Annotated in this window: 93 protein-coding genes and 2 pseudogenes; 47 read left to right on the forward strand and 48 right to left on the reverse strand. The window is 46.4% G+C overall.

The window, feature by feature from the left end:
* Nucleotides 1-19: 19 nt before the first annotated feature.
* Nucleotides 20-1,261: a hypothetical protein gene (locus QUB61_RS05575; RefSeq protein ID WP_333124725.1), complete on the reverse strand. Its 1,242-nt coding sequence runs from the start codon at nucleotides 1,259-1,261 to the stop codon at nucleotides 20-22.
* On the reverse strand, nucleotides 1,258-2,607 hold the full coding sequence (locus QUB61_RS05580) for a P-loop NTPase fold protein (RefSeq protein ID WP_333124728.1): 1,350 nt from the start codon (nucleotides 2,605-2,607) through the stop codon (nucleotides 1,258-1,260). Before QUB61_RS05580 ends, QUB61_RS05575 begins: the two co-directional genes overlap by 4 nt.
* Before the next feature lie 389 nt (nucleotides 2,608-2,996).
* Between QUB61_RS05580 and QUB61_RS05585 the strand changes: the two genes are divergently transcribed.
* Complete coding sequence (locus QUB61_RS05585) at nucleotides 2,997-3,881, forward strand: CPBP family intramembrane glutamic endopeptidase (RefSeq protein WP_333124731.1); 885 nt, start codon at nucleotides 2,997-2,999, stop codon at nucleotides 3,879-3,881.
* Nucleotides 3,882-3,912: 31 nt separating this feature from the next.
* Here QUB61_RS05585 and cbiE read toward each other — a convergent pair whose 3' ends face one another.
* The 3 genes from cbiE to QUB61_RS05600 all read right to left on the reverse strand — a co-directional run bounded on the left by cbiE (nucleotide 3,913) and on the right by QUB61_RS05600 (nucleotide 7,543).
* Nucleotides 3,913-5,229, reverse strand: a complete 1,317-nt coding sequence (gene cbiE / locus QUB61_RS05590; RefSeq protein WP_333124734.1) for a precorrin-6y C5,15-methyltransferase (decarboxylating) subunit CbiE — start codon at nucleotides 5,227-5,229, stop codon at nucleotides 3,913-3,915.
* Nucleotides 5,230-5,383: 154 nt separating this feature from the next.
* Nucleotides 5,384-6,574 (reverse strand): transposase, encoded by a 1,191-nt coding sequence (locus QUB61_RS05595; protein ID WP_333124939.1) that lies wholly within the window; start codon nucleotides 6,572-6,574, stop codon nucleotides 5,384-5,386.
* A gap of 228 nt (nucleotides 6,575-6,802) precedes the next feature.
* Entirely contained in the window at nucleotides 6,803-7,543 is a 741-nt protein-coding gene (locus QUB61_RS05600; RefSeq protein WP_333124941.1) for a DUF1868 domain-containing protein, read from the reverse strand.
* Nucleotides 7,544-7,719: 176 nt separating this feature from the next.
* Here QUB61_RS05600 and holA point away from each other — a divergent pair, with 176 nt between their 5' ends.
* Both holA and QUB61_RS05610 read left to right on the forward strand, forming a co-directional pair.
* Nucleotides 7,720-8,697, forward strand: coding sequence for a DNA polymerase III subunit delta (holA, locus tag QUB61_RS05605; protein ID WP_333124736.1), 978 nt, complete (start codon nucleotides 7,720-7,722; stop codon nucleotides 8,695-8,697).
* 229 nt (nucleotides 8,698-8,926) lie between these two features.
* Nucleotides 8,927-9,973, forward strand: coding sequence for a hypothetical protein (locus tag QUB61_RS05610; RefSeq protein ID WP_333124739.1), 1,047 nt, complete (start codon nucleotides 8,927-8,929; stop codon nucleotides 9,971-9,973).
* 1,102 nt (nucleotides 9,974-11,075) lie between these two features.
* Here QUB61_RS05610 and QUB61_RS05615 read toward each other — a convergent pair.
* Nucleotides 11,076-12,110 carry a histidine kinase gene (locus QUB61_RS05615; protein ID WP_333124741.1) on the reverse strand — a complete coding sequence of 345 codons (1,035 nt, stop codon included), beginning with the start codon at nucleotides 12,108-12,110 and terminating at the stop codon, nucleotides 11,076-11,078.
* Nucleotides 12,111-12,788: 678 nt separating this feature from the next.
* Nucleotides 12,789-14,195, reverse strand: coding sequence for an S-layer homology domain-containing protein (locus QUB61_RS05620; RefSeq protein WP_333124744.1), 1,407 nt, complete (start codon nucleotides 14,193-14,195; stop codon nucleotides 12,789-12,791).
* Between the two features lie 69 nt (nucleotides 14,196-14,264).
* On the opposite strand from QUB61_RS05620, the gene QUB61_RS05625 reads away from it, so the two are divergent.
* The 5 genes from QUB61_RS05625 to QUB61_RS05645 all read left to right on the forward strand — a co-directional run bounded on the left by QUB61_RS05625 (nucleotide 14,265) and on the right by QUB61_RS05645 (nucleotide 21,888).
* Nucleotides 14,265-14,810, forward strand: coding sequence for a hypothetical protein (locus tag QUB61_RS05625; protein ID WP_333124747.1), 546 nt, complete (start codon nucleotides 14,265-14,267; stop codon nucleotides 14,808-14,810).
* A 574-nt stretch (nucleotides 14,811-15,384) separates the two neighbouring features.
* Nucleotides 15,385-15,867, forward strand: coding sequence for a BON domain-containing protein (locus QUB61_RS05630; RefSeq protein WP_333124750.1), 483 nt, complete (start codon nucleotides 15,385-15,387; stop codon nucleotides 15,865-15,867).
* 396 nt (nucleotides 15,868-16,263) lie between these two features.
* On the forward strand, nucleotides 16,264-17,472 hold the full coding sequence (locus tag QUB61_RS05635; protein ID WP_333124753.1) for a general stress protein: 1,209 nt from the start codon (nucleotides 16,264-16,266) through the stop codon (nucleotides 17,470-17,472).
* A 941-nt stretch (nucleotides 17,473-18,413) separates the two neighbouring features.
* Nucleotides 18,414-19,592, forward strand: a complete 1,179-nt coding sequence (locus tag QUB61_RS05640) for an RNA-guided endonuclease TnpB family protein (protein WP_333124756.1) — start codon at nucleotides 18,414-18,416, stop codon at nucleotides 19,590-19,592.
* 1,234 nt (nucleotides 19,593-20,826) lie between these two features.
* Nucleotides 20,827-21,888: a pentapeptide repeat-containing protein gene (locus tag QUB61_RS05645; protein ID WP_333124759.1), complete on the forward strand. Its 1,062-nt coding sequence runs from the start codon at nucleotides 20,827-20,829 to the stop codon at nucleotides 21,886-21,888.
* Nucleotides 21,889-22,493: 605 nt separating this feature from the next.
* Here QUB61_RS05645 and QUB61_RS05650 read toward each other — a convergent pair.
* On the reverse strand, nucleotides 22,494-27,785 hold the full coding sequence (locus QUB61_RS05650; protein ID WP_333124762.1) for an ATP-binding protein: 5,292 nt from the start codon (nucleotides 27,783-27,785) through the stop codon (nucleotides 22,494-22,496).
* A 534-nt stretch (nucleotides 27,786-28,319) separates the two neighbouring features.
* Between QUB61_RS05650 and speD the strand changes: the two genes are divergently transcribed.
* Complete coding sequence (gene speD, locus QUB61_RS05655; RefSeq protein ID WP_006633984.1) at nucleotides 28,320-28,742, forward strand: adenosylmethionine decarboxylase; 423 nt, start codon at nucleotides 28,320-28,322, stop codon at nucleotides 28,740-28,742.
* 84 nt (nucleotides 28,743-28,826) lie between these two features.
* On the opposite strand, the gene QUB61_RS05660 is transcribed toward speD, so the two are convergent.
* Entirely contained in the window at nucleotides 28,827-29,432 is a 606-nt protein-coding gene (locus tag QUB61_RS05660; RefSeq protein WP_333124765.1) for a hypothetical protein, read from the reverse strand.
* Between the two features lie 144 nt (nucleotides 29,433-29,576).
* Between QUB61_RS05660 and queF the strand changes: the two genes are divergently transcribed.
* A complete protein-coding gene (gene queF, locus QUB61_RS05665) occupies nucleotides 29,577-29,996 on the forward strand; it encodes a preQ(1) synthase (RefSeq protein ID WP_333124768.1) in 420 nt (139 codons plus the stop codon).
* A 186-nt stretch (nucleotides 29,997-30,182) separates the two neighbouring features.
* The gene (locus QUB61_RS05670) at nucleotides 30,183-31,412 is read left to right on the forward strand and encodes a DUF4365 domain-containing protein (protein WP_333124770.1); all 1,230 of its coding nucleotides are present in this window, start codon (nucleotides 30,183-30,185) and stop codon (nucleotides 31,410-31,412) included.
* A 113-nt stretch (nucleotides 31,413-31,525) separates the two neighbouring features.
* Here the strand turns inward: QUB61_RS05670 and QUB61_RS05675 are convergent, their stop codons facing one another.
* The 3 genes from QUB61_RS05675 to QUB61_RS05685 form a co-directional block, all read right to left on the reverse strand.
* The gene (locus QUB61_RS05675; protein WP_333124773.1) at nucleotides 31,526-32,938 is read right to left on the reverse strand and encodes a cytochrome c biogenesis protein; all 1,413 of its coding nucleotides are present in this window, start codon (nucleotides 32,936-32,938) and stop codon (nucleotides 31,526-31,528) included.
* Nucleotides 32,939-33,194: 256 nt separating this feature from the next.
* A complete protein-coding gene (locus QUB61_RS05680; RefSeq protein ID WP_445300186.1) occupies nucleotides 33,195-33,926 on the reverse strand; it encodes a cytochrome c biogenesis protein CcdA in 732 nt (243 codons plus the stop codon).
* 522 nt (nucleotides 33,927-34,448) lie between these two features.
* Nucleotides 34,449-35,162 (reverse strand): pentapeptide repeat-containing protein, encoded by a 714-nt coding sequence (locus QUB61_RS05685; protein ID WP_333124775.1) that lies wholly within the window; start codon nucleotides 35,160-35,162, stop codon nucleotides 34,449-34,451.
* Between the two features lie 599 nt (nucleotides 35,163-35,761).
* Here QUB61_RS05685 and QUB61_RS05690 point away from each other — a divergent pair.
* Nucleotides 35,762-36,475 carry a tetratricopeptide repeat protein gene (locus QUB61_RS05690; protein WP_333124778.1) on the forward strand — a complete coding sequence of 238 codons (714 nt, stop codon included), beginning with the start codon at nucleotides 35,762-35,764 and terminating at the stop codon, nucleotides 36,473-36,475.
* Nucleotides 36,476-36,584: 109 nt separating this feature from the next.
* On the opposite strand, the gene QUB61_RS05695 is transcribed toward QUB61_RS05690, so the two are convergent.
* Nucleotides 36,585-37,922 carry a peptidylprolyl isomerase gene (locus tag QUB61_RS05695; protein WP_333124781.1) on the reverse strand — a complete coding sequence of 446 codons (1,338 nt, stop codon included), beginning with the start codon at nucleotides 37,920-37,922 and terminating at the stop codon, nucleotides 36,585-36,587.
* 114 nt (nucleotides 37,923-38,036) lie between these two features.
* On the opposite strand from QUB61_RS05695, the gene QUB61_RS05700 reads away from it, so the two are divergent.
* Nucleotides 38,037-38,588 (forward strand): peroxiredoxin, encoded by a 552-nt coding sequence (locus tag QUB61_RS05700; protein WP_333124785.1) that lies wholly within the window; start codon nucleotides 38,037-38,039, stop codon nucleotides 38,586-38,588.
* Between the two features lie 263 nt (nucleotides 38,589-38,851).
* Here QUB61_RS05700 and QUB61_RS05705 read toward each other — a convergent pair whose 3' ends face one another.
* On the reverse strand, nucleotides 38,852-39,337 hold the full coding sequence (locus tag QUB61_RS05705) for a phosphate-starvation-inducible PsiE family protein (RefSeq protein ID WP_333124787.1): 486 nt from the start codon (nucleotides 39,335-39,337) through the stop codon (nucleotides 38,852-38,854).
* Between the two features lie 381 nt (nucleotides 39,338-39,718).
* Between QUB61_RS05705 and QUB61_RS05710 the strand changes: the two genes are divergently transcribed.
* Nucleotides 39,719-40,321, forward strand: coding sequence for a superoxide dismutase (locus QUB61_RS05710; protein WP_333124790.1), 603 nt, complete (start codon nucleotides 39,719-39,721; stop codon nucleotides 40,319-40,321).
* Nucleotides 40,322-40,423: 102 nt separating this feature from the next.
* On the opposite strand, the gene QUB61_RS05715 is transcribed toward QUB61_RS05710, so the two are convergent.
* On the reverse strand, nucleotides 40,424-40,576 hold the full coding sequence (locus QUB61_RS05715; RefSeq protein ID WP_333124793.1) for a hypothetical protein: 153 nt from the start codon (nucleotides 40,574-40,576) through the stop codon (nucleotides 40,424-40,426).
* Between the two features lie 20 nt (nucleotides 40,577-40,596).
* Nucleotides 40,597-40,827, reverse strand: coding sequence for a hypothetical protein (locus QUB61_RS05720; RefSeq protein ID WP_333124960.1), 231 nt, complete (start codon nucleotides 40,825-40,827; stop codon nucleotides 40,597-40,599).
* Nucleotides 40,828-41,405: 578 nt separating this feature from the next.
* Between QUB61_RS05720 and clpS the strand changes: the two genes are divergently transcribed.
* The 3 genes from clpS (at nucleotide 41,406) to QUB61_RS05740 (ending at nucleotide 43,265) form a co-directional block, all read left to right on the forward strand.
* Nucleotides 41,406-41,699: an ATP-dependent Clp protease adapter ClpS gene (gene clpS, locus QUB61_RS05730; RefSeq protein WP_172185659.1), complete on the forward strand. Its 294-nt coding sequence runs from the start codon at nucleotides 41,406-41,408 to the stop codon at nucleotides 41,697-41,699.
* Between the two features lie 137 nt (nucleotides 41,700-41,836).
* Entirely contained in the window at nucleotides 41,837-42,127 is a 291-nt protein-coding gene (locus QUB61_RS05735) for a hypothetical protein (protein WP_333124796.1), read from the forward strand.
* 232 nt (nucleotides 42,128-42,359) lie between these two features.
* Nucleotides 42,360-43,265, forward strand: coding sequence for a hypothetical protein (locus tag QUB61_RS05740; RefSeq protein WP_333124799.1), 906 nt, complete (start codon nucleotides 42,360-42,362; stop codon nucleotides 43,263-43,265).
* 90 nt (nucleotides 43,266-43,355) lie between these two features.
* Here QUB61_RS05740 and QUB61_RS05745 read toward each other — a convergent pair whose 3' ends face one another.
* Nucleotides 43,356-43,751 carry a biphenyl 2,3-dioxygenase gene (locus QUB61_RS05745; protein WP_333124802.1) on the reverse strand — a complete coding sequence of 132 codons (396 nt, stop codon included), beginning with the start codon at nucleotides 43,749-43,751 and terminating at the stop codon, nucleotides 43,356-43,358.
* Between the two features lie 135 nt (nucleotides 43,752-43,886).
* Nucleotides 43,887-45,005: a tocopherol cyclase family protein gene (locus QUB61_RS05750; RefSeq protein WP_333124804.1), complete on the reverse strand. Its 1,119-nt coding sequence runs from the start codon at nucleotides 45,003-45,005 to the stop codon at nucleotides 43,887-43,889.
* A gap of 274 nt (nucleotides 45,006-45,279) precedes the next feature.
* Between QUB61_RS05750 and QUB61_RS05755 the strand changes: the two genes are divergently transcribed.
* A complete protein-coding gene (locus QUB61_RS05755) occupies nucleotides 45,280-45,861 on the forward strand; it encodes an Npun_F5749 family FMN-dependent PPOX-type flavoprotein (RefSeq protein WP_333124806.1) in 582 nt (193 codons plus the stop codon).
* Between the two features lie 486 nt (nucleotides 45,862-46,347).
* Here QUB61_RS05755 and cysE read toward each other — a convergent pair whose 3' ends face one another.
* Together cysE and QUB61_RS05765 are read right to left on the reverse strand one after the other, a co-directional pair.
* Nucleotides 46,348-47,154 carry a serine O-acetyltransferase gene (cysE, locus tag QUB61_RS05760; RefSeq protein WP_333124809.1) on the reverse strand — a complete coding sequence of 269 codons (807 nt, stop codon included), beginning with the start codon at nucleotides 47,152-47,154 and terminating at the stop codon, nucleotides 46,348-46,350.
* A gap of 210 nt (nucleotides 47,155-47,364) precedes the next feature.
* The gene (locus tag QUB61_RS05765) at nucleotides 47,365-47,898 is read right to left on the reverse strand and encodes a hypothetical protein (RefSeq protein WP_333124811.1); all 534 of its coding nucleotides are present in this window, start codon (nucleotides 47,896-47,898) and stop codon (nucleotides 47,365-47,367) included.
* Nucleotides 47,899-47,977: 79 nt separating this feature from the next.
* On the opposite strand from QUB61_RS05765, the gene QUB61_RS05770 reads away from it, so the two are divergent.
* Together QUB61_RS05770 and mrdA are read left to right on the forward strand one after the other, a co-directional pair.
* Nucleotides 47,978-48,238, forward strand: coding sequence for a hypothetical protein (locus tag QUB61_RS05770; protein WP_333124813.1), 261 nt, complete (start codon nucleotides 47,978-47,980; stop codon nucleotides 48,236-48,238).
* A 164-nt stretch (nucleotides 48,239-48,402) separates the two neighbouring features.
* Nucleotides 48,403-50,208: a penicillin-binding protein 2 gene (mrdA, locus tag QUB61_RS05775; RefSeq protein ID WP_333124816.1), complete on the forward strand. Its 1,806-nt coding sequence runs from the start codon at nucleotides 48,403-48,405 to the stop codon at nucleotides 50,206-50,208.
* 387 nt (nucleotides 50,209-50,595) lie between these two features.
* Here the strand turns inward: mrdA and QUB61_RS05780 are convergent, their stop codons facing one another.
* The gene (locus tag QUB61_RS05780) at nucleotides 50,596-52,329 is read right to left on the reverse strand and encodes a DUF3352 domain-containing protein (protein WP_333124817.1); all 1,734 of its coding nucleotides are present in this window, start codon (nucleotides 52,327-52,329) and stop codon (nucleotides 50,596-50,598) included.
* A 136-nt stretch (nucleotides 52,330-52,465) separates the two neighbouring features.
* On the opposite strand from QUB61_RS05780, the gene QUB61_RS05785 reads away from it, so the two are divergent.
* Nucleotides 52,466-53,092 carry a Uma2 family endonuclease gene (locus tag QUB61_RS05785; protein ID WP_333124819.1) on the forward strand — a complete coding sequence of 209 codons (627 nt, stop codon included), beginning with the start codon at nucleotides 52,466-52,468 and terminating at the stop codon, nucleotides 53,090-53,092.
* A gap of 9 nt (nucleotides 53,093-53,101) precedes the next feature.
* Here the strand turns inward: QUB61_RS05785 and QUB61_RS05790 are convergent, their stop codons facing one another.
* Nucleotides 53,102-53,707: a pentapeptide repeat-containing protein gene (locus tag QUB61_RS05790; RefSeq protein WP_333124822.1), complete on the reverse strand. Its 606-nt coding sequence runs from the start codon at nucleotides 53,705-53,707 to the stop codon at nucleotides 53,102-53,104.
* Between the two features lie 142 nt (nucleotides 53,708-53,849).
* Here QUB61_RS05790 and purL point away from each other — a divergent pair, with 142 nt between their 5' ends.
* The 3 genes from purL to QUB61_RS05805 all read left to right on the forward strand — a co-directional run bounded on the left by purL (nucleotide 53,850) and on the right by QUB61_RS05805 (nucleotide 57,484).
* A complete protein-coding gene (gene purL, locus QUB61_RS05795; RefSeq protein WP_333124825.1) occupies nucleotides 53,850-56,411 on the forward strand; it encodes a phosphoribosylformylglycinamidine synthase subunit PurL in 2,562 nt (853 codons plus the stop codon).
* Between the two features lie 447 nt (nucleotides 56,412-56,858).
* Complete coding sequence (locus tag QUB61_RS05800; RefSeq protein ID WP_333106499.1) at nucleotides 56,859-57,074, forward strand: hypothetical protein; 216 nt, start codon at nucleotides 56,859-56,861, stop codon at nucleotides 57,072-57,074.
* A 71-nt stretch (nucleotides 57,075-57,145) separates the two neighbouring features.
* Nucleotides 57,146-57,484: a hypothetical protein gene (locus tag QUB61_RS05805; RefSeq protein ID WP_333124827.1), complete on the forward strand. Its 339-nt coding sequence runs from the start codon at nucleotides 57,146-57,148 to the stop codon at nucleotides 57,482-57,484.
* A gap of 236 nt (nucleotides 57,485-57,720) precedes the next feature.
* Here the strand turns inward: QUB61_RS05805 and QUB61_RS05810 are convergent, their stop codons facing one another.
* A complete protein-coding gene (locus QUB61_RS05810) occupies nucleotides 57,721-59,022 on the reverse strand; it encodes a WG repeat-containing protein (RefSeq protein WP_333124830.1) in 1,302 nt (433 codons plus the stop codon).
* 45 nt (nucleotides 59,023-59,067) lie between these two features.
* Between QUB61_RS05810 and QUB61_RS05815 the strand changes: the two genes are divergently transcribed.
* The 3 genes from QUB61_RS05815 (at nucleotide 59,068) to QUB61_RS05830 (ending at nucleotide 65,269) form a co-directional block, all read left to right on the forward strand.
* Entirely contained in the window at nucleotides 59,068-60,867 is a 1,800-nt protein-coding gene (locus QUB61_RS05815) for a DUF6798 domain-containing protein (RefSeq protein WP_333124834.1), read from the forward strand.
* Between the two features lie 1,131 nt (nucleotides 60,868-61,998).
* Nucleotides 61,999-63,465 carry an amidophosphoribosyltransferase gene (purF, locus tag QUB61_RS05825; protein WP_333124836.1) on the forward strand — a complete coding sequence of 489 codons (1,467 nt, stop codon included), beginning with the start codon at nucleotides 61,999-62,001 and terminating at the stop codon, nucleotides 63,463-63,465.
* A 727-nt stretch (nucleotides 63,466-64,192) separates the two neighbouring features.
* Nucleotides 64,193-65,269, forward strand: coding sequence for a DUF3474 domain-containing protein (locus QUB61_RS05830; protein ID WP_333124841.1), 1,077 nt, complete (start codon nucleotides 64,193-64,195; stop codon nucleotides 65,267-65,269).
* 349 nt (nucleotides 65,270-65,618) lie between these two features.
* Here the strand turns inward: QUB61_RS05830 and lepB are convergent, their stop codons facing one another.
* From lepB to QUB61_RS05850, 4 genes and pseudogenes are all read right to left on the reverse strand, one after another.
* Nucleotides 65,619-66,155: a signal peptidase I gene (gene lepB, locus QUB61_RS05835; protein WP_445300187.1), complete on the reverse strand. Its 537-nt coding sequence runs from the start codon at nucleotides 66,153-66,155 to the stop codon at nucleotides 65,619-65,621.
* 689 nt (nucleotides 66,156-66,844) lie between these two features.
* A pseudogene (locus QUB61_RS05840) lies at nucleotides 66,845-67,057 on the reverse strand (nitrate reductase); the annotation flags it as partial.
* 133 nt (nucleotides 67,058-67,190) lie between these two features.
* Entirely contained in the window at nucleotides 67,191-67,775 is a 585-nt protein-coding gene (locus QUB61_RS05845; RefSeq protein ID WP_333124845.1) for a hypothetical protein, read from the reverse strand.
* Nucleotides 67,776-68,016: 241 nt separating this feature from the next.
* Nucleotides 68,017-68,406 carry a DUF1830 domain-containing protein gene (locus tag QUB61_RS05850; protein ID WP_333124847.1) on the reverse strand — a complete coding sequence of 130 codons (390 nt, stop codon included), beginning with the start codon at nucleotides 68,404-68,406 and terminating at the stop codon, nucleotides 68,017-68,019.
* 374 nt (nucleotides 68,407-68,780) lie between these two features.
* Here QUB61_RS05850 and QUB61_RS05855 point away from each other — a divergent pair, with 374 nt between their 5' ends.
* The 3 genes from QUB61_RS05855 to QUB61_RS05865 all read left to right on the forward strand — a co-directional run bounded on the left by QUB61_RS05855 (nucleotide 68,781) and on the right by QUB61_RS05865 (nucleotide 72,267).
* The gene (locus QUB61_RS05855) at nucleotides 68,781-70,361 is read left to right on the forward strand and encodes a photosystem II high light acclimation radical SAM protein (protein WP_333124950.1); all 1,581 of its coding nucleotides are present in this window, start codon (nucleotides 68,781-68,783) and stop codon (nucleotides 70,359-70,361) included.
* Nucleotides 70,362-71,033: 672 nt separating this feature from the next.
* Entirely contained in the window at nucleotides 71,034-71,528 is a 495-nt protein-coding gene (locus tag QUB61_RS05860; RefSeq protein WP_333124849.1) for a hypothetical protein, read from the forward strand.
* 139 nt (nucleotides 71,529-71,667) lie between these two features.
* Nucleotides 71,668-72,267: a hypothetical protein gene (locus QUB61_RS05865; protein WP_333124851.1), complete on the forward strand. Its 600-nt coding sequence runs from the start codon at nucleotides 71,668-71,670 to the stop codon at nucleotides 72,265-72,267.
* Nucleotides 72,268-72,346: 79 nt separating this feature from the next.
* Here QUB61_RS05865 and QUB61_RS05870 read toward each other — a convergent pair whose 3' ends face one another.
* The 3 genes from QUB61_RS05870 to ntcA form a co-directional block, all read right to left on the reverse strand.
* The gene (locus tag QUB61_RS05870; protein WP_333124853.1) at nucleotides 72,347-72,757 is read right to left on the reverse strand and encodes a pre-16S rRNA-processing nuclease YqgF; all 411 of its coding nucleotides are present in this window, start codon (nucleotides 72,755-72,757) and stop codon (nucleotides 72,347-72,349) included.
* Between the two features lie 36 nt (nucleotides 72,758-72,793).
* Nucleotides 72,794-74,473, reverse strand: coding sequence for a DUF3084 domain-containing protein (locus QUB61_RS05875; RefSeq protein ID WP_333124855.1), 1,680 nt, complete (start codon nucleotides 74,471-74,473; stop codon nucleotides 72,794-72,796).
* Nucleotides 74,474-74,550: 77 nt separating this feature from the next.
* Nucleotides 74,551-75,216, reverse strand: a complete 666-nt coding sequence (gene ntcA, locus QUB61_RS05880; protein WP_006634020.1) for a global nitrogen regulator NtcA — start codon at nucleotides 75,214-75,216, stop codon at nucleotides 74,551-74,553.
* 340 nt (nucleotides 75,217-75,556) lie between these two features.
* Here ntcA and fabI point away from each other — a divergent pair, with 340 nt between their 5' ends.
* Nucleotides 75,557-76,333, forward strand: a complete 777-nt coding sequence (fabI, locus tag QUB61_RS05885; protein WP_172185720.1) for an enoyl-ACP reductase FabI — start codon at nucleotides 75,557-75,559, stop codon at nucleotides 76,331-76,333.
* A 207-nt stretch (nucleotides 76,334-76,540) separates the two neighbouring features.
* The gene (gene hisB / locus QUB61_RS05890) at nucleotides 76,541-77,179 is read left to right on the forward strand and encodes an imidazoleglycerol-phosphate dehydratase HisB (protein ID WP_333124953.1); all 639 of its coding nucleotides are present in this window, start codon (nucleotides 76,541-76,543) and stop codon (nucleotides 77,177-77,179) included.
* Nucleotides 77,180-77,415: 236 nt separating this feature from the next.
* On the opposite strand, the gene QUB61_RS05895 is transcribed toward hisB, so the two are convergent.
* Together QUB61_RS05895 and QUB61_RS05900 are read right to left on the reverse strand one after the other, a co-directional pair.
* Nucleotides 77,416-78,591 carry a DNA cytosine methyltransferase gene (locus QUB61_RS05895; protein ID WP_333124857.1) on the reverse strand — a complete coding sequence of 392 codons (1,176 nt, stop codon included), beginning with the start codon at nucleotides 78,589-78,591 and terminating at the stop codon, nucleotides 77,416-77,418.
* 207 nt (nucleotides 78,592-78,798) lie between these two features.
* On the reverse strand, nucleotides 78,799-82,008 hold the full coding sequence (locus QUB61_RS05900) for a glycoside hydrolase family 15 protein (protein ID WP_333124859.1): 3,210 nt from the start codon (nucleotides 82,006-82,008) through the stop codon (nucleotides 78,799-78,801).
* A gap of 66 nt (nucleotides 82,009-82,074) precedes the next feature.
* Here QUB61_RS05900 and QUB61_RS05905 point away from each other — a divergent pair, with 66 nt between their 5' ends.
* Nucleotides 82,075-82,257, forward strand: a complete 183-nt coding sequence (locus tag QUB61_RS05905; protein WP_333124863.1) for a hypothetical protein — start codon at nucleotides 82,075-82,077, stop codon at nucleotides 82,255-82,257.
* A 201-nt stretch (nucleotides 82,258-82,458) separates the two neighbouring features.
* Complete coding sequence (locus QUB61_RS05910) at nucleotides 82,459-83,190, forward strand: WecB/TagA/CpsF family glycosyltransferase (protein ID WP_333124955.1); 732 nt, start codon at nucleotides 82,459-82,461, stop codon at nucleotides 83,188-83,190.
* A 191-nt stretch (nucleotides 83,191-83,381) separates the two neighbouring features.
* Here the strand turns inward: QUB61_RS05910 and QUB61_RS05915 are convergent, their stop codons facing one another.
* The 4 genes from QUB61_RS05915 to QUB61_RS05930 form a co-directional block, all read right to left on the reverse strand.
* On the reverse strand, nucleotides 83,382-83,789 hold the full coding sequence (locus QUB61_RS05915; RefSeq protein WP_333124866.1) for an S-layer homology domain-containing protein: 408 nt from the start codon (nucleotides 83,787-83,789) through the stop codon (nucleotides 83,382-83,384).
* A 17-nt stretch (nucleotides 83,790-83,806) separates the two neighbouring features.
* Nucleotides 83,807-83,977, reverse strand: coding sequence for a hypothetical protein (locus QUB61_RS05920; RefSeq protein ID WP_333124869.1), 171 nt, complete (start codon nucleotides 83,975-83,977; stop codon nucleotides 83,807-83,809).
* 151 nt (nucleotides 83,978-84,128) lie between these two features.
* Entirely contained in the window at nucleotides 84,129-84,527 is a 399-nt protein-coding gene (locus QUB61_RS05925) for a transcriptional regulator (RefSeq protein ID WP_333124871.1), read from the reverse strand.
* Nucleotides 84,528-84,683: 156 nt separating this feature from the next.
* A complete protein-coding gene (locus QUB61_RS05930) occupies nucleotides 84,684-85,004 on the reverse strand; it encodes a type II toxin-antitoxin system HigB family toxin (RefSeq protein ID WP_333124873.1) in 321 nt (106 codons plus the stop codon).
* 215 nt (nucleotides 85,005-85,219) lie between these two features.
* Between QUB61_RS05930 and QUB61_RS05935 the strand changes: the two genes are divergently transcribed.
* From QUB61_RS05935 to grxD, 3 genes are all read left to right on the forward strand, one after another.
* Nucleotides 85,220-85,843, forward strand: a complete 624-nt coding sequence (locus QUB61_RS05935; protein WP_333124875.1) for a hypothetical protein — start codon at nucleotides 85,220-85,222, stop codon at nucleotides 85,841-85,843.
* Between the two features lie 48 nt (nucleotides 85,844-85,891).
* The gene (locus QUB61_RS05940; RefSeq protein ID WP_333124879.1) at nucleotides 85,892-86,152 is read left to right on the forward strand and encodes a BolA family transcriptional regulator; all 261 of its coding nucleotides are present in this window, start codon (nucleotides 85,892-85,894) and stop codon (nucleotides 86,150-86,152) included.
* Between the two features lie 202 nt (nucleotides 86,153-86,354).
* Nucleotides 86,355-86,678, forward strand: coding sequence for a Grx4 family monothiol glutaredoxin (gene grxD, locus QUB61_RS05945; protein ID WP_333124882.1), 324 nt, complete (start codon nucleotides 86,355-86,357; stop codon nucleotides 86,676-86,678).
* Between the two features lie 323 nt (nucleotides 86,679-87,001).
* Here grxD and QUB61_RS05950 read toward each other — a convergent pair whose 3' ends face one another.
* Together QUB61_RS05950 and QUB61_RS05955 are read right to left on the reverse strand one after the other, a co-directional pair.
* On the reverse strand, nucleotides 87,002-87,250 hold the full coding sequence (locus tag QUB61_RS05950) for a DUF6761 family protein (protein ID WP_332952841.1): 249 nt from the start codon (nucleotides 87,248-87,250) through the stop codon (nucleotides 87,002-87,004).
* A gap of 144 nt (nucleotides 87,251-87,394) precedes the next feature.
* Nucleotides 87,395-87,619, reverse strand: a complete 225-nt coding sequence (locus QUB61_RS05955) for a hypothetical protein (protein ID WP_333124886.1) — start codon at nucleotides 87,617-87,619, stop codon at nucleotides 87,395-87,397.
* 227 nt (nucleotides 87,620-87,846) lie between these two features.
* Between QUB61_RS05955 and QUB61_RS05960 the strand changes: the two genes are divergently transcribed.
* Complete coding sequence (locus QUB61_RS05960; protein ID WP_333124889.1) at nucleotides 87,847-88,581, forward strand: response regulator transcription factor; 735 nt, start codon at nucleotides 87,847-87,849, stop codon at nucleotides 88,579-88,581.
* A 70-nt stretch (nucleotides 88,582-88,651) separates the two neighbouring features.
* On the opposite strand, the gene QUB61_RS05965 is transcribed toward QUB61_RS05960, so the two are convergent.
* The 4 genes and pseudogenes from QUB61_RS05965 to QUB61_RS05975 all read right to left on the reverse strand — a co-directional run bounded on the left by QUB61_RS05965 (nucleotide 88,652) and on the right by QUB61_RS05975 (nucleotide 92,646).
* Nucleotides 88,652-89,131: a 4a-hydroxytetrahydrobiopterin dehydratase gene (locus QUB61_RS05965; protein ID WP_333189867.1), complete on the reverse strand. Its 480-nt coding sequence runs from the start codon at nucleotides 89,129-89,131 to the stop codon at nucleotides 88,652-88,654.
* A gap of 66 nt (nucleotides 89,132-89,197) precedes the next feature.
* Nucleotides 89,198-89,464: pseudogene (locus QUB61_RS39790) on the reverse strand (transposase); the annotation flags it as partial.
* Between the two features lie 869 nt (nucleotides 89,465-90,333).
* Entirely contained in the window at nucleotides 90,334-91,587 is a 1,254-nt protein-coding gene (locus tag QUB61_RS05970) for an aminotransferase class I/II-fold pyridoxal phosphate-dependent enzyme (RefSeq protein WP_333124894.1), read from the reverse strand.
* A 783-nt stretch (nucleotides 91,588-92,370) separates the two neighbouring features.
* On the reverse strand, nucleotides 92,371-92,646 hold the full coding sequence (locus QUB61_RS05975; RefSeq protein WP_333124897.1) for a hypothetical protein: 276 nt from the start codon (nucleotides 92,644-92,646) through the stop codon (nucleotides 92,371-92,373).
* Between the two features lie 59 nt (nucleotides 92,647-92,705).
* On the opposite strand from QUB61_RS05975, the gene QUB61_RS05980 reads away from it, so the two are divergent.
* Nucleotides 92,706-95,384, forward strand: a complete 2,679-nt coding sequence (locus QUB61_RS05980) for a tetratricopeptide repeat protein (RefSeq protein ID WP_333124899.1) — start codon at nucleotides 92,706-92,708, stop codon at nucleotides 95,382-95,384.
* A gap of 130 nt (nucleotides 95,385-95,514) precedes the next feature.
* Here QUB61_RS05980 and QUB61_RS05985 read toward each other — a convergent pair whose 3' ends face one another.
* The 3 genes from QUB61_RS05985 to QUB61_RS05995 form a co-directional block, all read right to left on the reverse strand.
* The gene (locus QUB61_RS05985) at nucleotides 95,515-95,793 is read right to left on the reverse strand and encodes a HEPN domain-containing protein (RefSeq protein WP_333124901.1); all 279 of its coding nucleotides are present in this window, start codon (nucleotides 95,791-95,793) and stop codon (nucleotides 95,515-95,517) included.
* Nucleotides 95,794-95,901: 108 nt separating this feature from the next.
* A complete protein-coding gene (locus QUB61_RS05990) occupies nucleotides 95,902-96,222 on the reverse strand; it encodes a nucleotidyltransferase domain-containing protein (RefSeq protein WP_333124904.1) in 321 nt (106 codons plus the stop codon).
* Between the two features lie 202 nt (nucleotides 96,223-96,424).
* Complete coding sequence (locus QUB61_RS05995) at nucleotides 96,425-97,792, reverse strand: aldehyde dehydrogenase (RefSeq protein WP_333124907.1); 1,368 nt, start codon at nucleotides 97,790-97,792, stop codon at nucleotides 96,425-96,427.
* Nucleotides 97,793-97,901: 109 nt separating this feature from the next.
* Here QUB61_RS05995 and QUB61_RS06000 point away from each other — a divergent pair, with 109 nt between their 5' ends.
* On the forward strand, nucleotides 97,902-98,039 hold the full coding sequence (locus QUB61_RS06000; RefSeq protein ID WP_333124910.1) for a hypothetical protein: 138 nt from the start codon (nucleotides 97,902-97,904) through the stop codon (nucleotides 98,037-98,039).
* 54 nt (nucleotides 98,040-98,093) lie between these two features.
* Entirely contained in the window at nucleotides 98,094-99,014 is a 921-nt protein-coding gene (locus QUB61_RS06005) for a glycine betaine ABC transporter substrate-binding protein (protein WP_333124913.1), read from the forward strand.
* Between the two features lie 61 nt (nucleotides 99,015-99,075).
* Here the strand turns inward: QUB61_RS06005 and QUB61_RS06010 are convergent, their stop codons facing one another.
* The 3 genes from QUB61_RS06010 to QUB61_RS06020 all read right to left on the reverse strand — a co-directional run bounded on the left by QUB61_RS06010 (nucleotide 99,076) and on the right by QUB61_RS06020 (nucleotide 103,688).
* Entirely contained in the window at nucleotides 99,076-100,080 is a 1,005-nt protein-coding gene (locus QUB61_RS06010; RefSeq protein WP_333124916.1) for an AAA family ATPase, read from the reverse strand.
* Nucleotides 100,077-101,270, reverse strand: coding sequence for an ATP-binding protein (locus tag QUB61_RS06015; protein ID WP_333124918.1), 1,194 nt, complete (start codon nucleotides 101,268-101,270; stop codon nucleotides 100,077-100,079). The genes QUB61_RS06010 and QUB61_RS06015 overlap by 4 nt, the downstream gene beginning before the upstream one ends.
* 144 nt (nucleotides 101,271-101,414) lie before the next feature.
* The gene (locus tag QUB61_RS06020; RefSeq protein ID WP_333124921.1) at nucleotides 101,415-103,688 is read right to left on the reverse strand and encodes a bifunctional (p)ppGpp synthetase/guanosine-3',5'-bis(diphosphate) 3'-pyrophosphohydrolase; all 2,274 of its coding nucleotides are present in this window, start codon (nucleotides 103,686-103,688) and stop codon (nucleotides 101,415-101,417) included.
* Between the two features lie 454 nt (nucleotides 103,689-104,142).
* Between QUB61_RS06020 and patD the strand changes: the two genes are divergently transcribed.
* The 6 genes from patD to QUB61_RS06050 all read left to right on the forward strand — a co-directional run.
* On the forward strand, nucleotides 104,143-104,541 hold the full coding sequence (gene patD, locus QUB61_RS06025; protein WP_333124923.1) for a heterocyst frequency control protein PatD: 399 nt from the start codon (nucleotides 104,143-104,145) through the stop codon (nucleotides 104,539-104,541).
* A 45-nt stretch (nucleotides 104,542-104,586) separates the two neighbouring features.
* Entirely contained in the window at nucleotides 104,587-105,171 is a 585-nt protein-coding gene (locus tag QUB61_RS06030; protein ID WP_333124926.1) for a zf-TFIIB domain-containing protein, read from the forward strand.
* A 645-nt stretch (nucleotides 105,172-105,816) separates the two neighbouring features.
* Nucleotides 105,817-107,496 carry an ABC transporter ATP-binding protein gene (locus QUB61_RS06035; protein WP_333124930.1) on the forward strand — a complete coding sequence of 560 codons (1,680 nt, stop codon included), beginning with the start codon at nucleotides 105,817-105,819 and terminating at the stop codon, nucleotides 107,494-107,496.
* A 125-nt stretch (nucleotides 107,497-107,621) separates the two neighbouring features.
* Nucleotides 107,622-108,695: an RNA polymerase sigma factor, RpoD/SigA family gene (locus QUB61_RS06040; protein ID WP_333124957.1), complete on the forward strand. Its 1,074-nt coding sequence runs from the start codon at nucleotides 107,622-107,624 to the stop codon at nucleotides 108,693-108,695.
* A gap of 175 nt (nucleotides 108,696-108,870) precedes the next feature.
* Nucleotides 108,871-109,356, forward strand: coding sequence for a GNAT family N-acetyltransferase (locus QUB61_RS06045; RefSeq protein WP_333124934.1), 486 nt, complete (start codon nucleotides 108,871-108,873; stop codon nucleotides 109,354-109,356).
* Nucleotides 109,357-109,420: 64 nt separating this feature from the next.
* Nucleotides 109,421-109,626, forward strand: a 206-nt coding sequence (locus QUB61_RS06050; protein WP_333189870.1) for a hypothetical protein, incomplete at its 3' end; no start/stop codon positions are given.

Raw genomic sequence — 109,626 nt, forward strand, 5'->3', positions numbered from 1 at the left:
TGATATGGTGAATCCTATCTTAGTCTTTTTGTAAAGCCGTCCTAAAAGGACGGGGTTTCAACCCATTTCTCTGATGAAAAGAAAGTTCTAAATCCAATAAAACACTTTGTGCAGGCGATGGATTTAATATAGTCTTTGTAGCATCATGTAGTAGAATCAGAGCCTGCTCGGCCGCTTGTTTTGCCTCAATCCACCAGGATTTAGACAACTCCACTTCAGCGAGAAAGCCATAAACTCGCGCTTGTCTGAATTGGTCGTAATGGGTTTGATGGAGAACTAAGGCCTTTTGCGCCACGAGTTCTAATTTGTGCCAATCCTTCAGCCGATGCAGCACCTCTGCCCAAAAATTGATAAATTTAGCCGCTAAGTCGGGACGGTTGGCTTGTTCAAAAGCCTGTATAGACTGTTGAAAATACTCTCTGGCGCGATCGCCAGCTTGCTGATGCTCCACACGATGTCGTGCTGCATAATAACGCCACCAATCTCCAATATAAAATAGTAAAAGTCCAGAACGCGACCGATCGCCTGTTTGCTTCCACCAAGCCAAACTCTGCTCGTAATGGTGGCGAGATGCAACATCGGAATTATCCGCAACTCGACCCCAGATAAATTCCAAACCAGCTTCCAACTCAGGGTCTAACGTCACCCCTCGATGTTGCAATTCTTCACAAGCTGACTTGAGTTCAGCGCAACGCGGAGAACCATTCTCAATATCTAGTGCAGCATTATCTAAAAATACGTTGTCGCGAGAATTTAAAACCTTAGCAAACACCTCCTCAACAGTTTGCCGAATCAATTGAATCAACTCATCCACAGTCATTTGAAACTCCACCGTCGTGGCCCAACTGTGGAAATCAGGAATCAACCGAATCAGCTTGCACAGGATCGCATCTGTGACCCACAGCACTAAAGGAAAGTTAAAGTTGCGAAACTCCTCTCGGATCTGATTAGTCGCCGTCAAAACCGGGTCGATTTCGATCAGAGACTCCAGACCGACTATCATTAGTGCATTAGGCTGTTGAGCACCCAGTTCTTCTGCAATCCTAGTGTAGAGAGTTTGAACCGACTTCTCTAGCACCAATTCCCGTATCTGAACCGGACATTGCTCCCGCAACTGCTGCACAATTTGTTCCCGCAAGGTTCTGTAGTTGCAAACGGCCAAAATTAAGGAAAACTCTTCCTGAAAATAAGTAATCCCCCGGATCAGGGTTTTCAGAGATTCTTGATTAATCTGTATTAATTCGGCTGAGGAATCATTCATAACTGCAACTCTTTTGCTCCTGCTAAAATTGGGTTGATATCAAACCAACTCTCCTCTGCATCGCAATACTCAAAGACAAACAAACTCCGAAGCAGGGTTTGATATTCTTCCTCACCTCTGACGGTTTTTTGTTGCGCTACCAGCCCTAGCAGTTCCCATTCGTGGGGCGTGATTGCTTTACTCAGTTCGCTGCGCCGCTGACTAATGACTCGCTCTACCAAATCGCGGGAAAAAGGCGGATCGTCTTTTTTCATACAACTATTAAGCAGCACTAATAAGTTCCGCACATGACCGCCGCTGACTTGACAGAGGTAATCTAACGTTTCTGGCGCCTCAAACACTTCTGAAATTAAGCTGATGCGTTGCTCTGGATCTACATTAGGGAAAGCTCTTGCTAGAATCATTTGTCGGAGCAAAGCAATGCCTTCTGAACATAGACTGCCGGATCGTTCATGCACTCGCACCATCGGCAACAGTTGAGGATCTGAGCCAAAGCGATTAGTCAAAGTTTGTTTTTCATTGGAGAAAGCTAGAACTAAGGGGACGGTGTAGACAACGTGGCATTTGAGCTTGTTCAGTTGGTCTCCTCGGTCTACAAAAAGGTACTCTGGTTGAGTTATTCCTGATAACCTTGGCTTGTTATCAATCCGGTCTAAATTGTCAACAATCACGACCATTCCGGCTTTTCCTTGCTGCTTTAGTTGCTTTTGGGCGGGTTCAATTAGTTCCTGATTAATGGCTTCTAAGATATTATTGACTCGCGGCTCCAAGTGTTGTCTTAACAGAGAGCGAATATCTTTACTATCCTTTGCTTTGGTGGTGATTTCTCCTATTCCTACTGCTAGGGAAAACTTTCCTGCGTCTGCATTTATGCCGAGATCGCCCACGACAGGAACTTTAGCTTTGATTCCGGTGATTTCTGTGTTTAAAAGGTTGGCAGCTTTTTGGAGTAAATTCTGGAAACGGGTTGGCTGGAGTTGGATTTGAGCTGCCTCCAAACTCTGGCTCACTTGACGGGCGATCGCCAGTAAAATATTGCTGATATCCACATCTGCCAGATCTAAGTCTTGAGAAGACTCGAAATAGACTACGTGGAAGCTTTTTTGTTCTAACTCTGCTTTTAGCCGGGATAACTCGGTGGATTTACCGCAACCGATATGTCCGGTGAATAACTGACATATCGGCTCATCTTCAGAAAAGATTATAGCGCGTCGCAGTTCTTTAATTAAATTGCTCCCTCGCACTTCTGAAAAATCGATGTAATACTGTCGATCTTCAGGTTGGCTCAGATCGAGAGTTCGGCTGGGATTGGATGCTTTAAAAAATCTGTGTAAATCTATTGCCATCAAACCCTCACTTATATATGTCGCGCTTCAGGTTAGCCCAGATCGAGAGTCCGGCTGGGATTGGATGATTTAAAGAATCTGTGTCAATCTATTGCCATCAAACTCTCACTTATATATTATGCTCGATTAGAGTCTGCATTCAGCTTCCGATCGCTCATTGGCTCGATGCTGCCTGTGTTGGGTCATCTACACCCCTCAAACTCCAAGTGTCGGAAGTTACCGTCAGCAAACTGGTGCTTTTGATTTGACTGTGGAAAAGGTATGCTTGCAGAGTATTCGTTGGAAACACTGCCGCGCCGTTCACCGCTTTGATGGGTACATTTATTGCCCTTTGTCCACTAATGTCGAGTTTGGAACTGATTCGAGGCGTACCGATCGCAACCCCTTAAATGTGGAATAGTATAAACAACCTGCGACTGCTGTCGCCGTCAATACCAGCAATTGTCAAAATAATCTTGTTTTTCTCGACTTGGATTGTGGTGTGGCTTCCCGCAGCGATTGTGCTGGCGATCGCCCTCAAATGGCATCCACCCCAACCCTTGGGAAACAAAAAACTACCTTTACTCGCTTCCCTCTACGTGATTGTCCCCTTGATTTTATGGGCGACAAGTTGGATCGAAAACACATCTTTTGCCAACTGGGGTTGGGATTGGCAACCTGCAGTTTTCATGTCATTAATGCGGGGATTAGGATTAGGAATAATTAGCTTAGTAATTTTATTCGGCTTGCAATTAACCGCAGGCTGGCTCGAACTAAAAAAAAGCGAGACTTCCACCGAAACAGGCGAAAAAAAAATTAATTTTTGGACTTTAATCCTTAACCCTGCTAGTCTGCTGACTCTGTTATTAGCAGTGTGGATTAGCGCCACAGAAGAGTTAATCTTTCGCGGCTGCTTGCAAACGATACTCCAGCAAGATTACTCAGTGCTAATCGCAGCAGCGATCGCCAGTTTTATTTTCGCGATCGCCCACCTAATTTGGGCCGCCAAAGAAACCCTACCGCAACTGCCAGGATTGTGGCTGATGGGGATGGTTTTAACATTAGCCCGCATCGCCGACAATGGCAGTTTAGGATTGGCGATCGGCATTCACGCAGCTTGGATTTGGGGTATAACCACCGTAGATACAGAAGGCGCAATTAATCCAACAGGCCGCGCACCGGAATGGATTACAGGAATAGCAGCGAAACCGCTAGCAGGTGCAGCCGGCATTTTATTGCTACTAGCAACCGCAACCTTACTCTTCCTGACTCAAATCAGCGTTAATCAGCGCTAATCAGCTTAAATCAGCGGTAAAAATTCCGACATTAATTCAAGTGTCGATCGATCGTCACAATCGAAACCGGATTCAGCGCGTCAAAACGAGTTGAATTTCCCCCAGCCAGAGAACGCGACAATTGCACTTGCACGATTCGGTAACTCCAGTGCGGTTCCCGGCGCACCCGATCGCCCATCCAGCTCAAAACAGTAGCAATATCTTCCAAAGCATCCAAAGCCAGGACGATCGAGCCTCCTGGAAGCAGCCGCAGCGCGCAAACGCCCAAAATTTTAGTCAACCCTCCGCCACTACCGCCAATAAAAATCCGGTGCGGAGGACGCAAGCGATGCAAGATTTCCGGGGCGGTTCCGTAAATCGAGAACACATTTTGCAGCCCAAAACGGCCGTAGTTGAACTCGATCGCAGAAGTGCCAAAAACCGTTTTTTCGATCGCGTACACCTCAGACTGCGGGAATAAACGAGCAATTTCGATCGACACAGAACCGTTACCAGCACCCACATCCCAGACAACTTGTCCCGGTTGCAAAGCCAATTGTGCCAGCACCAACACCCGCACTTCCCGTTCAACCGTCAAACCAGTCTTGTCGCCACAACCGATAAAAGCTGCATCCGGTATTCCCAACAAAGGCAACTTTTCCAAATCCAAAGGTTCTGCCCTCGGCGGGGACTCCCGCAGCATCACAACCACGCTCAGCGGTGAAAAAGACTCTCCCAGCAAAGCTGACAGAGAACGGAGGCCCACGCGCTCATCAGCAGAACCCAAATTTTCGCACACCCAAAACTCGTAGCGTGTAGGCAAATCTAGAGCTTTCACCAAATTTGCCAGGGCCGCCGGAGTATGAGTTTCGTCTGCGAGCACCGCAATTTTCTCCACACCGAGTTTGAGTTTTGCCGTCAGTTCCTCAAAATAACGTCCTTGAGAGCCAACAAAATGAGCGTCTTGCCAAGGGATGTGCAAGCGATTAAAAGCCAACTGCACAGAACTGAGGTGCGGGTGAAAAGCCAATTTTTCTGCAGGCAATTGGGCAATTAACAACTTTCCCCAGCCGTAGAACAGCGGGTCACCCGCCACCAAAATTACAATGAGTTGAGGCGAGGGGGTGGAGGGGGGCGAAAAAGTCCCTGTATCTGGCTCTAAATTCGCATCAGTCGCCAACCAGCGCTTAATTTCAAGAATTGCGGTCGTCAAATCTTCCAACACCCATATCTCGCAGGAGTGCTGCGGGAAATAGCTCAAATGGATCTCGCTCCCTATTAGCAGAGCGGCCATTTCTACAACCTGCCGCGCCGAGGAACTCAGCCCAGCAGCTCCATCTAAACCTATACCAACAACGTGTACAGTCACTTTTTCAGCAAAGCTGTTTTTTTCTGGTTTTTCATAAGTTTTCTGCTTGACTTTGTTGCCAAGCCCAAATAATTAAAGCATTTAATAGGCAATATCCTGACTGTTTTGACAACTCCCCGTCCTCTTATGAGCGGGGATTCTTGGTTCATTGGGACTACTCATGTAGCTTGCCCTCCCCAAAATTCACTGCGATTTGCCCAACCGCTGTATATCCACGCTGCAACACCACTTGCGCGGCTGCAACATCTCGATTCGTTTCATAGCCACACGTTTGACATCTATGTACCCGTTCGGATAGTTCTTTTTTCCCTGTATGGGTTTGACATAAGGGGCAGGTTTGACTTGTTCGGTTTGGGTTTACAGATGCGAAGTATGCACCTCGCTTAAAGCAAACATGACCCAAGATATTCAGGAACTGACCAAACCCTGCATCAAGCGTGTGCTTGCTGATCATTCCGGCTGACATTGCTTTAAGGTTCAAGTCCTCAGCAAATACTGTTTGGGCTGCGTTACATAAATGATGTGCGGTCTTGAAATGAAAGTAAGAGCGACTGTTCGAGATGTATTCGTGGTGCAAGCCTATTTGGTGATGAATTTGACGAAACTTTCTAGAGCCTTTTTTCTTGCGCTTGAGTTGACGTTGCAGCAATTTCAGCTTGCGTTGTCCATCCACAAAGAATCGAGGTCTATCAATCAATTCACCATCAGAAGTTGCCAAAAAATGTCCTAACCCTAAATCAATCCCTAATCCATGCCCTGAAGGTGAGGCTTGAGACACTTCGACATCACATTGCAAAGTGAGCATGGCATAGTAGCCAGAAGCCCTTTTAATAACGCGAATTTGCTTGACATCAAACCCTTGAGGGATTGGACGCGACAGGTGCATTTTGACGCTTCCAATCTTGGGCAGGTTGACCCAATCGGCACCATCAAATCGTTTAACGGATTCTAGATTCAATTGAGGGAACACAAATGAGCGCATCCGCTTTTTGAATCTAGGAAAACCGTGTCCTCGTTCCCACATCGCCACAAACGCTGCCTCTAGTTGGCGCAACGCCTGCTGCAAGACATGGGTGTGAGGCAGTTTCAACTCAGGAATTAACTTCTTTGCGAATGCCAATGATTTGCATTGCCGGGCAAAGGTTGGACGCGGTGCATCATCCGGGATAATGTATTCCTGCTTAATGCTGCACGAGTTGATATCACACTTACGAGAATTAACCCAATCTTTTCGTTCTCGCAATGCAAAGTTGTAGACCTTGCGGCAAATATTGAGCCACAGGTCGAAAGTCTGGCGTTGCGTATCGGTAGGAATGAGCTTGTACTCGTAGGTTAGATTTAACATACAATCATTGTAGAGGACACCTGAATAAATGCGGTGCTGTTTATTCAAAAACCTCTCGGAGAGATTCCGAACCGAAAGTCCCCCTAGAAGGGGGAGGCTTGTATCCCAATTTTTTGGTCACAGGGGAGAGGAGCCGATGGGGAGAGTGGGCGAGAGAGTGGGAGATGGGAAAAAATCTTCCTTCTTCCCTCTTTCCTCTTCCCTCGGACTTCTTCACCCTTGAGTTCGTTAAAACTCAAAAACAGGCCAATCCGGTTGCCGGAGGTAGCTGGTCATGTCGTCAAACTTCCGCAGTTCCACTCGGTTTACGGACAGTTCTTGCGGCGTGTCCAGCCATTGCTCGTTTAATTCCGACAGCAAAGCGCACAAGCGAGCGCGGTCTAGGTTCGGCCCGGTGTCCCCAAAATAAGCCAGAGTAATGTGTGCCGTAAAATGATATTGCTGTTCGATTCCCAAAGCAATTAAATCGGGATTTTGATAGATCGATCGGCGAAACTCCAGAATTTGCTTGTAAGAGTTTTCGTCCGTCGGTGCTAAACAAACACCCACCGATCTAGTCATCACCATCAACCCCAGCACTATCCAGCGAATGGGAGAGCCCCCAGCCAAGGGTTTGCAGGCGGCAAAACGATCGGCCATGCGCGAGCGCAGTTGCTCCTCAAATTCTGGATTTTTATCAGAGGCATCTCGAAAAGCGCTGTCCCAAATCAAATCGGCTACGGTTAAATGGAAGCTATCAGGAGGCAGTGCCACGAGCGCACCCTCCCCTATTTCCTGCAATAGCCGTTGTTGGCTCGAGTGCAAATTACTATAAAATGCAGCATTTTCTGCATCTTCCCCCGCAGGCGGCGTAATCACTGAATAACCTGGAAAAGGTACAGGAGTTCTCCGGCCTGCTTCGTCGGGCTTAAATTTTGGAGATTCCTGAATGTGTTCCACCTGGGACTTGTAGGAGTCCAGCAGCGTCATTCGCGCCACCCGATTTACGTAAGCTTGATAAGTATCATCCAATCTTGATTTCCTCGCGGTGACATACTCCCAAACCAAATTTTATATTATGGTGCGGGCTTCCAACAGTTCAATTCAGGATATGTTGGACAAGCCTCGCGTGCAACTCTGATTTTTTTGGCTACTGAGCGTTTTTCATGCAAATTTACCTGTATTGGGGGGAAGACGACTTTGCGATCGCGCAAGCTGTGACAAGTTTGCGCCAAACAGTCCTCGACCCCAACTGGGCTAGTTTTAACTATGACAAGATTATTGCCGATTCCGCCGGAGCTGTGGTCGAAGGGCTCGATCGAGCCTTAACGCCCCCCTTCGGTACCGGCAGCCGTTTTGTCTGGCTGGCAAATACGACTGTAACGCAGCAGTGTTCTCAAGAACTATTAGTCCAATTGGAACGAACACTGCCAGTGATTCCCCCTACCACCGTGCTGCTGCTGACATCCGTCAAAAAACCCGACAGTCGGCTCAAATCTACCAAGTTACTCGTCGGGTCCGCCCAAGTGCGGGAATTTTCACCGATTCCGCCTTGGAATGACAAAGAATTAGCCCAGCGGGTGCGCCAAGTCGCCGCCGAAATGAACGTAAAATTGACCGCCACAGCGATCGAACTTTTGGCCCGATCCATTGGCAGCGATACCCGCCAGCTATACAGCGAACTGGAAAAATTGCTGCTGTTTGCGGGCAACCGCAGCCAACCTCTGAACCCGGAGGAAGTTGCAGCACTGGTGCACTGTCACGCCGAAAATACCTTCCAGCTAGCCGATGCGATTCGCTCCGGCAATACCTCGGCCGCTTTGGATTTATTGGCCGGCTTAACGGCCCGCAACGAGCCTGGTTTGAGGATTGTGGCTGGCTTGACTGGTAAGTTTCGGATTTGGCTGTGGGTAAAGGCGATGATCCAAGCGGGCGATCGCGATGATAAAATTGCTCAAGCTCTAGACCTCGGCAATCCCAAACGAGTATACTATTTTCGCCAAGAAGTCAAGAATGCTAGCTTAGACAAACTGCAAAAAAGTTTGCCCTTGCTCCTAGACTTAGAAGCTTCTTTAAAACGGGGGCGAGAAGAAATCTCAACCCTGCAAACCAAAGTTATAGAACTTTCTAGCTTGTTTCGCTGAGGTCCGACACGGCACAGGATCTGCCCCTTACTGTAAATTTTTACAACAAATTTCGATAGCGGCTATGTGCTTGATGCCGGATCGCGGGCCAAAAGGTCAATAGATACTAGAAATACTCTCAGAATGCCAAAGTAGAAGTTAATGTGGTAAATAAATATTGTCCGCCGAATGCCGATCGGTTAATATTATTTGCCGGCTCTCCACCCCCCCCAACAAAAGAGCGCTACCCATGACACAACAGAACCCGCGGGAACTGCTCAAGCAGGGCGATCCAAAAGCGATCGCATCTAGCATCAACCGTACACTCAAACCCAAAGGCATCAACGCTGATGTGACGCGGGACAACGGCTGCCTCCACATAAATCTGGAGTCAGACAAAGTACCCGATCAAATGGTATTGGTCGATTTCATCCGCACCGGCATGACGAAGCTGGGACTCGAATCAATTCACACTGTAAAGGTCTACGGGCGTCGAACAGGTGACGGTGAGCCTGCGTGGGAAGATGAAATCGATCTGATGCCTGAAGACCCAATGCCTTACGGCCTGGAGAGTGGAATGCCTGACGACTCTGTAGGTTTAGATGATGTCGAGCCCGAAGGCGAAGACTATTATCAAGATGGAGAATTCGATCGAGATGAGGAAGAGGAAGACGAAGACGAAGACGAAGACGAAGACGAAGCCCCGCCTCCGAAAAAACAATTCCCCAAATGGGTAATACCTGTGGGTCTGTTAGTGCCTGTGGCGGCGCTCGCAGGGCTTTTCTTTACTAAAAATCTCCCCTTCGGCGGCGGCTCCAACCCAGAACCGAACCCCCCGGAAGCCGCTTCCCCCTCCCCCAAACCCTCATCTCCCGCTTCTAAAGCCACCGCACCGTCTCGGACCGCATCTCCGGGTATCTCACAGGCAGAATCTCCTGCACCAAAAGCGGCTCCCACTGCGGAGGCTCCCGCAAGCCCAGCTCCGACATCTCCACCACCCAAAGCTGCACCAGCCTCTGAGGCGCCTAAGGCAGCCTCTCCTGCACCAAAAGCCGCCGCCCCTAAGCCTGACTCTTGGAGGGAAGCCGTTAACAAAGCTCAGAGGGCAGCAATTTTGGCCCAGACGGCTCAGTCTCAAAATGAGTGGATCGCAGTAGCAAGCGAGTGGCAGCAAGCGGTTAAGCTCGCCAGAGCCGTGCCGTCAACCAGCCCGAACTATCAAAAAGCTCAGCAAAAAGCGGCAGAGTATCAGGCTAATCTGATTGTTGCCAACCGCAGGGCGGCGGCTGCGCCTTAATAGTTTTGAGTTTTGAGTTTTGAGTTTTGAGTTGAATACTCGATGTGCTAAAAGTCAAAAGTCAAAAGCCAAAAGTAAAAAATATTGTTTTTACTGAAAGCTTTATTAGCTTTTGACTTTTTTCAATTTTATTAAAATTTCATTTAACTTTACCTATTGCTTTAACTCCAAAAGCGGTATTTTTTTCCTTTCAATCGTTTTTAAGCCAATTATAGTTTCATCTTGACACCAATATTTGAGCCGATTTTTTGCTGGCTTTGGGGTAGTAGACTCTAACCGGCAAGATACTTTGAGCAATTTTTTTAGTTTTTTTTATTTCGATAAATGCAGACTCATCTTTTCTATTTATCAAACATCTTGGTACTTTTAATTGGGCTTGACTGCGATAGTAATTGCTTTTCTAATGTTTGATATTTAACCGACGAAAATTAAGATTTATTTTCTACCCATTTACCAATTTATTTGTAACTCTTAAAATGACAGGATTCTTCACTTAATTTTTGCGAAATTCCGGCTATTACGGCTGAGGGGATTACTCGGGATCTACCAGTTGCTTGCCGTATTTTTAACATTTATTGCAGACCGCCAGCCCTATTTTGTTTGAACCATCTATAGCCTTTCTCAGTAACATGAGGTACTATCGGGCCCACGGGCATAGGGCCCACGGGCATAGGGCATACCTCACAACGCGATCGAACCGCTATATGTACAGTAATTCTATGTACACCTCGCACGTTCACCTACATCTGTAACGCTTTGGCTCGATCCACCCTTTAACCAATCTCAGTGTCTAAATTTTTTGTCGATTAATTATAGTTCACGGCGCTGCGACCCAATTATTTTTAACTCGTCTGCGGTTAAATCAATTCTTTCTTGGTAGTTGAGTTTCATAAAATATTCCTCAAACTCTCAGCTTCATCGTAGCAATTTTTTGGGGACTGGTATTAACATTCCTTTATTTACCTTGATTTTTTTGGCAGACCTACTTATATGTATATAGCGATGGTTCCGCTTGCACTCTTGTAAAAACAACACTAACTCAAAAAACACAGAAACAACCCGATCGATCAAAGAAACCGGGTTGCTAAACACAGCGCTGGGGTTAAATCTGTTCTTCCCCTTGATTAAGACGCTGAATTCCGGGATTATCCTCGACAGGAACAATACCATCTTGTGGAATATTGACGATGCCTGTGAATGGCTCTTGGCTGGTTTTTAAAGCTTCTTCCTTGTTTTTGCGATCGGCAATTTCGCGCTGCAACTTATCAATCGTCCGTTGAAAACGAGCTGCTTGTCTGAGCATTTCTTGTTCTGAAAATTCTAGCAATTGAATCAGATTGCCAACTTGAAATTCCAGTAATTGGTTTTCACTAACATTGTTATTCATAACAAGATTTCTAGCAGTATGTGAAGGTTCAAAAACACTTTCTTCTTCGTAAACTGAGAGGGAATTTTTTACACTAACTGCCAAATTTTTAAACATTTCAGCCGTGCTTTGGGGAATTTTAACTTTCAGGAACATCACTACAGCAAACAAACTTCCGGACGGTAGAAGTCCCCCAAATCCCAAGACAGACTTGATTTGGTACGGGATAATTAAGGAATCTTGCTCCGGAATAAACGGGCTGCCTTTTGCGTCTGGTACGTGAAAAATATTTAATACTGCAGGCTCTAATTGCAGGAATCTTTCTGGCTCGAGTCCGAGGAATGTAGGAATGTCTAAACCGAACTGCCGGATTATTTCCGAAATCGCCGGCATTTGAGCCACTAATTGTGTACTAACTAACGGAATAGCTGTATTTTTTGCTGCTGTGTGCCGAGAATTCCACTGCGGTTCTGTGCCTGCTGCTGCTAGCAGAGTCCAACATTTCATGTCGGCGGCGGGGGGATAGCCGTTCATCAAGCAGCGGGCGGATTGTTGCAATGAGTCTTCTAATTCCCCGTAGGGATGAGTTTTGAACAAACGCACTAAGGCACAGCTATTTTCTCCAGTTTGCGCATCGCAAAAATGTTGGTAAATATAGTTAACTATCTTCTGGCTGCTGGCTTCCATACTAGCAGTATTTCTACCTAAGTGGCGCAGGACTAAGCTGCATTTCGCCATGTCTTGGGGGGTAAATAGGGTAATATCGTACATTAAAAAAGGCTCTCCCAGAGATCAAAAACTCTTTTTCATTTATCGTTAAGGCAGCTACCGCATCCGGAATCCTACTGAGAGTTTTGAACAAAGCGTTAGTTAAAATATGTAGAAAATTTGTCCGCAAAATGCAGCGGTTGTCTGGAAGGATACAGAAATTTAGATTAAGGCCAAAAAAATTTATCCCGTAGGGTGCGCCACCAGGACAGAAAAGCCGATGTATAGTGTTTGAAAGGATTTTATTACGATGACTGGCGTAGAGAGATTAAAGCAACGGGGCTTTTCAACCGATATCCCTCCCGTTTTAAGTAAGTGGGTAAAAATAAACCTAAGGGGGGAGGGCGGGTTTTACACTCATCAACTCGCTTCTAGTATAGATAATACGCGCTTTCGCGCCCCAACAAAACCCTACAAGATATTATTGTTTTTTCGTGCCGTTATACTTACTGCTAATTGTGGTACATATAACTCGGTTTCTGGGTAAGTAACATTCACCGAAATCCTATAAAGCCAAGCTGCAATTTTTCTGGCGGGCGATGGCGCGCTGATGTCGAAAACTGGTAATATTTCGGTCGTCTTGGACGCATAAACTGGGTTTTTTAACGGAGAAAAAACCCGGTTTCTTTGGTTTGGGTAAGTAGATGCTGTGTTCAAAACTTTTAACCACCTCAAACAACTCTACTCTGCAGGTTGAGACTTTGCTTGCCCAGCATCTTTAGCAGACAATCCCTGATCTTGAACGCCAAAATACCACAAACTAGCAGCAGCTTCGGCGCGAGTCACGGGTTTCTTGGGCTGAAACAGAGTAGTAAAACCAAAAACGCGGCGAATATTCGCCAAATCTCCATTGTTAAAATCAGCTAAAACGGCCCGCGACGCCTGAGAATCAATTTTAGAAGCATCTTGAAAACCCCACTTTTCTTTCACTCCTTCAATGTTAGCTGTCGGCAAAACTTGACGAGTATCTAAAGGCACTTTCCAGAGAATCATTGTTTCGCGAGTTAAAGGTGCATCCGGCCGAAATTTCACATCTTTAGTTTCTCCCGAAAGGGAACTCGGAATTACACCGGCTTCTGCTAAACCTTGAATTGCTGAAAAATCCGGCTCAGTTTTGGGTAGGTCAGAAAATGCCGGTTCGCTAGAGTCTACTGCTAATCTAATTTGTTTGGCTTGACGGCTAGCATAAATCTGATTGTTAGCTGCTACTAACCAGCGGGCGTATTCGCGGCGAGTGACAATTTTGTTGGGTTTGGGCAAAGTGCTGGCAGTTTCTAAATTAGCACTGTCTGTCGAGCGCACTTTCAGCACTTCCAACTGAGTTAAATCTGCCACATACTGCCGCAACTGTTGAGGAATTTGACCCTGTTGTTCGCTAACTTTTGCTGATATTGGCGAGGCGGATGGCGTTGGAGTAGTTCCCTCTGAATTAGATGGAGAAGGTGTTGGTGTTGGAGATGCGCTAGACTCGGAATTATTAGGTTGGGGACTGGCGGCAATTTCTGGGCTGTCTTTGTTGTAGTCGATCGCAAATTCTGTAGAACCCCCTACTTTCTGAGTAGGAGAAAGCGACACTGTTACCCGCAAATTATCTCGGGTTGCTACGAAAGAACCTTGTCCCTCGGCTGTTGGGCGGCTGACTATTTCCCAGTTGCGGCGCCCAAACTCTGTGGAGTAAAAGTTCTGAACGGAATTAACCGGATCTGTGCTCTCCCAGCGCAGGCGCACATTTTTTTGCGACGGATCGGTTTCCCCGCCAACTTCGATTAACTGAGCATTACGATATAGTGGAATCTCTGTCGGGAAATCGGGAGGAAGTTTGGCGGTAGAGTTTGTGTCAACGGCTGTCGCTGGTGGCGGGGAAGAGAAAACCACTGGGTTTTGTTTTAATGTGGGATCGGCGGCTAAAGCTTCTTCGAGTGCCTTGCTGTTGGGGCTGTTTGCACAAGCTGTGACAGCAGCCAGCAGACACACAGCCAGCCAAGTATGTACAGCAGCTAGTATATTGGTTTTATTGGTTTTATTGGTTTTAGCTGGCGATCGCTCGATCGAGTTGCCTCGCCCTTGAGTAAATATAATATTCAGCATAAATCCCCCCTTTGCGGATATATTTCTAGGCTAGCGCAGATCGATCTGGTTCATATAATTTTTACCCAAATGAAATTCCTGTATTTACTCCTAGTTACTGCTACATTACTTGTCTCGCCTCTGGAGTTTGCCAGTCCCGCAAAAGCTCAACGAGCCCCGCTGCAGCCAGCACTTCAGACGCCAGAGTGGCAGCCATTTTGCTCGGCGATGGGTCAGTTTGCGATCGATATGCCGGGAACTCCCAAAATTAATTCCGAAATTTTTTCAACTCAAATTATTGCTCATACATACAGATCCAGCTTAAAAAACAAAGAAACTTATTTACTTCAATACTTTGACCTAGATTTCCGGAGGAGCAACAATAATATTAAAATTACTTTAAATAATGCCGTGGATTTTTTTGTCGTGGGGGCGAATGCTAAATTGTTGCAAGTGCGGGATATTTCCCTCGGAGGCTATCCGGGAAAAGAGTTTGAGTTTCAGCCGCTTTCCGCCAGTGAATCTGTAGGTGTAGGTCAAGTTTTCTTGGTGGAAACGCGCGTTTACGGGCTGGTTGCCACTACCCCAGAACCAGAAAATGCTCAAAAATTTCTCGACTCTTTTCGTTTGTTTTGAAGCAGGGAGCTCGGCAAGGATCCGTGCACGGGATTTAACGGATTTAACGGATGGATGTTGAAGGATGAAGTCAATCGATTTTAGATTTTAGATTTTAGATTTTAGATTTTAGAATTGAAGAAAGCAACCCCACTGATAAATCCGGGGGCTTGTACCCTGGCTGCTTTCGGTCAGAGGTTCGAGGTGCGAGGGAAAAATTAGTTGGCAGTGGCGATCGAATTTATTCATAAAGCTTACCCTTTTAAACTTGGTTTATAGGAAAATACTGCCTTTGGCAAGGAAAAATGAATCCATCTACCGGGTTTCTCAGGAATAATGCCGTCAGAAGTCATTAAGTTAAATGTGACTTAAGACCTTATTTTGTTTTTTGTACTCTATCTAACGGCATAGATAAATTTTACACCTGTGGAGCGATGTAGATACTCCCTCAAGTTTATATATTTGATATAAGGATTTTAAAATCGCAGAAAGCACAAGCAAAGATGCTCTCTTGCTCCATCTGGCTCCCATCTGGCTCAACGAAGTCAGGGAAGTCAGGCTCATCGAAAGCTTACCCGGAGGTTATTAACATATTATGAACAAACTAACACCCATTCTCCTCAGCGGCATCCTATTATTTGGAGCTGCTGCTTGCAGCGAGGGGGCTAAAACTAGCGCTGATGCTCCTAATTCTACGACAGAAAATAGCCCCAGCCCGCCCCCTGCCGAGGCTGTTCAAAAAACTCAGGGTGACGCAACTAGCGATATTCGCAAAGCACAAGCAAATTCTGATATCAGGGCCAGAGAACAGCGCAACAATGTGACCGGTGGCGATGCAACAAGAGCTGATGGCGACCTGCAAAGTGAAGTACGATCCAAGTTAGAAGTAAACATCACTAAAGGTGCGCTAACTGTTGATGCAAAAGATGGGGTTGTCACGGTAGGTGGCACAGTTCCCAATCAAACTGATTTAGCTAAAATTGAGCCGCTAGCTAAAGAGATTAAGGGTGTCACACAGGTGAATGTTACGGCTGTTGTCGCTCCCGCTGCATCCGAATCGCCTAGCAGCAAGCAATAAATTAGAAGGAAAAAGGAAGAGGGAAAGAAGGTAGAAGGCAGAAGGAGAAGTCCGAGGGAACAGCGAATAGAGAACACGGAAAGTTGGGCATTTTAAGATTGCTTCCGGAGGGGAGCGCAACGTTTACGTGACTCTCTCGGGGGAGCGGGGTTTGAAGTTTAAAGTTTAAAATTTACGCACTCAAAACTCGCGCGCTGTCTGAAATTTCCCATTCCCTATTTCCGCTTTCCAATTCCTGAGAATTAGTTAGAAACCAGCCAGAAGATAGAGACCGAAGTTATTCCCAGCGACCGATGAAAAATGTTGGGAAAGAAGGACTAAATGTGATTGATGACAGCAAGCAGAGCCTAAATTCTGTAGTTGTGAAAAAGTAGTATAGTTTGTAGGAGAAAGAAAATGGCTTTAGGTCAACATAAGCGAGCTGTAGGAGCATTTTCTAATTACCGAGATACGGAACTAGCCCTGATAGAACTGCAAAGTACCGGGTTTCCGATGAATAAAGTTTCGGTAGTTGGGGAAAATCTCGATAACAATGAAATTGCGGGCGCAAGCGCTGGTAAGGGTACCGACGAGAAAGTCGGTGGTGGCGCGAAAGCAGGCGCGACAGCGGGAGTCGTGACGGGCGGTTTGATTGGGTTGCTCGGAAGCATTGGGGCGCTGGCGATTCCGGGAGTGGGTCCGGTGATGGCGGGGGGCGCGATCGCAACTTTGCTGGCAGATACTGCGATCGGAGGCGCGATTGGGGCCGCAACAGGCGGTTTGCTGGGCGGTTTGGTCAGTTTGGGAGTTCCTGAAGGAAAAGCTAAAGCTTATAGCGATCGCGTCTCGCGCGGAGAATATTTGGTATTCGTAGAAGGAACAGATGCGGATCTTGCCACAGCCGAAGGAATTATGAGCGTGCGGGGCATTCACGATTGGGGCATTTACGATGTGCCGGCAGACACCGGCCGCAGAGATTCGGCCCGCCACAAGCGCGCGGTAGGCGTATTTTCAACCCGCCGCGAGACGGAACACGCGCTGGGAGAACTTAGAAATGCCGGTTTTGACATGGATCGGGTTTCGGTCATCGCTAAGGATGCTGACTCTAAAGGGGAGATCGCAGGCCTTGACGTGCAGGAAACCGCGGACAGCAAGGCCGATGAAGGGGCGACTAAGGGCGCACTCACAGGTGGCACTTTGGGCGGTTTGACAGGCTTGTTGGTAGGTCTGGGCCTAGTGGCAATTCCGGGAATCGGGCCGATTATGCTGGCAGGAGCCTCAGCTACGGCGATCGCCACTACACTCGCCGGTACGGCTTTGGGTGCGGCTGCAGGCAGCTTGATCGGAGCTTTAGTCGGTATGGGAATTCCCGAAGAGGAAGCTAGAGCATACAACGATCGCGTGGCAAGGGGAGATTACTTGGTACTGGTTGACGGCAGCGAAGCAGAAGTCGCTAAAGCTGAAACCATTCTCAGCCGCGGAGGCATTCAGCATTGGAACACCTACGACTATCCCAGCGTCGATACTTCTCGGGCTGATTACGGCGCTCCAGGTACTCCGGGCGTTGATACTACGGCTGATATTTACGATCCCAATCAGGGCGTTACCCCCCGCCCTCTGATTTAATACTTCAGACTTGGTGTGGGTATTGTTTCTACGTACTGCAGGGTAGTCGCAGTCGCGCACTCGGATTGTGGAAAGCGATCGAGCCAATACGGGCGAGCTAGGGGTTTTGCACTTCCTCGGTAAAATTATCTCAAAAGTCGGCTTTTTCTCTGAAAGTCGGCTTTTGTTTTGTTCTGGAAACTTAAAAAAAAGCGACCAGTCAAAAGTTTAATTTTGATTGGCGAGGTGGGATTTGCGTCGGCGGCTCGATCGGCGGACTTTATTTTTACACCCTAAATCCGCAGTGTGTTTTTAGCTATTAGACGGGAAGCCCCGCGCTGTACCTGTACTCAGGTCAGCGTCGGGATGAGAGGCGCGATTGTCTTGCGGAGGCTATCCGACCGATGCCGCAGCCCAGAAAGGATAGCACTGCCGAGACAATCAAATGCAAGCCCTGCAACTGCACTAAAGATTCTTTTGACACTCCCTGACCTAAAGGACAGGGATTCTTAATTCAGCGACTGACCTTAAAATGTTGCGTCCTTTCAGCAATACTCAAACTTTTTAACCGTAGAAATCCTACCAATTAACGAGCCTGATTCGCAGTCATCCCAGAGGATCTATCTCCAAAAGCGTACTAGGATATTTACAAGCGAGTTGGGGTATGCCCTACCCTACTTAACAAGATTAAATAGTTTGTTTCTCTGGTTAAAGGAACTGTGTTAAGCCCCTAGCTGTTTATAGAGTTTTCGCCGCTATGAGTCCCCCGGTTTACGCGCCAAAGTGTGTCGTTAACTGTTTTTATGCACTCCGGGCGCAGGAATTTAACCTTGACTACTCTAGTATACTAGAAATTTCCTGACTTTTAGGGAGGATTTAAGAAATTAAAGCCGTCCTAGAAGGACAGGGTTTTAGACCCACTTTCCTTGATAAACAATCAGGGTTTATGCTAAGAGAGAGGGATGTTGAAAGCAGTCAAGGTCAGAATTTACCCCAGACAGGAGCAGTTCATCACGCTAGCCAAGCATTTCGGCTGTACGCGGTGGCTGTGGAATCACTCGCTAGCCGTGATGACGGAAACGTATAAAACGACTGGTAAGGGATTGTCTGGTTTGACGATGAAAAAGCGTATTCCTGCTTTGAAAGTTGAGCATGAGTGGCTGAAAGAATGCTATTCACAATGCTTGCAGCAATCTGTTTTGAATTTGGGGCAAGCATTTGTCAACTTCTTTGAGGGTAGAGCAAAATATCCTAACTTCAAATCAAAACATCATCGGCAGTCGGTTCAGTTTCCTCAAAACGTTACGGTTGTATCGGATTCAGCAATCTTGTTCCCTGGTTTGCTGGGTCTTGTTGCAGCTAAGGTTCATAGGCCAATCGAAGGGACTTTGAAGACGGTCACGGTGTCTAAAAATCCTGACGGGAATTACTTTGCATCACTGCTCATTGAAGATGGAAAATTATCGCCTAAATCAAGTCGTGAAGGTTCTGCGATTGGAATCGATCTAGGATTGACTGACTTTGCTATCACTTCTGATGGTTCAAAGTATGCTAATCCTAGGCATCTCAAAAAGCATGAGCGTAACCTAAAACGTAAACAGCGCAAGCTATCTAGACGAAAAAAGGGGAGCAACAACCGTAATAAAGCTCGAATCAAAGTTGCCAAGGTGCATGGCAAAATCTCAATAGTTAGAGAAGACTTTCATCACAAGCTATCCCGCAAGATAGTCAACGAGAACCAAGTGATTGTGGTGGAAGACCTAGCGGTCAAGAACATGGTTAAAAACCATAACCTAGCCAAAGCCATCAGTGATGTAGGTTGGGGGCAGTTTTGTACCATGCTCAAATACAAAGCAGAGTTTGAAGGCAAGGTATATCTAGAAATTGGACGATTCTTCCCAAGCTCGCATCTTTGCTCAAAGACGCTGTTACCGCTAGAGAAAATGGATCTGTCGGTTCGCTCGTTTGTTTGTCCCCATTGCCAAGAACGGCACGATCGGGATATCAATGCAGCGATCAATATCAGAAATGAAGGCTTGCGGATCTGGGCCTCAGGAAGTGGGGTTACTGCTCTAGGACGCAATGTAAGACCAAAGGGAGGAAGGCTTAAGTCTACCCTCTCGCTCGGCTATTGCGATTGATTAGAGAAGCCCGCGCTGTATTGCTTGCAATCAGCGTCGGGTACTTCACTCTGTAACACTCACTACAGCTCGATTGCCAACCCCGCAGTATTATCAAATTTGATGACATAAATTACAGCAGATATTGCTCGGTTAGTCAAAGAGCGACTATCTTTAATTATGGGGCTGCTAATTTCAGCAACTTATAGAGGTGAAGTAGCCAGTCCCGCGCGCCCAGCAAAGCCTGCGGTGGTAGGCAACTATTAGAATAATAATATTGTCGGATCCTTCGGGCAAGACTTAGGCTGGTCATTGGTTGGCTGTAGCAGCCCAATTGCCGTTGGCAAGACCTGCTACAGGAATACAGTTTTTCTGGGAAGGCCTCAGCGAAGCATTTGAGAAGCCCAGGAACAGCTTTTATGTCCGGGAGCGCGTCAGGTGTCGGGTGTTCTGTTAATTAGAACCACAAGCGCTCATGGATCGAGTAAACATTGACAGCAAGCACAGCAGCGCGGGAGCCCAGTGGCTCGCGACGCATTTTTTCGCGAAATCTCAGGCTACTGGCAGCGTATTGCTTGCTTCGCCTGCGACTCGCTCAGCACTCCGAGGGAAACCGCCTTCCTGTTGGATTTCACTGGCGCGCAGCACAGTGGGGGGAGGTGAAACTACCTGAGCTGACCGGGGTCTGCTTTCATGGGCAATCGAAGATAGAAGGCACTTATGTAGAAGGCATTCGGGGTTGAAGCTCGGATATCTTGTTTCTTGATTGCACTAATAAATTCGATCGCCTGTACTAGCTATTTTTCCGGTCAGAATGCGGCGCGGATGCCGCCAGCAATACCCCAAATCTTCGATCGACCTTGACAAGATCGATCGACAACTTCTCCATATTTTGGTAAATGGTTAGCAGTTAATAGTTAGTGATTAGCAGTTAGTATAAATACAACTAACCATTAATAACTAACATCAACCGCCAACTAACTACTAGCAAAATAAGACTTACAGGACTTACACGCGGCGAGAAACTCGGTTTCTTCATGACTTCCGCGCTGACCAACCTCAGATTTTACCCGAACCCGGTTTCTTTTCGTAATAAGTTATAACTAGGTAAGGAGGGTGATGCTAGGAATCAAGCAGTTTTGACCATTGTTACTGTGGCAGTATTGGTTTAAAAAACTGACTGGCAAACACGATAGTACAAATTTTCAGACAAGATAGAACATCGAGAAATTAAGGAAACTCACTCAATTTTTTTATGAATTTCACTGAGCTTTTAAGTGCCGATGAACTTTTAACTAGACATAGAAACGGGGAACGAGATTTTCGAGGGGCTAACCTCATTGCAGCTCATTTGAGTGAAGCTAATCTCAGTAGAACAAATTTGAGCAGCGCTAATTTGAAAGGTGCCAACTTAATTAGAAGCAAACTGATTGGAGCTAATTTAAACGGCGCCGACTTGAGCGGGGCTAATTTGTCTAAGGCGAAATTAATTGAAGCTAACCTCGGGAGTTCTAGTTTAACTGGAACTGTGGCGATCGGAGCAGATTTTAGCGGAGCAAATCTCAGCGGAGCAATATTGTCTCAGGCTGACTTGAGCAAAGCTGTGATGACGGGAGCGAGTTTAGTAGGAGCTTGTTTGCTAAGCGGCTCGAAACTAACTGAGGCTAATTTGAGCGGGGCGACGCTGAGCCGAGCAATTATGAGCGGGGTTGATTTAAGCAGAGCAAATCTGACTAGAGCGATTCTCAGCGAGGTTGATTTGAACGGGGCGAACATGAGCGGAGCCACTCTAATTCGGGCTTATCTCAATCGCGGAAATCTCAGCGGTGTCAATTTGGTTGGGGCTTCTTTGAGCGAAGCAAGTCTGCGGGAGGCTTCTATTTGCGCTGCTAATTTGAGCGGTGCTGACTTGAGCGGTGCTGACTTGCAATCCGCTAATTTAAATGGCTCAAATTTGAGCGGTGCCCACTTGCAGGGAGCTAATTTGAGTAAAGCTAATTTAAATGGTTTGATTCTGCACAATGCTGATTTGAGGGGTGCGAATTTGAACAAAGCTTCTTTGCGGGGAGCTAATTTGAGCGGTGCGAATTTGTCGGGTGCTAGCTTGCTGGAAGCGGATTTGCGGGGGGCAAATTTGAGTCACGCCAATTTGTCGGGAGCGGGTTTGCTGCTGAGTTCTCTGACAGGGGCGAATTTGACAGGAACTAATTTGTCGGAGGCTAATTTGATTGGGGCGAGCTTGAATGTTGATAATTTGAATGAAGCAGCTTTGGGCGGGGCAATTTTGCCGAATGGAGCTACTCACAGCCGGGATTGATGAGTTGATTAAGAGAAAATAGTTTTGAGTTTTAAGTTAAAGAATCTTTAATTCAAAACTCAAAACTTTTAACAATAAAGAATTCAGGATTCAATAAGCTGTCGCGCATTTAAATTGTATATTCAGGGCGGGCGGGACACCCCACAAGACTTGAAATTTTTTTGACATACAATTTAAATGCCGCAACAGCTTAGTCATAATTCAGGTGTGATAAGCTGTTGTGCATTTAAATTGTATATTTCGAGTCCCGATCAAAAATCGTCAAATCCTCTCCCCCTCTCCCCTTCACCCCCTCTCCCTCTCTAATACCATAGGCAATCTAGATGCAACACAGCTTATCAATTCCGGTTACACCGGAATGATGGGGAGTCGTCCGTTGGGAGTCGTCCGTCGGGGAATATGGAATTATTGACCTTGACTCGATCGTGCCCATGCAACCGGAAACGATATGAGGGGCGGGTTTATCTAGATTGTTGGTGGGAGTTAGATATTGTTGGTAAAACCCGCCCCTACAAAATCCGGGTAAAGGTAGGGGCGGGTTTAACTAACAATAATTGACGATCGCCGACAATCTATTAAAATTTGGAGTCAGCGATGCAGTTACCTTAGCGTTTCCTTAGCAATGTCACGATTGCTTTGACTAACTCATTCGGTTCGACAGGTTTTGCAAGATGACGTTGAAAGCCAGCAGCAAGAGCTTGTTTCTGATTAAAGTCTCCAGCATAAGCAGTCAGGGCGATCGCCGGAATTTGCCCGCCCTGCTCTGGTGGTAGAGCTCTCACTTGCCGCACTAGCATATAGCCATCCAGATCTGGCATTCCGATGTCGCACAGGAGGATATCGAAGGGTGTGGTTGAGAGCAGTTGCAGTGCCTCGCTCGCAGACCCAAGGGCAGTCACTTTGGCTCCGGCTTGTTCCGCTACAAACGCCACAAACTCGCGTGAATCCGGTTCATCATCCACAACCAACACGCGCACAGAGGCCAGGTGAAGATCGTCCCATCGAGCTTCAGTTGTATCGGCAACTTCTTCAACCGGATTCGCGGTATGCAAGAGGGGAAGTTCAACGGTGAAGCTGGCTCCCTGTCCTTCACCCCTACTCTCCACCCAAATTTTGCCGCCGTGCAGTTCCACAATTTGACGCGCAATCGCCAGCCCCAATCCCAAACCCCCAAATTTACGAGTTATGGCTCCATCCTCTTGCCGAAAATGCTCAAACACATAAGGCAGAAACTCAGGATTGATGCCTTTTCCTGTATCGGTGACAAGAATCTGGGCATAAGTTCCAGTTTGGGTTAACCTAACGCTAATTTGCCCGCCTTGAGGGGTGAATTTCACGGCATTGGATAAAAGATTCCAGATTACTTGCTGCAAACGCCCGGAATCGCCAATTAGCATTCCGATGCCGGGTGAAAAGGTTGTTTCAATTTGCAGCGACTTGGCTTCGGCTGCTAGTCGAACGGTTTCCAAGGCGGCCGAGATCACCATATTCAAATCAACGGACATCCGATTCAAACTCAGTTTGCCGCTCAGAATGCGGGAGGTGTCGAGCAGGTCATCAATCAGTTGTGACTGGAGTAGGGCGTTGCGTTCGATCGAGGCAAGGGCGCTAGCCGTTTTTGCAGCGCCCAGTTTGTTTAGCTGCAACAGCTTCGACCAGCCGAGAATCGGATTGAGCGGCGATCGCAACTCGTGAGACAGCACCGCCAAAAACTCATCTTTGATGCGGTTGGCGGTTTCGGCAGCTTCTCGTGCCGCTTGCTCTTGTTGCAAAAGCTTCTCGCGTTCAGCTTCGGCTTGCTTGCGATCGGTGATGTCGCGCGTTACACCGGCTACCATTTCCACAGCACCCTCTGCATCAAAAACGGGCACAAAAATATACTCGTAAGCTCTGGTACCGAACGCGCTGGTGTATGGCGTTTCATCCTTAAGCGGTTGGCGCGTCTGAATCACTTTCTGAATCTGATTGTGCAGTTTGACAGCTAAATCCACTGGGTAATCTAATTGAAAAAAGTTTTTGCCGATGGCTTCAGCGAAGGATTTTTGCCAAAGGTCGAGCAACGGCTTGTTGATATCGATGAACCGCCCGGACAAATCGAACGTATAAATAAAGTCCGGCACCGAAGACTTAAACGCGTTGAACTTTTGCAGTTGCCGTTCGAGTTCGGCGGACGTTTGGCGCAGGACTGCTTCGGCTTGAATTCGATCGGTGACATTCTTGAAATAAACGGTGATTCCATTTGCGGCAGGGTAGGGGCGGACTTCGTACCAACGATCGTGGTCGGGATAAAACGCCGTCAGTGACGCAGGCACGCGATCGCGCATGGCGCTCCAGTAGATCGGCTCAAACTCGCTACCAATCAGTCCTGGGTATTCTTCCCATAAATTCTTGCCAATCAAATCACCCGGAGTGCGATCGAGCAATGTTTCGGCAAATTGATTGACGTAGGTCAACCGCCAGTTTTCATCCGCGGCAAAGAATGCTTCACCAATGCTCTCTAGAATATTCCGGCTTTGCCCCTCGGTTTCACGCAAGGCTGCTTCCGCCCGTTTGCGATCGGTGATATCCATCACTATTCCTAACAACCGAGTCGGCGTAGCACTGGAGTCACAATAAACACTGCTGCGTACCCAAATCCAATGCACGCTTCGATCGGGGTGGATGATTCGACATTCAAAGTTCCAGTTGGTATTGCCCCAGAGGGTTTCTTGAAACTTCTCATTCACAGAGGCGCGATCGTCGGGATGAACGTGGGTTAAGAAAATGTCGTAGTTCCATTCCGGCAGCAGCGACTCATAGCCAAAGATTTGATCGTGTCTGAGCGATCGATGAGCAGTGTAAGGCAGCGTCGCGAGCTCGAGATCCCAATCGCCAATTTGGGAGGCATCTAACATAAATCGCAGCCGCGCCTCACTCTCGCGCAGTGTCGCCTGAGCCTGCTTGCGAGGGGTGATGTCAACGGCAGCGCCGTAAATTACTTGTTCTTCTGGGTACCCCTGGGCATTCCAGATAAGCCAGCGGTAGGACCCATCTTTGTGCCGGTAACGGTTTTCAAACCTAAAGGTTTCGTTACCGGAGAACAGACTGTCGGTTTCTGCAATGGAGGTGCCCAGGTCGTCCGGGTGGACAAACTCTGTCCAGGGGCGGGATGTCATTTCGTCTGGTGTCCAGCCGAGGGTTCGTTCAAAGGTTGGGCTGACCCAGTGGAAATACCCGTTTATGCCCGCAATCACTTGCAAATCTGAACCGACGGCAAGAAACCGTTCCCGTTCCTGCTCAATTTTTTTGCGATCGTTGATATCCCGGAAGAAAAGAGACAGCCCAGTCGGTGAAGGATAAACGTGAACCTCAACCCACAAATCAAACGGAGCATAATATTCTTCAAAGTCCACCGCGATTTGCTCGCTGAGAGCTCGGCGATACTGGAATTCAAACTGATTGCCGATCGTGCCTGGGAATGCTTCCCACATCGTTTTGCCCAGCATTGCTTCTAGGGGAGTTCGCGACACTCGCTGTGCGGCTTCATTAGCGTAGGTAAAGCGAAAGTCGAGATCCATTGCCATAAACGCATCGGTTACGCGCCCCAGAATGGTTCGCTCTCGCACAGTGGCTTCCTGCCGCAGCCGTGCCAGCTTCAAACTTGCTTCTACCCTTGCCAGCAGTTCGCGCGCCGAGAACGGTTTAATCAGATAGTCGTCGGCTCCGGCTGCGAGTCCTTCAATACGCGCTTCTTCGCCCGCGCGGGCTGATAAGAGAACGATCGGAATGTCTTGGGTTGCGGGATTGGAACGCAGCGATCGCAACAACTCAAACCCATTCATCCCCGGCATCATCACATCTGTCAATACCAAATCGGGTGGATTCTTCTCAATGGCAGTCAATGCGGCAAGGCCATCGGCGACGGTTTGAACAATATAAGAACCGCTCAGGAGTCGTCGAATATAATCGCGCATATCAGCGTTATCATCGGCCAGGAGAATTTGAGATTTTAGATTTTGGATTTTAGATTGAGCGGGTTGATTGACGAGTTCATTAGTGGATGGAGCCATGCTCCATTCTTCTAATCTAAAATCGCCATTCTCAGGCAACCACCGTTGAGCTTCTTCGACATAGGGCATCGACCCTAACGCCGTTGATGCTAACGTGCGGCTGGCGCCAATGCGCTCCGGCTGCAGATGAGCTGTTCCAGTGGGAATTGTCACCGTAAAGCAACTGCCCTGCCCAAAAGTGCTGCTGACACCGATCGCTCCCCCATGTAGTTTGACGAGTTCTTGGACCAGCGACAGCCCTATGCCGGAGCCTTCAAAACTCCGGCCTTGCGAGTTTTTGATTCGATGAAATCGTTCAAATAAATGCGGCAGTTCTTCGGACGGAATACCGATTCCTGTATCTGCAACAGTTAATTTAACACAATTTTCGACGCACTGCAATCGAACAGTAATTGTCCCTGCTAAGGTAAACTTAAAAGCATTTGATAATAGATTGAGTACGATTTTTTCCCACATTTCGCGATCGACATAAATCGCTTCTGGCAAGGTTTGACAGTCAACAATTAGCGACATTCCCACCCGTTCAATCAGCGATCGAAAGGTACTGGCAAGTTCCGCCGTATAGGTTGCCAAATCTACAGGTTCATAAGCTGCTTGCACTCGACCTGCTTCGATGCGTGAGAAATCCAGCAAGCTATTGACGAGTTTGAGCAGCCGCATTCCATTGCGCTGCACCAGTAGTAATTGTTCGCGTTCTTGAGGTGGAATTGTTCCATCCAGGTTGGCGATCGTTTCTTCCAAGGGCGACAGCATTAAGGTGAGCGGCGTGCGGAATTCGTGAGACACATTGCTAAAAAACGCGGTTTTGGCGCGGTCTAACTCAGCTAATGCTTCGGCGCGTTTGCGTTCTGCTTCATAGGCTTGGGCGTTGGCGATCGCTGTTGTCACCTGCCCTGCCATCAAGTCAAAAAAACCTTTGTAATCATCATCAAACGTTCTAAGCGGACTCACTCCAGCAATCAGGAACCCGAAGGTTTCTCCCGATCGGGCTAGCGGTAGAACTACCGCTTGATGAGGAGATTGGGACCAGGCGCCGCCGGGTAAAAGCCCAAATTGCGCCTCCAAATCTTCAATGATTTTGCTTTCGCCCGTCTCCATGACAAGCTTAAATTGCCACTGGCACTTTTGGGCGGATGTAAGCTCGATCGCCTCACAAGAGGCAAGGGTTCCGGCTGCTAACCTTGTTGTACCCGCGAGTCGTGCGATCTCGCTTTCGCCATCGAGTAGATAAAACAGCGCAAACGGGATGTCACAGGCGTTATTGGTCAATACGGTGGCGGAAATCTCGCAAGCTGCTTCTTGCGTCTTGGCCGTGACTGTTTCTGCTGCTAATTCGCGCAGCGTTGCCAAGCGGCGATCGCTCAAAACGCGCTGAGTGTCCTCGCTACAGGCGCAGAAAACGCCCCCCACTGGGCCATCATCATTCGCCACCGGACTGTAGGAAAAGGTAAAGTAGGTTTCCTCTGTATACCCGTTGCGCTCCATTACCAGAAGCAATTCTTGATTCCACGTCGATTGTCCCTGGTTCAAAACCGCTTCTGCTTGCGGCCCTAGCGTGTCCCAGATTTCAGCCCATACCCGTGAGGCAGGCTGACCTAGTGCTTGCGGATGTCGCTTGCCGAGGATAGGAATGTAAGCATCGTTATAAAACTTGGTCATCTGCTGTCCCCACCAGACGAACATGGGGTAGCGAGAGCCTAAGATGATGCGAATCGCGGTTTTCAAGCTTTGAGGCCAGGTTTCAACGGCACCAAGGGCGGAAAGCGACCAATCGTGCGATCGCATCAGCATCGCCATCTCGCTATTTCCTGCAAAAATCTGTTCAACGAGTTGAGACTGCTGGATCATGCGCTTGTCTTTCCATTGGGCCCACACAAACGGGCAACGATACTATCTCGGCTTACCGGGCGGGTTTAGCTAGATGACGCCAGAAACCCAGCGGCGATCGCCGGTTGCTGGTCAACTTCTCCAGCATAGGCTGCCAGAGCGAGCGCCGGAATCTGCCCGCCGGGCGATCGTCTAGGATCTGTCGAATTTTACGCATGAGAGCATAGCCGTCCATCTTTAGCGTTTCGATATCATATCAATTCCGCCACAGCCGGAACGATCGAGCTTTGGTTTTTTTGCAGCCAATGGAAACAAGAGATCGCTATTAATCAAAGAAGCTTGTTTGAGAAGAACAACGCAGGGCTAAAATAACATTTCTTCCATTAGTGACCTCTGCCTGTGAGACAGCTCGGCCCCACCATATCGCCAGCGGTTGATGATGGGTACTTCTGGTAATCTTCATCTTTCTTTGTGAAACATACTTGCAAAATTTTGGACATGGTGCTAGTGTAAGAAGGTTTGAGACATTATGAGTTAGAGGTAAAACCCCGCAGAATGAAACAATTGGGAACCCATCTGGTCGCTGATGCTTGGCAGTCTCCTGGAGACCTGCTCAACGATCCTGAACGTATCCGCCGCGCCATACTCGATGCGATCGAAGCCGGAGGAGCTACTCTCATCGATTTGTGCGTACACCAGTTTAGTCCTCACGGAGTGACGGCTACTGCTACTTTGGCCGAGTCTCATATAGCAATCCATACTTGGCCTGAACACGGTTATTTTGCCGCAGACTTATTTTTCTGCGGAGCCGGCGACCCTCACCGAGCCATGAAGGTGCTACAGACAGCTTTGGAAGCTAAACAGGTAAAACTCACTGAGTTCACGCGCGGTTTCGAGCCAGGGGTGGGCATCGTAGGTTCTGCTTGTGAAGAGCAGTATGCGCCTCGTTCAGTAGAAACGAGTGCCGCCAGAGGATGATGGCCAATTAGCGTAACTTTGAACATTTTATGCTAGGTTTTGTTTAAAATCCCACGGCTCGAACCGTGGGATTCTTGTTGGAATTTACTTTTTCATTAATAAAGGGCGGACAACTAAATAACCTGCGCCGAAAGCTGCAATGACAATCAGAAAAATCGCGATGGCCAACCACAATCCGCTTAAGTCTGAGGCTTTTTTGGGTTTAGAACGCAAACGGTAAGGAATTTCCGGCACCTCTGTAAATAATTGTTCTGGAAGTGGCTGCGGCATCGAGGCGGCTGTTGGCTCCGGTTCCGGTAGGGGGAAAGGGAAGGCTACTGTCTGAGGGGCGGGGGGTGCTTGAGGTAAGGCAGAGTTAGTCTGTGAGGTTGCAGGTGCTGGGGACTCCGGTTCCACACTGAAATTGAATTTGACTGACGGCATTTGAGGCATCCCTGTCTGGGTGACGCTCTGAGCCGAGTTGACTACTTGCTGTAGCTGTTGCGATACTTGAACTACTGTTTCTACTTCTCGCCGCAGTTGTTGATTTTGTTGGACTAATTGCTGATTGTGGGTTTTGAGGGAGTCGAGCATCGCTTGGGCTGCTTGCAGCTCGGCCGTGACTTCTCGATAGAGAGAAATCGGTACCGATGGAGAGTAAGTATTTGAGTTTTCAGGGGAAGTATTGTCAGGTAAGGTAGTATTTTGCATAATTGTAGATGGCGAGGGTGAACTTTTTTAGTTTAGCCTGAGAGTATTTGCAATTAGATCGATCGCAACACAATTTGTCAAGATATTTGTTACAGATATTTATAGTAAATTTAATTAAATGTTACAACTTTTTTGTCGATCGCTATGAACAACTACGCAGCCGAAGAAACTATGTCCCAAAACTCAAGCACCGAGGAAATGAAATACGGCGAACGCCAGATTTTGGAGGGGGAGTTAATTACTTTCCCAAATCCGCGAGTCGGGCGGCGCTACTCGATTAACATTACTTTGCCGGAGTTTACTTGCAAGTGTCCGTTTTCTGGCTATCCGGATTTTGCGACAATTCACGTTACTTACGTACCCGACGAGCGGGTGGTAGAGTTGAAGGCGCTCAAACTGTATATTAACAGTTATCGCGATCGCTACATTTCTCACGAAGAATCGATCAATCAAATTTTAGACGATTTTGTGGCGGCTTGCGCGCCCCTAGAAGCGACGATTAAGGGCGATTTTTCGCCGCGGGGGAACGTGCACACGGTGATTGAGGTGCGGCACCAGCAGTAGCAGGTATAGCCCTATCAAATTAGAATTTTTAACCTCACTCACAGAAACCGGGTTTTTTGTTCGTTATCGTAGGGTGGGCAGCGTTAGCTTTGAGAGAATTAAGTTGAGCTAGAGCGTGTCACTTGCCCACCATATCATCCGAGCGGGCTAAAATAAGTATTGTAGAAGCGATTTAAAGTTAGAACAATGCAATCTCCTCTAAGCTCTAGAACTGGAAGAATTGGTATAGCTGGCACACAACTAATTTTTGAAGACTTAGGCTGTATTTTTCGCGAACAACCGATAGAAGATTATGGTATCGATGCCCATGTTGAATTTATTGAAAAAGAGCAAGCAACAGGAAAGCTAATTGCCTTGCAAATCAAATCAGGAGATAGCTGGTTTAAAGAAAAGAATGGGAATAATATCATTTTTCGTGGCAATAACGAGCATTTAGAATATTGGCAAAATCACTCTCTACCTGTGATTGTTGTCTTGTATAAACACAGTGAGAGGACTGCCTATTGGCAAGCTGTCAACAATAATACTGTTCAAAGAACTAAACAAGGGTGGAAATTATTAATACCGCTGGATCGAAAAGTCAACTTTCAGGCTCTCGAACAACTCAAAAAGTTGAGCCAAAAAATAATTTCTCCTCGTGAATATACGGAATTATCTTTACAGGATAAGAGTCATGGCCAAGCAAAAAGATATGCTGCGCACATACTTTTGAACCGAGAATTCACGAAGGATGATATTATTCAAGTTATCAAAGACCTTACTAATAAATTAAAAAACAGAGAATATTATATAAACAAACAACGTGAAGAAAGATGGCGCAACACAGAAGCTCATGTAATCTGGATTTATTTGTATTTGTCGCCAGAAGATTGCCACAGAGCAAATTGGATTTGCATGACTCAATGGATTAGTAAAAAATTATCTCCTGCCCCCATACAGCTAGATGGAGAAACAATTGATGGAGATATAGTTGTAAAATGGAATGAAGACTGTCAAGAAAGATCTAGGATAAGCAGATTGTATGAGTTACCGAAGGAAAATTTCTTAGATTTAATGATGAAACTTGCAGATCCAATTAGGGAGATTGTCACTCAGATCGAAAATGTAATCAATCAATATAACTCAGGAGAAATAGATGAGGCAAGATACATGAGTTTGATGTCAAGTTTTGAGTCACAAGTCACAAAACTTTATTTTGAGGCAACTGATATAGGTTCAGCACCTATAGAATGTAGAGATCTGAGTCAGCAATTTCAAAACTTGGCAGCAATTACCCATAACCTTGTTTTACCATTTTCCGATCGTGGCTTAAAAACTTGGGACAAAGCAGCGAGAAAATACATAGTGCCGATGTATTTGAGGGATTATCATAAAGAGTTACAGAAATTCGATTTCGAGTTAGAAAAAATAAATTAGTCTTGTAGGATGCATAACACAAAGCTACGCATCGGCGATCGGTGTGTCATAATTTCACTATATAGCCTTTCTCAGTAGCATAATTTGTAAGGTGGGCATTGCCCACCCTATCATTAGTTTTGATTAGCTAAAGAAGTCTCAGTAATCGCACTTTTTTCCTGTGCTGTTTTCGATTCTGCCAACTTGTCCAGAATCTCCACAACTTCTCTTTCAAAAATCACCTGAGCGCGATTCGTGCGCCCGCCGACGTATAGTTTGCCGTCTGTTTCCAAAGCCCAAATTTGCGAGTGAGACAGATAGCTCATCAGCACGCTGAGCATCAGCAACCCGAAGCCAGTATAAACGATCGGAATACCCGGATCGGCTTTAATTTGCAATCCCGTACTGCCTACAACTTCGTCAATTGCCAGCATCACTCCGTTAACTTCAACCGCTGTGCCGGCGCGAACTGTAGTTAACAATTTGCCATCGGTACCGTACACTAACATCGTGCCTTGCAAGTCTTTTGCTAGCAGAGAAACTCCTGCACTCAAATCGGGTTTTGTCGGAATCCAAGATCCCCAAATTCTGCCTTTACCTTGAGTGTCTAACAAAGCCATGGGCAATTGTAAAACCGGGCTTTTGTTGAGGCGAACTCGCACGGCGGCTATTGCCCAATCGGCTTGATAAAAAGTGACTCCCCGGTATCTGAGGGGCTCGTTAACGTGAATGGTTTTGCGATCGACCTCTTGGCCTGTTTTGTCCAAAACTGACAGGTCAGAGTAAAATTGGTCGATCGCCCCGCTCGGACTATAATCGATCCAGAACCGATTAACTCGCATCGACCAATCCTTCGGTATTTGCGGCCGGGCCCAAGGCCCCGCATCCAGGATATTCTGCACCTGAAATGTTTCGCCGCTGGGAACAATTTCTTGAGCGAGAAACCCCGTCATCGCGCCCCACATCGATCCAGCTAAAATAATTAGCATACTGGCGTGAACAATAATCGGGCCGATTTTGCCAATTATTCCCTTGCGAGCATAAACTTTTTCTCCTTCTCGAAATATGCGGTAGTTTTTTTGCTGCAAAAGTTGTTCTAACGAAGTTAAACCAACTGTTTCTAATTCCGCACTGAGAGCTAATTTTTCAAACTGCTTTGGTTCTTCATAAAATTTCCAGCGGCGCGCGGCTTTTAATGCGGGAAATTGTCGGGTAAATGTACAAGCTGTTAAGCTGCTGCCGAACAAAATTAGGATTGACAAAAACCACCAAGTGCGGTATACGTGGTCTAGTCCTGCAATTATCACAACTTTCCAAGTTAAGAAGCCGAACAAAGCCGGGTGTTCTGGATAGTTAGATTGGTAAAAGGGTACTGATTGGCCTTGTTCGATAACAGTGCCGGAAATGCTGAAAAATGCGATCGCCAGCAGCAAGATAATTGCCAGCCGCAAATCTGCTAGCATCGGCAAGATTTCTCGCTTGAAAAACCTTTGAGGGGCAGTCGCCCAGCTTGAGAGTTTTGAGAGAAATAAGTCTTTTGATGTCATTGGTAATTATGAAGAAAGAAGGAAGAAGGAAGAAGGAAGAAGGAAGAAGGAAGAAGGAAGAAAGAGGAGGGAACAACAAAAGATGAAGAAAATATTATTATTTTTTAGAGTAAGTCTAAATCAATTTTGAAGTCTTTCTCTTTTCTTTCTTCCTTCGTGTTCTTCGCGTCTTCGCGGTTCGTAAAAAAACTTAATTCACGCATTCAGTAGTAATTGCTATATCTCTAAATAAGGACTGAAGTCCTGACAACGAAACTTACGCGGGAAGTATCCGGGAAATCAGGGATAAAACGCCAAATCCTACTAGCAAAACGCCACTAACAGGCGTAATCCAACTCGACCACCGGCGCAATTCTAACAACTTTTTAATGCTGGCAGTAAAAGTACCTGCTATTATTAGCGGAGCGACGTACCCAGCAGCGTAAAACAGCAGCAACACACCACCTAAAACTGTATCTCCCGTTTTGGAAACCCAAGCTAAGAGTGTAGCTAAAACCGGCGTGCTGCACGGAGACGCTACTAAACCAAAAGTTAAGCCCAATAAGTACGATCGCACCCCTGCAGGCACATCTTTCGGAACCCACCCCACAGAGTCGAAAGAGGGCATTTGCAAGGGTAAAGCTTCGAGTAAATTCAGCCCCATTAGAATAGCAATAATGCTGACAACAATCGGCAAACCCAGCCCAATTTTGCCGTAAACTTGTCCGGCAAATGATGCTACAATACCTAAACCCGCAAGGGTTGTCGCCAATCCCAGGGAAAACCACGCCGACTGGGCGGCGGCTTGCAGGCGGCTTTTTGCTTCGTATCCGCCGATGTAGCCGATCGTGATCGGCAACATTGAAAGCATACAGGGCGTTAAGCTCGTTAGCAACCCTGCCAGAAAGATGACTCCGACGCTGACTAAACTGAGGTGTGTCAGTTGAGTATTTACTAAATTATTAGCAAATTGTGCGAGTTCGTAAAGTTTGGTTTGCAGGGTTTCCATCAGTCGATTTTAGATTTTAGATTTTAGATTTTAGATTTTAGATTGACTCCACAGTCGATTGGAGATTTTAGATTTTAGAATTGACTACACGGAGTAATCTGGGAGTTTAAACTAAATATCTATTTTTTTTGCTCTCCACCGTCGATTTTAGATTAAAGAATTGACTCTACAGATGAATCTGGCAGCTTAAACTAAATATCTAATTTTTTTGCTCTTCACGAGAGGAGTCGGGCGCTTGTATCTCGGTAGCCAGTGAGTTCAGGCTCAGTGCTGTTCTGGGTATGTTGAAAATTGTAACAGATTCGCGCAGGTTAGGTTTGAGATTTAATATTTTAGCGAGATTGACTGGTTGGGAGTTTAAAGGTAGATGGCACCCCGGTTTAAATTGATATCTTGACAAAATCTTCCACAAGCTGTTTGCAACGGGCGGAGCCTATTACACCAGATAATTCATTGATTGCGAAACTGGCCCGAAAGCCTGTTAGTGACATTAATTCAGACAGAATTGAATTTAACTTTAATTTAAAAGTTAAAGCCAATTTCTTCATTAATTGAGCCGTCTGGCATTATTGCCCCTGTCAGCACTGCACCTCTGAGATTTGCTCCCGTTAAAATAGCGCCTTCTAAATTAGCGTTGCTCAAATTTGTGACTTGTTTGGAACCTCTGAAAAAGAAGCTTTGCAAGTCAGCACCTGTCAAATTAGTGTGCGCCAAATTAGCATATTGCAAGTCAGCACCGTGCAGCGTCGCATCAGTTAAATTAGCTTGGGCGAGATTGCTTCCCCAAAGTCGAGAATCTAACAAATTAGCATCTTGTAAATTGGCGCGACTCAGATTTGCCAAAGTCAGATTAGCATCCCACAATCTCGTGGACTTGAAATTAGCTTCGGTCAAATTGGCTCGACTGAGATCCGTGCCCAAAATATCAGCATTTGCTAAATTAGCGCCGCTGAGGTCGGCGTCAGAAAGGTCAGCATTTTTTAAATTAGCACCAGACAAATTCGCGCCGGACAATTTAGCGCCGCTCAAATTGGCTTCTTGGAGATTAGCTCCCCGCAAATCGACAGCGATCAAATCGCACTGCTTCCACAGAAAGCTGACGCACCAATTATCTTTTAAGAGCTGATTCAAATCCTCCGTATTCGCTGCCATTACAGGAGGAGTTAAGTAGAGAGCGAACAGGACGATCGCCAACACTGCCGCGAAGAAAGTTTTCAATGTCAGAACTCTTTTCATTGACACTAATTTGCACAATAGATTTTTGATGTATAATCAAAGCATAGCAAACAACCTGCAACTTTCCTCCGCAATTTCACTTAAAAATATTAGTTAAATGTTCATCGGGGGTTGGCGCAGGCACCAACTTAACTCGGGCAGTCTTAGACGCGCTGTGAGCTCGAAACCCGGTTGCTTCACAGATGCCTCGCCCCAAACTAAGATTTTTCCTTAAAACCGGAAGAGGGCCACAAGTTCGATCTACCCTCCAGCCTGTGCAATATCCCTAATATCTCTACCGCGTAACACTGGGGGCGGGCAGTTGCTGACGATGCCGCAGGGCTTACCTCCAAACAATCCCGGTAGGAACTTATCAATATGGTTCGGAAGAAACCCCCCACATAGCCTGAAAACCTTATATTTAGCTGGTTGTAGGCGCAATTTTTCTTAATTGTTGCGATCGCCCTCACTAACTAAGCCCAACTTTCATCACACAAGTCAAGGCCACAGTATCACCAAATCTCATCAAACTTATCACATTCCTGAGAGTACGGATATCACCGTCAATAGCTTGAAGTATAGAGGAAGATAACAGCATACAGTTGAGTACCACTTCTCCCATGCCTACTATTCCCCTTCTCCCCAGCCAATTAGTTGTCACAACTATTTTCAATTCGATCGAATCTTTGAGATTCCCTAATATTGTAGGCAAAGTATTTTCGGGCGAGCAAGCTGAATCCCGACAACAGGCAAATTTAAAAGCTAGGACCCAAAAATTTTACACTCAGGGTTTAAAAAATCTCGAACAACAAGACTTGCACGGTGCGATTAACAATTTTACTGCCACAATTAACATTAATCCGCAATTCGCGCCAGCTTACAACGATCGCGGTGTGGCCCGCTACAAATTAGGCTACAAACAATCGGCGCTCGAAGATTTAACTACGGCCATCGAACTCAATCCTTACCGAGCCAAGTATTACAGCAATCGGGGGTTTATGCTGACTCGTTTAAAACATTATACTGCGGCGATCGCGGATTACAACTCGGCACTGCTGCTCAACCCCAATTTAGCCCAAGCTTACTTTAACCGAGGTTCTATCCGCCTGCAAATGGAAAATTCCCTGGCAGCACTCGCTGACTTTGAGTCAGCAATTCGCCTCGATCGCGATTTTGCTAAAGCTTACTTCAACCGAGGAGTGATTAGATATAAATTGAGAGAGGTTCAGGGAGCATTTGAGGATTTTCAGAAGGCGGCAGGGCTTTTTAAGCTGCAGGGGCAAATAGATTGTTATCGAGAAGCGGTTTCTAAAATTAGACAGCTATGGTATTAGTTGAATTTGGCAATAGAGAATAGGGAATAGGGAATGGGCCATTGATAATCAGGTAAGGTGCACCGAATAGCACCCTACCCCTATAATTATTGCGTGAGTCTTGTTAAAGTTAGCCAACTCTAAAGGCGGCGTCTCCGGAGGGCAAGTTATCGACAAGGAAAGGACCGGGAGAGTTAATTGCAAAAGCAGCATTTTGAACAGCAGCAGGGGCGGCATTTTGAACGACAGCCAAAGTCACTCCTCCAAATTGAATGAGTGTGTTGCTGCCTGATTGGGTGAAGGAGGTGTTGGATAAATTGCTGGTTAAGCCAAGGCGATCGCCCTCGGACGGCCTAAAATCAACAATTATATCGCTCGCCGCCTCCAAAGCCAGATTTTCGCCTGTGCTCGGAACAAAAGCATCTGCACCTGCGCCACCAGTGAGAGTATCGCTGCCAGTATCGCCAACCAAAAAATCGTTACCATCGCCGCCGGTTAAAATATCGTTTCCTGGGCCGCCTCGCAAAAAGTCGTTACCAACATCGTCATTTATAGTATCGTCGCCGAGATTTCCGTTGATAATATCGTCGCCAACACCTCCGCTAATAGAGTCGTTACCTTTGCCGCCTCTGAGAAAGTCGTCCCCCGCTTCCCCCGAGAGGGTATCGTTGCCTTGGCTGCCATTAATTGCATCATCCGTCGGTGAACCGACGATCCCATCGTTGCTGCTACCTGCCACTACACCGCTGGGATTTTGCTGAGAGTCTTGGGAAGTAACTTGATAGTTATTGGGGGTGTTTGGCAATCTGAGCGATCCCAAAGATAGATTTACGAAATTGGTAGCATTGATTAAAGCGTTGAGCGCATTAACATCGCTAACTATGCTAGAAACCCGGCTGGGGACAATACCTTGAACGACTTTTGCGGTCGAAATGCGATCGCCCTCTTGCACCGCATTCACCGTTTCAAAACCTTGAATTACGTTGCCAAAAACAGCATAATTGCCGTTTAAAAACGGCAATTCGTCTAAAGCAAAATAAAACTGCGAAGAAGCCGAATTCAAAGCATTAGAACGAGCCATTGCCACGGCCCCGCGATTGTGCTGCAACTGCGGCGTCTGGGTTACAACTTGGTTGTAAACTGGTTCCGCGGCCCCTTGCGGCTTAATTTCCAAAGGAATAAAACGGCCCTGATTGGTATCCGGGTCAATAAAATTACCCGTTCCCAATTGACTTGCGGGAATTGTCGTATCTCTGCTGCGCGGATCGCCTCCTTGCACCACAAAAGGATCGGGCTCGCGCACAACTCGGTGAAACATCACCCCGTCGTAAACGCCGCGTTCAACTAAGTCAACAAAATTGCCAGCGGTAATAGGCGCATTAGTGCCATCGACTTCGATCGTAACGGGTAGACCGTTAATTACCTGAACCACTATAGCTTTGCCTTGTAACGGGAGTGCAGCGCTCATAGATGCTATTTGAGTGAGTGATATTTTGGTTTTAGGAACAATCCACAAATTGCCCCTACCCATTTAATCAGAAAACTGTACACTTGTGTTACGTAGAGTTATACTTCTAAATTTATGATCTCGCGCCGCCAGTTGCTTAGCACTTTATTGGCAATTTGTCTAGCTTTTCTAAGTTTCAATTTTGCCGCACCTGCATTTGCCCTCGGCGGCAAGCTTCCGCAGGTGAATCAAGCCGCACCGGATTTTAGTTTGCCGACAAACAGCGGCGACGGACAAGTGTCTCTGTCCGATTTTCGCGGTAAGTGGCTGGTAGTCTATTTTTATCCGAAAGACTTGACCTCGGGATGTACGATCGAAGCCCGTCGATTTCAGCAAGACTTGCCGAAATACTTGGCAAAGAATACTCAAATTATCGGCATTAGCGCTGATGATGTCAACTCCCACGCGGAATTTTGCGAGTCCGAAGGTTTGAAGTTTCCGCTGTTAGCTGATACTGACGGTAAAGTGAGTAAAGCTTACGGTTCTTGGATGAGTTTTATCTCGGCGCGACACAGTTTTATTATTGACCCTGAAGGCGTTTTGCGGGAAACTTTTGTGAAGGTGAATCCGGCGATTCATTCTAAAGAAGTGTTTGCCCGGTTGCAGGAATTGCAGGCTAACGGGTAATAGGTGCGATCGCATAACCTCAATCAAATAGGTTTGTAGTGAGGACGGTCGTACTCACTACAAACGTTATCAGGGTTATTTTACGAAGATGTCTGGTAATACCCAATCCGGCTTTAATACCCTCTTTATTCTTTAGTTTCTAAGAGCTAGGACGAAAGTTTGTGTAGGATCTGTTCCTACCGCCGAGTTTTATCTAAAATCTCAAATCGAGGGTGAGAATTAAACTTGCTATTGACTGCAACAGGATCGGAAGAAGATTCAGGCTAGGAAAATTTTCTATTTCTGCTAGCAAGGCGGCGTTCCGGGTCAATTCCCTCGAAGGTTGGCGGCAACCAAACTCGGACTACCAACAACACTCCCAAAACTAGCAAAAATACGCCTGTTGATAATATTTGAACCCAGGGAGTTTCCAGCACTCCCCGCACTATGACTTCTCGCAAAACTGATACAATACAAACTTCCACAGCTACGCCGATCGAAACTCTTTTTTCTTGCAAGTAAATAATTAGCAACCGAAATAATTCCACTAAAACTAATAGAAATAAAATATCGGCAGTGACTTGCTTGAAATTCAAAGGAGGTAGCAGCGAGAAGAACATTTCTCGCAGTTCTAGCACCATGAAACAAAACAAACCAATACATAGGGAAATTACAATTAAGTCTTGGACTGTTTCCAGAGCGGTGACGATTAATTGCAGATTAAACCATTGAGGGGGGTTACTCGACGAGTTGTTTAAAGGCTTTTCCATTGACAGCTCCTGCAACTTGTTTGACTTTCTTACAGCTTAATTGAACTTAGGTTAATCTTTGACAATTTACAGGTTTAATCTCTTTATCAGTCTCATAAAATTTCGATCGGTTGACAATTTCACACACACTTTTATTTGCCTCCCAGGTGGCTTGACATTTAGTGATAGTTTATGCTAGCTGAAGCCTGCAATAAGTAGCTTTGATATCTAAAAAATAGAAGTCTGAATGCTGAAATGCCGCAACTGCTATAAAATATAAAACTTGTAAAGAATTATTTACCACAGCTTGATAAACTCAAGCTAGCGAATCTCGGCTTTAATCATACAAAAGCCGGAAAGTTAACCCAAAAACCAAAAGTAATCCAGAGAGGATTGAACACAATGGCATTTGAACTCGCACCATTACCCTTCGCCCCTGACGCCCTGGAGTCAGGTCATATGTCGGCCGACACGTTTTCGTTCCACCACGACAAGCACCACGCTGCTTACGTGACCAATCTGAATAAACTGATTGAAGGTACCGAACTTGCCAGCAAATCCCTTGAAGAAATTGTCAAGGAATCCTCGAAAGATCCATCCAAAGCCGGCATTTTCAACAATGCAGGTCAAGTTTGGAACCACAATTTTTTCTGGAATTCCCTCGCACCGGGCGGCGGTGGCGCTCCGACAGGAGCTTTAGCTGAGAAAATCAACGCCGACTTCGGCAGCTTCGACAAATTCAAAGAAGAATTCAAGACTGCTGCGACAACTCAGTTCGGTAGTGGCTGGGCTTGGCTAGTTTTAGACAACGGCACTTTGAAAGTTACCAAAACAGCTAACGCTGACACCCCGATAGCACACGGCCAAACTCCGTTGCTGACTTTGGATGTGTGGGAACACGCTTATTATTTGGATTTCCAAAACCGCCGCCCCGACTACATTACTAATTTCTTGGATAATTTGGCTAACTGGGATTTCGCAGCAGCAAATTTGGCTGCGGCTTAGTAGCATCTTAGTTTGAGGACTAAAGTCCTCACTACAAACCTATAAAGTTTGTAGTGAGGATTTTAGTTGTGATGAATGAGAATTATTTAACCAAACTTGCTATTAGCAAACAAAAACCGCTTTCAACATTCCTTCGCCTCGGTCTGATTGGAGTTCAAATCCTAGTTTTTGACAGACGCTGTGCATCTTGTAGTTGCTATTGACAATGTAGCCAACGATCGCCTCTAATTTCTCTTCCTGACAAATTTGCAGCATCCGCCTCAATAATTCTGTTCCTAAACCGCGCGGATGATAGCTATCGCTAACGATGGGGCAAATTCGGCTTCGTTTGTGCCGTGGAGTTTGCTCAGACGCGCTACTGCCCAAATCCGGTGTTCTGGGGTTTCCGGGTCTTGACGATCGCCAATAGCATCGCCCAAAATATCGATCGGGTGGTGATGGCGGTCAACCTCGGTTGTGGTAGCTGGGGCGATAATTCCATTTCTGTCAGCGTGACACCCCATCACCTGCTGAATATCAAAACCGTAGCAGATCGGCGCGAGAATATGCTCTGGTTCCCCATTCCTCCAAAGATTTATTTTAAGTCGGGTTGTCGAACTGTAGCTTTGAGGGTTGAGCAGCGGTCGATCGAGTGTTAACTTGAGTTTAATCGGCGCGGTGCAATAGATTTCTCCTCAAAAGCCTGTCAATGGCGGGCAGGATGCCTAACCCCATTGGTGTCAACTTAACGTCAAACCCAGTCACAGACTGTTGTTTTACGATTAGGGCCATCTCCCCCTAGCCCCCCTTAAAAAGGGGGGACAAGAGTCCGATATTTCGTCGCCCTTTTTAAGGGGGATTTAGGGGGATCTAGACTCAGGTAAAAGCGAGATTTCTCAGGGGTTTTAGGCGATTGTTGACACTAATGGCCTAACCCCAACTCCCCACAATAGTTTCTGGAGAAGTCTAACGCAGGGCCAGGCGGTGAAAATAAACCCCGAAGCGGATCAAAATACCAAGTAGGGGTTAAAAAATTCTGAAATTGTGTTATAATTTTATCGGTAACTCTTTCACGAATTTTGTAGTTTCAGTGGCTGTTCGCGCGATGACCTCTTCACCAACCATAGCACCCGTTCGATCGAGTCAAGTTACCCGCAAACCTTATCCCAACTATCGGGTAATAGTTCTCAACGACGATTTCAACACATTTCAGCACGTTGTGGAATGTTTGACGAAATACATTCCAGGGATGACGAGCGATCGAGCTTGGAAACTCGCCAACCAAATCCACCACGAAGGCCAGGCCACCGTCTGGGTTGGCCCGCAAGAGCAAGCAGAACTTTATCATATGCAATTGAGCCGTGCTGGACTGACAATGGCTCCGCTAGAGTCTACATAAAAATTTGTAGAGTTGAAGGCAAGTTTCAAGTTTCGTTAACTTAATTTGAAATCTGCCACAAAGGCAACATAACTCGGTTCTCCTGAGCTAGATTATATATAAACCTGCACAATCTTTTACTCAAATAGGAGAATTTTATGAATCATCCTTTTGATTTAGATCCTGCTGAACTCGAAGCAATGGATTTAGATTTTGGAGAGCCGCTAACTGATGAAGAAGCCACCCACATCCGAGGTGGAAGTCGTGTCACGACTCTGGCTGTAGGTGAAGAAGGTGGGGGTGGCCCGATACAGTGTATCTCAGCTCCCTGTCCGGGAAGTGAAGGAGGAGGAGGATTTCCAGTTTCTCGCCCGCCTGTTTTCGAGCCTCCGGCGACCACTCTGGCTATCGGTGAAGAGGGTGGAGGGTCTTGGACGAAAGCTTGGTGAGAAGGCGGTGGAGGCCCTATTTATTGGTAATCTCATTCCTGCCGACAATTGTAGAGATTCTGCCTAATTCCTGAACTATTCAGATTGTTTGTGTAATGAGGCTTTCAAAAATTCAGCCTCATTCGACAGTTCTTTTTTTATAGATAAAAAGTTGCAACACTCTCAAAACAAGTGATGCGACTTTTCATTTATTTACTTGCATTTTAGCAGATTTTTAATTTTAAATTTTCCCATGAACATTTTAATTCTGGGTAATGATTCAGATGCTCATGCTGCTCATATAAAAGATGCTCTCACCCAAGCCGGTGCAGAAGTAGATTATTTAGATACCTATCTGTTTCCCAGACAGTTACGTCTGTCTTGGCAACCTGATACCCTGGTAGGGTGCTTGACGCTACCCGGAGGTCGCCAGTTGAATTTTCAAGATATTCACAGTGTATTTTGGCGCAATTTTTCCGGTGTTTATGTTCCACCTTTAAAAGATGCAAATCAACAGCAAGTTGCATTTAATGATTCAATGAGTACAGTGCGATCGCTCATGCAAGCTTGTCCGGCTCGCTGGATTAATTCCTGGCAGGCCTACCAATTTCATAAAGAAAAACCCCTACAACTGAGTCTGGCCAAGCAAATAGGAGTTACGATTCCTGCAACTTTAATCAGTAACAATCCAGAGCAAGTTAGAGAATTTGTGGAAGCTCATGAAAAAGCAATTTTTAAGCCTGTTTATGGTGGCGCTCATACCAAGTTGGTGACAGAGGCGCATTTAGAAGCTAATCGGCTGGGCTTGGCTTTGAGTATTTCTCCAATCACAATACAAGAGTATATTCCTGGCACAAACATTCGCAGTTATGCGATCGGTGAATCAGTCTATTCTGCGGAAATTCGCAGTCAAGCTTTGGATTTTCGGGAAGATTTACAGGCTGAGCTAATTCCGATAGATTTGCCTGAATCAGTTAAAAAACAATGTTTGGCAATATTAAAGGCATTTATGCTAGAGTGGACTGCTATTGATTGGCGTCTCAAGCCAACGGGTGAGTATGTATTTTTAGAGGCAAATCCTAGTCCGATGTTTATCCACTTTGAGCGTCAAACTAATTTTCCGATTACACAAAAATTAGTCAATCTCTTAATGTATTAACTGGGATTTAAGAGGCGATCGTAATTTTGCCAATCATCCCCGCCTCTGTATGTCCTGCTACCGTACACCGCAGGTTGTAACTTCCCGATTTCATGGAAACACCCATTCTGCCATAGCGCCCGGTTTAAGTTCCAATTCGTGAATCGCTCCTTTAATTTCCACATTACCAGCTTCAACTTTTTGAGTCCAACTCGCATCAGCAAAGTTTTTGGCAGTGAAATAAGGTTTCTGCGAACTGGGATTTTTTAGCACTAATTTATAGCGTTTTCCCGATTCAAATTCTAGCAGATTGGGAAAAAAATTGAGTTCCCCAGCTTCGTTACCTAAACTAACAGTAATTTCGGTCACTGGTTGGCGAGACAAATCACCGGCCGCCCTAGCAATTGCCGCGGGCATCAAGATTGTCCCCAAACATAAAATCAGTCCCAAAATCACCTTGAGAGCTTGTTGTAACCGCTGGCTGCGGTAGAATTTGCCTAATTGCAAACCGAGTAAATCGATCGTGGCTGTTCTGACTACTGTTAACTGTTAACTGACTAATGACGACTGACGACTGACTAATAACGACTGACTACTGACTACTGACTACTGACTACTGACTGCTGACTACTGACTAATGACTTAATTCGATCGCCAAACTCCATCCCAAGGCCCGCCCCCAACTTCCAAACCTGGCAAAGAACTTTCAGCCTCTAAGATAATTCTAGAACGCTGCTTGCCATTTTTGTCAACATTTCCCCCCAACAATTCTCGCAGTTGCAAGCGCAACTTGCCCTGCGTCGTATCCCGGCAGCAAAAAGCCAGACCTTTTTCTGTAGGAGCTCGCAGATAAGTACCAGGACGGTTTGTAGTGGCAATTAACTCAACTTCAAACTGACTGTTTCTCGCCTGCATTTTCCAGCTTCCCCAAGGTTCAATATTCCAACTAACTTGGGAATTCCAAGGCACAAATTCGTAAAATTTGCCTCGGTAATGCAGACAAATCATTGCTACGGATTCCATCCACCACAGCACGCCCCGCTTGCCGCCGCCAGCAGTTAAAGCTAAATCGCTTTCGCCTTGAAAACAATTGCAATTAACCCAAAACCACTTTTGCGGAAAAGCACCGCCCCAGTTTTTTTCGCTGTAAGCGGGAGCATCTTTAAATTGGTAGCGTTCGCCGTTCCAATCTATCCAGCCCGTGGCTAAACCGTGAGCCATTAAAATTTGCCATCCCGGTTCAAATATGGGTAGAAAAGATACCATTCCCGCCGTGGATTTCTGGAGTTGCTCAGAGTTGCCCCAGCCGTAAACAGGTTGAATTTCGTATTGCCAAAAACAGCGGCTACCGCTTCCCGGATCGTGGAGATAACCTTGATTCAAGGTAGCAGTAGCTTGATAGCCTTCTTCGACGCGGCTGTCGAATACTTGGGGTTCTAAATATTGGGGTTTAATTTGTAAATCTGTTCTGCCCCAATGTCCGAAAGCCAAGCTTTCTCGGTGCGCCCAAAACTTATTTACATCGGGGAATGTGCGGCACAAATAGCTATCTTCGGGACCGAGAATTTGAGCTGCACCGCCACTGTAAGGTTGACCGCCTCTGGGGTCTTCTATTGAATACATGAATGCAAAAGATTGTCCGCGAGCGGGTAATGTTATTCGATAGTACCAGCCTTCAAAAAAGCGGCGGGAACTGCCGTCCCAGTGGTAGTTACTGTGGGGAGTTTCAATAGTTTTGAGTTTTGAGAGTGAATTTGACATAAAATTACCAATAGCAAAAAGAAGAGTCATTAGTCATTAGTCATTAGTTATTAGTTATTAGCTAGTAGTCATTAGTCAGAAGGAAGAAGGAAGAAGGAAGAAGGAAGAAGGAAGAAGGAAGAAGGAAGAAGAAAAACAAGAAACTATGCCCAATTCCCAATTCCCAATTCCCAATTCCCAATAACTAAGGACTACTGACTACTGACTAAGGACTAAGGACTAATGACTACTGACTACTGACTAATCCCATTACCCATATGATAGGTTATTAATTATGTCTTTAGCACTTTGGCGATCGCCCCTAGCTCGCGCGCTCCACCGCAACCGCAGTCTTGCTTTTGCCCGCTACTTGCAACTTGCAACTGTTCGCGCCACCGGGCGTCCGGCTAACCGCACTGTGGTGTTTCGAGGCTTTTTAGCAGATACTAATCAGTTAAAGTTTATTACAGATATTCGCAGTCAAAAGGCAGAGGAAATTAACCTCTATCCTTGGGGGGAAATTTGCTGGTATTTCCCCCAAACTCGCGAACAATTTCGGATTGCTGGACAACTGATTTTGGTAGGGGCAGATTATCCAGAGGCCCAGTTGTGCTCATCGCGCCGCACAGCTTGGCAGGAGCTTTCTGAGGCGGCTCGATCGCAATTTGCTTGGCCGCATCCGGGGGATGACAAAGCCCCGGCTGGCGCTTTTGATTCTGCTGCCCCAGATCCGATCGAGCCGCTGCCTAATTTTTGCTTGCTGTTGTTGGAACCGGAAACGGTGGATTTGTTGGAGTTGCGGGGGGAACCGCAGAACCGATCGCTTTATCGGCGCGACGGGGAGGGAAATTGGTCTGTGCGATCGGTCAATCCTTGAAAAAGAAGTCATTAGTCATAAGTCAGCAGTCATTAGTCAGTAGTCATCAGAAAATTTGGGTAGAAACCCCGTCCTTTTAGGACGGCTTTACTGGTATAATTTGAGTGGTCAATGACCCACCCGTGACGATGGAGACATAAACCCTAACACCAAAGCTTGCAACAATTGCAACGGGGAAGAAAAATCGGTAGACCGGGAAAAGAGGACAGGGCAATGGACAGTCCACCCCTAGAATCAAACAACAAAGATTTTTGTTGGTATTCGACACATAAAACCGCAGGGCTTGCGGGGTTAGTCTGTGGAGCGAGCATAAGACCAAATCTCCTTGAGGGTGGAGGCCGCTGCTAAGAAGCAGAAACCTAAGTTGTGAGGCTTAGGAATCACCGCACCTTCAGGTCGGTGAGTATGTCAACAGTTAACAATTAACATTCACCAATGCCTTATGCCCAATTCCCTATGCCCTATGCCCTATGCCCAATTCAAATTTTAGATGCCCGTGCCGTCGAAAAATTCTTGAATTGCTTTATCTTTTAACTTGCAGCTAGGGGTTGTAATTAGCTGTGTTTTTTCGGCTAAGGCTACATTGCTGGCTTGGTTTAAAGCTTCTGATACTGAGTGGAAATTGTGGGAACTGGGAACAGAAGTTAAGGAGACAGATGCTTGAGGAAGCAAACTTTTTACTTGCTGTTCGAGGGACTCGATGCGATCGAGCAAAGAGCGAATTACCACTGCTTCCGAATCCGGCAAACTGCCGTGTTCTAGGGGATTGACGCGCACTCCCGATCGATAGACGATGCGGCCGGGAATCCCTACAACCGTACAGTCAGATGGTACGTCCCTCAGCACGACGGAACCGGCGCCGATGCGAACGTTGTTGCCAATTAGCAGATTGCCGAGTACCTTGGCGCCGGCACCGACAACTACATTTTCGCCGACGGTAGGGTGACGCTTGCCGCTTTCCTTGCCTGTGCCGCCGAGGGTGACACCTTGGTAAATTAGGGCAAAATCGCCGATAATCGCTGTTTCGCCGATCACAACCCCCATACCGTGGTCGATGAATACGCTTTTGCCGATGGTTGCCCCGGGGTGAATTTCAATTCCGGTCAAAAAGCGAGCAATGTGGGAAATCAAGCGGGGGATGAAGGGAAGTCCCAGCACGTAAAGCCAGTGTGCGAGGCGGTGCAGCACTAGGGCCTGAAGACCGGGGTAGCAAAACAAAACTTCCAGCCAGTTGCGAGCTGCAGGGTCGCGATCGAAAATTATACTGAAGTCAGCTCTAAGGGTCTTTAGCACTTTCAGAGTTACCAATTTTGGTTAAACACGCCACTTTCGATTTTACATTTTACTGGATTGGGGAAGTGTGCGGTCGATCGGGAAATCGGGGAGTGGGAGATTAACAGATTGGCCGATTGGGGGAGATTGGGGCAGTGGCACCGTGCCAGAAGAGGAGATTGGGGGAGAATTTGTTGATATTTTATTTTCCCCATCCCACAGCGCCGCGTTCTATTCCTGTACTGAGATTGTATAGTCAGACTTGACTCCGGGTTCGAGAGTACCGACCCAAATCCTGTAAGACCCTGCTTCCCAGTCTGAATCAACAATGCCAGCATCTTTATTCTGACCTGCATCGTCTCCGCAGCGCACTGCATTACCGGGGCCTTGTACGAGTAAGGTTGTGTCCTTGCCTCGGCTGTTGACTTGGAGTGTGAGTTTTGAAAATTTTTGCTGCAAGACTATGATGTGGTCGGGAGTTGGAGTGGCAAAACCCAAACATTTGTTTTTGTGGCGATCGGCGTTGGCTATGGCAGATAGAGAGTACGATCCCCCTGTGGAACCTCTCAAAACTGCTGTTGGGGACTCAAAACCTGGCGATAAAGTTAAAGTGCCGAAATTTGCTGTTTCTGCTAAAACTGGTAGGGCGACGATCGCGGCGACGATCGCGGCGATCGCACCGTTTTTGAAATTGGCTCCCCGATCGAACAACATGGCAATTCTCCTGGCGTCACAACTTAAAATCAAAACTCTGAATTTACCCATCGGGGCCCCTATCATCCTAACTCTGGAGGAATAATAATTTTTTTTAAATTTGTTCAAAACCTCCAGGCTTCTCTTCCTTATGTCTATCAGGACAATCCCTGTACGATCGCCCTCGCCTGTGCCACTCGGATTTCTGCCACAGGCGAGCGACTCATATCCGAATTTGTACGGTGTCAAGATGATAAATTTGATACTTCTAGCCTTGCTGTTGGCTATCGGTTCCCTATTGACACAGGTTTTGGTATTGTTACCTATAGGTCTAGGCGGCTGGCTCCACTTCCCTAATTGGCTGAGCCTGGCATTGATTGTGCTGGCTATTTCTTGGTGCTTGGGGGATTAGTCAGCAGTCAGCATTCATGAGTTATTAATTATTAGTCAAAAGCTAATTATTAATCATTCCGCTTCCCCCAACGGCCAATGCCCGATCGCCCCCGGTCTGATGATGTATACTTCACAATTGACAATCCGGAGTATAAAATCTAGGATTTGACATCTACCTATAGAATGATGCAACGACAAATTTATTCGATATCAGCATTTCACTCTTCTGACAAAACTCTGGGGGAAACTCCGAAGAAACAGGATCGTCCGATACACCGGGCGCTCGTGTTAATGCTAGTGGCAACCGGTTTGCTGGGCCTGCACGCTAGTCGGCTGGTGGAATTGCAACTGGTACAAGGGAAGCAACACCGGGAACGAGCCGAAAACAATCGCGTTCGCCTAGTGCCAATGCCGGCGAATCGCGGACACATTATCGATCGCAAAGGCAAGCTGCTAGCGGCAAACAATTTAGCTCGATCGGTATATTTGTGGCCGAAAGAACAAACGCCGGAAGAGTGGAAAGTTACAGCAAACAAGTTGAGTCCGCTGGTAAAAATCCCGGCCGAAGAAATTTTACAAAAAATAAAACAAGTCGATCCTCTATCCTACAGACCGGTGCGGATCAAGCAAGCGATGCCGCCAGAGGTGTTTGTGCCACTAGCAGAACAGGTGGGACAAATACGCGGAGTGGAAGTGCGACCAGAAGCGAAGCGCTATTATCCCGAAGCCAGTGTGGCGGCTCATGTTCTCGGATATATTGGCGAAGCTACCGCAGCAGACTTGGAAGCTAACCCGGAATATCCGATGGGGATGATTGTCGGTCAGATGGGCATAGAAGCGAGTTCTAACGAGAAGATTGCGGGAGTGTGGGGCGATCGGCTGATCGAGGTAAATGCCCAAAATCAAGAGTTGCGGCTGATCGGAGAGACACCGCCGACACCGGGTGAGGCGGTGCAGCTAACCATAGACTTGTCCATGCAAAAAGCAGCCGAACAAGCCCTGGGGAACCGCCGGGGAGCAGTAGTGGCCCTGGATGTCAAAACCGGGGCGGTATTAGTTATGGCTAGCCACCCGACTTTTGACCCCAATCTGTTTACGCGAAAAATCACGAAGGATGAGTGGCAAACTCTTCAAGACGCGGAAAATCCATTTTTGAATCGGGCCATGCAAGGCTATCCCCCCGGTAGCACTTTTAAAATTGTGACTTCCGTCGCGGGCCTGGAGTCGGGCAAGTTTTCGCCGGACTCAATTCTCGGTACTTCGTCTTACATTACTGTGGGGGGAATTGATTTTAACGAACACAGCGGCGGTTACGGCAACATCGGCTTTCGGGAGGCCTTGGCTTTCAGCAGCAATACGTTTTTTTATCAAGTGGGGGTTAGTACCGGGCCGGAGCAAATTTCTAAGTGGGGACACCGCTTGGGAATTGGCAAGGATACGGATTTGAATCTTTTGGGGCTAGGCGGTGGCGATCGCGGTCAAGTCCCGACGCCGGCCGAGAAGGAGAAAATATATAAAGAACCTTGGTATGCGGGTGATACGGTAACGATGTCGATCGGGCAGGGGTTGGTGTTGATGACTCCTTTGGAGGCGGCGGTGATGGTGAGTTCGATCGCTAACGGCGGCTATCGCGTGAAGCCCCATCTTTTGACTTCTATGACCGGCACGCCGCAGACTCAACGGGTACATACAGGGATGAAACCTTCAACAATTCAGGTGATTAAGGAAGGACTGATCGCGGTGGTTGCCGAGGGTACGGGACAGGCGATGAATGACGGTTCGATTCCGCTGACGGGGGGCAAAACAGGGACTTCGGAGGTCATCGGACAGAAGGATCACTCTTTGTATGTCGCCTTCGGGCCCGCTGACAAGCCGGAAATTGCGATCGCCGTGGTTGTGGAAAATGGCGGTTTTGGTTCTGTTGCAGCAGCCCCGATCGCCAAAGAGGTTTTTCAAGCTTATTTTGGGAAACAGAAACCGCCAAATTAGTCATTAGTCAGCAGTCATTAGTCAGCAGTCATTAGTCAGCAGTCATTAGTCAGCAGTCATTAGTCAGCAGTTATTAGTCAGCAGTTATTAGTCAGCAGTTATTAGTCAATAGACAGTAGGTTGGGCCGGTGCAACTAAACCCAAACAAAATGTTTGTAGCAATATTTTGGAAAAGTGGTATGACTAATGACTGCTGATAGGTTGTTGGGGCGCGTTTACCTGAATCTTTCGCTGGGATTTTATATTTTGGTGAACCCGCGACAAAATTTAGGATTTGATATGATATCGATTCCGGTTGCACCGTCCGTCATTGTTGACTGTTGACTGTTGACTGTTGACTGATGACTAATGACTGATGACTAATGACTAATGACTAATGGCTAATGACTAATTCAGCCGCATAAATATTGTAGCTTTGCGAATTCCTGTTATTTCTCCGGTACTGGTGACGGTGAGCGATCGCAAGTGGTCGAACAATGGTCTTGCCGAAAGTTCAATTAACCTCAACAGCGGGATTTGTTTTTCCCAAATAGCCCTGCTGGAGGGCCAGTCTACATAAAAATAGCCGTCGTTAGATGGCGGTAGCGGTTCAATGCTGGTTTGAAAATCTTGATTGGCAACTAAAGAGCCTGTTTCTGCTGCTTCTAGTGCTGCGTCCATTGCTTCTACTGAAGTGGTGAAAATTTCGTATTTGCCGACGGTGGCTCGGACTCCTTTTGCCTCGGTTTCGATCGCACTTTTTCTCTTATTTTTTTTACCCAAATTTTGACTCGTTGTCAACTGCGTCCAAGCGGTAATTTTCTGGTTTCTGAGAGTGAAGCTGCCGATGCTGTATTCTTTGCTGCGGGCAATTTCATCGAGTTTGTCGATCGCCTTTTGGGAATCAGCAGATTTTTCGGCGGCAAAAATCCAGTCCGCACTATTTGCCGAATTCGGAAGCAATCCTAAAGCGTATTCTCCTTGTACCCAGTTAAATATATCCTGCTGCAGGTTGACGCCCCACACTTGCTGAATATCTGCGAAGGTGCGATCGACTAATTTTGAGACTTCTGCATTAGTAGACACCGCCGATGATAAATCAGCCCAAAAATTCCTTAAATCGGTGCTGGCGACCGCGAAAGGACTGGCGGAGGGAATGTATTGCAAGGCTTTCACTGGTTCTGAGAGTGTTGGAGAAGCTGTGTTTTCTCGCGATGTCACTAAAGCAGTTTGAGCCAGCAATCCCCGTCGGTTGACTCCGACAGCAACTGCGAGGGAATTAAGAGAAACTTGGGGATTTTGCTCGGTTGCTGACTGCGGGAGATTAACAAATGCTAAAGCTATTCTGCCTTCAGTTAACTGCCCAAAAGCTTTTTGATAGTTAGGACTATTGTTGAGATTTAGGTTGGCTGCTTCAACGTTGTTAATTGCATCTCGAATCACAGTTGGGCTGTTGGCAAATAAAACAAAACTGGGGTTAGTTCCTGAATCTGAACTGCCGCCGATAGCCGCTGTTGCGAAGCTGGGAGGCAAAGTTGTCTTCGGCAGAGAAAGCGGGTTGAAAGGCGAAATCGGAGAGGTTGTTTTGTTGGCTATTGGTACTTGTTTATAATTAATTTGCACGCCTTTATATATTTCCGACTGCACTGTTTTATTCCCACGAGATTGTTTTCGCCAGTAGGAGTCGAGAAATTGTTGGCTGCGATCGACATTTTTGGAGGAAACGGCCAGCAAAAACCCGCTTTGTTTGCCGTTGTTGCTGTCGCCATCGAAATCTATATCTAGGACAGCGAGGGTAATTTCGTCACCTATCCAAGGTTCGATATCTCGCGTGTAATCGAGGCCTGTATTGGCGAGGAGACTTTTTTTGATTTGCTCAAATTCTGCGTGCGATCGACTTCTTTCTTCGGGACTGGCAAAAACTTGCCGCAATGCTTCGAGGCGATCGGGATTTACCAGCATTGAAGCTAACAAAGGTGTTTGTTTCGAGACAAACACAGCCGCAGCCGGAGTAGTTGTCGGCCCGCCAGCGAGCAAATTCAGGGGAGTGTGAGTTGTCAGCCAGTAAAAACCACCTGCACTCAAGCCTAAGAGTGCCAAGACGCCAGCAATGAGGAAAGAAAAGAACGATCGCAGCTTCATACAACAAGGACTAATGACCACAGTCTATTATTAACTAGAGTAGCGCATAACCGTAGCTGTCGGCAGATACTTTTTGTGCGGTTCGCAAAAAAAAAAGGCTAAACTAAAATATTCTCAATATCTAAAACCAAGTAAAATGCTAACAATATCGACGTCCCCCGAACAGCGAGTTTTACTGCAAAATATCAGTTGGCAGTTATATGAAAGCCTGCTAGCAGAACTGGGCAACAAACGTTCCACCAGAATTGCTTATCATCAAGGTCAATTAGAAATTATGGTACCCCTACCGGAACATGAAAATCGCAACAGGCTGATCGATCGCTTAATTGTAACTCTCATAGAAGAACTCAATCTGGAGTACAACCCCTTTGGCTCGATGACGATTAAAAAACGAAAAAAAGCAGCGGGAAAAGAACCAGATTCATGCTATTATATCCAGAACGAACCACTCGTCAGAGGGAGAACCGAATTAGACTTTGCTCAAGATCCGCCGCCCGATTTAGCACTGGAAATTGATATTACCAGCAGTTCCTTAAATCAACTCGATTTATATGCAGATTTAGGCGTACCAGAAATTTGGCGGTACGACGGACGAAGCATCAAGTTTTATCAATTGCAAAATGGCGAATATGCCGAGTGCAATTTTTCCCGGGCTTTCCCAATGCTACCGACTGCAAAAGTTGACGAATTTATCCATCGGTGTCAAACTACAGGCGCAACCGCAGCAGTGCGAGAATTCCGGGAATGGGTGAGAAATCAGTAATTGTGCAGCCTACCACCGCAATCCTCGCGCATCGGAAAAATCTGCATCTAGAATCGCCCCCGCATCGAATGCAGCATCAGTCAAATCAGCCTTCCTAAACGATGTAACCGACAATTTTTCTATTTCTTCAACAGCGATAAAAAAGCCGATCGCAGTTAAGCCAAGAATTACCCCAGAAACCAAAAATAAGACAATTCCCCTGAGAGTATCTCCGCCCAAAAATGTCACAATACCGCTAGCGCCGATCGCAGCAGCAGCCCCAGCCACAGCCCCCGCCACAATTCCAGCCTCGCCCCGAGTCGCAGCAATCGCCGTAGCAGCCGTTCCGGTAACCGCCACAGCCCCCGCATCCGCCCCGCCAATGAGTCCAGTCAAAGCCCCAGCCGTCGTCACTGTCACCGCAGTTACCCCAGCCCTAGCAATCAAATTTTTCACCCGCCTGCGGCTTTGTCCGGTTCTGACACCCTGAAAATTTGCCCCCTTCAAAATCGCCCCGGTGAAATTGCAGCCTCGAATGTCGCAACCGCTGAAATTCGCCCCAGACAAGTCAAGACCTTTAAAAGAACGGTTCCGCAAGTCTTGGTTAGCAAAATTGAGATTTCGAGGTAAAGTCATTCGATTTTAGATTTTAGATTTTAGATTTTAGATTTTAAATTAGCAAACCAAAAGCTTGGGATTTTAGATTTTAGATTATAGATTGTAGATTAACCAAGCACAGGGCATTTAGAATAAAGCCTGTGGTTTATAACGAGTTTCCATGTCTCCCATCTCCGAATCCCCATTTTCCCCCGAACAAATTGCCGCTGAAAGACTCAAACCAGAAGAATATGAAGAAATCGTTCAGCGTCTAGGTCGCCATCCCAATAAAGCTGAATTGGGAATGTTCGGCGTCATGTGGAGCGAACACTGCTGTTACAAAAATTCGCGGCCGCTATTAAAACAGTTTCCCACAGAGGGCGATCGAATTCTCGTCGGACCTGGAGAAAATGCCGGCGTCGTAGACTTGGGAGACGGCTTGCAACTCGCCTTCAAAATTGAATCCCACAACCACCCCTCAGCAGTCGAACCTTTCCAAGGTGCAGCAACAGGTGTCGGCGGGATTCTCCGCGATATCTTCACAATGGGGGCGCGCCCCATCGCACTTTTAAATTCCCTGCGTTTCGGCAACTTAGACGACCCTAAAACTCAGAGATTGTTCAAAGGCGTAGTATCGGGAATTTCCCATTATGGAAATTGCATCGGCGTGCCCACAGTTGGCGGCGAAGTTTACTTCGATCCTGCTTATTCCGGCAACCCGCTAGTTAACGTCATGGCCTTGGGTTTAATGGAAACTCAAGAAATCGTAAAATCCGGGGCATCCGGCATCGGAAATCCCGTGCTTTATGTCGGTTCAACTACCGGGCGAGATGGCATGGGAGGAGCAAGTTTTGCCAGTGCAGAATTGACAGACAAATCAATGGACGATCGCCCCGCTGTCCAAGTAGGAGATCCATTTTTAGAAAAATCCTTAATTGAAGCTTGTTTAGAAGCATTCAAAACAGGTGCAGTCGTCGCCGCCCAAGATATGGGTGCCGCCGGAATTACCTGTTCGACATCAGAAATGGCAGCCAAAGGCGGCGTCGGCATTGAATTCGATTTAGACAAAGTTCCCGTTCGAGAAAGCGGCATGATTCCCTACGAATACCTGCTTTCGGAATCCCAAGAACGGATGTTGTTTGTTGCCCAAAAAGGACGCGAACAGGAATTAATCGATATTTTCCACCGCTGGGGATTGCACGCGGTAGTAGCGGGGACAGTTATCGAAAAGCCGATCGTCCGAATTCTCTTTAAAGGCGAAATCGCTGCCGAAATTACCGCGACTGCTTTGGCAGATAACACGCCAATTTATCACCGAGAATTGTTGACAGAACCGCCAGAATATGCTAGGAAAGCATGGGAATGGACGGCGGATTCCCTGCCAGAATCCACAGTTACAGGTATCGAAGTTCAAGGTAATTTCCAAACTTGGAATCAGATTTTGCTGACGCTTTTAGATACTCCCACTATCGCTTCTAAACGCTGGGTTTATCGCCAATACGACCATCAAGTGCAAAACAATACTGTAGTTTTGCCGGGAGGTGCTGATGCTGCGGTCATCAGATTGCGTCCCCTAGAACCTTGCCAATCTTCCCTTGCTAACGGGCTAGAAGTACACCCCCTTGCTAAGGGGGATCTACAGAGAGAAAATGCTGTTTCTCTAGCTTCCGAAAGCAAACAGGAAGAAGAGGTAATTCCTCTATTTACAAAGGCACAAGGTAGGGAAACTCCAAAACTTTCTCCCCCCCTTAGCAAGGAGGAAGCGCCCCTGGGGATTATTCCCGGAGTTGCTGCAACGGTTGATTGCAATTCTCGTTATGTTTATCTCGATCCTTATGAAGGTGCAAAAGCAGTCGTAGCGGAAGCAGCGAGAAACTTAAGCTGTGTGGGTGCTGAACCTGTCGCAGTTACTGATAATTTGAATTTTGGCAGTCCCGAAAAGCCGATCGGATATTGGCAGTTAGCGTCAGCTTGTCGCGGGATTGCTGATGCTTGTCGGGAGTTGGGAACGCCTGTTACTGGCGGCAATGTGTCTCTTTACAATGAAACGGTTGATGCTGAGGGAAATCCTCAACCAATTTATCCGACTCCGGTAATCGGAATGATCGGGTTAATTCCCGATTTGAAGAAGATTTGCGGCCAAGCTTGGCTAAAGAAAGGTGATTTAATTTATGTGCTGGGAATGGGAGAATCATCCCAAAACTCAGAACTTCCATCTGAAAGCTCAAAAATCGAAACTTTTCCAACTTTGGGAGGTTCGGAATATTTAGCGGCAATTCACGGGATTGTCGCTGGGAAACCCCCAAGGATAGATTTTGAGTTGGAAAGAAAAGTGCAATCGGTTTGTCGCGATGGAATTCGGCAAGGTTGGGTAGGTTCTGCCCATGATTGTGCGGAAGGTGGAATTGCGATCGCCCTCGCGGAATCCTGTATCTCTGCTAAAATGGGTGCAGAAATTCATCTCAGTTTCAATTCGGAAAAGGTCAGCCGCTGGGATGAAATTTTGTTTGGTGAGATGGGCAACTGCATTATAGTTTCAGTCGCACCGAAAAATCAAGAAATTTGGGAGTCTTACCTGCAAGAACATTTGACCCAAATGTGGCAGAAAATTGGTTTAGTTTGCTGTGCTGAATCACCTTTGCGGGTTGTGAGTGCTGACAATCAAGTGTTAATTGAGGTTAGCATGAGTGAGATGGGCGATCGGTTCTATAATGCGATCGAGCGTCGGATTGCATCTGTCTGACAACGTGAAGTTTTGATCCCCCTAAATCCCCCTTAAGAAGGGGGACTTTGAGTGTTCTTCCCCCTTCTTAAGGGGGGCTAGGGGGGATCTCCGGGTTTAAAAACACACCCAAGAACGTAGTGGTGCCTGGAACTGCAATACGGTCTATTGCCGTAGTGCCTATCGTGCCAGGAATTGGGCCGTCCATCGCAGCAGGCACCTCGGTTTTCGCGTGGCGGTAGCTTCGGTTTCTTCCTCGTCCTAGTTTCCACGTAGTAGTGGTAGGGTGCGTCGCATTGAACAATCTACAAATCAAATCGACAATCTCGCAGCGACGCACCGCGAGAGTCAGTCAGGTGCGTCGCCATCTCAAACCTGTAAATTCCATCGAATATCCCACAGCGACGCACCCTACAAAAACTGTTGACCTGCTATCATCAAGATAGACGCATCGTAGGAAAACAACCGATGACACTAACAGAATTACTCCCTACCATTAGAAAACTGTCTGCGATCGATAAACGAGAGTTAATCCGTATTCTTATGGCGGAAGAAGATATCAGTGAGAATATTTTTCCTTTGGAACCTTACAAGACTTACTACTTACCAACTCCTTACGATACTTTTGGTGCTGGTGCAGCTTTGATGCAGGCAATGAATCTGGCTAACAGCGACGAAAAGTGAGTATTATGCGATTTTAATACTCTACCAATCACCCCTCTCAAGATGAGTTTGACAGCTTACCGCGCATTCCCTTGATTCTGCGCCACAATAACCAGGGAGTCGAAGTTGTTGGGTTAGTAGACAGCGGTGCAACAGTGAGTGTATTGCCTTACCAAATAGGAATTCAGCTTGGCTTAGTGTGGGATGACAGCAAAGCCATTATTCGACTGGCCGGTAACGTGGGTAATCAACCAGCGATGCCAGTATTTTTCATGGCTGAAATAGGGGAGTTTGCTCCGGTAAGATTAGTATTTGCTTGGGCAAAAAGTGATAGTGTATCATTGATTCTGGGACAGAAAAATTTTTTCTTAGAATTTGACGTTCACTTTTATCGTTCTCGGCTTGAGTTTGATATTGAGCTGAAGCGTTAAGTTCCACCATAATTTATTGGCACGGTTCACTCCTGTGATACTTATCCTTCAATTCAGTCACAGCCAACTATAGCTACACAATTCATAAATCCCAAAATTTCTATGACAATCCAAGAATTAGAAATACAACTCCTGGCCTTAACGGCGATCGAAAAAGCGGAGGCGAAATGAATAGAAGAGAGAAATTTTTACCTTTTACAAAAATGGGATGCTCGCGATCGCAGGGAAATAATTCTTCACTTTAAAGGATTGCGAAGATAGCCGATTTTGCCGTCAGTGACGACTCGTGCCACTCCACCGTCAAAATTGGCAGCGCGATCGAATTGGGGCGGGATGATTTGGTTGCCAATTTTATCAATATATCCCCACTTGGAGCCAATCCGGATTCGTGCCAGCCCGTCGGCAAAATTTTCAGCGCGATCGAATTGAGGCTTTATGGCGATGAGGCCGATTTTATCGATATAGCCCCACTTGGAGCCAATCCTTACCCGCGCCAGCCCCTCGTTAAAGTCCCCAACCCCTCTAAATCGGAACGGGATGACGATTTTTCCAGTTTTGTCAATATAGGCGTTTTGGTCGCCATTCCACACCTGTGCCAGCCCCTCGCTAAAATTTCCACCCCCCTTAAATTGGGGCCCAATGACAATTTTGCCAGTTTTATCGAGCCAACCCATCTTAGATCCCATCCATATGCGAGCCAGCCCGTCGCTAAAGGAATCCGCCCCGTTAAATTGGGGTGAAATAACGAGATCGCCACTTCGATCGATATAGCCCCATTTGGAGCCAATCGCTACCAGCGCCAGCCCCTCGGCAAAGTTCTCAGCCTCATCGAATTGAGGCGGGATCGCCAGAGAGCCAGTTTTATTGATATAGCCCAATTTGTCGTCCAGTCCTACCCGCGCCCATTCGCCTGCAAACGGCTCAGCCCAATCAAATTGAGGCGGAATGACGCGATCGCCATTTTTATCGATATAGCCCCACTTGGAGCCAATTTTTACCCGTCCCAGCCCGTCGGCGAAGTAATAAGCGTCATCAAATTCGGGCTGTATGGCGATGAGGCCTCTTTTATCAATAAAACCCCACTTGGAGCCAATTTTTACCCGTGCTCGCTCCGAGGCAAAAGCCCCGACTCTTTCAAATTGAGGGTTGATGACAATTTTGCCAGTTTTGTCAATAAAGCCATATTTGGAGCCAATTCTGATGCGTGCTAGCTCCTCGGAAAAAGAATCAGCCTCGTCAAATCGGGGCCCAATGGCAATTTTGCCACTTTTGTCAATAAAGCCGTACTTCGAGCCAACTTTGACCACTGACAAATCGCCTGCAAAGCCCCACAATTCATCGTATTGGGGCTCTATTGCAAAAAGGCTTTGAGGAGGAGCAGGTTGTGCAACAGACAGCGCAGGCGATCGCGCCGAGCCGGGTGGAAAAGGACTCAATAACCAAAGCAGCACAAGCAGGCAGGTTATTGCGGCTAATAATACTAGCGCTCGCCCGCGCAGTGGCGGTTTCGGAGGTGGCGCTTGTATGGGAGAATCCATAATAAATGTATCGCAACCAGAGTCTTAAGAGAGAGATTAGCATATATGCAGCAACAAAGCTCACAGAATCACTCGAATCTGACAAAGCTGGCTGGGATAGGGCTGGAAATTCTGGCAGTAATGGCATTTCTCAGTATCTTGCTATTGTTGAAACTCAATATGAGTGGGAACGAAGTAGATGTCCTGCCTTTAGCAAGACAGTATGCCGACCGTACCTGGATTCCAGGAGACTGGTATCTGAACCAACCACCAGGCTATAGGGTGCTGTTCCAAACTTTGTTTGGCCCGCTGATAGTCAGTTGGGGATTTCTGGCAACTTCTATAACAGGGCGGTTACTCGGCTACGGCTTAATAGCTGCGGGACTGGTATTTATAGCCCGGAAGCTGGGATTGAATTTGCTATTACTGCTGCTGGCTCTTAGCCTGTTTTTTTACCCTCACTATTACCGGGGCCTTGGTAGCTCAATAGAGTTGCTACAAGTCGGCAATATCAATTGGGTTAGTTTGCTTGTTTTGTTGTTGGCGATTGGGCTAATGCTGGCAGGCAAAAAGCTGGGCATCGGGTTGCAGTTCCCTTTACTATTGCTAGCGGTTAGCCTGTTTCTGATAGGAGACAATGGACAAAGTTTGGCTGCTGGCGAATCGCTGGGAGGAGGGCTGGAAACAAAAGTATTTGCCTACGGTTTTGTGTTGTTGGCGATCGGGCTAATGCTGAGAGGACGCAATCGCCCGATGGCTTTGTTGCTGGGGCTAGCAACCTCATTCCACGTTCTTGTAGGCGGCTACACATTTCTGACTGTACTGGCATGGCTAGTCTTAAGACGGAAAACCCGCCTTCTAAATCTTCGGGAATTGGGGTTAATTCTTCTGCTATATCTGGCAGGCAGTGCCTTTGCAATTCAGGCGGTGCTGGATCAGTTGTTGCTTCCCATCCCTAAAGGTGCTTTACTGCCTTCGTTTATATATGTCTTCCTGGCGTTGCCCTTCCACCTAAATCCCCTTTGGTGGTCTTCAGATTCCTGGGTAAATCTCATAGCTTACCTTTTGATATGTGCTTGCAGTGCCAGCGTCATTTGGCTCAATCGGATCGATCGACTCACAGGGGAGTTCTCCGAACACTACGCCGCTCATATTGGACTATTTGAATTCACGCTCATCAGCCTGATTCCGTTCGTGCTGGGGGTGGCGATCGCGCCCTTCGATTCTCAAGGGCGTTTCCTGCAATATTATCCCTTCCGACTGGGTGACCTAATGCTACCCCTTAACGCCTGCCTGTTATTTGCCTGTGCCTTGCAGCTTTCATTCACAGGTAAAAAAGCGCGATGGGTGCTAGCAGTCTGCTGCAGTCTGCTGCTGACTTGGATAGTAATACCGCAGTTGGACATCTTCCAGAGTGACTTTCGCCAGCTAAGTCTATTTCCCAGTGAGCAACAGGGGGTGAACCCTGAAGAGAAAGACCTCTGTTATTGGGTACGCAGCAATACCCCGAAAGATGCGATCGTCGTATCTTCCCCCGTGGAAGTTGGCTGCATTACCTGGCTGGCAGAGCGCCCCATCCCTGCCAAAGCTATAACGCCCCAGAATAAAAAAGCGATACTTGAGTGGTATGAGCGTCTGCGGAACTTAAGTGGTGGCTTTAGAGGGGTGAATCACTTGAGGAATTTTAACAAGCAACTTTCAGAGGGCTACAACCGCTTGACAACCCAACAGGCTGAAGCACTAATGGCTAAATATCAAGCTTCCTATCTGGTTACTGGCATTGAACACCGATTAGAGTTGCCTGTTGCTTACCGCAATCAATCCTATGTTGTCTATAAAAACTCGCTGTCAACTAGCGAACTGTAGGAGATTCTCCTAGGGAGCATTCCGATTTTGTAAATACCTGTGCCAGAGCACAGCATTCGGATTAAGACTTACGCATTGACAAAAAACATTGTCTATGTATTGTAGATCGTACCCTCACTGCTAAGGCTCGCCAAAATATGCTCAGAACTAAAGTGAACAGATTCCTTCACACGCTCTGTTTATGGTATTTCCCTGACCAAAAATAGCTAATTAATTCGGTATGTTTTGGCTCACTGTACAGCTTTTATAGGACGGTATTATCAACACTTAATATACCCCTTTAATGCAGTTTTTTGAGTGGGCTCTATTTACCTGAAATCTGCTGTAAGTAAGAAAAATAGTCTTCGTTTGCCCTAATCTTCATACTACTGAAAAAATAAGGAATGGGCCGCTCGGCAGCATTGAAGTTTTATTTGCCACTGTAACATAACGCTTCTCATCCTGTAGAATTAGAAAGATTAGCACTAGCTGCAAAAAAATACGACTGTTAACAGCAAAGTTTCCATATTTTATGCCAGTCATTATAGTTGTAATGTTGATCGCCGATCGCACATTTTGAATAATTGAGCGCTCAGTCTGTTTTTTGCCTGAATCTTTTGTTTAACTGAAATTCATATAACTTGCTGCGCCCAACATGACTTTACATGGCCGCACAGATTCCCATGATGATATAGTATGTCAATTTCCTAAAAAAGTCAAGATCGATCGCCCTTAAATTCTACTATTTGAAAAAGCCCATCAAGCAAGTTTCTAATTTATTTTCCATTGCACGATCGCCTATCTCTTAGTCTCAAGCGAGAGGGACGAAAGTTTCTATAGAAGCGATTTCAATCGCGCCACCGATCGCGCCCCACCGATCGCGCCCCACCGATCGCGCCCCACCGATCGCGCCCCATCCATCGCCCGAGGACCCGCCATTAATCAAGGTTACTATAGGATCGGGGGGCGATCGATACTACAATGCGATTGAACGTGGCATCGCTTCTGTCTGAAATGCTACACGAGTTGGAAATAATGACAGATCCGTGGCAAGATTAAAGAAATGTTAAGTTATGCGACATCTTCCCCAAAAGAACGAATCGGTGAAATTGTCCCCCTAACATACCGTCCCCATTAGGAACCCACCTATCTATGATCCCCAACCATTCTTTCGCGGCTGACGAGCATTCTAGTAAACCCGACAAGCCAGAGGAAGCTTGCGGCGTTTTTGGTATCTACGCACCGGGTGAAGATGTCGCCAAGTTGACCTACTTCGGTTTGTATGCTTTGCAGCACCGGGGTCAGGAATCCGCAGGGATTGCCACTTTTGACGGTGAAAAAGTCCACCTGCACAAAGATATGGGACTGGTTTCCCAAGTCTTCAACGAATCGAGTTTAGGTCACTTGCCCGGTAACTTAGCCGTAGGCCACACTCGCTACTCTACTACGGGCTCGTCGCGCGTGGTCAACGCTCAGCCTGTGGTTGTCGAAACTCGTTTGGGAAGTCTGGCTTTAGCACATAACGGGAATCTTGTCAATACAAAACAATTGCGAGAAGAATTGCTGTCTCGGAAGTGCGAGTTTGTCAGCACGACGGATTCAGAGGCGATCGCAGTGGCGATCGGGTCGGAGGTAGACAATGGCAAAGACTGGCTGCAAGCAGCGATCAGTGCCTTTAATATGTGCCAAGGAGCCTTTAGTTTGACGATCGCCACCCCCCAAGGCGTGATGGGAGTCCGCGACCCCCACGGGGTTCGCCCGCTGGTAATTGGCCTCCTCCCCACAACTCCGGTACGGTACGTTTTAGCATCGGAAACTTGCGGCTTGGATATTATCGGTGCTGAATTTTTGCGGGACGTAGAACCGGGGGAATTAGTTTGGATTACAGAGGAAGGTATGGCTTCCTTCCACTGGAGCCAGCAGCAGAAGCGCAAACTTTGCATCTTTGAAATGATCTATTTTGCTCGACCGGACAGCCAAATGGAAGGTGAAAGTTTGTACAGCTACCGACTGCGGATCGGGCGTTTGTTAGCAGCAGAATCTCCGACTGATGCTGATATAGTCATCGGCGTTCCGGATTCTGGAATCCCGGCGGCGATCGGCTTTTCTCAAGCTTCCGGCATTCCTTACGCCGAAGGATTGATTAAAAACCGCTACGTCGGGCGCACTTTTATTCAACCGACTCAGACAATGCGGGAGTCAGGAATCCGCATGAAACTCAACCCTCTCAAAGATGTGTTGGAAGGAAAGCGAGTAATTATTATCGACGATTCGATCGTGCGCGGTACTACCAGCCGCAAAATTGTCAAAGCCTTGCGGGATGCGGGCGCGACCGCAGTTCACATGAGAATTTCCTCGCCGCCGGTGACTCATCCTTGTTTCTACGGGATCGACACGGACAATCAAGATCAGTTGATTGCTGCTACTAAGTCAGTCGCTGAAATCGGCGCCCAAATTGGGGTTGATTCTTTGGCTTTCTTGAGTTGGGATGGAATGCTGAAGGCCACTAACGAAGACCCGATGAGTTTTTGTTCGGCGTGTTTCACTGGGGATTATCCGATCGACGTTCCAGAAGTGGTAAAACGGTCTAAGCTCCTATTAGAAAAAGCTGGAACATAGAAAATCAAAAAGCCAGAAAGCGATCGCCCCTCACTTTCGGCAATTTATGGGTTTTCAAAATTTTCTGGTAAGTCGTTGCCAGAATGTGTGTAGTAATGTTACATTAACTTAGCTGTAGCAATAATTGCAGAATTTGTGAACTATAGTGAACAGTCGCTTGGGTAGAACTTGCGTGAAACCCAAGATTCTGATTGGAGATTTGAGATTTGAGATTTGTCCTTAAATCTAAAATCGCCAATCTAAAATCGATGCGGTCTTCCCTACACTCTCGTTCACAATTCCTGCTCGAAGCGCTGTATGCTACCTGGAGACTGGAGGTATTTCCTCCAGATATCCGCTCTCAGATTGAAGTCGCATTTCGCACGAACAACGGCCACATGAGATTTTTTCAGATAACAGGGTCGATCGCACTAATTTTCCCCATACAAGTATTCCCCAAGCCAACTTGCTTGAGAATCGCGGACGGGCTGTTCATGCGAACTAAAGAACTTTAGAAACCCTTGCAGAGTAAAAATATGGCTCCTTGCAGGTTGAAAGTAACCTCACCCGCAGAGGAATACAACCCCCCGACACGAGTCGGGGAGAGCCAAAAAATTTAGATCTTAGTTTAAGCCCCCAGATTCATCTGTGGAGTGAATCTAAAATCTAAAATCTAAAATCTAAAATCGATTGACTGTTGAAAGAAGGCGGAATGCGGTTTCTCAAGTCAGCTTAAATCGGAAACTTCGTGCAATCAAATACTGTTCTCAATCCCCCGAGCAATCAAGGCTCATCCTCTCGTACAACAGAGTTACCTTTTACTCTTGCTGATATCAAATCAGCCATTCCAGCCCACTGTTTTGAACCCTCGGCATGGAGATCTCTGGCTTACTTCTTTTTAGATCTGGGAATTATCGCAGGTTTGTATGCGATCGCCTACACCGTCGATTCCTGGCTCTTTTACCCAATCTTTTGGTTGATGCAGGGAACGATGTTTTGGGCATTGTTTGTAGTGGGCCACGACTGCGGACACGGTTCATTTTCTAAGAGCAAATGGCTCAACAACCTGATCGGACACCTCTCCCACGCTCCAATTCTCGTCCCCTTCCACGGTTGGCGGATCAGTCACAGAACCCACCACGCGAATACAGGCAGCTTAGATAACGATGAAAGCTGGTATCCCGTGTCGGAGAGCCATTACGAACAAATGCGCTGGTACGAAAAGCTGGGACGCTTCTATTTGATGTTATTTGCCTACCCAATTTATCTGTTTCGCGGATCGGGCGTTCGGGCAGGTTCTCACTTCATGCCCGGTAGCCAGCTTTTCCGTCCCTCCGAAAAATGGGATGTGTTGACGAGTTCCGCATCCTTGGTACTGATGGTAGGCTTTTTAGGCGCCCTAACCTATCAGTTTGGTTGGCTGTTTTTACTCAAGTTCTACTTGGTTCCCTATGTAGTGTTCGTGATGTGGCTGGATTTGGTAACATACCTGCACCACACAGAAGCCGATATTCCTTGGTATCGCGGTAAAGATTGGTATTTCTTGAAAGGTGCATTGTCTACGATCGATCGCGACTACGGAATCATCAATTCCATCCATCACGACATCGGGACTCACGTAGCCCACCACATTTTCTCGACCATGCCGCACTATCACTTGAAGGAAGCAACGGAAGCCATCAAGCCAGTGTTGGGCGATTATTATCGCAAGTCAACCGAGCCAATTTGGAAGAGCTTTATTCGCTCTTACTGGGATTGTCATTTTGTCTCGGATACAGGTTCGGGAGTTTGCTACGAATCGCCTAGCACTCGGCGATCGAATTGAATTATCTCAGATCGGGAGATCGTTCTCAGAAACAGGCTGGATAGCCCGTCCCACAAAAAGTTAGTTTTATTGTGGGATGGGCACGCGAGCCCTATTTGGCCTCGAACTCGTAGGCGAAGCCAGCGCTTGGCGCTTACCTACTTCGTCGATCGTTCGAGATTCGAGGTCAAACCCCTAAAGGGCTAGTTGAGAATAGTCCCCGATGTCACTCAGGTTATAGCAATTTAATGTGAAGAGGACTAAAAGCAAGTTAAACAATCGGCATCAGTTTGACGACAAGAAAAAGCCGTAAAATTAAATTGAGCGACCCCAAGTTATTCGCCACCGGACTGTTGCCTAGTAAGATAATTCATTCAACTCTCCCTATGCCCTTAAGAGGCCAATATCTCTTTGTCGCTTTACCAATAATATTCTCGCGGGGGACAGGCCCCCAGTAATGACTATCGCAGCTCTTGTTGCGGTTATCACCCAACACTAAATAAGACTTAGGAGGCACGGTAACAGGACCGAACTCATAAAATGGAGCCTCTGCAATATACTTTTCCTGGAACGTTTTATTGTTGATATAAACCTGTTCTCTTTTGACTTCCACCTTGTCTCCAGGTAGCCCAATTATTCGATGGATGTAGGCATACTGCAATTTGGGATTGCTAGGCTTTGTCTTATCTGTAGGCAAGTTCGACCAACTATCGCTTGGGTCGGGGATATAAGAGCTACTGACGCAAATACCAGCCCTCTCAGGAGCCATAAACACTATAATATCTCCCCGCTGTGGCTCTTGAAAGCGGTAACTCCACTTGTCTATAATCAAACGATCGTTAATTTGCAGCGTAGGAAGCATCGAGCCAGTTGGAATATAGCGAGCTTCTGCAACATACGTTCTCATTAATGGAGCCAAGTTCACTAGACTTAAAACGAATAACACAATAAAAAAGGCGACGAGCCAACTTGTTGATATTTTTCTCCTGCCAGGTGCAGCAATATAAGCGTGATAAGTGATTAAGCAATAAACAATTATTGAAGCTAGTGGTAAAAGAGACGAAACAATCAAAATTATCAGTAACAATATACCGAGCCAAACTTTCCCAATATATATGTGACCAATTCCTGGGAATAACCTGGAAAGCAACACAGCCAGCCAAGGGTCTTTACTGGTTTTTCTCAATTCTTCAAAGCTGCGATTATTTGCCTTTCTTGCACATCGATGAGCATCAAACAGATTCCAAATATTAACCGGCATAGTAGCCAACAAGAGAACCAAGCCTATTCTTATATCACCCGTAGGGCTAAGGACTAACCATCCTCCAATAGCAATTAATAAAATGTAAGAAATTATCAAAACAATTCCTCGTCTTACATTTCCGGAATATATCTGTCCAATTCCTGGCCAAAACATTGATAAATTTACGGCAAACCAAGGCTCTTTACCGCGCACTGAAGTATTCATAATTACCTGTGTTTATATTAGCATTTCGCCTTTTTGCGATCGCTCTGACATGATATCCTGCTTGAGGAAAAGAATGCGAGATTTAACTGTACAGCAGTCGCTTTCAATTCCGGTTCTAGGGAAATTGGGATTGCGTTTGGCCCTCGAGTGAGAGAAAATGGTCCAGCAGCGGGTTTTTTAACCTCACCTGTAACTAAATGTAAATCGATTAGCGATCGCACCTCAGCCGTACCTTCAGAGGACTGATTCATCCCCATCGACCGCAAATAAAGCACTCGCGGGGATTCTCCTCAGCATCGCGCCGCTGTTTCCAAGTCCTCAACGTCGATGCCACAGCTACCCCTAATTAATTTTCCCCCTCCCCACTCTCCCACTCCCCTTCTCAATCGTTAATTAAGGTTGATTGACCGGACATGATATGATTCGCGGGTTGGGCTTTTTAATAAAATTTTGGAGGAAGTTTTCTTGAATTTCCTAACTTTTCAGGCTAATAGCAGTTACGATCGTCCACGCATCCACCAACAGCAACAGCAGCGTACATAAAAGTAAAATAAGATACATCCAAGGCTGCGACAAAGGGCGGACATCTCTAGTATCAATACCTGTTTTTGCTTCCACCAAAGCCACTAATTTACCAAACCCAGCCACCCGCATGGGCAACAAATAACCTTCACCCGAATGACTCAAAAAATAGTAAACTAAACCTCCTTGACCGGTCGATCGAGGTTTGAGAGCTTTTACCTCAGTCCAAGGTAGGGACCAACCCTTGCGAAAAAAACGCGGAAACCAGTTGGGATATGTGACTTCAATCCCTTCCTCGCTCAAAATTACCCTTTCACTGAGCACGCCGTACAAGCCCGCAGCGCCGACAACAATTGCCGCCCAGAGTGCGGCGGGGGGAACCGGTGCTTTCGTTACTTCCGACAAAAACGGCAACGGAATTGTCAGGGCTGCGTACAAGCTCAACAGCGTGATTCTAATCAGGGGAGAAAGCCGGAATACCGCCGGCTCAAATGCTGGGGCAGAAGATGGGGAAGAGGCAAGAGGTTGTGCTGACATGGCTGAAATTGGAGAAGCTGTTTATTGATATTTTTGCACAGCTTTCGGGCCCGCCAACAAAACTCACAACTGCAAATATGAAAAACCCGACAATATTTGCAGTTGTGAGTTTTGAGCTAAAATTCATTTCAGAAACTTTGATTCTTAAGTTTTGATTTTTTACCGCTTTGCAGGAGTTGGAATTTTGAGCGCGGAGCTATCAATTAACTGACAATTTATAACTCAAAACTCACAACTCTTATTAATCGACGGCGGTTAGTGCCGGTACAGTCAAAGGTTCTGAGATTTCTCGGGATTTGGGGCGGCCGGCTATTGCTGTTCGATCGCCCTGAGCTTCCTGTCGGGATCTGTTACGATTGAGGTTTGAATAGGGGCCTTCGTTAATCTGCAAGCGATCGCAAGGGATTTTATCCGACAAAATTGCACTAGCCATCATCCCGGTGTGAATTTCCAATGCGGAGGTCCGTATCGCTTCAAATACTAAGCGCTGTCCGGGAAAAACTACTCGTTCAAAGTACCAGTTAGGAATGTTGGCGATGCGAGCAATCTGAATTTGACTGGTGGCGTTGACGTAGCAGCACAGAATCTTGCTGTCGCTGTCTAAGGGTACGGGATCAAGAATTTGAGCCATAAATGGTGAGGGAGCCTTGCCTAAAAGTTTTAGTTATCTTATTAGGCTAACACTAGGCGATCCCACCTACTGTAAAGCGGACTACCAACTACCTAATACATTAGAGACCGATCGCACCCAAGTTTTTATTTAATCGGATAAATATCTGTTTTTTGACTCCCAGCTTGGATCTTGGGTCAATATACGCTGTATTTGCTTAAAAATTAGCTTTTTTCTGCTGCTGTCGCCCATCGACACCAACAAGCTCGGCCTTGAGCCAAATAGAAAAATTTAAGAATATTTAATGTCAAATTGCGAAAATTAGAGAGATTGTAAAGTTATATTAAAAGAATATTAACATAGCGGAAAAAGTTCCAGTTTAGGATATGGCAATCATGGAAAGCCGAGAAAACCGAGTCCTGTACGTTCGCCTCCCTTGCAATCCGATTTTCCCGATCGGAGTTGTGTATCTTTCGGATCACGTACACAAGCTGTTTCCCGATGTCGAACAGCGCATTTTCGATTTAGGCGCGGTGCCCCCCCTGGATTTCGCTAAAGCTTTGGATGCCAGCATAGACGAGTTTAAGCCGACGCTGCTAGTTTTCTCTTGGCGGGACATTCAAATTTACGCCCCCGTGGGCGGCCGGGGCGGCAACCCGCTGCAAAATGCCTTCGAGTTTTACTACGCCAAAAATCTGCTGATCAAGTTCCGGGGAGCACTCGGAGGACTGCGTTTAGCCGCGTCTTACTACACCGAACTCTGGCGCAATTTGGGACTGATTAAGCGCGGATTGAAGCGGGCCCGGAAATACCGCCCCGAAGCTCGTGCAGTGGTCGGCGGCGGTGCTGTGAGCGTGTTTTACGAGCAGTTGGGCCGCAGTTTGCCGGCGGGAACTGTGGTTTCGGTGGGGGAAGGCGAAGCTTTGCTGGAGAAGTTGATTAAGGGCGAAGATTTGGCCGAGGAAAGATGTTATGTGGTGGGAGAAACCGTGCCGCGGGAGAGGCTAATTCACGAAAAGCCAGCCAACATCGAGAAAACAGCCTGTAATTATAACTACATCGAAACGATTTGGCCGGAATTTTCCTATTATCTACAGGATATGGACTTCTACGTCGGAGTCCAAACCAAGCGCGGCTGTCCTCATAATTGCTGTTACTGCATTTATACGGTGATTGAAGGGAAACAAGTGCGGATCAATCCGGCGGATGAGGTGGTGGCGGAGATTCGGCAATTGTACGATCGAGGTATCCGCAATTTCTGGTTTACCGACGCTCAATTTATCCCGGCACGCAAATTCATCGATGATGCAGTTGAATTATTGCAAAAAATCATCGCCGCCGGTATGGACGACATACACTGGGCCGCTTACATCCGTGCGGATAATCTCACACCCGAGTTGTGCGATTTGATGGTAAAAACGGGGATGAATTACTTTGAAATCGGCATCACCAGCGGTTCCCAGGAACTGGTTCGCAAAATGCGGATGGGCTACAACTTGCGAGTAGTTTTGGAAAATTGTCGCGATTTAAAAGCAGCCGGTTACAACGATGTGGTTTCCGTGAATTACTCGTTTAACGTCATTGACGAAACCTTTGAAACCATCCGGCAAACTATTGCTTATCACCGAGAACTAGAGCGGATTTTCGGAGCTGATAAAGTAGAACCCGCTATTTTCTTTATCGGGTTGCAGCCGCACACTATTTTAGAAGAATACGCCTTTAAAAAGGATATTCTGCAACCGGGTTACGATCCGATGAGTTTGATGCCTTGGACAGCGCGCAAACTGCTGTGGAATCCCGAGCCTTTGGGTTCGTTTTTCGGACAAATTTGTTTAGAAGCTTGGCAGCGGAATTCCAATGATTTCGGCCGCGAAGTGATGGCAATTTTGGAGGAAAAACTCGGCTGTGCCGATTTGGAAGAAGCTTTATCTGCGCCGGTGGAAATCAAAGACAAACAGTTGGCAGCCGTTAATTAATTAGCAGGTTCGCCGTCAGGACGACCGTCCTTTTAAAAAGGGGAAATGGGAGAAAAAATGTATTTTCTGTTTCCCTTTTTATTATTCAATAAATAGGTAAGCGCAAATAAACATTACCGTGTAATATCAATTCCGGCAGTAAGGCCGGAATGATATCAAATCCGCGCCCAGAAAGTCGGGCGTAAAGTCTCATCAAGCTGCCAACAAATAATTCGCGCAATTTTCATTTTTTTGACCCATCCTTCTACAGTCATTAGTCATTAGTCATCAGTCATTAGTCATCAGTCATTAGTCAACAGTCAACAAGCAGCGACGGTGCAACCGGAATTGATATAACAGAGTCGGTTCGCGATCGCATGGGAGCGCTTATTCCCGGTTTCTAGGAAAATACAAGGTTTAGTAACGAGAAATATATGAAGAAACCGGGTCGATCGGCTCAGCGTACACAAGCAATAATATCGTACAATTGTCATAAATGCAAGAGTTTGCTTTCCTGCGATCGCATTGACATACTTATGTATTTTCACTGGTGTAGGGTGCTCCGCGAGCACCTTACTTAAACCTAGGATTTACCGTGCTCCCTGCGCCTCTGACCTCTGACATTAAATATTATTAATATCCAGCAAAGATCGCTTAAGATGTAATTATATAGTTAAAACCAGGAGTGACAAGATGTTTTATAAAAATAGAGTTAAGGGCATTAAAGGAGTAGGTCTAGTTATGGCTGGCATTAGTGCGATTCCCTACCCTTCGGGAACCCCTGCGGGGAACGGGATAGCTTCGCTTCACGGCTTTTTGACAGCCTCAGCAGAAGCAGCTGCACTAAATCAACCGATTGCTAAAGTTCGGGCGATCGCACCGAACAGTTTGCGGAATTATCAACCGCTGCAAATTGCTCAAGTTGAGGGATGCCCGAGGGCCCAAATGGTGCAATCTTTCGCAACTCCCAACTTTTCTATATACATTTGCAAAACCGAAGAAGGCGATATTTTTTACCGAGGCCTCAGCAAAATAAATGGCACTCAAATCAATGTAATGCAAGTAACTACAGGTGACGATGGAACTTATGAAGCGACTAACGGCAATATTATCTATTCGATTAACCCCCAACGCCTGCAAGTCCGGCAGAATGGTAAGGTAATTTTGACCGAAGCTGTCATCAAGTAGCACTCACTGTTATTCAACGATCGCTCTGATTAATTCAGGGTACATTTTATTAGCTGAACTCAAACAAATTGCAGATTCTTTCAAATTTAGGCATAATTATAAGAATAAAAGTCTGTATTATCAAAAAAGCTATCGGATTATGCCTTACAGTCAATTCACAATTACTAGAGCTAAAAAAGACTTTCAGTTAACTATCGTGGAGGGAACTCGGTTTTTTCCGGAGGTAGAATCAATTAATCCCAGTCCGAGATTGAGTAGCGAATTAGAAGATTTGCCTTGGACGATCGCAGTTGGTTCAGAAAAAGCCAGATCGGAAGCCATTGTCTACCCAGTTTTGCAAGAAGTCCGGCGCTTGATGAACCGCCAAATCAGTTTATTTTCGGGACGGGAATTCAATGTTGACCTCAGTTGCGATCTCACCGGATACGTCGATTTTTTAATTGGCCGATCGCCCGAACAGCTTACCGTAGAAGCACCCGCGATCGTAGTTGTGGAAGCAAAAAAAGCCGATCTGAACGAAGGTATCGGTCAATGTATTGCTGAAATGGTAGCGGCACAGCGCTTTAACGAAGCAGCAGAACACCCGATCGCCACTATTTACGGTTGTATCAGCAGCGGCACTCAATGGCGTTTTCTCAAGCTTTCAGGAACAACAGTGACGATCGACCTTACCGATTATCCGCTGCTTCCGGTGGAAACCATTTTAGGATTCTTGGTGTGGATGGTTCAACAAGATTAGCTAGATTTAACTGATTCAGTAAAAAATAGGATTTCCCACGAAACCCAAAGTTTTTAGAACTTGCTTGAAAACCTCGCTGTCAACTGTCAACTGTCAACTGTTTGTTCAAATATCTTTCAATTAGGACGATCGCCACAATATCGTCCACTGGTCTCGGGGGCGTCCGCATGGACTGGGGAATCAAGCAAGAAAGTCCCGTCGCAGGATACATTTGCCAGTAGCGTTCCCTCGCTTCTAAACTGCTGTACCTCTCGTCAACCCGAACAATTTTGATCGAAGGCGACAAACTCTGCGTCAGTTTTTGTTTCCAACTCTTAGAAGTCGTTTGATCCCCGAGTACCAATAACTCAATCGAAAACTGTTCGCACAGAGATTCAATAGTAGATATAGCTGCTTGCGACGGCACAACTTGATGGTAGCAAACGTTCTTATCTCTACCCATTACGGCGATGCCGCACTTGTCTTTACCGGGATCGAAACCTAAAATCATAGTAAGTTACCAATTACCAATTACCACATTTAATTGTTAATTTTCGCCTCCGCCTTGAATCTGTTGTCCGGTGCGGAAAACAACGGCTCCGTTTTCACGAGCAACTAAATCTATTTTAAGCGGGCCGGCAATGTAAGTGACATCTGCGGCGATCGCCTGAACATCGAGCGGTTTATCGTACTGCTGCAACCGCTCGATAAAATCAGCTAAAGTTTCAACCCGATTGTCTGCCACTTGGACTCTACCGCCGACAACGCCGATCAGGCGAGCGCGAAATTGACAAGCTTCTATCAATTGCAGCAACTGCTGCCGCACCTGTTCGTCCGTCAAAGTCACCGGATCGACAGCAACCCCTGCAATCACATCTCCAGCGCGGAACACAACTCGATTGATTTCTGCTTCTGCAAATACCTTAATTAGCTTTTCTTCCCGCAGGTAATTAGCACCGGCGACAATTCGCACCACGTAGTCTTGACCGTCTTTAATCTGACTAATTAGTTGATCGATTTCTGCTTTAGTAATTTGAATAACCTGGTCCCTAACCTTGGTATTTTCCGGCTGCATCAGTCCGACGGTGGTTTTATTTGCTTCTCGCAAAAGTAGATCGATCGCGCGGCTTGCCATACCGGGTTCGACAATGCGAACGACGCCAGCAGCTAAAATTTGACCGCGCCTGATGGCAACTGTACCCTCGCGGATTGCCTGAAAGTCCCGTTCCAAAACTTGCACTTGCTGCTGCAATAAAGTTTGTTGCTGTTCGATTTGAGCTTGTTGCTGTGCCAAGGTTTCTAAGAGTGCTTCCCTCTCGGCAATTACTTTGTCGCGCTCGACAATTATTCGATCGCGCTCGGCGAGATTTTGCACCCGCTGGGCAATTTCCTTGTCTCGCTGGGCAATTAGTTCGTTGCGATCGACAATTTCCTTGTCCCGCTGGGCAATTTCTGCGTCTCGCTTGGCAATTTCTCGATCGCGCTGGGCAATTTGAGTTTTTACCTGCTCTCGCTGCTCGATTAACTGTTGCCGTTCCTCTTGCAGTTGAGCGATTTCCGATCCTAAAGTTGTTTTTTGAGCAGAAACTGTTTTCAATTGGTTCTGGGTGCGATCGAGCTGAGCTTTTGTAGTCGATCGGGCCGTTTCAACCAGTTTCAATTGTTCTTCGGTGCGGGATTTAGCCGCTTCCACACTGCTGAGCTGTTCTTCTGTCTGAGATTTAGCCGCTTCTACCTGACTTAACTGCTGTTCAGTTTTAGACTTGGCTGCTTGCACGCTGTTAAGCTGGGCCCGCAGCGAGTTTAATTTGGTTTGCGTCCGAGCTTGCTCGGCATTAGCGGCTTGGAGGGATTGATTAATTTGCTCTAAATTGGCTCTAGCTTGCGCTTGAGCGGCCAAAGCTTGAGCTAATTCAGTTTCAACTCGATTTTTTTCTTGAGTGGCTTGGTTGATTTCTCTGCGGGCGTTGTTGAGCCTTTTTTGAATCTCGTCTATTCTAAAAACTCCCGTTCGCAGCGGCTTGCTAGTAGCAAACAAAATGCCCAGAGTCAGTGCTGACAAGATGCTGCCGGCCATAACTGTCACAACAACAGCAGTATCGCGGGGGCGAAGCTTGAACAAACTCAACCTTGCCTTGCCGACTTTCGTCCCAAGGCGATCGCTGACAGTGGCGATCACACCCCCCAACACTAAAATTACAAATACCAGGATGTATCCAGCAGTCATTCCGATTTTAGATTTTGGATTTTGGATTTTGGATTGAATCTAAAATCCAAAATCCAAAATCCGATACTTTCTCGGCATCAAGTGAATTGCTGGCTTAAAGCCACCGGGTTGTGGACTGTGATCTTTTTCTTGTGGATCGAGATCATTGTTTCTTGCCTGAGATCCCCGAGCAAACGAGTCACCGTTACCCGCGTCGAGCCGATCGCTTCGGCGATCGCCTGGTGGGACAGCTTCAAATCAATCGTAATCCCCTCTGTACCGGGTACGCCAAAGTCCCGGCACAGAATCAGCAAAAAGCTGACGAGTCTCGAACCCATATCTCGGTGAGCCAGCGTTTCGATCATCATCTCGGTTTGCAAAATCCGAGACGACAGCCCCCGCAGCATCACCATCGACAGTTCTGGGTCTTCCTTGAGCGCTTTCTCGACTTGTTCGATCGGCAACGAGATCAATTCCACCGGCGTAAAGGCTACCGCGTGGTAAAACCTGTCCGATCGGTGTCCCGTAATCAGAGACAGCACCCCAAATACGCTATTTTCGCGTAGGAGGGCGACTGTAATTTCTTCCCCTGCTTCGTAAACCCTGGAGAGCTTCACAGCACCTCTAATGAGAACGTAGACGCGCTCAGCCGGGTCTCCAGGGAAAAAAATTGTCTTGCCCCGTTCAAAGGTTTCCACAATGGGTGGAAACGCCCCGCCGCTGATTTGGCGGAACACGGCTGCTAGCGGTCTATCATGCGTCACGACTAGATCCTTTGTACTAATCAATACTTTATAACTTGTCAATTAACCTTATTGAGTAAATATACAGTCCCACCTCCAATATCCTGGGATTCTGTTACTTCCATCTAATATTAAGGTAAACACACGCTGTATGATTAAATCTAGCCCTTCTCTTAACTTTTTCAATTCCGCCCCCATGTAGCTCCACAGCCAAATTAATATCAATTGTGTCTCAATTGTGTCTCAGTTGTGTCTCAGTTGTGTCTCAATCAGTTAAATCTGAATCAGTTGTGTCTAAACTGGCGGGGTTGTCGCATAGAGCCAATGAGAACGGTGCTAGTTGCTTCTAGAAGAAATACAGATGATAGATTTGACCGGAAAAAATGCTCTTGTTACGGGCATTGCCAACAATCGCTCGATCGCCTGGGGCATCGCTCAGCAGCTTCACAAAGCAGGGGCCAATCTCGGCATAACTTTTTTGAAGGACGAGAAAGGCAAGCACGAGCGCAAAGTCGCTGAACTGGTGGAACCGCTCAATCCCAGTCTGTATTTGCCCTGCAATGTCCAAGACGAGAGCGAAATTGAGTCTACTTTTCAAACCATCGCCGACAAGTGGGGCAAGTTAGATATCCTGATCCACTGTCTGGCTTTTGCCGGCAAGGACGAGCTGTCGGGAGATTTCACCAACACCTCGCGCCAAGGTTTCTCCAATGCTTTAGATATCAGCGCTTACTCGCTGGTGCGGCTTTGTGCTGCTGCTAAACCGCTGATGGCCGAGGGTGGCAGTATTGTGACCCTGACTTATTTGGGCGGCGTCCGGGTAGTTCCTAATTATAATGTGATGGGAATTGCTAAGGCGGCTTTGGAAATGAATGTTCGCTATCTGGCTGCTGAACTGGGCCCGTTAAATATTCGGGTAAATGCGATTTCTTCTGGCCCGATTCGGACTCTGGCTTCCTCAGCAGTTGGCGGTATTCTGGACATGATCCACCACGTTGAGGAAGTGGCGCCGCTGCGGCGGACGGTGACTCAGCAGGAAGTGGGAAATGCAGCGGCTTTTCTGTGCAGCAATCTCGCTAGCGGGATTACGGGTCAAGTTTTGTATGTCGATGCCGGTTACGAAATCATGGGAATGTAACAGTTGTCGAGAATTTTGAGTTATGTAGGGGCCGGTTGAGACAATAAACTTTAACTATAACAAGTAAGTTTTATGCAAAAGCCGCCCCTTTCGAGAGTTTTGAGTTTTGCACAATTCTCTTAACAAAACACTTGAGAATTAGCGCCGATCGAGCTGTAATCTTCAATTACTAATTATCAATAACTTATGAATGACCCATTGCGAATTATGGAGATAATAGATCGCCCTTCTGGGCCTCCTGCAAGTTCAGTTCAACCAGCTAGGGCCGCCTTGGTGAAACGCACGACACTGGAAACCGATGTCACGGCCAGCCTCAATCTCGACGGTGTGGGAACTTGCAAGGCGTCTACGGGGATTCCGTTTTTAGACCATATGTTGCACCAGATTGCTTCTCACGGATTGATCGATTTGGACGTGCAGGCGATCGGGGATTTGGAGATTGACGACCACCACACGAACGAAGATGTGGGGATTACCTTAGGCCAAGCGCTAGCAAAAGCTGTCGGGGATCGATCGGGCATTTCTCGCTTCGGACATTTCATCGCACCTTTGGATGAAGCTTTAATAGAAGTAGCGCTAGACTTTTCGGGACGGCCTCACTTGAGCTACAATTTGCAGATTCCCAACCAGCGGATCGGCACTTACGATACCGAATTAGTGAGAGAGTTTTTTTCGGCGGTGGTGAACCACTGTCAAATGACGCTCCATATTCGACAGTTGCAGGGGGGAAATTCTCATCACATTGTGGAAGCGGCGTTTAAAGCATTTGCGCGGGCGATGCGGATGGCCGTGGAAATCGACCCGCGCCGCGCTACTGGGATTCCGAGTTCTAAAGGAGTTTTGTAGTATGTGGTTTGTAGTAGCGTTTGGGCGCTACTACGAATTACCCTCCTTTCCTACAAATCAAAACCGCTGTAAGTAGAGATGCACGAAAAAACCACAATATCTTGTAGGGGCGGGTTTAGCCAGGATCTATGATATAAGCAAGTTTATGAATGCTCTCACCCGCCCGACCCATGTAATGTTTATTTGCACCTCCCTACTTATTTAAAATATATCTGCAAGTAAAATTAAAGTCTTAGTTATGCCAACAGGGAAAGTTGCTCAAATATTTCTCGCCCTTGGACTCGATCGCCTTTAATTATCTGGTAAAGATATTGACCTATAGCCTCTCCCAATAATACCGGAACTGCATTCCCAATTTGCCGATATTTAGAAGCAGTTGAGCCAGAAAAAACCCAGTCGTCTGGAAACGTCTGAATTCGCGCGCACTCCCTTACACTCAAAGGACGCAATTCATCGGGATGACACATATCTGTAGCCTTTTGATGGGGACTCGTTGTGACAGTAGGCGACGGTTTATCCCATGCCAAGCGCCGATAAAAACCAACTTTACCGCCTTCAGATTTATAAGCCCCTCCCATTGCTTCTTGCTGTAATTCGCTGGGTAGATACCTCCAGTTTTGACCTGCTGTTAACAGACGCAGATACTTGAGGCGACTTTCTGAGTAGGGGACAAATTCTGGCTGAGAATCTACTAAATCCTTTAAGCCCTCTCTAAGGGTCAGCCATGTGGGTTGTTTATCAGTACCTTTCTGACTGTGATTTGGCAGCGGCAAAGTAACTGAATCATCACCTTTATAACCAATAAAAATTACTCTTTCTCTAACTTGAGGAACCCCGTAATCCGCAGTATTGAGCAAATCGTACACAACTTCATAACCAATGCGTTTCATCTCTGCCAAAATCACTTGTAAAGCTGCACCTGGCATCTCATCAGGTTCTAATTGCGGGAAACCTAAACCTCTGCGAGCGTGAGGTCGGTGTCGAATCGGAGCTGACAGCAACCCCTTAACATTTTCCATGATAAAAAAGCGCGGTTTGATTTCGTCAACAATGCGTATGAACTCCATAAATAAGCTGCCGCGCGGATCGCCTACAGACCCGCGTTTTCCGGCTGTGCTGAAGGATTGGCACGGCGGGCCACCAGTCACTAAATCTACTCGATCCGCACGCAAAGGTCTATCTAAACCTAAGATTTTTCCGCCTTCTTCTAATAGAGTTTTGGCGCTGACTTCGCAAATATCTCTCGGTACAGCACATGGGGATAAATGAGGACGATTTAGAGAGATAGTTTTGGTAGCATCAGGTTCTATTTCTACTAAACTTACTGTCTGAATTCCTGCTTTTTCTAGACCTAAATCTAAACCGTATGCTCCAGCAAAGAGGCTAATAGTTATCGGTTTGTTGTTAATCATAGGTTTTAGCCTCAAGAACAGGTTGGATAATTTCTCAAAATAAATTTTATGAGAACTTCTTTTAATGAACCGCAGAGGGCGCAGAGGACGCAGAGGAAGAAAAGAGAGAGAATATAAGAGAACATAGGACTTACGCAGAACCTCTATATGTAGGGTGCGCAGCGCGCACCTTAGCGCTAAAATCTAAAATCGGAATTCCCACTCCATCTATCCAAACTTTGTCAAGAATCGGAAAGCATCCAGTACGTGACTCGCGCAAACGTAAGGCGAAGTATTGTAAAAAGCTTGCCAAGCCGCCGCTTTATCTTCGTCGTATTTATCGGCTCTTTCCGGGTATTTTCCTTGCCAATTCAGGCGCACTGCGTGACCGACCAACACATCTAAAACGATGTATTCTTCTACTTGCAATTCTGGGTTGCGCTGGGCAATTGCCGCCAACTCCATCAGCGCCTCAATATTGACTTGTCGGTATTCGGGCGCCACAATTTTATTCAGCAAATGCTCGATTTGTAGCGCAAAATTCTTTTCCCCGGGCGTCATTTCCGATAAAATGATATGGCTGTCTAACCGATTGCGCCGCTCTAATTTGTCGCCAATTATCAAGCCTTTGCAGTGCCGCAGCAGTCCCCACACACTCGGATAAAAATCCTTCGGTACGCGATTAACTCCCCCTTCCATCTGCCGCTTCCGGCGCCATCCTCCTGCAGGCATTGTTGGTTCTTCGGAAACTGGCGCTACTACCCATTCAATATCTTTTTCCGGCTGTTTGACGCGCAGGGATTCTTGCTGTTTGAGGATTTGATTCATTTCCTCGTATTCTGCCAACACTTGGCGCAGGCGATTTTTGATTTCAAAGGGACTTAGCTGCATTAAATATTCGTAAGCTTCATTTTGCGTAACTCCCAACTCGCGGGCTAATTCGCTTGTTAAGAGCAAAATAAAGTAGCTAACTCTCAGCGTCAGCAGCCCTTTAAATAACTGCGGTTCGGCTTTAATTAGCAAGCCTAGGTAGATGAGAACTTCTTGAGTTAGAACTCGATCCCGAACGTCTTCTCCGCAGAATTGGCGAATTTTGTCCATCACTTCCGTGTAAGAACCCGGTCTCGAAATTATCGAATCTTCGCTGTAAGCTTTCCCCACAGCAATCTGTTTTTGCCGCACCAAAATGTCTGTCACCGCATCGGATAAGCTGATATCAACCTTGTCCAGCAAACCTGCGGCATGGCGGATGACTGCCCATTGGATTTTTGATTGCGAACTTTCTCCAGCTTTTGTATAAACTTCGTTGAGCAAATCCACAACTTGTACTGTTTCTTCCGCACCTCCAAATCCTGTATCAAAACTCAACCCTTTGAGGCGAATTAGCGTGTGCAGCAACTCAATTTGTTCGTACAAGTTTTCTGAACCGCGCAGGCTGGTGAGCAATAACTGAGTATTAGTTTCAAGCTCTAATTTAAATTCTTGCGTGTGACCCAATGACCAAGTTTTTTCAGGATTGTAAGCCAGATAGCTGCGCGTTTCTACTGCACCTGTCACTGGAGATTCGGTAAATTCAAAATCGTGCATGAAATCAATTCTCTCCGTACCAGCAGTCAGCATTAACTGCTTGAGATTTCCGAGTTTAACTGGCGTGTTGTTGCAGTGTCCGTCCCGGAGTTCCTTCATTAATTCTAACAACGCTTCCCGGCCTGTTTCCAGCATCGCGTGAGTCAGCATCAGCGTTACCGTAGGGCGTCCCAACTGATACCAGTGGCGGTGAATGTGAGCTATTTCGCTTTTGATTTTAGCTACTAGGAAATGGTAATCTAGAGTTAGGTAAAATTCTTGTCTGTCCAAAAATGAGGGGAGAAATACGATCGCCTCATCGCGAATTTTAAACACCCGAGAAGTTGTTAAACTCCGCAGACGCCGCACGGGGCGGCCGGTTAAACCTAATGGGTCGTTGCGTCCAATTTGCGTGTAAATAGCTGATAATTCTTTTGTCTGGCGGACTTGAATTGGTTCTACCTGTTTTGGGGTTTGCGCCGCAATGCCGTTGGTGGCTAATTCTGCTTGCAAATCTTCGTCTTCCGCTAACAGTGCAATTTGCACTAAAGGTTCTCTGTGCGGGCCCACTGACAAATGCCTTCCCAGAGGGTCGATATCGCCCACTGCGATTAATCCTTCATTTAGCAATTGACCGAGAAAATACAGACTTTGCGCCCAAACTAGGGGAATATTTTCATTGGGCAAGCGCTGCTGGCTGCGGGGATTTAGCTTTTCTGCTTCTATATTTTCGGCGGGGACGTAGTACAATTCGGGTAGCAGCGGCAAACCAGAGCGATCGACTGCTAGAGATTCCAAACGCTGCTGGTACTCTTGCACTTGGGCTTGATTTCCCTGAAATATGCCGTCCAAGAACAAATAAGTAAAAAATAGCGGCCACTCGCATTCAATGTGCTCGAACTGCCTTAATTCTGTGGGTTCGTAGTGCAGGCGGTCCGCATCTTCCAAAACTGTTTGGTGTCCGTCCCGCAGAAACCGCTTGCAGCCGTAATTTCCTTGCAATTTGTCAATAATCTTATTCCGAGTCCGTTCTATTAATTCTCGGTCTTCAACAGCAAAAGCCGGAAAACTAATCACGCTCAATAAAGCGGCATCTACTTCTTTTGAACTAGATTCGCGAGGCAAAAGCGATTCCAAAGTTATGCGGCTTCTGGCAATTTCGTCTGGCAAAACGTGAATAACTGATGCTTGAGAGCCTTTAATCCCGAACAAATCCAACCCATTTATTGCTTCCAGCGCTGCTTTTGCCATGCCAACTGAACTGGCGTTCAATTCTGCATTGCCGCGATTGATTTTATGGCCTCTTTCCCAAATTCCGTAATCCGGGGTGCGGTAGGCTCTACCGATGTAGTAAACTAAATTTTGCACGAAATTGACTTCATCTATTGTAAAAATTACGTGCAACCCGGAAGCCGTCATTTGAGCAAGAATTAACAAGTATATAGATGTAGCGTCTAACTGTAAATGTCCCCACTTGTCATCACCGACAACTATACTTCCAGTTTGAGTATTGTATTTAGCGTGCAGGGCATCTAGCGGCGACTGAGTATTTTTAAAACTTTCTACTTTGCTCGATTGCTGCATCTGAGCAAACAGCAAGCCGCGCATGAGTTTGACTGTGCTGTGTTCGAGTTCAAATGTTCGTCCCCGATCGCCATCAATTTTGCGGTAAGCTAACCCCAAACCCCAAACTGCTAGAATGCTGTACACGTTGTCGCGCACCCAGGCATCGGTGTAGTCGCCGTGAGCGTTAACGGCGGTACTCGCCGGCAGCAAACCGGTAATTGGGTTCTGGCGCTTGAGGATGATGGTTTTGATTTGCTGGTAGTAATAATCTAACCTGCTTTGCCGCTGGGTTGTTGCGATCGCCATTTCGTTTTCCTTCTTTTTCCTGATGCGCGCAGAATTGCGGTGAATAGACTTTTAAATATATCCGATATGAGATCATTTTTCAAGTTCTGCAAACACAAAAAGGTAATTGCCATGTCTAGCCGCCACAAAAATAACAACAGCGTTCCTTTCGTGAAAGTTGTCTACTCTAGAGTGAAGATTAATGGTAAAATTGAACTCGTACCGATGGAATGGTACGCCGACGGCTCTGTTAAAAAAATCGAACACTAAGGCTCGATCGCACTTTACACGAAAACTCTAAGAGATTAGCAGGCCGCGTACCCCAAACCCCGTTTCTGGTCCGCGGAATGATGACTTAACAGAATTGGGGTGGTAAAAATCGGTTTTTTTCGTCCAAGACTGGTCTAGCATTGCTCCCCAATCTAAGCTAATGTAAATAACTAAATGTGTAGCAATATTAAACAAAAAAAGATGGAGCGATCGCGCCCGCAATTTTCAGTGCTGGGACTACCAGTTCACATATTAGATGATTATGCAGGTTGGCTGATAGAGCGCCTGCATCAAGGGTTAGGAAGTCACGTCGTGACGCTGAATGCTGAAATGGCGATGCAAGCCGAGCAAAATCCTGATTTAGCAGATGTAATCCGAAAAGCGGAACTGGTGATCCCCGACGGTTCGGGAGTGGTGATGTACTTGCGAATGCGCGGCAAATCGGTGCAGCGGTATCCGGGGATTGAATTAGCAGAATCCCTGCTACAAGAAGCCGGAAAATTGCCGGATTCGGAACCACTATTTTTCTTTGGAGGTTCCCCGGGAGTGGCGGCTGCGGCGGCGAAAACTTGGCAGCAAAAGGTTAAGGGATTGTCGATTGCTTCTCAACACGGCTATGTTTCCGCCGAGGAAGAAAAAGAATTCTGTGAAAGCCTCAAAAAAATGCAGCCAAAACAGATTTTTGTAGGCTTAGGAGTGCCGCGCCAAGAATTTTGGATTGCCAAACACCAACACCTTTGCCCTCAGTCAATTTGGGTGGGAGTAGGCGGCAGTTTCGATATTTGGGCGGGAACAAAAACCCGGGCGCCGGCTTGGTTTTGCAACAATCATTTAGAATGGCTGTACCGGCTTTATCAAGAACCTTGGCGGTGGCGCAGGATGTTAGCTTTGCCCCAATTTGCATTGAGAGCTTTGGGGGATTTTCGAGGGTAAAAGCGGCCACAATAAAATAGGTTTGTATAGCCTTTCTCAGTAACATGAGGTACTATCTGGCCCACGGGCATAGGGCATAGGCCTCCGTGGGCATAGGGCATACCTCACCACGCGATCGAACCGCTATAGTGAGGACTAAATTTCTCATAAAATTCGCTCGGAGTTCAGTCCTCACTAGGAACCAATTGCCATTAGACAATATCAGGAGAATCGATCGCCTTAGCCCGATTAATTGCTAGCAATGTCTGGTAAATCAAAGCCGAAATCTCAGCGCGGGTAATGTCCGGCAGCGGCGATCGCCGATCGCGCGCCGGATAGTTTACCACAATAATCAAATCAGTTGCTGTGGCGATCGCACTCACAGCAAAATTAGGAATCACAGATCGATCGCTGTAAACTTTCAAAGAATCAGGATTGACGCCCTTAAGTTCCACACCGTTAACCAAAGACACGATCGCCTCACTCTTAGTCAAATTCTGATTCGGGCCGAACTTCAACCCCGGAAACCCCGACAAAAACCACCCCCGATAAGCCCGTTCGATCGCACTCGTATGCCGAGGGTCAACCCTGTATAGTTTCTTGCCTGACTTTGCAGCCACATATTCAAGTTTTTGGGTTAACGCATACCAACTAGCATCGGCAATGGAACGATAAAGCGATCGTCCGCTTTTGACAGCAGCAATTCGTCGCGGCCACGCTGCAAAATCACTCCCAGACTTTCATCGGGAACTCCAATCCCTTGATAGTTTTGGAGAGTCTCGGAGGTGGGTTTGCTTGGTTGTACCATCAGAAATGCTTTTGTTTAATTTTAATCCAGTCTTACTATATTCTCAAGAACAGGCAGGATGCCTGTTCCACAAAAACTGAATTTTCTTCTTGTGGGCCGTTGCTCCTAGCCCGCCCGTAAAAGGCTTATTAACAATGATTCAGCAAATCCCTCAAATAAACACGCTAGGATTAACATTAAAAAATTCTCCTAGCGCCTTAGCTTGCGCCTTGCTAATCGCCCGTTTCCCATTAACCACCTCAGAGACTACTCCTTTGGAACCAATCACGCCCACTAAATCGGCTTGTTTGAGTTCGCGAACTTCCATGAAATGCAATAGAACATCCCGGGGAGTCACTTCTGGATCTGGGTAATATTTTGATTCGTATTCTTCGATCAACAGCCCCCAGAGACTCAGTAAAGTTTCTTCCTCTACTGTTAATTCTTCCTTAGACATCAGAAAATCGACTTCTGCGAGGGCAAGATCATTATCTTCTTCGTTCAGGATTGGCTTAGGCTGAGATTTAGCCAGCAGTTGACCGTAAACTGTTTTTTCAATTGTGATGTTCATTGCTCATTCCTTTGCTTGGCTACTTAGACATGGTTCTCAAGTAGAAGGTGGGTGTTTGTTTCTCGGTATCATGATTTTGACGTTTGGAGTAAATGTTTTTGATTGATTGAATAGATCGGGGAATCTGTAATGTTTTTCCGATAATTTTAGTGGGAGTTAACCTATTTTATTTTTAACTTCATCTTCATCATTCCACTTGATTTTGTCATATTCGGTATGGGTTAAAAAAAAATTAAAATATATAACTTTGGCGGTATAGTTGATTTTTACGATTAATCTATACTGATTGCCTTTAATATTAAATATGGTAGATCCACAGACTCGATCGACCGATGTGGAATATCCCTGTCGAATCTCTTCTAGTGATTCCCAATCGTTGTCTTTGATGGCCTTGCGCCAGACTGCGATCGCAGCCTTGGCATCGTCGGAGTAGGATTCGATCGCACTCTCCAGATTTTTCTTGGAAATTAGTCTCATTCGAGTACGGTTTTTTACACGATACCTCTATGCTCTCACAATGAGAACTTTGTGTCAAGTCTCTACTCTAATTTTTCCTAAAGAGCCTTTTGCCCGATCGCGCCCCCTTTGACATTTGAACAAATTTGGTTTACGCTTAGCCGGTTGCGATCGCCAATGGTAAGATCGGCACAAGCTAAATATTTTTTTTAAGCGCACAGGCGCAAAGTAATTTCATGGTATACTCTGGAACTGTTTGCTGGCTTCGCTCCACTGCCCGGATTACGATCGGGGCGATCGCAGCTTTTACCCTGTTGCAACCGCTCCAAGTCCAAGCACAACAACCTTCTGGGCCAGAGAACCAACTGCAAGTCGAACCCGCGGACGACCCCACAGACCCCAACAATCTCCGCCCTCTGACGCAAGACAGCAGCCTGCTGAGTGTCCAGGGAGGTCAGCGTTTGATGACAGAAGCCAGCAGTGCTATTTCCGATCAGAATTACGCACTCGCTACTCAAAAGCTCCAAGAATCCCGCCAAATTTTCAATCAACTGTCCAACTTTTACCAACAACTGGGGAGCAGTTTTGCCGGAATTGACATCCGCTTGGCCGAAAGCCACCGCACCAAAGCTGTAGAAACAGCCCAAATGCGCGACGAAGCTACCTACCGACTGGCGTTGGTACACCGGGCACAAAATAAACCCGAACTGGCTGTGCCCCTGCTGATTCAGATTATTCGATCGCAGCAGCCAACTCGCGACTTGGGCAAGAAAGCTTACCAGCAGTTACTGGAATTGGGTTTTGTGGATGCGCCCTATCCCCGGCCCGCCAGCGCTCAACCGCGATCGTCTAACAAATAGTTCCACTAAAATCTAAATTACAGCCGTTTATCACAGACACAGAAACCAATGGTTACACCGTCTCAAGTAACAGAAATGATTAAGGCAGGGTTGCCCGACGCTAAGGTACAAGTTGACGATTTGACCGGCGGCGGCGACCACTACCAGGCGAGAGTAGTCTCTGCCGCCTTTGAAGGAAAAAGCCGAGTACAGCAGCACCAACTGGTCTACGGCGCTCTCAAACAGGCAATGGCTAGTGAAGCCATCCACGCTTTGGCCTTGGAAACCTTAACTCCGGCAGAATGGGAAGCGAAAAGTCAAGTTGCTTAATTGTTGAGTAGCAATTGGCGATCGCAAATTTGTGCTTTTGTCAATAGTTAGTTGAGAGACAACTACTGCACTTGCGCACAAAAACATTCATCAACCGGGTTTTTCAACCGGAATCTATGGCTGTAACGAGAGATTTTCGTAAAAAACCCGGTTTCTGCCTCAGTCAACGTTTAAAAATTTTCAAACAATATTAGGAGCTACCATGAGTACAACAGCACATGACAGAATTGAAGAGTTGGTTAAGCAAAACAAAATCATGGTGTTTATGAAGGGCAATAAGTTAATGCCCCAGTGCGGTTTCTCTAATACTGTGGTGCAAATTCTCAATCAATTGGCAGTGCCTTACGAAACTGTTGATGTTTTAGCAGACCAGGAAATTCGTCAAGGCGTTAAAGAGTATTCCAACTGGCCGACAATTCCCCAAGTTTATATCGACGGGAAGTTTATTGGCGGCTCGGATATTATGATCGAGATGTATCAAAAGGGCGAATTGCAAGAAGCTGTAGAAGTCGCTTTGGCTTCTTAAATACAAGGAAGGGAAAGGAGAAAGAAAGTTTTGAGTTTTGAGTTGGGAATTTTGAGTTTAAAATTCTGGGTTAAAGACTTAAAAAAATCTTAGTTCGGAACTCAAAACTTTTCCCAACTTCTAACTTTAACAACAGTAGGGCGGAGACGGCCCGCCCTACTAAACATCAATTTTGAAACGACAGCTTGCAACTTTCTGACGGACTCTTATACCAAAACCGGGTTTTATGACCCCTTCAATCATTCTGGTAATAGCTCTTGGTATCAAAAAAAGCCATTACCAATTACCCAATAATCAGCGGGTTTATTAAACCGAATTTGGTATTAATAGTAGTCTGATTCAGTTTGTGTCTGTGGCATGGCAAAATTGGAGGGGTCGTGAATGTAACGCGCTGCTTCTTCCTCTAGTCTGTGAATCAGATAGGGTTCCAGACTGTTGGAATGTCGCAGGGCGGCTAAATAGCCGTCTAAGTAAAGCCGCAGGTCATCGAAGCGATAACCTCTATTCCACATTTCGACGAGGGCGTCGGTGAGTTTTTGGTAGTGCCTGATTGTTTGGGTGTCTTGTAGCATGGTGTGAGGTTGAAATCCTTTGTGGTTTGTATAATGACGGCGGGATTTAGGAACGGCCTGGATTGATGCTGATTGGCTCAGCTTGAGGCTATTTCTAAATAAAAGTTTTTACCCTGCTCAACAGGCTACCCTCCATAAAAAATTTCACTCGCTGCAATGCAGTGGCTCGACTTTTTTGCCCGCACCTAGATAATCCGCCGTGCGTTTAATTGAGTCGGGATGTTGCTGAATTTTGCGGTCAAAGTGGGTGAGTCTTCCAGCTACCGAGCGAACGGTTGGAGGAATTTTAGTTTCAGTTGCGCGATTTGTCAACCTCCTATCGGTGGCGGCCCGGCGAGGGGGTTCGGTTGTGGCAGGCGGTTGGGGCATGGGATCGATCGGCTTTACACTGTCTTATTTTCATTGTAAGCTTACCGCCAGAATGATTTAACCTTTCTGCAGGCTGACGCTGCCAAATTGACCAAATCTTTAAAATTCCTACCCTGGGTTTGTTCTTAGCTTTAAATGCAGCTCATGCTTGAGTAGCAAGGGTTACAAAACCTTGACAAAAGCTCTGTTAATCTGGTAGCAATTAGTGATATGGGAAGCTCGCCTCTGTGGAATCTGCAAGTATTTCAATTGTTGAAGGCAATCCGCACCTGCGATCGCTCTTGGGCTGGCATCTACAGCAAGTCGGTCACTGGGTGCACCAGTCAGCGGATATCAGTCACGCTAGGGAAATATTTTTCAGCCGCCAGCCAACCCTAGTCATTCTCGATGCCCAATTGCCGGATGGGGACGGTTTGGAATTTTGCCACTGGCTGCAACAGCAGCAGCAGTCGCTGATTTTGATGCTGTCGGCTCGGAATTCGGAATCGGATATTGTTGAAGGTTTGAAGTCGGGCGCAGACGATTACCTGACTAAACCCTTTGGGATGCAAGAGTTTATGGCCAGGGTGGAAGCTCTGATGCGCCGCAACCGCACGATGATACCGCCGGCGACGCTGGAGTGCGGGCTGCTGAAAATTGATTTGGTGCAGCGCCGAGTCAGGTTGTACGAGGAACATATCGAGCTGACTCCCCAGGAATTTAGCCTGCTGTACGTGCTAGCTCAAGCTGGAGGGGTGCCGCTGTCGCGCTCGGATTTGCTGCGTCGGGCGTGGCCCGATGCTATTGATAACCCCCGGACGATCGACACTCACGTACTCTCTCTGCGTAAAAAAATCGAAATCGACCCGCGACAGCCGAGCCTGATTCAAACTGTGCGGAATGTCGGCTACCGACTAAATCTGGAGTTGTTGAACAATGCCAATCAACCGCATTCACCAGTGCCGAAGGCGGTGCTTTCCTAGAGTATTCAGTAGGTAATTGCAAAAAAACAAGTAGTAAGGTGCGCGGCCCGGCGCAGGCTACAAATCCTGTTCAGGTTGGGAATTGATTGGCGATCGCATCGGTTTTCGCTGCCATAATAAAGTCATTGCGGTGCAGTCCAGAAATCGCGTGAGTCCACCAAGTAACGGTAACTTTTCCCCACTCGGTTAACAATGCCGGGTGATGTCCTTCGGTTTCTGCAACTTCACCGACGCTGTTTGTAAAGGCGATCGCACTTTTGAAATCCGGGAATTCGTAGGTGCGTTCTATTTGGGGGACGCCATTTTTTTCGATTAAATTCCAGTCAGGAACTTGAGGTTTGAGTTGGACAATTTCGTAAGCTGTGACGCGGGTAGAGTTTGGGTGGCAGGCGACACAGCGTTCGTTTGATAAAGGTTCCATAAATTGGGTCTTAGCGATCGGATGCTTAAACATATTAGAGACATTTTCTACTCGCAGCAAGTCGCAGGGCGCAACGTAACTAGCTAAAGAGGTAGAGGATCTCGCGGTTGGGATCGGAAGCGATCGCACCCGTTTCCTGTTATTATAATACGCGAATCGGATTTTGAGTATTAATTTTATATTACTTCTCCAAAATCATGCAACAGTAGCTAGAGCCGATCGAATGTAATCCCATCCGGTTATAGATGCTATTGTTAAGAGTGAAAATTTTTCAATAAAAGCGCGAACTTTTTCTTTCATTTTATCTAAATTATCATAAATTTCCCAGCTCAATTCTTGTTTTATATGTGGCCCGACTCTCTCGATAGGATTCAATTCTGGACTGTATGGCGGTTGAAAAAATAGTAAAATGTTGTCGGGAATTTTGAGGTTGCTACTATGATGAAACCTACCATTATCTAATTGAACAACATTTAAATTATCTGGATGTTCCCAGGCGTTCCTGAGCTAAGAATATTTGAAAACATAGACCATCCCGATGTGAAAATTCTTACCCTATACTTTCTCCTGTTTGCGGAGCTACCGCCCCATATAGATAGTAAGCTTTAAAAATCCCTTGAACTAAACCTATTGGTTTGACGCAACGGGCTGTATTTTTTTTCCTTTCAATGGTTTTTAAGCCGAATCTAGTTTCATCTTGACACCAATATTTGAGACCATTTTTTGCTGGATTAGGGGTAGTGGGCTGCAACCCGAAGACAACTTTAAACAATTTTTCTAGTTTTTTTTAAACTCGATTGCTGCCACCGGATCTTTTTTGTTACTCAAACGCCTTGGTACTTTTAACTTGGCTTTCCTGCGAAGCCGTGCAGTTGCTTGTGTAAAGTTTGATATTTGACGGATACTTGATAGTTATCTTCGACCCATGCCGCAATTTATTTGTAACTATTAAACTCGCAGGATTCCTCACAGATTTTTGTCGAGATTCCTGCTATTACTTCTGAGGAAATAGAGGAGGGTCTCCCAGTCGAGCGGCGCAGCTTTAATAATGATGACAGAATTCAATTAATTATTTCGATCGAGCATTAGTCACCGCACGCGATCGCTAAACCATACCCCAATTCAGCAACGCCATCTCAGAAATTATACCAGTATGAAGGTGTGTAAAAGCTTCAAAGCTTCTGATTTCGGAAAACAGATTTCTGTAATAGCGACAATACTCTTCAATCAATTTCAAGGTTGAATTAGCTTGGCTAGGGTTAACCATAGACCTAGCTCTCGTTGGAGAGATTTTGTTCTATTATACTCTGCCGCTTAGTGACAGAAGAAGGCTAAGGAAGTGGGTTAGCAATAGTGTATTCCATCGCGGCTTGGAATTTGGGTAGAGAACGCGAAATCATTTCTTCGTTGGCAGTAAGGGAAATTCGGAAGTAACCGGGTATTTCCTGGGGAGTTCCTGGGAAAACAAATATATCTTGACTTGCTAATAACTCCGCAAAAGCAAGGTCATCACCCCAAGGTGATTTCACCAAGAGGAAGAACGTCCCATCAGGGTTATACAGGTTGTAACCCATATCCCGCAGTGCCTTCACCATCCGATCTCGCTTGTTTTGTAAATGCTCGATATTTATGTTTAGTTGCTCTAAGTCTCCTAATGCATACTGCATGAGCACACTAGGATAACACCAACCAAAAGGAGTTTGTTGTAGGTAGGCAATGATTCCTCTTATTTCTTCCCGATTAGGCATAGTGGGAGGTAAAGCAATATACCCTATACGTTGACCGGGTGCCATTAAAGTCTTGCTATAACCATATACTAAGAAAGAAAATGGGTAAAACTGAGTAGGGCTGCAACAAGTCTGGTTGTCGAAAACAATGCGGCTGAAGGCTTCATCGGAAATAATATAAATAGGCTTGCCATAGCGCTTAGAAGCCTCGTTAAGTATACCGCTCAAACTCTCCAGGGTACTAGCTGAAAAAATCTTACCTGTAGGGTTGTGGGGTGAATTGATAATGATTGCTCGAGTCCGTTCTGTAATTGCAGATGCGATCGCCTGCAAATCCATATCAAAGGTGTTTGTATCCACAGGCACACCCACCGGAACCGCACCGGTAAAATTCACCATACCCCTATAACCTAACCAGGGAGGAGTCAAAATAATTACCTCATCTCCCTCACCCGCTAACATTTGCAGACAAATCGCCAAACCAACTACAGTACCATTGGTCATAAAAATATCTTCTGGCAATATAGAAAGTCCGCGTTTATCCTGAAGAGCAGCGGATACAGCGATCCGTGATTCTGGAATATTTCCCTTGTAGCCATACCACCCTTGATTTTGCGGTACACTCCAACGCTGTAAGGCTTCTACAAACCCTGGAGGTGGTATTTCATGGGCATCACCCAAAGTAAAATCAATACTTTCCGGCTCAGTTCGGCGACTCAGATAGGTCGCTTGGGTAAAGAATTGTCTTATAGGGGTCTGGTAATTTAATAACTTTAGTAACCGTGGTGAGATAAAGTGAGTCTTCCCTTCACTTGTTGGATCTGGTATGAGCTTATTTGGATTATTTGTGTCGTACATAGTAATTGGGTAGTAGTGTATAGTAATTGCAGGTCACGGAACTCGCCTTAACGATAAATTATACTCATGGACAAAATACCGTCGCCCACATTCTTGACATTTATATCCTTGTTTACCATAAGTATGAGCGTCTTTAATAATTTTTCCATAAGGACATCTTAAAGAAGTGATACTCATATATACTCAGGAGTATTGATATTAGTTTATTAGTTTAACATTATCATGCAGCACTACCAACTATCTCACTCTTTACTGCATTACGGTATCAGTTCGCAATAATTTGTAACGCATCAGCGGTAGAACCCAGTACCCTACACCGTCCACACAATTAATAGTTTGTTTGTAAAGTTCAATTCACGATCGCCCGATCGTCCTTTTTTACCTATACTGATTAAAAGAGCGATCGGACTTTCGAGTTAACATCCTGAGTAAATTTTCTTGTGGGGTGTGCCCCCCGCGCTTCAGCAGGCTTTCCGGCTTCACAAATAATATCAATTCCGGTTGTATCGGAATGATTAAACCACAGAGGGCACAGAGGACACAGAGAAAGATAAGAGAGAGATAATAATTCCGATGTCAACGGATTTGATATAATAAATTTTCTTGTGGGGTGTCGGGCCCGAACAGGCTTTCCGGGCTGTTCCACATTAGATGCACCACTGTTTACTCACTTTCTTAGGAATGAGAATTAAATAACTTCCACAAGTTTGTGGGATGGGCGTCCCGCCCGTCTTTTTTGGACGGGCGGGACGCCCATCCCACAATCACAATTAAAATTGTAAGTTATTTAATTCGCGATCCTTCTTCAACTTTTTCTACATCAATCGCCGCTTTCTTGAAAGGACAATCATTACAACAATAGAGTTTCGATACTTCCTCGCTGTTTAAAGTTTGTTCGAGAGGGCAACGCCACACTTCCTGTTGATTTTTGTCAAAGCAGAGGTGAAAACCTACTAACCCAAAAGTCAACACTATCCCCGCCGATGAATTGATGGCACCGACTACAGTACCGAGAATCGCCTCTCCAATCATCCATTGCTGCTGTTTTGATAATCCCATAAACCATTTCCAACTCAACTAATCTGAGTGTGGAATTTCGGGATACCCGAAGGCAAAGAATGGCTGGAACTGTGCTAGTATCGGCATTAGGGATATTCGGGACTGTCATTCGGTATCGGGATTCCCGAAACTTTCCCGAAACTTTTTTTAGCAATTTACTTTCCGAAGCTATGCCCAACCAGGGAAAAGGCGAAACGTCTTGGCAGCGAGTCAGTTATTTGGTTGAGGCGCTAATAGATTATGCGTTGAATGATACAAATCGCATTTCTAATCTACACGTCAGTTGGAAAGATAACACCACTGATTTACAAGTCAAGGGGACGCTTGAAGCCCTGCGCTACTTGCTGAAAGATAGAGGGGGGTTTAAACCAAATGCAGACACATCTAAAGAGCAAGTTAAACAGTATATCGGTGACGTACTGCGTGATTATCTCGGAAAAAAGCTGAAAATTCTGGACGATCACCGCCCGGAGAGGGCAAAACGGGGTTGTAGCGATTGGAATTTTACTTTGAAGCTGTGGAGTAGAGACAAAAAAGAGAATTTGCAAAAGTTGGCAGAAGCGTGGGGCGTTAACAGCGAACCCGTTATCAGCAGTCAGATTAACAGGGGACAAAATACTGACGGCAAAAGCGAGAATGATGATGTGCCGGCAGATGCCCCTCCCGACAAAGCAATCAGGGTAGCTTTCTCTCAACTACCTGACTCTATTCCTGTGTGGAAAGGGCGGGATGAATTGGTGGAAAATTTAACGGCAAAATTAGTACAGAGGCTGCCCGATGGAACTTCGCCGCTGAAAGTATTGGCGATTATCGGGCAAGGCGGTATGGGCAAAACGAGTTTGGCTGTCAAACTTGCAGAAGCATTGGGAGTGAATTGGCAGAAGTCTGTTTTTCAAAAGGGGGAAAGTTTGCCCGGTGGCGATTACGAGTGCGCGATGTATTTCGAGGCAAAGGAGGGAACGAGTTTTGATGACGTGGCGGGATTTCTGTTAAGTGAAGGTTTGGGTATTCAGGTTGCGGAAGTGTTGAAAACTGCCGATGAAAAGATTGCGGAAATTATGGCTGGCTTGCAACAAACTCGCTGTATTTTGGTACTCGACAACCTGGAATCTATTTTGCATCCTGCTGTTGAGGCGGGAAATCCAGACATTTTGGCTGCGGCGCAGGTACATCGAGCAATTTCACCGGATTGGGGTAAGTTGCTGAATGCTTTGGTTTATCAGCGGCACCAATCGCAAACGATTTTAACCAGCCGGGAAGTGCCTGCGGATTTGGCACCTACCCGCTATCCGGGGTTAGCACCGGATTCGGAATTGGTGCATATAGAAGTGTTGCAAGGTGTGGATTTTGCGGCGGGTGTCGAGATTTTGCAGCAGCGAAAGTTGACTGATAAATTAGCTGATTTGCAGTGGATATCTCAGCGGGTTGAAGGTCATGTTGTTTTATTCACTTTATTGGCATCTCTTGGCAAGGGGAGACCGGGATATTTGCGGAAGCATCCTGAATTGGTAACGGAAAATGCAGAACCTATCTTGCAAGAACAACTAGCAAGGCAAAGTGAAGCGGCCAGAGATTTACTGTGTCGGATGTGTGTTTTGCGAGTGCCGATAGATGTCAGGGGTTTAACTTTTTTGCGGCTGTATGCGGATGATGTTGAACAAGATAGCCGCTTGGAATTAGCAGCAGTATTAGAGGAACCTGCGGAATTTACAGACGCAGAAATTAGCGAGACAGCCGCAATTTTAGAGCGATTAGTCGGTGCGAGTTTGGTGCAGAGTCGTTATGACGAGGATAAATGTGAGGAGTTTTATGATTTGCACCGGGTGATTGAGGAGTTTTTGCAAGGGGAATATAGAGATGAACTGCCAAAGCTGCTGGAAAGTGTTTATAAGTTTTACTGCACTGGTAAAACTGTGGAAAATCCTCAAAGTTTAGAAGATTTACAAGCTGTTCTAGAAGCTCAACATTTTGCCTTTAGGTTGGGCAACTATCCCGAAGCTTACTACTTAATCCCAGATGAATACTTAAGAACGTGGGGATACTGGAATTTATCAAAAGAATTGTACGAGCAAATATTACCTTATGTTGAAGGCGAGCGACATTCTTATTGCTTGATAAATTTAGGTGCAATTCATCGGAATTTGGGGAATTGGGATTTAGCAGAAAAATATTTTAAAGATGCGCTAGCCATCGCAGAAGCAGAAGATAATAAGAGTGGCATGGCAAATTCTTGGGCATGGTTGGGATATATCGAGCGAAAACGTGGCAATTGGGATGAAGCTGAGAAACTCTACCGGCAATCTTTGGAAATGATGACAGAATTGGGCGATCGATGGGGCATGGCATCTTCTTGGGGATTGTTGGGAGATATCGAGCGAAAGCGCGGCAATTGGGATGAAGCAGAGAAACTCTACCGGCTATGTTTGGAAGTTGAAACAGAATTGGGCGATCGCGAAGGGATAGCAAAGTCGATCGGTTGTCTCGGAGACAATGAACTTGGTAGAGGCAATCTAGATACAGCAGAACAACTGTTAACAGAAGCTTTAGGAAAAATGCAAAAACAGGGGATGACTTGGCATATTGCCGAAGTTAACTACTATTTAGCACGCCTTGAGCGATCGCGCGGCAACACAGAAGTTGCTCAACAACATTACGATACAGCACATCAAATTTTTCAACAATTGGGAGCCGCCAAGGATTTGGAGAGAATCGAGAGAGAATGGCACAAATCTGATTAGATATCATATCGTTTCCGGTGGCATCGGAATGATTTAACCACAGAGGACGCAGAGAACACAGAGGGAGACAAGAGAGAGATCAATAATTCCGATGAAGAGCGGAATTGATATCACTCGGCGATTGAAATCGCTATCGAGAATCAGGGAAATCTCCCAGTAGGCGTTCTGCTAATTCTAAAAACTGTTCTGCTGGCGCGATTAATTGATTAGCCTCGGCTTCTGTAATTGCCGAATCGATATCATAATCCCCCTGATTTCGCAAATCTTGAGCATCAATTAAGTAGCGGTGAAACTCGACCGGAACCCGCCCTGTACGAGCAAAATCTCGACCAAATGCCGAAATCACAGCAGCATGACTGGAAAAAGTTAAACCTTCATTCAACAAGAAAGCTTCGGCAACATAAAACATCGTGTAATAAGCTCGTGACGCTGCAAAATCAAAAAGTTAATTAGTTGCTAGTAACTCAGCGGCGCAGGCTTTCAGCAGCTTTTCTCAATAGAGCAATTTGTTCTGGTTTCAAATCAATACTCCTTCTCTACGAACATTTAAAAAGAAAGGACTTTCTTCTTGCTGAAAACGTGTTGCAGAGGCAAAAGCACGCGAAATTACGACCGCACGATCTAAGCACAAAGCAGCAATAAATTCACTGGTGCGAGCGATTTCTTTGCCAGCATGAACGGGTTCGTTCAGCACAACTAAAATGTCAATATCAGAATCTTGTCTCGCATCTCCTCTAGCTTGGGAACCGTAGAGAATTAACTGCACGAGTCTTTCGCCATATAACTTGTGAAAGTAGTGGCGGAGTTCTGCTAAAATTTCTGGTAAATTATCGTTCATTTTGATTTGTTATGTTTGTAATATTGTTTCCGGTTGCATCGGAATGATTAGCAGCCAAAATGAGGAGACGGCAGTGCCGTGTCCCTACAATGTTATTTTGGGTAGGGAGACGGCAGTGCCGTCTCCTCTATATCATAAGGAGTGTAACCGGAATTGATATAACTGGTTCCCAGACATAGCCTAGGAACCAGTAAAAAACGCATCAACCGATAACTTTCTTAATCAAATCCAACTTACCTAGATAGGGAGCGTAGCGCCATTTTAAGTCAAGTAAAAATGACTTTTGCAGCACGCTTTTTTGATGCGAAAAAGTGTCAAAACTTGCTTTGCCGTGATAGGTGCCGATGCCACTGTCGCCAACTCCGCCAAAAGGTAAACTTGTTACTCCCACTTGCATAACCGTGTCGTTTATGCAAACTCCGCCGGAAGAAGTTTCCCGCAAAACTCGCTCTTGTTTCTCTTTATCCTTCGAGAACAAATACAAAGCTAGGGGTTTGGGACGGGCGTTGATTTGGGCGATCGCCTCCCCCAAATCATCATACTCCAAAACTGGCAAAATCGGCCCGAAAATCTCATCCTTCATCACAGGCGCATCCCAGGAAACCTTGTCGAGAACCGTCGGTGCAATATATTTATCTTCGGGGTTTGTTTGACCGCCGGCGACAACTTCTCCGTCTTTGATAAACTCTGCCAAACGTCCTAAATGATGCTGATTGATAATTCGGGAATAGTCGGGACTTTTCTGCGGATCGTCGCCGTAAAATCCGTGAATTGCTGTTTTAATTGCCTCGATCAAATCAGGTTTAACTTTTTTATCAACTAACAGGTAATCGGGAGCGATACAAGTTTGACCGGCATTGATAAATTTGCCCCACGCAATGCGTTTAGCCGTGTATTCAACTTGAATATCTGAGTCTACAATGCAAGGACTTTTGCCGCCCAATTCTAATGTCACGGGTGTCAGGTGTTTGGCTGCGGCTTCCATGACTATTCTACCGATTTTTGTGCCGCCTGTAAAGAAGATGTGGTCGAATTTTTCCGCTAATAATTGTTGGCTGATTTCCACTCCTCCTTCGACGGCGGCTACATAGGCGGGATCGAATGTTTTGGTAATCAAGTCGGCGACAACTGCCGACGTGTGCGAGGCGATTTCTGAAGGTTTGAGGATGGCGCAGTTGCCTGCGGCGATCGCCCCGACTAAGGGTGATATCATTAGCTGAAATGGGTAATTCCAAGGCCCGATGATTAAAACAACGCCCAAAGGTTCTGGGTAAATGCGGGCCGATGCTGGGAATTGATCGATCGAAGTAGGCACTTTTTTCGGCTTGGCCCACGATTTAACGTTTTTGATGGCATAATTAACTTCTGCGATCGCAGCAAGTTCAAAATAAGCCTCGTACTCTGGCTTGTTCAAATCAGCGTTGACAGCATCGACAATCCGTGATTGATTGGAAGCGATCGCACTTTTGAGATTCTTGAGCTGTTCGATCCGAAAATCCACATCCTTAGTTTTCCCAGTCGCAAAAAATTGCCGCTGCTTCTGGATAATATCGCTGACGCTGTTTACCATCTTTTGTCCTCCATGTCTATAAATAAATGTTACAACATGAAAACGGAACTTGGCTAAAGTGCGGGTGTTAAAAAAATCTACTCGTTTCGGGCCGGAAGAATTAGGATGATTGAACCGCGAAGACGCGAAGAACACGAAGGAAGAATTAGGAAGAGGAAGAGAAGAAGTAGGTATCTTGCGAGATGTCAGCGGTGCTAATCCTAAAATCTTTGCGGCAGTTGCGGATTTTGCCTTTACAAATGATTGAGAAATGCTATAAATTAGAAGCTGATAATTGTGGAACTTACAACGGAGTTGGCTTATGAGAATATCTAAGAACGATTTTTTTTTCTCTTCCTGCTGGCTGCTTTCTTTGTTTGCAGTAGTAGGATGTACCTCTAAGCCCCAAAAGCAAGTTGTCATCTGCTCGAAAGACTTTACCGAACAAGACATTCTCGCAGAAATTTTAGCACAGCACATCGAAGCTAAAACAGATATTAAAGTAAAACAAGAACAGAATCTCGGAGGTTCGCTTTGCCATCAATCCCTAACAGCAGGTAAAATCGACTTGTACGTGGAATACACGGGTACTGCTTACGCCAACATACTCAAACAAAAACCGATTTCTGACCCCAAAAAAGTCTTCGATTACCTCAAACAAGAATATCCCAAACAGTTTAAAGCAGAATGGACCCAACCGCTGGGATTTAATAACAGTTTTGCGATTATTGTGCGGGGAGATCAGGCTAAAACACTCAATTTACAAACTCTCTCGCAACTTGGGAAAGCTTCACCTAACCTCCGGGCTGCTTTCGGCCCAGAATTTAACGAGAGAGAAGATGGATTGCGCGGATTGGCTAAAACTTACGGGATTAAATTTCGAGAACAACCGAAGGAATTGCTGTTAGGATTGCTTTATGAAGCGCTGCAACAAAAACAAGTAGATGTGATTGCTGGTAATACGACGGACGGTGTGATTCAAAGTTTGGGTTTAGTAGTGCTCAAAGATGACAAGAACTATTTCCCGCCCTACCAAGCAGTTCCGGTGGTGCGATCGCAAATTTTGGAAAAATACCCAGAATTGCGTCAAGTTCTCGCAGAATTGGGCGGCAAAATCTCCGAGGAAGATATGCGTAAACTAAACTATCAAGTTGACGGACAACAGCAGGAAGCACGACAAGTGGCGCGGGAGTTTTTGCAGCAAAAGCTGGGCGGTTCCCAGCCCGCACCTAGCGCAAAGTAATCGGCAGTTTCTCTCCTAAAAGTTCACTTTATATGCGTAGCAGCTTACTTAAAAGTTGGGATTAGAAATTGGTAAGTATTGGGATTTGTACGGTTTCAGAAATTTTATGAGCTAGCTTTTTAAAGTCTCCGTAAACACTTTGCACGGCCTGGATGTGAGAACCCATTGCCCCATCCGCAGGTTTGAGGTGGAACATAGGTTTATGGGCTTCTTGAGCAAGCAGCATGAGACTCGGATAGTGTTTTAGCAAAGCTAAACAGTGAGGATCTTCGGCGATGGAAAGCGTGCTATTTTCCGATTCATTGAGCACAGCTTCCCGATAAATATTAGGAATCCGTGCAATCCATCGCTGATAAGCTTTCACTGGGCGGTATAGCCGTACCGAGTGTTGCATGACAATATAGCCAACAGGTTGCATTTGACCTTGAGGAAGCTTTAAATCAGGGGCAGGATTTTTCTCTAATCTTTCCCGCCATTCTTGCCGCCAGCGTCTGAGAGTTGGGCCGAGATTTTTCAATCCTTGCAGTGAGAATAAATCCGGTGATAGAGGAACTACTACATAGTTAGCTGCAATCAAAGCGGCCCGGTTAATCGCTCCTAAATTCGGACCGATGTCTGTCAAAACTACATCTGCTTGATGAACTTCTGCTGCGTTTTGCAAGAGCCGCCAAAAAGCAGAAATGACCCGAAAAGAACGCTCCTTGCGATCCGTGCACCCGGGCCATTCTGCTGAGAGGTCATCTTCAAATCCAGAGAACAATAAATCTCCTACCAAGAGTCCCAATCTTTCTTCAATTTGCTCTACTTCTGGAGTAGCAATATCACCAATTCCTCTAACTAAAGGCTGTACGCAGCGAAAAACTGTGTTAGGTAGGTTATTGCCTTCCCACAATTCTTCTAAACGTTCTTCATCTAGAAAAGCAGCAGTCAGATTGGCTTGGGGGTCTAAATCTGCTGCTAGCACCCGCAGTCCTAAATTGCGATACATCCAGGCTAAATGATAGACTAGCGAAGTTTTACCGACGCCACCTTTATTATTGAAAAAAGCAATAATGGGTACTGTCACGGATGCCTCCTAATAATTACTAAAACATGAGCATCTTCGACAACAAACTCTGGTGGTGGACTGCCATTTTTTTGCAGTGAATTGCGAGCGGTGGGGATACCAATTCCAAACCTTTGTACATAACCAAGATTTTTTAAGGCTTCTGCTAAGTTTGGATTGCGGTAGTCAGTGATTCCAGGCATACCAAAATTTTGTCTGTTAACTTGTCCAAACGGCCCCCCGGGGTTTTGAATTTCAATGCGATCGCTAAACCAGGTAATTCTTACTGGTGCATACGTCCCTTCATAGGTGCGGTGCAAGAGCGCATTTCTAGCAAGCTGTTGCAGTGCTACTAACGGGTAATCTGGCTGCTGGATTTCCACTGACTGAGCGGTAATATCAGAAGCTATTGAGATATGAGATTGCAGTATTTCATCTAACACTCTCAGCATCATAGAAAGTGGCCCGGCAATTTCTTTCTGATCTTTAATTGGGTCAGTTAGCTCAGTTCCCTCAATTCGCAAAAATTGAATGTAAGCACCCGGTATCAATTGCCTGGGGTCTTTTCCTACTACCAATATACCTAAATTTGTTGGCTGAATTGACGGTAAAGTGGTAATAAATCTTACTGATGCTAATTGGTGTTCGACGGTTCTTTGATTTTCTTCTAATATGTCACTAGGCAATGTGGAAGGTAGATATTCCTGTTGAAATAAAGTTAAATTTAAGTCATCTAGTGTCCCGGAAGGCAAAGATTGAATATCAAAAGGTAAATCTCTGGAACGCCGTTTTTCTGAGAGACGGCGCTCTTCTTCGGCTGTGGCAGTAGCGCGGCGGGGGCCCACCCGTACCCAGATTCGCCCGTCATAGCGGACAGGGGGTGCATATGATGGTTCTACAATGACTGCTGCTAACTCGCATCCCGCAAGCGTTCGCTTTTGCACGGTTATCGCGGGAAAAGGCAGTATATTTCCATCTGAACGCATATTCGAGAGGGTTAGTAAAAGTTGATCGGTGATGCTTAAATTGGCACAGCTTCCATCATCATTAACACCTATAAATAGTACCCCTGGCTGTTGGTGGTTTGGCAAGTCGTTGGCAAAAGCGCATATAGCCTGACAGAGTTTACCTTTATCGGATGTTGAGGCCTTGCGCTCTACTCGATCGGATTCCATGTCTTTGAGGAGAGTTTCTAACTGACTGTCATCCATGCTTTAACTTATTTCTCGTAAATTATTCTTACTGCTTGCTAACAGCAGACTGCGGCTATTTGGGAATTGTTAAGAGTTAAAAAAGAAAAGTTTATTGTCAATTACTACTTACCAATTTCCCGAATCAGCCGCTCAATTAAATTTCTAATTCACTTCACTCAGCCGCCGCAAATTCAAAACATCGCTCATCTTTTTAATTTGCATACAAGTCCGCTCGAACTGTTCCTTATCCTCAATATCCATGCACAAGTCAATTAATGCGGGCAAACCGGGATAGGTTTTTACTTGAGCGCTGCGGACGTTGACTTTGTTGTCCTTTAAATGCGACAATACATCGTTGAGAACTCCTACTCGATCGAGAGCCTCAATTTGAATGTTGACAGCATAAGTATTCGGGCGGCTAGCATTGCGATCGCTCGAATTCCAACTCACAGGAACTAACCGATCGCCCGGTACGCTCTCCACATTTACACACCCTTGTCGGTGAATGGAAATTCCGCGAGTGCGAGTCACAACTCCAATAATTGCTTCCCCAGGAATCGGACAACAACAGCCGGATAAATGGTAGAGCAATCCCTCTACACCTGCGATCGGCGATTTGCTCGGAGACGAACTCGGTACTGGTTTCGGTGTCGTCGATGCAGGTATTAGCTGGGGCAATTCCTGTCCTCCTGCGGGAGCAGCTTCAATTTTTTGCTGCACTTTTACTAAATCTCGCAGTCGATTTACTACGAGATTTAGGGTGACTTCGCCGTAGCCCAAACCGGCTATTAAATCTTCGACGCTGTGATAGTTGCAGCGCTGAGCCACAGACTGCATGGGTTCAGATTTCAGCAAAGATTCCAAGCCGTTTTTACCTAATTCTTTTTCCAGCAATTCCCGCCCGCGAGCGAGATTTTCATCTCGGTGCGATCGCTTCAACCACTGGCGAATTCGGTTTTTGGCTCCGTTTGTCTTGACAAAGTTCAGCCAGTCGGAACTCGGATGACCATTTTTTTGGGTCAAGATTTCTACAATATCGCCGTTCTTTAAAACCTTGTCTAGTGTTACCATTCGCCCGTTGACTCTCGCACCGGTGCAGCGATTGCCAATTTCTGTGTGAATGCGGTAAGCAAAATCTACGGGAGTTGACCCGCTATTGAGAGCAATCACGTCTCCGTTAGGAGTAAAAACGTAAATATCTTCGTCGAATAAGTTGTCCTTAATGCTTTGTAAATATTCGCGATCGTCTTTGAGGTCGCTTTGCCATTCTAGGAGTTGCCGCAGCCAAGTAAATTTTTCGTCGTCGCCGGTGACTGTTGTGTTAGAACCGCCAGTTTCTTTGTATTTCCAGTGCGCGGCAATGCCGTATTCTGCAATGTGGTGCATTGCTACGGTGCGAATTTGCACTTCGATGGGGCGGCCGCTGGTTCCGATTACTCCGGTGTGCAAAGATTGATAGCGGTTGGCTTTTGGTAAACCGATATAATCTTTAAAGCGGCCGGGAATCGGGCGGAAAGAATCGTGGACGATCGCCAAAGCCCGATAACAGTCATCATTGCTTTCTACTATGATCCGCACCGCAGAAATATCGTACACTTGGTTAAACCCTTTTTGGCGGCGCTGCATCTTCCCGTAAATCCCGTACAAATGTTTGGGACGGCCGCTAACTTCATAGCATTTAATGCCTAAATTGTCAAGCCTTTCTCGCAAACAATCTGTGACTTCTGCGAGTTGAGTTTCTCGATCGCCTCGCTTCTCGGCAACCAATTCCTGAATTTCGCGGTAAGCTTCCGGCTCTAGGTATTTAAACGCTAAATCTTCCAATTCCCACTTAAAGCGCCCGATACCCAAACGGTTCGCCAGGGGAGCAAAAATATCTCGGGTTTCTAGGGCAATAGTGCGCTGCTTTTCTTCGGACAAATGCTCCAAAGTCCTCATGTTGTGCAGCCGGTCTGCCAGTTTGACCACAATGACGCGAATATCTTTAGCCATTGCTAGGAACATTCGGCGGAAATTTTCAGCCAGGCGCTCTGTTTTGCTGGAAAAATTAAACTTAGAAAGCTTGGTGACACCTTCGACCAACTGCCGCACTTCTGCGCCGAACCGCTGTTCTATTTCTTCGAGAGTAATATCTGTATCTTCAACAATGTCGTGGAGGAAGCCGGCAGCAATCATGACGTTGTTGCCGCCCATATACCGGAGTATTCCAGCGACAGCTACCGGATGGCAAATGTAAGGTTCTCCGGATTTGCGGTACTGTCCTTCGTGCAAGTCGCGGGCAAATTCATAGGCGCGACAAATTAAGCTGTTGTCAGTCGAGCAATTCGGGTTAGAAGCCTCATCAGGCTGCGATCGAGCATTCAGGCATTCTTGGAGCCAATCGGGAACTACAGCAGGATCGATCGAAGGAGAGGGGGTCAGAGTGTTCGCGTTCATGGGGTGCACCTTTAAAACTTAGAAATACAAATGGTTAAAAGCCGATTTTCGGTTGAATTGCCGAAATTATGTGTTTAGCTATACTAAGCTAATTGAAGACCACAATTTGCAATTCCAAAAAATAGTCGATTTGTGTGTTAACTATACCTATCTCATTCCGACTCGCCCCCCGTCGCAGGTAGGAAAATATAGTGACACCACTGCCGCCGCCGCGGTCTGCCACTCGGGTAAAATAAGCCTATTTGGGCGGTAACAGTTGAGGTAGCGGGCGATCGGCTGCATCAGGCAACGCTAAGCTAAAAGCAGGAGCCAAAAGGGTCGAGTCAGGGCAGCCCATCAAAAAAAGTTCTCAAAAAACAGGGAATTGCGGCAAAAACGCACGGCTTTCCTGAATATGAGCAAACCTTAACCAAGTATCTACTTTGATTATAAATACAAATTTGTTTACAAAATCATGATATTGTCCGAAGACCGCCGCCAGTGCTACCAAGAATTGCAGCAAGCACTAGAACAACTACAAAAAACTGCTGCACAGGATAATCTGGATCGGGCCGCGCTGGCGATCGAATACAGAAAAGTGCAACAATTTTTCGGAAACCAAATTATGAGAGCCGAAAGCGATGAGTTAGACGCCTCGGAAACACCCCCAGAGCAGTCGTATTTGACGGAAATTCACAAGCAACTGCGGTTATTGGGGACAGATGTCACGTTTTTGCAAGCGTCGCGCCAGCCAGCGACAGCAAAGGCGAGGCAAACTGGGGCGATCGCGCGGCTTAACACGCTGATTGGCTACTGTGGCGCGCTGCTGCAAAAAAATTCTGGTTCTTCAGGGTCCGCCCAGATGCAGAATTAACAACTGAATTAACAGGGAATTGAGAAGGCAAGGAGAAATAAAGTGGTGGAATGTCCAAAATGTAAACATCCCAACTTAGAAGGCGGCACCTTAGCCGGCAGTATGTCAGTGGAGTGGTGTCCCAACTGTTACGGTATCTGGATTCCAGGCAGAGAATACGAAGCTTGGCAGAAAGAGCAGAGCGAGTGGTACAACAAATCCGAAAAGCCCCAGGCGACAGGCACTCTCGGCATAGAATTCACGCCCTGTGCCTACGACAGCAAAGCAGCGCTGTGTCCCGAAGACGGTCACTATCTGTCGCGGGCGAAAGTTCCCTTCAGCAGAGTGCCCTTTTACATAGAGCGCTGTATGTTGTGCGGGGGCATTTGGTGCGATAACGGCGAGTGGGACATTCTCGAAACCCTGGGATTCCACACCGAGATTGACAAGATGTTTTCTCCCAATTGGCAAGCTAAGGCCCGCGTGCAAGAACTCGCCTCTCGGGAACGTCAAGTGCTTACTGAGAAGCTGGGGCCGGATATCGCCGGATATGTGTTGGAACTCGCGGAAGTTTTAGCAGACCATCCCCACGCAGATTGTGCGGCTACTTACATACTGCGGAGAGCTGAGTTGAAGCGAAAGGAAATTTAGTCAGTTGGCTGTTGACTGTTGACGGTTGACTGTTGACGGTTGACTGTTGACTGTTAACGGTTGACTGTTGACTGTTGTTAGTAAGCGGTTGGTCGGTTAATGATGTAGTGATAAAATCTTTGTTTGTAGCAATTTCTATTGGTATTTACAAACAGCATAACTGTTGACGGTTGACTGTTGACGGTTGACTGTTGACTGTTGTTAGTAAGCGGTTGGTCGGTTAATGATGTAGTGATAAAATCTTTGTTTGTAGCAATTTCTATTGGTATTTACAAACAGCATATCGGTCTCTTGCCAATAACTAATAAGTCGTGAACAATACTAATAACTAACAAATAACCGCCAGTATATTGATAAATAATATAGCCTTTCGAGCGAAAGATGAGGTACTATCCGGCATAGGCCTCCGTGGCCTCCGTGGCCTCCGTGGCCTCCGTGGGCATAGGGCATACCTCACTTTTTTGAGAACCGCTATAAATAACAACAGACAACAGTCAACAGACAACAGTCAACAGATAACAGACAACAGATAACAGACAACAGTCAACAGACAACAGACAACAGTTAACAGTTAACAGTCAACAGACAACAGTTAACAGTTAACAGTCAACAGACAACAGACAACAGACTAAGGGCTAATGACTAATGACTAATGACTCTTCTCTATTTTCCGTTGAAAATCTGCGAGTAGCTTATCCTCAGCGGCGCGGCCAATCCGGTTGGGCCGTTGACGGGGTTTCCCTGACGCTGCAACCGGGGGAAAAGCTCGGATTAGTTGGGGAGTCTGGGTGCGGTAAGTCAACTTTGGGAAGGGCGGCGATGCGGTTGCTGCCCGATTCGACGCTGATTGAGGGGCGAGTTGGTTTTGCTGGAGAGTCGGTGTTTGACATGAATGCTTCGCGGCTGAGACGGTTTCGGGGCGAAGCTGTGGCATTGATTTTTCAAGATCCGATGACTCGTCTCGATCCTTTGATGACTGTGGGGGAACACTGCATCGAGACTTTGCAAGCTCACAGACCGAATTTGGATCGCAAGCAAGCTAAGAAACGGGCGATCGAAACTCTGGAAGCTGTGAAAATTCCGGCGTCTCGCTGGTCGCAATTTCCCCACGAATTTAGCGGCGGAATGCGGCAAAGAGTAGCTATTGCTTTGGCTCTTTTGCTGGATCCCAAATTAATTGTGGCCGACGAACCGACTACAAGTTTGGACGTAACAGTCGCCGCCCAGATATTGCAGGAATTAACCAGACTTTGCGCTTCAAGGGGAACAGCTATTTTGTTGATTTCTCACGATTTGGCGATGGTGGCCGAGTATTGCGATCGCATTGCGGTAATGTACGGCGGTAAAGTCGTAGAAACAGGGCCGGTGGAGAACGTTTTTAAACAGCCGCAGCACGAATATACTCGATCGCTCCTCAAAGCAGCTTTGCACATTCAAGCCGATTCCGAGACGGGGAAGGAAAAAGAAGGAACAGGAGAGCAGGAAAATTATCGGCTTAAATCCCAGTCAAATTCGCCTCTTTTGACAGTGACGGATTTGCAGCAACACTACAGTTTAGAAAGCAATTTATTAGATCAGTTATTTGCCCGTAATCGCCAGGTAATTAAAGCAGTAGACGGCGTTAGTTTAGAGCTAGAACGGGGAGAAATCCTAGGGCTAGTGGGGGAGTCCGGCTGCGGGAAAAGTACCTTGTCACGCACGATTTTGCAGCTAATTACCGCGACTGGCGGCAAAGTTGAATTTCAAGGAATAGATATAACTGCCGCAGGCCGCGATGCTGTGAGGAAGCACCGCCGCGAAATGCAAATGATATTTCAAGACCCCCATGCTTGCCTGAATCCGATGATGACAGTCGGGCAAAGTATTGCTGACCCTTTGTTTATTCACAAATTAGCTAATGCCAGCGAAGCTAAAAAACAAGTAATCCAAATGTTAGAGCGGGTAGGTTTGACTCCTGGGGAGGATTTCTTTCGCCGCTATCCGGGGGAATTGTCGGGAGGACAACAGCAGCGAGTTTCGATCGCCCGCGCTTTGATTACTCGGCCCCAACTGATAATTTGCGACGAACCCGTGAGTATGCTGGATGCCAGCGTGCAGACTCAAGTTTTAGAGCTGATGTTGGAGTTGAAGCAGGAATTTAATTTGACTTATCTGTTTATTACGCACGATTTGTGGGTGGCGAGGTTTTTTTGCTCGCGCATTGCGGTCATGAATGCGGGAAAAATAGTTGAAATCGGCACGACTAGAGATATTTTTACTAATCCACAGCACCCTTACACTCAGCAGTTGTTGCAGGCTGCTCCTTTACTTGCCCGGACGCAATAGAAAGGATAAAAGTGGGGCAATCTAATGTCTGTCACGGGCTTCTAAATGGATTTCTGAAATTTCGGGTTAAATTGGTTAGAGTGAAGGCAGACATTTCAAATCATCCCACCGACACCAAGCACCATATGGCAGAATCTGACCTAGGCAGTTTTGCGGTGGCACCCGAAGCCTCACTCGCGATCGCACAAGATGAAGACACCGAGATCGATCGTCCGACCGTAACTCGGTCCTCAGCATACAACAACTGGTCGGCCGACGATCCCGTGGGAGCTTTGTTCAAGGAAATGGCTCGGTATCCTCTACTGACTGCAGCCGAAGAGGTGGAGTTGGCGCGCCGCGTTCAAGAATTGGTAGCCCTGGAGAAACTAGAACAGCGTTTGCAGCAGGAATTGGACAGAGTGCCGACAAAAGCTGAACTCGCGGCGGCTGTGGGGGTGAGCGAAACTCAACTGCAACAGCTTCGCCACCAGTGTCAGTCGGCGAAACGGAAAATGATCAGCTCGAATTTGCGCTTGGTAGTTTCGATTGCCAAACGCTATCTCAATCGGGGCGTGCCTTTTCTCGATTTAATTCAGGAAGGAGCTTTGGGTTTGAATCGGGCCGCCGAAAAGTTCGATCCCGAGAAGGGTTACAAATTTTCTACCTATGCCTATTGGTGGATTCGCCAAGGAATTACCCGGACAATTGCCAATCAAGGGCGGACGATTCGCTTGCCGGTTCATATTGTCGAACAGTTAAATAAACTCAAAAGAGTTTATCGGGATTTGAGGCGTTCTCTTCAACGCAATCCCAGTGAAGCTGAACTTGCTAGAGAAATGGAAGTTACTTGCCAACAGCTTCGCTACCTCCAGCAAGTACGCCGGCAATCTTTGTCTCTCAACCATCGCATCGGCTCCGAAGAAAGTTCGGAACTTTTGGATGTTCTCGAAGATAACGCGACGCAATCTCCAGAAGCTCAGATGAATGAGATGATGATGCGCCAAGATATTTTGGAGGTGTTGGACAGTATTTTGACTGAGCGGGAAAAAGAGATTGTTGCTATGCGTTACGGTTTGCTGACCGGCGAACCTTACACTTTAGAAGAGGTTAGCAGTTTGTTCAATTTGTCCCGCGAACGAGTCCGTCAAATTCAAAATAAGGCAATGCGAAAGCTGCGCCGCCCTCAAGTGACGGAACGATTGAAAGGCTGGTTGAAATAAGCTAAAAAACATTGAGTTTAAATTTTGAAAAATTTTAAAATTATTGTGGGGGACACTCCGACGCCGCCGTAAATATCCTTGTTCAAGGTAGAAAAGCTTAATTAAAAATTACAAATTAAAAATGTCTTGATGTGGTATTTTTAATTGTTGATTGTCGCGTACTACTTACTTATTTATGTCTTCTGAGGTAATTTTGCGCCCCGCTACCCGCGCCGACGTGCCGGTGCTGTTTGATTTGATTAAAGCTTTAGCTGAGTACGAAAAATTATCTCATGCCGTTACTGGCAATGCCGTTGATTTGGAACATCATTTGTTTGGCGATCGACCTTTTGCTGAAGCGATTTTAGCAGAGTGCGAAAATCGAGTGGTGGGCTGGGCGCTGTTTTTTTACAATTATTCTACTTTTTTGACTCAGCCGGGAATTTATTTGGAAGATTTGTTCGTGGTGCCTGAGTTTCGAGGGCGGGGAATTGGCAAATCTTTGATAGTTTATTTAGCGCAGTTGGCAGTAGAAAAAGGCTGCGGGCGTTTGGAATGGAGCGTCTTGGATTGGAATGAATTGGCGATCGGATTTTACAAGGGTATCGGTGCTGATGTGATGCCCGACTGGCGGATTTGCCGGGTTGCGGGCGAGTCTTTGGCAACTTTGGCATCGAAGTAATTCAGGACCCGCGTGCCCAACCCCTACTCCCCACCAAAAATTCATCTGTTGTGGAACAGGCATCTTGCCTGTGTGTGGAACAGGCATCTTGCCTGTGTGTGGAACAGGCATCTTGCCTGTGTGTGGAACAGGCATCTTGCCTGTGTGTGGAACAGGCATCTTGCCTGTGTGTGGAACAGGCATCTTGCCTGTGTGTGGAACAGGCATCTTGCCTGTGTGTGGAACAGGCATCTTGCCTGTGTGTGGAACAGGCATCTTGCCTGTGTGTGG

The organism is Microcoleus sp. C2D2 (assembly GCF_036702495.1).
Lineage (GTDB): Bacteria > Cyanobacteriota > Cyanobacteriia > Cyanobacteriales > Microcoleaceae > Microcoleus.

Coding starts and splice junctions, on each gene's coding strand:
- QUB61_RS05785 (WP_333124819.1), top strand. CDS start 52,466: ATGCTAACAATATCGACGTCCCCCGAACAGCGAGTTTTACTGCAAAAT.
- QUB61_RS05950 (WP_332952841.1), bottom strand. CDS start 87,250: ATGCTACAAGACACCCAAACAATCAGGCACTACCAAAAACTCACCGAC.
- QUB61_RS05715 (WP_333124793.1), bottom strand. CDS start 40,576: ATGCTGCAAATTTGTCAGGAAGAGAAATTAGAGGCGATCGTTGGCTAC.
- QUB61_RS05895 (WP_333124857.1), bottom strand. CDS start 78,591: ATGATTAACAACAAACCGATAACTATTAGCCTCTTTGCTGGAGCATAC.
- QUB61_RS05750 (WP_333124804.1), bottom strand. CDS start 45,005: ATGTCAAATTCACTCTCAAAACTCAAAACTATTGAAACTCCCCACAGT.
- QUB61_RS05990 (WP_333124904.1), bottom strand. CDS start 96,222: ATGAACGATAATTTACCAGAAATTTTAGCAGAACTCCGCCACTACTTT.
- QUB61_RS05865 (WP_333124851.1), top strand. CDS start 71,668: ATGCCTTACAGTCAATTCACAATTACTAGAGCTAAAAAAGACTTTCAG.
- QUB61_RS05810 (WP_333124830.1), bottom strand. CDS start 59,022: ATGGATTCTCCCATACAAGCGCCACCTCCGAAACCGCCACTGCGCGGG.
- queF (WP_333124768.1), top strand. CDS start 29,577: ATGAACAACTACGCAGCCGAAGAAACTATGTCCCAAAACTCAAGCACC.
- QUB61_RS05610 (WP_333124739.1), top strand. CDS start 8,927: ATGACACAACAGAACCCGCGGGAACTGCTCAAGCAGGGCGATCCAAAA.
- fabI (WP_172185720.1), top strand. CDS start 75,557: ATGATAGATTTGACCGGAAAAAATGCTCTTGTTACGGGCATTGCCAAC.
- mrdA (WP_333124816.1), top strand. CDS start 48,403: ATGATGCAACGACAAATTTATTCGATATCAGCATTTCACTCTTCTGAC.
- QUB61_RS05765 (WP_333124811.1), bottom strand. CDS start 47,898: ATGGGTAAATTCAGAGTTTTGATTTTAAGTTGTGACGCCAGGAGAATT.
- QUB61_RS05970 (WP_333124894.1), bottom strand. CDS start 91,587: ATGTACGACACAAATAATCCAAATAAGCTCATACCAGATCCAACAAGT.
- QUB61_RS05695 (WP_333124781.1), bottom strand. CDS start 37,922: ATGAGCGCTGCACTCCCGTTACAAGGCAAAGCTATAGTGGTTCAGGTA.
- QUB61_RS05680 (WP_445300186.1), bottom strand. CDS start 33,926: ATGGAAACCCTGCAAACCAAACTTTACGAACTCGCACAATTTGCTAAT.
- QUB61_RS05650 (WP_333124762.1), bottom strand. CDS start 27,785: ATGATCCAGCAGTCTCAACTCGTTGAACAGATTTTTGCAGGAAATAGC.
- QUB61_RS05925 (WP_333124871.1), bottom strand. CDS start 84,527: ATGAACATCACAATTGAAAAAACAGTTTACGGTCAACTGCTGGCTAAA.
- lepB (WP_445300187.1), bottom strand. CDS start 66,155: ATGAGAACGTATGTTGCAGAAGCTCGCTATATTCCAACTGGCTCGATG.
- purL (WP_333124825.1), top strand. CDS start 53,850: ATGTCTCCCATCTCCGAATCCCCATTTTCCCCCGAACAAATTGCCGCT.
- QUB61_RS05980 (WP_333124899.1), top strand. CDS start 92,706: ATGGCTGGAACTGTGCTAGTATCGGCATTAGGGATATTCGGGACTGTC.
- QUB61_RS05780 (WP_333124817.1), bottom strand. CDS start 52,329: ATGAAGCTGCGATCGTTCTTTTCTTTCCTCATTGCTGGCGTCTTGGCA.
- QUB61_RS06035 (WP_333124930.1), top strand. CDS start 105,817: ATGACTAATGACTCTTCTCTATTTTCCGTTGAAAATCTGCGAGTAGCT.
- QUB61_RS06015 (WP_333124918.1), bottom strand. CDS start 101,270: ATGGATGACAGTCAGTTAGAAACTCTCCTCAAAGACATGGAATCCGAT.
- QUB61_RS05985 (WP_333124901.1), bottom strand. CDS start 95,793: ATGTTTTATGTTGCCGAAGCTTTCTTGTTGAATGAAGGTTTAACTTTT.
- patD (WP_333124923.1), top strand. CDS start 104,143: ATGATATTGTCCGAAGACCGCCGCCAGTGCTACCAAGAATTGCAGCAA.
- QUB61_RS06045 (WP_333124934.1), top strand. CDS start 108,871: ATGTCTTCTGAGGTAATTTTGCGCCCCGCTACCCGCGCCGACGTGCCG.
- QUB61_RS05635 (WP_333124753.1), top strand. CDS start 16,264: ATGGCTTTAGGTCAACATAAGCGAGCTGTAGGAGCATTTTCTAATTAC.
- QUB61_RS05930 (WP_333124873.1), bottom strand. CDS start 85,004: ATGAGACTAATTTCCAAGAAAAATCTGGAGAGTGCGATCGAATCCTAC.
- clpS (WP_172185659.1), top strand. CDS start 41,406: ATGACCTCTTCACCAACCATAGCACCCGTTCGATCGAGTCAAGTTACC.
- speD (WP_006633984.1), top strand. CDS start 28,320: ATGAAACAATTGGGAACCCATCTGGTCGCTGATGCTTGGCAGTCTCCT.
- QUB61_RS05710 (WP_333124790.1), top strand. CDS start 39,719: ATGGCATTTGAACTCGCACCATTACCCTTCGCCCCTGACGCCCTGGAG.
- QUB61_RS05690 (WP_333124778.1), top strand. CDS start 35,762: ATGCCTACTATTCCCCTTCTCCCCAGCCAATTAGTTGTCACAACTATT.
- QUB61_RS05595 (WP_333124939.1), bottom strand. CDS start 6,574: ATGTTAAATCTAACCTACGAGTACAAGCTCATTCCTACCGATACGCAA.
- QUB61_RS06040 (WP_333124957.1), top strand. CDS start 107,622: ATGGCAGAATCTGACCTAGGCAGTTTTGCGGTGGCACCCGAAGCCTCA.
- QUB61_RS05875 (WP_333124855.1), bottom strand. CDS start 74,473: ATGACTGCTGGATACATCCTGGTATTTGTAATTTTAGTGTTGGGGGGT.
- QUB61_RS05905 (WP_333124863.1), top strand. CDS start 82,075: ATGAGATCATTTTTCAAGTTCTGCAAACACAAAAAGGTAATTGCCATG.
- QUB61_RS05850 (WP_333124847.1), bottom strand. CDS start 68,406: ATGGCTCAAATTCTTGATCCCGTACCCTTAGACAGCGACAGCAAGATT.
- QUB61_RS05685 (WP_333124775.1), bottom strand. CDS start 35,162: ATGAAAAGAGTTCTGACATTGAAAACTTTCTTCGCGGCAGTGTTGGCG.
- QUB61_RS05705 (WP_333124787.1), bottom strand. CDS start 39,337: ATGGAAAAGCCTTTAAACAACTCGTCGAGTAACCCCCCTCAATGGTTT.
- QUB61_RS05815 (WP_333124834.1), top strand. CDS start 59,068: ATGCAGCAACAAAGCTCACAGAATCACTCGAATCTGACAAAGCTGGCT.
- QUB61_RS05900 (WP_333124859.1), bottom strand. CDS start 82,008: ATGGCGATCGCAACAACCCAGCGGCAAAGCAGGTTAGATTATTACTAC.
- QUB61_RS05580 (WP_333124728.1), bottom strand. CDS start 2,607: ATGGCAATAGATTTACACAGATTTTTTAAAGCATCCAATCCCAGCCGA.
- QUB61_RS05755 (WP_333124806.1), top strand. CDS start 45,280: ATGTCTTTAGCACTTTGGCGATCGCCCCTAGCTCGCGCGCTCCACCGC.
- QUB61_RS05640 (WP_333124756.1), top strand. CDS start 18,414: ATGTTGAAAGCAGTCAAGGTCAGAATTTACCCCAGACAGGAGCAGTTC.
- QUB61_RS05700 (WP_333124785.1), top strand. CDS start 38,037: ATGATCTCGCGCCGCCAGTTGCTTAGCACTTTATTGGCAATTTGTCTA.
- QUB61_RS05670 (WP_333124770.1), top strand. CDS start 30,183: ATGCAATCTCCTCTAAGCTCTAGAACTGGAAGAATTGGTATAGCTGGC.
- purF (WP_333124836.1), top strand. CDS start 61,999: ATGATCCCCAACCATTCTTTCGCGGCTGACGAGCATTCTAGTAAACCC.
- QUB61_RS05740 (WP_333124799.1), top strand. CDS start 42,360: ATGAACATTTTAATTCTGGGTAATGATTCAGATGCTCATGCTGCTCAT.
- QUB61_RS05625 (WP_333124747.1), top strand. CDS start 14,265: ATGAAATTCCTGTATTTACTCCTAGTTACTGCTACATTACTTGTCTCG.
- QUB61_RS05855 (WP_333124950.1), top strand. CDS start 68,781: ATGGAAAGCCGAGAAAACCGAGTCCTGTACGTTCGCCTCCCTTGCAAT.
- QUB61_RS05800 (WP_333106499.1), top strand. CDS start 56,859: ATGACACTAACAGAATTACTCCCTACCATTAGAAAACTGTCTGCGATC.
- QUB61_RS05675 (WP_333124773.1), bottom strand. CDS start 32,938: ATGACATCAAAAGACTTATTTCTCTCAAAACTCTCAAGCTGGGCGACT.
- QUB61_RS05615 (WP_333124741.1), bottom strand. CDS start 12,110: ATGTACGATATTACCCTATTTACCCCCCAAGACATGGCGAAATGCAGC.
- QUB61_RS05585 (WP_333124731.1), top strand. CDS start 2,997: ATGTGGAATAGTATAAACAACCTGCGACTGCTGTCGCCGTCAATACCA.
- QUB61_RS05630 (WP_333124750.1), top strand. CDS start 15,385: ATGAACAAACTAACACCCATTCTCCTCAGCGGCATCCTATTATTTGGA.
- QUB61_RS05620 (WP_333124744.1), bottom strand. CDS start 14,195: ATGCTGAATATTATATTTACTCAAGGGCGAGGCAACTCGATCGAGCGA.
- QUB61_RS05860 (WP_333124849.1), top strand. CDS start 71,034: ATGTTTTATAAAAATAGAGTTAAGGGCATTAAAGGAGTAGGTCTAGTT.
- QUB61_RS05995 (WP_333124907.1), bottom strand. CDS start 97,792: ATGGTAAACAGCGTCAGCGATATTATCCAGAAGCAGCGGCAATTTTTT.
- QUB61_RS05660 (WP_333124765.1), bottom strand. CDS start 29,432: ATGCAAAATACTACCTTACCTGACAATACTTCCCCTGAAAACTCAAAT.
- QUB61_RS06005 (WP_333124913.1), top strand. CDS start 98,094: ATGAGAATATCTAAGAACGATTTTTTTTTCTCTTCCTGCTGGCTGCTT.
- QUB61_RS06020 (WP_333124921.1), bottom strand. CDS start 103,688: ATGAACGCGAACACTCTGACCCCCTCTCCTTCGATCGATCCTGCTGTA.
- QUB61_RS05940 (WP_333124879.1), top strand. CDS start 85,892: ATGGTTACACCGTCTCAAGTAACAGAAATGATTAAGGCAGGGTTGCCC.
- QUB61_RS05770 (WP_333124813.1), top strand. CDS start 47,978: ATGTCTATCAGGACAATCCCTGTACGATCGCCCTCGCCTGTGCCACTC.
- QUB61_RS05645 (WP_333124759.1), top strand. CDS start 20,827: ATGAATTTCACTGAGCTTTTAAGTGCCGATGAACTTTTAACTAGACAT.
- QUB61_RS05600 (WP_333124941.1), bottom strand. CDS start 7,543: ATGACGCTGCTGGACTCCTACAAGTCCCAGGTGGAACACATTCAGGAA.
- QUB61_RS05790 (WP_333124822.1), bottom strand. CDS start 53,707: ATGACTTTACCTCGAAATCTCAATTTTGCTAACCAAGACTTGCGGAAC.
- QUB61_RS05910 (WP_333124955.1), top strand. CDS start 82,459: ATGGAGCGATCGCGCCCGCAATTTTCAGTGCTGGGACTACCAGTTCAC.
- grxD (WP_333124882.1), top strand. CDS start 86,355: ATGAGTACAACAGCACATGACAGAATTGAAGAGTTGGTTAAGCAAAAC.
- QUB61_RS05920 (WP_333124869.1), bottom strand. CDS start 83,977: ATGGTACAACCAAGCAAACCCACCTCCGAGACTCTCCAAAACTATCAA.
- holA (WP_333124736.1), top strand. CDS start 7,720: ATGCAAATTTACCTGTATTGGGGGGAAGACGACTTTGCGATCGCGCAA.
- QUB61_RS05575 (WP_333124725.1), bottom strand. CDS start 1,261: ATGAATGATTCCTCAGCCGAATTAATACAGATTAATCAAGAATCTCTG.
- QUB61_RS05975 (WP_333124897.1), bottom strand. CDS start 92,646: ATGGGATTATCAAAACAGCAGCAATGGATGATTGGAGAGGCGATTCTC.
- QUB61_RS05845 (WP_333124845.1), bottom strand. CDS start 67,775: ATGTCAGCACAACCTCTTGCCTCTTCCCCATCTTCTGCCCCAGCATTT.
- hisB (WP_333124953.1), top strand. CDS start 76,541: ATGGAGATAATAGATCGCCCTTCTGGGCCTCCTGCAAGTTCAGTTCAA.
- QUB61_RS05935 (WP_333124875.1), top strand. CDS start 85,220: ATGGTATACTCTGGAACTGTTTGCTGGCTTCGCTCCACTGCCCGGATT.
- QUB61_RS05870 (WP_333124853.1), bottom strand. CDS start 72,757: ATGATTTTAGGTTTCGATCCCGGTAAAGACAAGTGCGGCATCGCCGTA.
- QUB61_RS05735 (WP_333124796.1), top strand. CDS start 41,837: ATGAATCATCCTTTTGATTTAGATCCTGCTGAACTCGAAGCAATGGAT.
- QUB61_RS05955 (WP_333124886.1), bottom strand. CDS start 87,619: ATGCCCCAACCGCCTGCCACAACCGAACCCCCTCGCCGGGCCGCCACC.